A 115,343-nucleotide genomic window follows, 5' to 3' on the forward strand; every position below is an offset into this window, starting at 1 on the left:
CCGCCTGCTGGGGCCGCGCCGTTCAGCGGACCAGCAACGCGATGAGCAGCTGGGTCAGCCAGGTGCGGGCGGCCGGCATGTCGCCGTCCAGCAGGAGCTGGACGGTCACGCCGTCGTAGGCGGCGACCACCGCGTGGGCCGCCGCCGGCACGTCGGCGACGCCCGGCGGCAGCGCCAGCCGGCCCTGCACCCCGCGCAGCCGGCTCTCGATCGCGGTGCGGAGCTGGGTGCGGTGCTCGGCGAGGCGGGTGGCGACCTCGGGGTGGCGGGCCGCGTACAGCAGGAAGTCGGTCTTGACCAGCAGCCAGTCGCGGTCCAGCAGCAGGGTCGCGGCGGTCCGGGCGATCACCGCGTGGATCGACGGCTCGATCGGGGCGGACCCGTCCGCGGTCAGCGCGTCGGCCACCTGGGCCGCGATGATCGCCGCGCGCTCGTCGTACAGCGCGAAGAACAGCTCGTCGAGGGTGGCGAAATTCGAGTAGAACGCGCCGCGGGTGTAGCCGGCCTCGGCACAGACGTCGTCGATGCGCGCCTGCCCGTACCCCTTCGCCGCGAACACCCGGAACGCGGCCTCCAGCAGCCGGCCCCGCGTCTCGGCCCGCCTCTTCGTGACCCGCACTCGTCGAACCCTATCCAATACAAAGATGTATCCGATACATTCCTGAATCGTGAATGCGGACGTCATCGTAGTCGGCGCCGGCCTTGCCGGTCTGGCCGCCACCCATGAGCTCGTCACCGCCGGCAAGCGTGTCGCCCTGGTCGACCAGGAGAACGCGGCCAACCTGGGCGGCCAGGCGTTCTGGTCCTTCGGCGGCCTCTTCCTGGTCGACACCCCCGAGCAGCGCCGCCTCGGCGTGCACGACTCCGTCGAGCTGGCCTGGTCGGACTGGCAGGGCAGCGCCCAGTTCGACCGCCTCGACGACGAGGACGTCTGGGGCGCCAAGTGGGCGCGCGCCTACGTCGAGTTCGCCGCCGGCGAGAAGCGCTCCTGGCTCTCGTCGCTCGGCCTGAGCTGGCTGCCCACCGTGGGCTGGGCCGAACGCGGCAGCCTGCGCGCCGACGGCCACGGCAACAGCGTGCCGCGCTTCCACATCACCTGGGGCACCGGCACCGGCGTGGTCGCACCGTTCGTGGCCTCGGTGCTCAAAGCGGCCGAGGCGGGACTCGTCACGTTCCATCACCGCCACCGGGTGGACGAACTCATCGTGACCGCGGGCGCCGTCACCGGCGTACGCGGAAAGGTCCTTGCCCCGGACACCTCGGCCCGCGGCATCACCTCCAACCGCGACGAGACCGCGGACTTTGATTTGACCGCGCAAGCGGTCGTGCTGACCACCGGCGGCATCGGCGGCAACCACGAGATGGTCCGCGAGTACTGGCCGGAGAGGCTCGGCACCCCGCCGAAGAGCATGGTCACCGGCGTGCCCGCCTATGTGGACGGCCGGATGCTGGGTATCGCCGACGAGGCCGGCGCCCGCCTGGTCAACCGGGACCGGATGTGGCACTACACCGAGGGCATCCGCAACTGGGACCCGATCTGGCCCGGCCACGGCATCCGCATCCTGCCCGCCCCGTCGTCGATGTGGTTCGACGCGCTCGGTCGCCGGCTGCCCGACCCGTGCCTGCCCGGTTACGACACCATGAGCACGCTGCGTCACCTGCGCACGACCCCGGACATCGCGGTGCACGATCACTCCTGGTTCATCCTGACCCAGAAGATCATCCGCAAGGAGTTCGCGCTCTCCGGCTCCGAGCAGAACCCGGACATCACCGCCAAGGACCGCCGCGCGTTCGTCCGCGAGCGCATCCTCGGCAAGGGCGCGCCCGCCCCGGTCGAGGCGTTCAAGCGCAACGGCGCCGACTTCATCGTGTCCACGTCGCTGGACGACCTGGTAGCCGGCATGAACAAGCTGACCGACGAGCCGCTGCTCGACCCCGCCCTGATCCGCCGCCAGATCGAGGCGCGCGACCTGCAGGTCGACAACCCGTACAGCAAGGACTCGCAGATTCAGGGCATCCACAACTCCCGGCGTTACCGCGGCGACCGGATCGGCCGCACGGTGGCCCCGCACCGCTTCCTGGACCCGGCATCGGGCCCACTGATCGCGGTGAAACTGCACATCCTGACCCGCAAGACCCTCGGGGGCATCCAGACCGACCTGGAGTCGCGCGCCCTGTCCGCGGCCGGCACCCCGATCCCCGGCCTCTACGCGGCCGGCGAGGTGGCCGGTTTCGGCGGCGGCGGAGTGCACGGCTACAACGCCCTGGAGGGTACGTTCCTCGGCGGTTGCCTGTTCAGCGGCCGCACAGCGGGCCAATCCCTCGCGAAGTCGCTCTAGGACCGAGGGGCAGTTCGTCGCGCGGTCGCGCCTGCGGCTCGTTTGCTCGCGCGGTGGGTCTGGTGGCTGTCGTCCGTCCGCTGTCTCTTCGCGCGGTGGCGTCAGGCGGCCGGGCGGCGGGCTGCTTCCTCGGCCGGCTCCCTCGGGGGGCCCACGAGGCGGAACTCGGTGTCGTCGGGGTCGGCGAGCCGCACGCTGTCCCGGCCGGAGTCGATGAGCGTCGCGCCGAGCGAGACCAGCCGGTCGACCTCGGCCTGCCGATCGCTGCCGGCCGGGGTCAGTTCGAGCGTCACCCGATCCCGGCCGGCCCTCGGCTCCGGCGACAGGCCACCCCAGCTGATCTTCGAGCCGCCGAGCGGTGACTGGATCGCGGTCTCCTGGTTCTGGTCCCAGACCAGCGGCCACCCGAGCGCCGCACTCCAGAAATAGCCGGCCGCCTGCGAACCGTCGCAGGCCAGCGCCCCGATGAACCCGCAGTCGGCCAGAAACTTGTTCCCCGGCTCGATGACGCACAACTCGTTGCCCTCGGGATCGGCGAGCACGACGTGACCCTCCTCCGCGAGCTGACCCACGTCGATGTGCCGGCCGCCGAGCTCGAGGACGCGCGCCACCGTCCGTTCCTGCTGCTCAAGGGATTCGCTGGTCAGGTCGAAGTGCGCGCGATTCTGCCCGGCCTTCGGCTCGGCGGTCGGCACGAACCGGATCCGGAACCCGCCGTCGTCACCCGACCGGAGAGTGGCATCGCCGACCGGCTCCCAACCGAGCAGCTCAGCCCAGAATCGCGCGACCCGGTCCGGTTGGTTCGCGGCGAAGCAGACGGCGGAGAGTCGAGAGCCCATCCTCCGGTTCTACGACCACCCAGCGCCATCCGCACCTCATTTTCGTCCCACACCCGGCTTCACCGCTCAACCGCCGGCGGCGAGCCCGATCCGGTCGCTCAGTCGATGCCCCCGCATCCGGGCCGACCGCCGGCGTGCGGGGTTCAGCCCGGCCGGCGCATCCTCAGGGGAGGGACCAGCGTTCGTTGGCTCGGCCGTTGCAGGTGGTTACCGTGACGGCGGTGCCGGCCGTCGCGCCGGAGGCCGGGTCGGTCAGGCACTTGTCGTTCGCGGCGTTGATGATCAGCTGGCCGGAGGTGCGCCATCGGGCCGTGGTGCGCCCGTCGCAACCGACGATGTGGACGGTGTCGTCGCCCAGGATCAGCGCGCACATGCCCTGCACGCGCAGCGTGCCGTCGGTGGCCAGCGTCCAGCGTTGCGCCGCGGTGCCGTTGCAGTCGGTGACCTGGATGTGGTTGAACGCGATCGCCACCCCGCCGTTCAGGTCCAGGCAGAGCCCGTTCTGTCCGCGGATCGTGCCGGTCCGCTCGGTCACCTGCGGCTCGGGCGCGACGGCGTCACCCGGCGCGATCACCGTCTTACCGTCCTCGGCGGCCGTGCCGGTCACGCTCGGCTTGCCGGAGGCGGCTTTGCCGCTGGTCGCGGTCGCCGCGGCGGTCGCGCTCCGGTGCGACGATCTACTGGGTACGGGCGATGAGGTGACCGCCGAAGTTTCCGGTCTCGCCGTGGGGACCAGACCGGTGAGCGCGGGAACCGGCGGCTCGGCCAGGGTCGCCGAAGCCGTCGGGCGGCCGTCGGTGCGCAGCGCGGCAACGGCGGCCGCACCGGCGCCGAGCACGATCAGCGCGAGCGCGGCGGCAACGATCAGCAGACGGTGGTGCTGTCGGCGGGGCGGCTCGGGCAGATAAAGAATGGCGGTCGGGTCGTCGGCGCCCTCGAGAGCGATCTGCGATCGGACCTCGCGGGTGGTCGCCGACGGCCACGTCTGCGTGGACGGGTCGCCGCTGTCGGCGCCCGCGTCACCATGCAGATAGGGCCGGACGAGAAGCGGGTCACGCTCCTCGTCGTAGTCGTCGTCCGTCACGAATCACCCGCCGCCATCGAGCTTGTCAGAGACGATCGAGCGCCCAACCTACCCGCGGCGGCGGGGGACACGCCCGGGCCGAAACATCCGACTTTCCGTGCGATGGGCCCGTCGGGGCCGACAGGACGCATACTGACCTGCTGCGATGTCCGAACGGTCGGGAAGAGGACACTGAACGGCCGCAACGGACCTACACCTTTACCGCGAACCGAGAAGAACCGCCGCGAATCTACCTTTCTGACTATCCGGGACAACAGGGGGACCGGGTCACCAGGTAGGTCACACATGCGGTTCTCCACCCGTCTGCTCGCGGCCGGCGCCGCGGGTCTGGCGCTGGCCGGGGCGATCATCGCGCCCACGCCGGTCGTCGCGGCACCCGCGGCCTCCGGCGATCGGACCGGTGCCGCCGAGCGGCACCGCGTCGACGCGGTCGCCACTCCGAAGCTGCGCTGGTACTCCTGCTACGGCTGGGGTCAGTGCGCGACGGCGAAGGTGCCGCTCGACTACGACCGGCCGTACGGCAAGCAGGTGACCCTCGCGCTGCTGCGGGTGAAGGCCAAGGACCAGAAGCACCGGATCGGCAGCCTGTTCGTGAATCCGGGTGGCCCCGGCGGCTCCGCCGTCTCGATGGCGCTCGCCGCCCCGTACTTCCTGAGCGACGCCCTGCTGGACCGCTTCGATGTCGTCGGCATGGACCCGCGCGGCATCGGGTTCAGCGACCAGGTCAACTGCTTCGGTGACGCGGCCCGCCAGACGCCGGTGATGAACCGGCTCAACATCGGCTTCCCGTGGGGTGCCGCCCAGGAGAAGTCCTACATCACGGCCGCCGGCAAGATGGCCCGCGCCTGCTCGACCACCGGCCGTGAGCTGGCCGGTGCGATGTCGACGGCCGAGGTCGCCCGGGATATGGACGTGATGCGCCGCGCCGTCGGCGACAGCAAGCTGACCTACCTCGGCTTCAGCTACGGCACCGCGCTCGGCCAGTACTACGCCAACATGTTCCCCGACCGTTTCCGCGCCGTCGCCGTCGACGGTGTGATCAACCCGCGGGCCTGGGTGGGCACCGCGAAGACGGCCGGTCAGATCCAGGACGACCGCCTGCACTCCGCCGACGGCGCGTACAAGGCGCTCGCCGAGATCCTGCGCCGCTGTTCGGCGGCCGGAAGCACGAAGTGCGCGTTCAGCGCGAGCCCGATGGGCAACTTCCGGGTCATCGCCGAGCGCCTGAAGAAGAAGCCGCTGGTCGTCGACGACCTGACGCTCACCTACGCCGGGTTCATCAGCATGGTGCTGAGCGCCCTCTACCAGCCGGACGCGGGCACCGAGGTCACCGGCCTGGCCGCCGAGGTCTTCGCGTTGACCACCCCCGGTTACCGGCCCAGCCGGGCGAAACTGACCGCTGCCGCCGATCTGTTCCGCCGGATGCGCAAGCAGGCCGAGGGCCGCGCGTTCCCCTACGACAACTCGTTCGACGCCTACTCCGCGGTGATGTGCACCGACGGCCGTCACCCCGCGCACGGCACGACCTGGCCCAAGGCCTCGGCGAACGCCGACCGGCGGGCACCGTACTTCGGCCGCGCCTGGGCCTGGGCCAGCGTCCAGTGCGCCGGCGACCACTGGACGGTCCGCGACGAGGACGCCTACACCGGTCCGTTCACCATGCACACCAAGCACCCCGTCCTGATCGTCGGAAGCTTCTGGGACCCGGCCACCAACTACGCCGACGCCGTGGCGTCGTCGAAGCTGCTGCCCAACAGCCGCCTGCTGTCCAGCAACAATTGGGGCCACACCGCCTACGGCACGTCGGCGTGCGCCACCGGTGCCACCGACCGCTACCTGCTCTACCGTTCGCTGCCCGCCAAGGGCATCACCTGCATGGGCGACCAGCAGCCGTTCCGCGTCCCGCTCGACAACGACGACGACGCCAAGGCCGACTCGGTGCCGTTCGACCTGGCCGCGGCCACCCCGGCCCAGATCGCCGCCCAGGGCCTGCCGGCCCCGAACACCGCGAAGGTGCTCCCGCCGGTCCACTGACCGGGTCCAGGATGCCCCGCCCCTTTCCCGGGGGCGGGGCATCCGCCTTTTGCGCAGCCGCTCAGCGTCGTTCCGGCTCGGGTGTTCGGTGGCCGTCGGTGTGCAGCGGCTCAGCGCTTCCAGAACGTCTTCCGGGACGGTCGTTCGGTCTCCGGCTGGTGGCTGCCGCCGCCGAAGGCGGTCAGGACCTCCACGGCCCTGGCCCACTTCTCGTCCAGGGTGGCGTCGCCGTCGAGGAGCGTGACCAGGTCGTGCAGTGGGCTGAACTCCTTGTCGGACAGGGAGCCGAGCAGGACCGCCAGGCGGCTGGACAGGTCGTCCAGCAGGTCGCGGCGATCGTAGGCGGGCAGCGCCGTGGCGTCGTGCAGCCGCTTCGCCTCGGTGGCGGCGATCTCGCGCACCTGGTCGAGGGTGAGAGCGGCGCCGGCCGGGACCGCCATCTTGCCCGCCCGCAGCATCGACGGGACGGTGGCGAAGCCGATCGGAGCCCGGGAACGTGGAGGGCCCGCGGAGGCCGCCTCCGCGCGGGCGGGGGCGAACCGGGCCGGGCCGGCCGGCGCGCCCGCGGACGGCGGGGCGGGCGGCATCGGGCCCGCGGCGCTCATGCGGAGCATCGCGGGGGCCACATCGCCGCCGCTCTCCCAGCCGGACGGCAGCTCGACCGGCTGGGTGACGCGGCGGGTCTGGCCGCCCTCGTTGACCACCCGACTGTCGACCGCGACGAACGCGGTGAAGCGGCACAGCACCCGGTAGCGCAGCGAGGTCGCGACGATCCGCTGCTCGAGGCTGCGGTCGCCGGCCGCGTAGGCGTCTTCCAGATCGCGCAGGCGGCCCCGTGCCCACTGGGCGGCGATTGCCGGCTCGGTGCGCTCGTGCACCTCGACCGTGGTGCGGAACTCCTGGTCATCGCGGGTGCGGCCGGTCACCGTCAGGCTGCCGCCGGGCTTCCCGGCGAAGCGGCCGGAGATCACTAGCGGCACGCCGGGGTAGAGGCCGGGCAGCCGCGCGGGGGTGCGCTCGTCGTCGAGCAACCGCAGGCCGGTCGCCTCCACCCGCAGGCCGGTGACCACCGGCGCCCCGATCCGGCGATGGATGTGCTCCATCGCCTCGTCGAGCCGGTCCTCGCTCTCCACCAGCTCGGCGCGGCCGGCGCCGAGTGCGGCCAGGCGGCCCAGGAAGCCGGCGTTGACCGCGCGGTCGATGCCGATCGTGTGCACGCGGGTGGTGCCGATCAGCGCCGTGACGTCGTGGACGATCTGGTCCTCGTTGCCCACCTGGCCGTCGGTGACGAGCACCAGCACCCGGTCACGGCCCTCGCTCGCGCGCAGCAGGCCCAGCCCTTCGGTGAGCGGGGCGAGCAGCTCGGTGCCACCGCGGGCATCGGCCCGGGCCAGATGCTCCACGGCGCGGAAACGGTTGCGATCGCTCGCCTCGGCCAGCCCGTCGCCGAGGTCGGCGGGGCGGTCGATCTGGTGGTCGAAGGTGAGCACGGCGAAGCGGTCGGCCGTGGTCAGCGTGTCGATCACCCGGGCCGCGGCGCGGCGGGCGGCCACCATCTTCCAGCCGCCCATGCTGCCGGAGCGGTCGAGCAGCAGCACCACGTCCTTCGGGTGGGCCGCGGCGGTGCTCTCCGGGGGGAGGACGACCAGCTGGTAGACGCCGCCGGGCTCATCGGCCGTCTCGTCGGGCACGGCGATCGCCGTCTCGGTGCCGCCGGCGTAGCCGATGCGCAGCACGAAGTCGCGGTCGGCCCGCTCGCCCGGCTGGATGCTCAGCGTGCCGTCCTGCTCGGTGACGGTGTGCAGGCTGGAGCGCACCTCGCCGAGGGTGAGCCCGGCCGGGTCGATGGCGACGCCGACCGACAGGCGCAGCGGATTGGGGAAGCCCGGCAACAGCACGGGCGGGGAGATGCGCGAGGCGTCGGGCACCGCGTCGGTGTCGGGCAGCTGGCCGTCGCCGACGTAGGGGCCGGGCAGCGGGGTGCCGGGCACGTAGCGCGGCGCGACGACCAGCGGGAAGCGGAATGTGGCCGCGCCGTCCTCGAACGGGAGCGGGCCGACCAGGCGCAGCTCGATCACCACGCGCTCACCGGGCAGGATGTTGCCGACCCGCATGGTGAACACGTCGGGCCGCTCCTCCTCGGCGATCGACGCGCGCTGCCCGGCGGCGATCGCCTGGTCGTACGCCTCGCGGGCGGCGCCGCGCTCCTTCAAATCGGCCTCGACGGTGCGGTCGTCGGCGGTCATCGTCATGCCGGTGACCGCGGCCCGGTCGGGGAGCGGAAAGACGTAGGTCGCCTCGAGTGCGGTGTCGTGCACGTTGACGAACTCGGTGACCACCGTGGTGCGGGCGGTCAGCCCGCTCACCCGGGCGCGGACGTCGAGCCGGTCGAGCGGCAGGTTGCCCCGGTCGGTGACCAGGTTGCCGAAGCCGGCGTCGGGCAGGATCCGGATGCGGTCGAGCTCACCCGGGCTCATCGGAGTGACGGAAACGGTCATGAGAATCTCCCATCGATCAGGCCACGGGACTCGAGCAGGCGAAGCAGGGGAGCGGCGGCCGCGGCGATCTCGGAGCGGTCGCCGTCGGACGCGGGATGGGGCAGGAGCAGGATGGCGCCGCCGCCGAGCGTGACGCCGTGCACCGGGGCGGGGATGTCGGTCGCGGAGAGGCCGAGCGCGGCGCGGCGCACGGGTGGCTCCGCGGTCGAGGCCGGCGTGGAGGGCTCCGTCGGCGCGGTGGCGTCGGCGGCCGGCTGGTCGGCCCAGAATCGTGGCCGCGGCGAGTGCCGGGTGGCCGCGCCGTCGTCCACCCCGTCCTCGCTGGTGACGAGAAGGCCGGGCGGCACCCGTGAAGCCTCGGAGAGAGCCTCGGGGGTGAGCCAGACGAAGTCGGCCTGGATCTCGGCCAGGCTGCGGCCCTGGGCCTGCATGCGTTTGATCGCCACGAGCTGCTGCAGGTGGCGGGGACCGTAGAGCGCCGTGCGCCCGCGCATGCCGAGCGGGCGGTCGACCAGGCCGATCGTCGTATACCACCGGATGGCGCGGCGGTCGGGCACGTCACGGACACGACCGTTCGGCGCGCCGGGGTATTCGGCCTCCAGGGCCTGGCGCACTCGCTCGACCAACTCTTCCATCGTCCACACGCTGCGAGCTTGACACTGTCACCATGACAGTGTCAATGTTTCGGGGCAACGAGATCGAGGGAGCCGGGATGAAGCGGGAGTTACTGGTCAGCCTCTCGCACGTCAACGACCCGGCCACCACGACTGTCTACCCGGGAGACCCGCCGTTCGAACTCGAGACCGTGGCGACGATCGAGAAGGACGGCTACTGCACGCGATATGTCCGCCAGGGCGAGGACACCGGCACGCACAGGGGTCCGCCCGGCACCTCAACGCGGGGTCTTAGCCGCCCGGCTGGAGATTGCCGTTCGCGACCAGGCGGTAGGGGGCGTACTGCGTCACCTTCTCGGTGGGCTCGTCGTAGGCGATGATCGCTACGACCTTGGGGTAGGCCTTCAGTTCGGCCCACTTCTCGATCGGGACCTGGCGGGCCCGGTGGCCGTCGATGCCGACCAGCGTGGCGTGCCAGGCGTGCACCGGGGTCGGCACGATTGCCGTGGGGGAGCGCCAGCCCGCCAGTGAACTGCCGTCGCTCAGCGTCTTGTCGCCCAGGGTGATCTTTCCGATGCGCCAGCCACCCCGGTTCACGACGTCGTCGGTTGTGCAGCGCAGGCTGAGCAGGACCTTCTTGCCCGCGTAGGCGCTCAGGTCGTAGCTGACCGTCACCACCTTGCCGCTGAGGCCGGTCAGGGCGGGGCCGAGCGTGCCCTTGCGGTTCCGGTCGCCGGCTACGGGGGTGTAGGTCCGGCCGCCGTCGGTGGAGACGGAGACATAGGCGAAGTCGTAGGCATCCTCGAGGGCGTAGGAGGTCTCCAGCCTCAGGGTCGGTGACTTGGTGGGAACCCGGATCGGCAGGACGGCCTGGGAGTCCAGATTGGAGGTGTTGCCGGAGAACAGGGTGTTGTCGGCGATGGTCCAGCCGGTCGGCAGTGCGGGCAGCACCTTCCCGCCCTCGAAGGACAGCGACCGCAGCGGCGTCGGCAGCGGCACGTAGTCGGCACCGTTCGGCGCGGCGCCGGGGCGGTCGTACGCCGACGGGTTGTCCAGGTTGACGGTCGAGCGCAGGCTGTCGGCGGTCACCCGGCCGATGGGTGCGCCTTTCATGTCGCCGCCGGGCTCGCCGACGATCCCGTCGACCAGGGTCATGGTCTGGAAGTCGTGCAGCACGTCGTACAGGGCCGTGCCGGTGGGCAGGGCCGCCTGGACGCCGCCCAGGCCGCGCCGCAGTCCGTCGCGGTGCAGCAGCGAGATCGTCGGCAGGCCGAAGCGGTCACGCAGGTAGAGCAGGAACTGGTAGGCGATGCCGTAGTCGGCCAGCACCTCGCTCGGCGCGCCCTCGTCCCACAGGTTCATGGAGTTCTGCGGTCCGCCGCACTGCCGCGGGTCCGGGTTGTACTTCGTCTTCACCGGCCCGTAGCCCTGGTAGCAGAACAGGTGGTTGTCGTTGCCGGGGTCGTGCACGCCGGCGCGTCCGTCCACATAGCCGACCAGGGTCTGCGCGAAGTCGGACAGGCCCTCGTTGAGCCAGGTCTCCTCGGCCGGGTCGGCGTAGTACTCGAGCAGGTGCTGCCACTCGTGGGCGAACGTGCTCTCGTACATCCGGGGGTGCGCCGGGCGGCTGGTGCACAGGTCGCCGGTGGGCTCGTCGGCGGGTGCGGCGCCGAGACGGTGCTTCCAGTCGTACGCGTCGATCGTCATGACGTTGCGGTCGAAGATCTCATTGAGCTGCGGTGAGAAGAACCCGGCGACGAAGGTGACCGCCTTCGGGAAGTGGAAGTAGTTGTCGTCGCGGATGTTGTCGACCAGGGTGACCGTCTTGTCGCCGTCCCCGGTGTAGTCGCCGCTGCGGGCCGCCTTGGTGCCGTCCCGGTCGGGCGGGGTGCTGAAAGCAGTCGTCTCCTTCGGATAGATCGTGTCGTCGAACTCGTGGATCAGGTCGGCGATCTGCGCCTCGGTGACGTCGACCGCGTCCTTGCGGCAGTCGCCGGCCGGGAACGCGATGTCGTCGGCCACCCACACCTCGATGTGCCGGCCGACCGCCCGCAGGCGGTACGTCTTCGGATAGACCTTGCCGGTGGTCTCGTCGAGGCCGACCCATTCCCGCTGGGTGCCGATCGCGGGCGTGCCGGCCGCGGCCCGCCGCTTCTCCGGCCGACGGTTGTGGCGGTAGTGGTAGCGGGGATGCTCGGGCAGAGCGACGCCGCCGGCCGTGAAGCTGGTCCGGTCGAGCTCCCGGGCGTCCCAGGCGGCGCCCGCACCGGGGGTGGCCGCGGCGGGAGTGGCGTGAGCCGGCGCTGGCAGACCCGCCGCGCACACGAGCGAAACGAGAAGGGCCCCGAACCGGACGTACGTCATGAAAAGGGACGCTACCCCCTGGCTGACCAGGGGATCGGCAAGACGCGCTACTCGAACAGGGAGTGGTCGCCGTCGCCCTCGGCGCGATGCCGGGCCCGCCGCCGCAGCTGCACCACCACGATGTCGATCACCGCGACGACGGCCCACGCGGCGAGCAGCCAGCCGGGCAGCGTCCAGCCCTCGTGGAACAGCCAGATGGACAGGACCGTGCACACCACGAAGCCGAACGCGGCGAGGACGAGCCGCAGGTTGAGCGCGCTGTACGGTTCGTCGACGGTGCCGTGCCGGCCGGGCGGTTGCGCTCCGATGGGCATCGCCGGAGCCTACCCCCGGCCGGCGGCGGGCAAACTAGCTCACCTCCTTGCGGAACATCCGCCACGCACCGAGCAGCAGCGGCAGCGCCACCCAGACCAGGGCGGAGACGGCCAGCCGGCCGTACTGCCCGGCGGACATCGACGGGACCGAGAGCGGCTCGGTGGTGATGCCGATGTTGAGCCAGTTACCGACCTCGCGCAGCGCGCGGATCGACTCGGACAGCGCGCCCCACAGGGTCGGCAGGGCGAAGTAGGCGACGATGGCCAGCGGAGAGCTGAGCAGCAGTGCGCCGAATCCCATGCCCATCCCCACGAACAGCAGCTCGGTCAGCAGGCCCTGCCAGATCAGCGAGCCCTCGACGTGCCAGCCGCCGTCGCCGCCGATGGCGATGCCGATCAGGTTGGCGGCGGCGCTCAGCAGCAGGGTCGCGGCGGTGGCGGCCACCGAGACGACGACGCCGGCCGCCACCTTGGCGCCGATCACCCGCAGCCGGGCCGGGACGAGCGCGAACGTGGTCAGGGCGGTGCGCTGCGACCACTCGCCGGTCATCGACAGGATGCCGAGGATGGGCAGCAGCACGGTCGGTGGCAGCAGGCCGAAGGCGAAGAAGTCGGCGAACCGCAGCTCCTCGTCGGGGGCCCAGCCGAGCAGGATCGCCGCGGTGCCGACGCTGCCCAGGCCGATCAGCAGGAGCAACCACAGGCCGGCCCGGGTGTCGGCCAGCTTGCGCAGCTCGACCACGGTGAGCCTCATCGGGTCAGCTCCAGGAAGAGCTGCTCGAGCCCGCCCGGGCCGGCCGGGCGCAACTCCAGCAGGACCAGGCCGGCCTCGGCGGCGGCCCGGCCGATCGTCTCGGCCGGGGCCCGCACCACCACGCCACCGTCGGTCGCCGGGGCGGCGTCCAGGCCGGCCCGGTCGAGCAGGGCGAGCAGCGCGGGCGGATCGAGGGCCCGGACGAGGGTGCCGGCGGTGGCGAGCAACTCGTCGCGGGAGCCGCCGGCCACGATCCGCCCGTTGCCGATCACGACCAGGTGGTCGGCGACCGCCTCGACCTCGCGCAACAGATGGGAGGAGAGCAGCACGGTGCCGCCGCGGTCGGCGAACTCGCGCAGCAGGCCCCGCATCCAGAAGATGCCCTCGGGGTCGAGGCCGTTGGCCGGCTCGTCGAGCACCAGCACCGACGGGTCACCGATCAGCGCGTGGGCCAGGCCGAGCCGCTGCCGCATGCCGAGCGAATAGCGCCGCACCCGGCGGCGGGCGGCCGTGGTGTCCAGCCCCACCCGTTCGAGGGCGGGCGGGACTGCGGAACGGCGTACGCCCATGGTGAAAGCGGCCAGGGACAGCACCTCCCGGCCGGTGCGGCCGCCGTGCTGGGCGGAGGCGTCCAGCAGGACGCCGATCCGGCGGCCGGGGTTGCCGATGCGGCGATAGGGGACGCCGCCGATGGTGGCGGTGCCCGAGGTGGGTGTGGTGAGCCCGCAGATCATCCGCAGGGTGGTGGACTTGCCGGCCCCGTTGGGCCCGAGAAAGCCGGTCACCGTGCCGGGTGGGCAGGTGAACGACACGTCATCGACGGCGCTGTGTCTCCCGTACCTCTTGGTGAGGTTGTCGACCGTGATCATGCGTCTCAGCGTGCCCAGTGGGCCGGTCCGGCCGCGTCGGCCGGAGGTCGACGGCCGGCGTCATCGGTCTATGAATGCTTCGACCAAAGTCAGCGTGCCGGGGTCGGCGGCCACAGCGGTTCCTGGGCCAGCTGCTCGGCCGAGCGCAGCACGCGCAGGATGTTGCCGCCGGTGAGCTTGCCGAGGTCGGCCGGGGACCAGCCGCGGCCGGCCAGTTCGTCCAGCAGGCGCGGATATCCCGAGACATCCTCCAAACCGGACGGAAGGTCGGTGGTGCCGTCGTAGTCGCCGCCCAGCCCGACGTGGTCCAGCCCGGCCACCTCCCGGGCATGGTCGACGTGGTCGGCGACCTGCGCAACGGTCACCACCGGCCGGGGGTTCGCGGCCAGCCACGGCTGGAACTCCGGCGCGGCCTGCGGGTCGCCCGGCGGCCAGTTCCGCACCGACGCCGGGTCCTCGCCCGGCCGCGGCGCCGGCGGCCACCAGCCCACCTCAGGCAGCTCGAGCCGCCGCCATTCCGCGTCGGCGGCCACGAACCACGCCCGGTAATCGGCCGAGATGAACGGCGCCACGAAGGTCAGCTGGATGACGCCGCCGTTGTCCCGCAGCCGGGTCAGCACGTCGTCCGGCACGTTGCGCGGGTGATCGTGCAGGGCCCGCGCGCCGGAGTGGCTGAAGATCACCGGAGCGAACGCGGTGTCCAGCACGGCGTGCATGGTGACCGTGGCGACGTGCGAGAGGTCGACCAGCATGCCGATCCGCTGCATCTCGCGGACCACCGCACGGCCCTCGTCGTTCAGGCCGTTCACCGCCGGCTCGGCCGCCGCCGAGTCGGCCCACGAGGTGTTGTGGTTGTGGGTGAGGGTCATGTAGCGCACGCCGAGCCGGGCGAACGCCCGCAACACACCCAGCGAGGTGGCGATGCTGTGGCCACCCTCGATGCCGATCAGCGACGCGATCCGGCCCTCGCCGATCACCCGCTCGACGTCGTCGGCGCTGTACGCGATCGCGAGGTCCGAGGGGTAGGCGGCGGCCATCCGGTAGACGGCGTCGATCTGTTCCATCGTGGCGACCACCGCCTCCGGCTCGGAAAGGTCGGACGGCACGTACACCGACCAGAACTGGCCGCCCACCTGCCCGGCCCGCAGCCGGGGGAGCGAGGTCTGCACGCCCGGCCGGTCCTCGTCGAGTCCGTCGACCCGGTAACCGAAGCGGGCGCGCAGTTGCATGGGCAGGTCGTTGTGACCGTCGATGATCGGCATCATGTATCCCTGGCTACCCCGGCGGCCGGGACTGCGCAACCACTTCCGGCAGGTCTAGCGTTGCCGAACATGCGGATCGCCGTTCTGCTGGCCGCCACGATCACCACCGGGATGATGGCGGGGCTCTTCTACGCGTACTCCATCTCCGTCATGCCCGCCCTGCGCGAGGCCGACGCCGCGGTCTTCACCGAGGTGATGCAGCGCATCAACAAAGCCATCACCAACGGATGGTTCTTTCTGTGCTTCGCCGGTGCTGCGGTCTTCTCCGCGACCGCGACGGTCCTCTACGCGATCAGCGGCCCGGCCGAGGTGCTGGTGCCCACTGCGATCGCCCTGGTGCTGTACACGGGGCAGCTCGTGCTGACCGCGGCCCTGCACATTCCGCTGAACAACGCGCTGGACGCGGCCGGCCGCACCGATCCGGCGGCGACGCGGCGGGCGTTCGAGCCGCGCTGGGTGCCGTGGAACCACGTGCGCACGGTGCTCTGTCTCGGCGCGTTTGTCGCACTGTGCTGGACTTTGACGCGGGTTTGAGGGTCGATCTGCACGGAGTTCATTCAGGGATGACCACACGACCCCTGGGGTTTCCGTATCGTTGACCCGCAGCCTTGGCGCGGCAGGTGATTTTCGTTGCCACGCAAGGGAAAGCAGGGGCGCCGAAGGGAGACCGACGATGGCCAAGAAGTCGAAGAAGGACAAGAAGAAGGACAAGAAGAACAAGAAGAAGAAGTAACTCTTCTCGTTCGACCGGCGGGCGGTACCCGGTTTCCCGGGACCGCCCGCGTCGTTTTCCCGGACAACCCTCAGATGGCCGGCAACTCGCCCGATCGTGGTTCACGGACAGGTCGGCCGGGCGAAGGGGGGTTCCGATGACCACGGTCATCGGCGCTGCTACCGCTGTGGCGGCTCTGGCCGGCGCGATCGCCTGCCTGATCCGGGCTCGGCGGCGCACCGGCCGGGAGCGGCTCGCCTGGGCCGCCCTCGGACTGGGCGCCGCGGCCGCCGGACTCTTCGGCGGCACCGCGGCCGATCCGGCCGCCGGCTACCTCGTCCTGGTGGCACTGGGCTGGGCCGGTCTGTTCGTGCTGCCGATGCCGGCCCGCTCCGGCGCCGAGAAGGTGCGCGCCCTGCTCGACCTGCTGATCATCAGCACGTCGCTGACGGCCCTCAGCTATCACCTGATCATCGGGCCGGGTCACGCCACCGGGCCGGCCGTCCCGCCGTACCCGGTCGCCGACATCCTCCTCGGCACCGCCGGACTCACCGTGCTCACCCGGATCAACCGGACCCTGACCGGCCGCCGCGGTCTGATGCTCGCCGCCGCCTCGATGTTCCTGCTCGCCGTGGCGGGCAGCGCCGGCCATGCCGGCCTCGACACCCTGGGCTCGATCGGCTGGCTGGCCGGTTTCGCCGGCCTCACGGCCGCGGCCTGCGGCCGATGGCCCGAGAAGGACAGCGAGGAGGACGGGCGCCAGGCCGTCGCCATCTATTTGCCGTACGTCGTTCTGACGCTGAGCCTGGTCGTCGGCCTCGCCCGGCTCGTCCTCGGCGCGCAGCCCACCGCGGTCGGCACCTGGACCCGCTCGATCCTGGTCGTGCTGATCGTCGTCCGCCAGCTTCTCCTGGTGATCGACAACCGCCGGCTGGTGGGCCGGCTGGAGAGCCGGGTGGCCGAGCGGTCCGCCGCGCTGCACGCCAGTGAACTGCGCTTCCAGGCTCTGGTCGAGCAGAGCACCGACTCGCTGGCGATCCTCGAGGCCGACTCGACCGTGCGCTACCAGAGCGAGTCCGTCCTGCGGATCTTCGGCTACCCGGCGTGGATGCTGATCGGCAAGCGGTTCGTCGAGGTGGCCGGGCGCAAGGTCGGCAGCCGGGTGCAGGCCGCGATCGACGAGGTCAAGGACGTTCCCGGCGCCACCACCGTCTTCGAGATCACCCTGTTCCACGCGGACGGGCAGCCCCGCCTCGCCGAGATGACCATCACCAACCGGCTCGACGACCCGTACATCCGGGGTCTCGTCTTCAACACCCGGGACATCAGCGACGCCCAGGAGCTGCAGGACCAGCTGCGCCACGACGCCTACTACGACGTGCTCACCGGGCTGGCCAACCGGGCCGGCTTCCGGGAACGGCTCGCCGAGGCGGTCGGCCGCAACGAGCCCGGCCGGGTGGCGATCCTGCTGCTCGACCTGGACGGCTTCAAGGAGATCAACGACAGTCTCGGCCACGACGCCGGCGACCACCTGCTCGTGCACGTCGCCGAGCGGCTGCGCCGCCGCCTGCCCGCACCGAAGGTGGTGGCCCGGGTCGGCGGCGACGAGTTCGCCGTGATCATGGAGGCGGACGAGGCCCGCGACGAGGCCGAACTGATCGCCATGGAGCTGCTCGCCGCGCTGGCCGAGCCGATCGACGTCGACGACCGCGAGCTGCACATCGGCGCCGCGATAGGCATCGCCACCTCGGGCGACTGCCTCGACGCCGACCAGTTGCTGCGCGACGCCGACCTCGCCATGTACCGGGCGAAGGACGCCGGTGGCGGCGGTTACGCTACCTACCACCCCAGCATGCACGACGCCCTCGCGCACCGCCTCGAGCTGGCCGCCGACCTGCGGCTCGCGCTCGAGCGCGACGAGTTCGTCCTGTACTACCAGCCCAACGTCGACCTGCGCAGCGGCGAGATCACCGGCTTCGAGGCGCTGGTCCGCTGGAACCACCCGACCCGCGGGATGGTGCCGCCGCTCGACTTCATCGGCGTCGCCGAGGCGACCGGCCTGATCGTGCCGCTCGGCCGCTGGGTGCTCACCGAGGCCTGCCGGCAGGCCGTCGCCTGGGACCGGCCGCTGAAGATGGCGGTCAACGTCTCGGTGCGCCAGTTCGAGGACGACGACCTCGCCGGCATGGTGGCCGCGGTGCTGGTCGAGACCGGCATGCCGCCGCAGCAGCTCTGCCTCGAGATGACCGAGAGCGTGCTGCTCACCGACACCGACGAGAACCTGTCCCGGATCGTCGGCCTGAAGGCGCTCGGTGTCCTGCTGGCGATGGACGATTTCGGTACGGGGTACTCCTCGCTCGCCTACCTGCGCCGGTTCCCGATGGACGTACTCAAGATCGATCGCTCCTTCGTCGACCGGCTCGGCGGCGAGACCGAGGACGAGGCGCTGGTTCGCACGATCGTCCGGCTCGGCCAGCGCTTCGGCATGTCGACGGTCGCCGAGGGCATCGAGAACGAGACCCAGCTCGCCGTCCTCCAGGAGATGGGCTGCGACACCGCCCAGGGCTACCTGCTGTCCCGCCCGGTGCCGGCCGCGGAGGCGACGGCCCTGCTGGAGAGGAACGCCCCGTTCCCTCTCCCATCCGCATACCTAGCCTCCTAGGACGATCTGCGAGGTGTGTGGCCGGCCGCTGTCCAAGCGGCCGGCCACACACGTTTCAGGTCAGCTGTGTCAGGTCAGCTGTGTCAGGTCAGCTTTGTCGCGCAGACGACGGAGATCCACAGCATCGCGGTGATCGCACCGACGGCCAGGACCAGGGATCCGGCCGGGCCGCCGGTCATCGGCCAGAGGTTGCCGATCAGCAGGGCGGTACCGGCGACGGCCGACGCGACCGAGCGGGCCCGATCGCCGGATCGGGCGTAGTGGCGGGACAGGACGTAACAGGCGGCGATCAGGGCGATGAAGGCCACCGAGCCGCTCGCGAAGTGGGCGAAGCTGTGCCAGGTCAGGACGCCGGGGCCGGCCGGGGTGCCGACCGGGAAGCCGTCGGCCGGATCCATCGTGAAGACTCCGGCGCAGAGCATGCCGAGCCCGTTCAGGGCGATCAGACGCGGCGCCCAGGTGCTGCTCAGGGTTCTGCCAAGGCCGATCGCGCCGCCGATGGTAAGCAGCCCGGCCAGGACGAAGTTGGTGACCTGCAGCCAGCCCAGCGCGCCGTTGCTCAGCATGCTCAGCGGGTGCCGCGTGATGTCGTACCCGTCTCGGGTGAAGGCCTGCGTCAGTGCGACGGCGGCCCACAGCGGGCCGGCGGCGACGCCGAAGGCGAGCAGCGTACGGGTGGTGCGAATCGGTGCGGCGGTGAGCGGGACGACGGTCATGGCGAATCCTCCAAGGTTTGGGTCTCGCCAGGACGTCGTCGCCGCGATGCGACAGGGAATGCGTCCGTTCCCTGTCGCTATGCTGAGGCGACGTAGGGGTGACAAGTTCATCCCGAGGGGAGTCACCATGCGTTTCCTGATGATGCAGAAGCCCACCGACACCGCGCCCGACGAGAAGCTGTTCGCCGAGATGGCGGCATTCGTCGAGGAGCTCACCGCGGCCGGCGTGCTGCTGGCCACCGGCGGCCTCGAAGCCGGCGGCATCCGGCTGTCGTCGCGCGGCGACGAGATCACCGTGACCGACGGTCCGTTCGCCGAGGCGAAGGAGGCGGCCGCCGGGTTCGCGCTCATCGAGGTCGGATCGCGGGAAGAGGCGGTCGAGCTGGCCCGCCGCTTCCGCAAGATCGTCGGGGACGGCGAGAGCACCATGCAGCAGGTCTACGGCTGACCTGCGCCATGTCCGACGTCCACCGCACGATCGACGCGGTGTGGAAGCTGGAGTCGGCCCGCATCGTCGGCGGGCTGGCCCGGCTCGTCCACGACGTCGGCCTGGCCGAGGAACTCGCCCAGGACGCACTGGTCGCGGCGCTGGAGCAGTGGCCGCTCGCCGGCGTGCCCGACAATCCCGGCGCCTGGCTGACCACGGTCGCCCGGCGCCGGGCGGTCGACCACATCCGCCGCTCCCGCACCGCTCCGGTCGGGGAACCACCCGTCGAGCCGGAACAGCAGGAGCAGGACGACGTCCTCCGGCTGATCTTCGTGTGCTGTCACCCGGCGCTGCCCGCCGACGCCCGGATCGCACTGACCCTGCGGCTGGTCGCCGGCCTCACCAACGCCGAGATCGCCCGCGCGTTCCTGCTGGACGAGCCGCGGGTGACCCGGCGCATCGCCGCGGCCAAGCAGACCCTGGCCGACGAGGGCGCCGGCTTCACCCAGCCCGACGCCGCGTCGCTCGCCGGGCGGCTGGCGTCCGTGCTCGAGGTGCTCTACCTGGTCTTCAACGAGGGCTATGCGGCCACGGCCGGCGACGACCTGATCCGCGGCGACCTCTGCCGGGAGGCGCTGCGGCTGGGTCGGATGCTGGCCGAACTGGTCCCCGGCGAACCCGAGGTGCACGGCCTGGTCGCGCTGATGGAACTGCAGGCGTCCCGGTCGGCGGCCCGCATCGGCCCGGACGGCGAACTGGTGCTGCTGCACGAACAAAACCGCGGCCGCTGGGACCAGCTGCTGATCCGCCGCGGCTTCGCCGCGATGCTGCGGGCCCGCAAAACTGGCAAACCACCCGGACCGTACGTCGTACAGGCCGCGATCGCCGTCTGCCACGCCCAGGCCACGACCGCGGAGGACACCGACTGGCAGCGCATCGCCAAGCTCTACGACACCCTGGTACGGCTGATGCCGAGCCCGGTGGTGCGGCTGAACCGGGCGGTGGCGGTCGGGATGGCGTACGGCCCCGAGTTCGGCCTCGCCGAGGCCGACGCCCTCCTCACCGATCCCGCGCTGCGCGACTACTACCTGCTGCCCGGCGTCCGCGGCGACCTGCTCGCCCGGCTGGGCCGGCCCGCCGAGGCGCGGCGCGAGTTCGAGCGCGCCCTCACGCTGACCCGCAACCGCCCGGAACAGCAGTTCCTGCACCGCCGGGCCGCCGACATGGCCGCCCTCCTCGCCGCCGTCCCGCCACCCGCGCCGCCACCCGCGCCGCCGGCCGTCTCGTCGCCGGCCGTCTCGTCGCCGGCCGTCGCGTCGCCGGCCGTCGCGTCGCCGGCCGTCGCGTCGCCGGCCGTCTCGCCGCCGGCCGTCTCGCCGCCGGCCGTCTCGCCGTCGGCCGGGGCGGCGGCCACCGCCTCCGGTTTGCCGGATGCCGGAACGTCGTTCGCCGGTGTGGCGCGTTCCCGGAACGCGGGCGCGGACGTCGCGAGGGCCGGTGCGGCGGTTCGGGTGGGAGCGCCGGGGCCGGCGGACACGCTCGGGGCGGTCGCCATCGCTTTTCTCGGGCGGGACGACCTGGACGCGGCCACGGTGCGGTCCTATCGGCAGACCGTCACCCGGCTCCGGCGCGGGCTCGGTGACAGCCTTCCGCTCGGCCTGCTCACCGCGGAGACCGTGGCCACGGTGTTCACCACCACATGGGGGAGCGCCGCCCCGAAGACCTGGAACCGGCATAGAGCCACCCTTCGCTCCTTCGGCGCCTGGTGCGGCCGGGCTGACCTCGCAGCCGGGCTGGAACGCCGGGCCGAAACCGTCTCGCCGGTCGTGCCGCTTCCGGCCGAAGACCTGGCCGCGCTGTTCGGCGATAATCGGCGGGCGCTTCGGGAGCGCACCCTCTGGTGTCTGCTGCACGAGTCCTCGGCGCCGGTGACCGCCGTGCTGGCGCTCGACGTCGAGAATCTGGATCTGGACGACCGCCGGGCGAGGGTCGGTGGCCGGTGGGTGACCTGGCGTTCGGGAACCGCCCGGCTGCTGCCGGAGCTGATCGCCGGTCGCACGTCGGGGCCGCTCTTTCGCACCGACCGTCGCCTGGCTCCCGGTGCGCAGGGCGATCGGTGCCCGCACACCGGCCGGGGCCGCCTGTCCTACGAGCGGGCCGAATACCTCTTCAAGCAGGCCACCGGGCACACCTTGCGGCAGTTGCGGGCCGCTGACCGATAGGACACAGGGCGCAGGCTGCGACGGTTGGGGGCCGCTGACCGATAGGGTGCCGGGCGCAGGCTGCGACGGTTGGGGGCCGCTGACCGATGGGGTGCCGGGCGCGGGCTGCGACGGTTGGGGGCCGCTGACCGATAGGACACCGGACGCAGTTTGCGATGGTTGCGGGTCGCCGACCGATAGGGTGCCGGGCGTGAGTGAGTCGCCGTGGCGGATGGTCCGTGAGTTCCATGAGGTCTTCGGCCTCGCCCATCCGGACCGTCCCACGCCGATCCCGCCCGAGCTGGCCGCGGTTCGTCAGCGACTCCTCGAGGAGGAGGCGGGCGAGGTGGGAGAGGCCGCCGCGGCGGCGCTTCTCGATCCGTCCCCGGGGCGGCTGGCCCATCTGGCCTGCGAGCTGGCCGACGTCGTCTACGTCGCCTACGGCACCGCGATCAGTTATGGCATCGACTTGGACGCGGTGATCGCCGAGGTCCACCGGGCCAACATGAGCAAGCTGGGCAGCGACGGCCGGCCGATGCTGCGGGAGGACGGCAAGGTGCAGAAGGGCCCGAACTTCCGCCCGCCCGACGTCACCGCCCTCTTCGCCGGCTGACGGCACCGCGCGGTCTGCGTTCCCTGGGTCCTTTCGGGTGGGGGCGCGGCGGCGTCCGGCACGGCGGATGCGTCTTCGGCGTCCCGCATCGTGGCAGCTGGTTCCATAGTTTGGGTCGGATGTCCGCATCGCGGCTGCCGTCCTGCTTTGCGGGAAGTGCATTCCGCATCGTGGCCGCAGGAACATGATATGTCGTTTATATCCCCCACCCGCGATCGGACCTGCGGCGAACTTGTCGAGTTCGGGCGTTGAGCGGACGCTAAATCATCAAGATCTGCGCTAGTTGGCTGGGGAGCCTCCGCCACGCCGCGCCGACAGCCTTGCGATCCGACAATGCAAGACCCGCGCGGGGTTTACGGCTGTGACGGACCAGCTGGTGGTGGGACGGCCTCCGTGGCTGGTCCGGGCTTCGCCGGGGTGGCCGCCGACGGGGTGGCCGCTGCAGGCTCGGCGGGTGCGGGTGCGGGTGCGGGTGCGGGTGCCGGTGGAGGCGCGGCTGCGGGTGCGGGTGCGGGTGCCGGTGGAGGCGCGGCTGCGAGGGCTGGCGCTGGTGGGCGGGGGTGGAAGGCGCTGGTTGCGGCGGCGGTCAGTAGGCCGGCTATCAGGCCCCAGAAGGCGGAACCTACGCCCAGGAACTTGACGCCGGAGGCGGTGGCCAAGAAGGTCACCACGGCTGCCTCGCGCCAGCGGTTGTCGGTCAGGGCGGTGGTCAGTGATGAGCCGATCGTGCCCAGCAGGCCGATGCCGGCGATGGCCAGGACCAGGGCCGCGGGCAGGGCCGTGAGCAGGGAGCTCACCGTCGCGCCCAGGGCGCCCAGCGTCAGGTAGAAGATGCCGGCCCAGACGCCCGCTACGTAGCGGCGGCGTGGGTCGGGGTGGGCGGCCGGGCCGGTGCAGATGGCCGCGGTGATGGCGGCCAGGTTCAGGCCGAAGGCGCCGAAGGGGGCCAGCAGCAGGTTGGTGGCGCCGGTCCAGGTGATCAAGGGGGAGACCGGGACCGGGTAGCCGTCGTTGCGCAGGACCGCTACGCCGGGGAGGTTCTGGGAGGCCATTGTGACCACGAACAGGGGGAGCGCCACGCCGATGGCGGCCTGCCAGGAGAACGTGGGGGCGGTGAAGATCGGTTCGGCCCAGGCCAGGTGGATCTCGCGGGTGTGCAGGGCATGGGTGGCGGCGGCCACCGCTGTGCCGGTGGCCAGTGCGGCCAGCACCGCGTAGCGGGGGAGGAAGCGGCGGCACAGCAGGTAGGTCGCGAACATGGTGAGTACCAGGGCGAGGCTGTGCTGCATCGAGGCGAACAGGCCGATGCCGAACTGGACCAGGACGCCGGCCAGCAGGGCCGCGGTCAGCGGGACCGGGACCCGGCTCATGATGCGGGCGAACCAGCCGGTCACGCCGGACAGGGTGATCAGGGCAGCGGAGATCAGGAAGGCGCCGGTGGCCTCGCGGAGGGTGAAGCCGTCCAGGCCGGTGGCCAGCAGGGCGGCGCCGGGGGTGGACCACGCGGTGATGATCGGGGCCTGGTAGCGCAGGGACAGGCCGATGCAGGTCAGGCCCATGCCGACGCCCAGCGCGAGCATCCACGACGCCAGCTCGGCGTCGTCGGCGCCGGCCGCTCGGGCGGCGCTGAAGACGATGGCTGCCGAGCTGGTCACGCCGACGATCGTGGCCAGCAGGCCGGCGGTGACGGCGGAGAGCGGGGCGGCGCGGGTCAGGAGGTTCATGTAACGCGCGATGCTAACCGAGAATCCCGCCGCTGCCAGGGACGCGGGTCACGGTCCGGGGACGGCGGAAGCCCCGCGCCGTGCAGGCGCGGGGCTTCTTGTGCCGGTGGTTCAGCTCGTCGCCGTCTGGGTCAGGTCGTAGACGGTGGTGCCGCCTACGGTCGTGGCCGTGTAGTGGGCGGCCACCCAGGTGGCGATCTGGGCGGCGTCGGTGCTCGAGCCGCTCGCTCCGCCGCCGCCCATGCCGCCGCCCGCGATGTAGTAGTGGATCTGGCCGGCCGCCACGTACGCCTCGAACTGGGCCAGGGTGGGACTCGGGTCGCTGCCGTTCCAGCCGCCCAGGGCGATCACCGCGGTGCCGCTGTCCAACTCCAGTTGGGCGGCTGAGGTGGCGCCGCTGATCGCGGCCGACCACTTGGTGGTGCTGGCCTTCAACAGGGCGGTCAGTTCGCTGTTGCTGCTGCTCTCGCCGCCCATGCCACCGCCACCGGGGCCGCCCTGGGTCGTCGTCGACGAGTCGGACGAGGACGACGACGGGGCCTGGCTCCCCGCACTGGACGATGAGGAGTTACCCGCGCTTCCGTCCGGCCCGCCGGTGCGGTTGGCCGCCCCGCCACGCGTACCTCCCGTGCCTGAAGATTGGCCGGACGGCCCGGACGTCGGAATCGAACCCGTATGGGCCACCGAAGCGGTCGATGCGGCGTAGGCCGCGCCGGAGGCGCCGGCCGAGAGGATCGCCGCGACCAGCGCGATCACCGCGAAGCCGCGCAGGTTCGCGGCGGGCAGGAGAAGGACCAGGGTGAGTACGACGCCCAGCGCGAGCGACGCCCAGCGCAGAGCGGGCAGCCAGTCGGCGCGGCCCATGAGCACCGAGCCCCAGATCGCGGTGGCCAGGAGCATGGCGGCAAGCAGGGCGCGGGCCCACATCCTGGTGCGGTAGAGCCACAGCACCCGGCCGCCGATGGCGACCACCGCGGCGATCGCGGGGGCCAGCGCGACGGTGTAGTAGGGGTGGATGGTGCCGCTCATGTAGGAGAACGTGATGCCGGTGACCAGCAGCCAGCCGCCCCACATGATCATGGCGGCGCGGGCCCGGTCGGTGCGCGGTGCGGTCCAGGTCAGCGCGAGGACGGCGATGAGCGCGATCAGCGCGGCCGGCAGCAGCCAGGAGATCTCGGTGCCCATCGAGCTGCCGAACAGCCGGCCGATGCCGGTGGCGCCGCCGAAGCCGGTGTTCTGGCTGCCGCCGCCCCCGCCGCCGTTGCCGCTGCCGCCGAAGATGCGGCCCAGGCCGTTGTAGCCGATGGCCAGTTCCCACAGGCTGTTGTTGGTCGAGCCGGCGATGTAGGGCCGCGAGGAAGCGGGCCACAGCTCGACCAGGGCGACGTACCAGCCGGCCGAGACGACCAGGGCCAGGCCGGCGATGAGCAGGTCGCGGATCCGCTTGCCGAGGCCGGTCGGCGCGGCGATCAGGTAGACCAGGGCGAAGGCCGGCAGGACCAGGAAGGCCTGCATCATCTTGGTGAGGAAGCCGAAACCGAGGAGTACGCCGGTCAGCGCCAGCCACTTCCAGGAGGCTTTCTCGACGGCCCGGACGGTGGTGTACGCGCCGGCCGTCATCAGCAGCACCAGCAGGGCGTCGGGGTTGTCGTAGCGGAACATCAGCACCGCGACGGGAGTCAGTGCGAGCGCGACTCCGGCGAGGAGGCCGGCGTTCTGGCCGAACCAGCGCTTCACACTCGCGTAGAGCAGGTAGACGCTGGCCACGCCCATCAGCGCCTGCGGGGCGAGGATCGACCAGCTGTTCACGCCGAAGATCCGGGCGGACAAGCCCATGATCCACATGGCGGCGGGTGGTTTGTCGACGGTGATGGCGTTACCGGCGTCGAGCGAGCCGAACAGCCAGGCCTTCCAACTCTGCGCGCCGGCCTGGGCGGCCGCCGCGTAGAAGCTGTTGCCCCAGCCGGAGGCGCTCAGGTCCCACAGGTAGAGGACGGCGGTGGCGGCGAGCAGGACCAGGACGGGCCATCGTCGCGCGCGGCGAGGAGATGGCGGTGACTCGGGCCGGGGGTCGGCCGCCCGCGGGCGTTCCATCAAGGTCGTCATGGGTGACAACGTTCGCCGCGGCGGCTACGTCCGCTCTGTGGCGCTGCTGTGCGGTGTCTATGAGCCGGTCAGTGGTGAACTGATCGGTGGCTCGCTCCGTTTCATGCCAGGATGAGGACGAGAGTCCGGGTTCGAGCGAGAGACAAGGCCAATGAGCGAACACGTTTCCGACAGCGCCGAGTGGCAGGTCCTCCAGGGGCATGCCGAGAAGTTCTCGGCGGTGCACCTGCGCGACCTGTTCGGCAGCGAGCCGGGGCGCGGCGAGCGCCTCACCGCGACCGTCGCCGATCTGACCGTGGACTACAGCAAGAACCTGCTGACCGACGAGGTCCTGTCCTCGTTGATCGCCCTGGCCGAGCGCGCTGGTCTGCGGGAGCGGATCGCCGCGATGTTCGCCGGCGAGCACATCAACGTGACCGAGGACCGGGCGGTGCTGCACACCGCGCTGCGCCTGCCGCGCGACGCGACGCTCGTCGTGGACGGGCAGGACGTGGTCGCCGACGTGCACGAGGTGCTCGACCGGATGGGCACGTTCAGCGACAAGGTGCGCTCGGGTGAGTGGACCGGCCACACCGGGCAGCGCATCAAGACGGTGGTCAACATCGGCATCGGCGGGTCCGACCTCGGGCCGGTGATGGCGTACGAGGCGCTCAAGGCCTACAAGGCGCCCGAGATCGAGTGCCGGTTCATCTCGAACATCGACCCCACCGACCTGTACGAGAAGACCCACGACCTCGACCCGGCCACGACGCTGTTCGTCATCGTGTCGAAGACGTTCGGCACCCAGGAGACCCTGACCAACGCGACCGAGGCGCGCAACTGGCTCCTCGCCGCCGACGGGTTCGACGACTCGGCCGTCGCCAAGCACTTCGTCGCGGTCAGCACCAACGCGTCCCGCGTGGCCGACTTCGGCATCGACACCGCCAACATGTTCGGCTTCTGGGACTGGGTGGGCGGGCGCTACTCGCTGCCGTCCGCGGTCGGCCTGTCGGTCATGATCGCGATCGGCAAGGAGCAGTTCGCCGAGATGCTCGCCGGTTACCACACCGTCGACGAGCACTTCCGCACCCAGCCGCTCGAGTCGAACGTGCCGGCCCTGCTCGGCCTGATCAACGTCTGGTACGACACGTTCCTCGGCGCCCAGTCGCACGCGATCCTGCCGTACTCGCAGTACCTGCACCGCTTCGCCGCCTACCTCCAGCAGCTCACCATGGAGAGCAACGGCAAGTCGGTGCGGCTGGACGGTTCGCCGGTCGGCTTCCAGACCGGCGAGGTCTACTGGGGCGAGCCCGGCACCAACGGGCAGCACGCCTTCTACCAGCTGATCCACCAGGGCACCAAGCTGATCCCGGCCGACTTCATCGGGTTCTTCCAGCCCAACCACGACACCGACGGCATGCACGACCTGTTCATGTCGAACTTCTTCGCCCAGACCGGCGCGCTCGCTTTCGGCAAGACCCTCGAGCAGGTCAAGGCGGAGGGCAGCAGCGACACGGTCGCGCCGCACCGGGTCATGCAGGGCAACCACCCGACCACCACGATCGTCGCGCCGAAACTGACGCCGGCCGTGCTCGGGCAGCTCATCGCCCTCTACGAGCACATCACGTTCACCCAGGGCACGATCTGGGAGATCAACTCCTTCGACCAGTGGGGGGTCGAGCTGGGCAAGGTCATGGCCAACCAGCTCGCGCCCAAGCTGACCTCGGAGTCCGCGCCGGCCGACGATGACGACTCGTCGACCAACAACCTGATCAAGCTGTACCGGGCCGGCCGCGGCCGCTGATTTCTTGTCATACCCCCGGCCTAGGGTCGTCCCATGGATGTTCGGACGGCCCTGGGCCTGCGGTTGACCAGCCTGCTGCTGCGCGGTGGCGGCCCGTCCACGGTCGAGGGCATCGCGTCTTGGTTCGGCGCCATGCAGGCGCAGGACGTCAACAGCGTCCTCTGGTCCCTCGGTGCCCGGCTGCCGGGTTGGTCGCTGGCCGAGGTCAACGCGGCCCTCGAGGACCGTTCCGTGCTGCGCACCTGGCCGATGCGGGGCACGGTCCACCTCGTGCCGGCCCGCGACGCGCACTGGATGCTCGACGTCATGGGCTCGCGGTCACTCACCGGCGTGGCGAAACGCTGGGAATTGCTCGGGCTCGACCGGCCGACCGCCGAGAAAGCCACCGAGCTGCTCGGCTCCGCCCTGACGGGCGATCGCCGCCTGACGCGAGCTTCGTGCCTGGAAGCGCTGGCCGAAGGCGGCATCGACGTCAGTGGGCAGCGCGGTTACCACCTTCTTTGGTACGCATCACAGGTCGGCGTCACGGCCATCGCCCCACACGTGGGCAAGGACCAGACGTTCGTGCTTCTCGATTCCTGGGTGCCGTCGCCGTTTCGTCCCTCGCGCGAGGAGGCGCTGGGGCTGATCGCGATGCGGTTCTTCCAGAGCCACGGCCCGGCAACGCGTAAGGACTTCGCGGGCTGGACCGGCCTGCCGATGTCCGACGTCAAGATCGGCCTGGGCGAGGCCGGAAAGGCGCTGGTAGCGATCGACGTCGACGGCGTGGAGATGATCGTGGCGGCCGAGGCGCTGGACCAGCTGACCGTCTCGGCCACGGCGGGCTCGGGCGGCGGGGCGGGCTCGGGCGGCGCATACCCACGCCCCGCGTCCGATTTTTCGGATAAATCGTGGCTTGCTCTGCCGGGGTTTGACGAATACATGCTCGGCTACAAGGACCGGTCGATGATGGCGTCGCCGGCCGACCTCGCGGCGATCATCCCGGGTGGCAACGGGGTGTTCCAGTCGACGCTGGTGCGGGGCGGGCGAGTGGTCGCGACCTGGAAGCGGGTCATCGGGCGCAAGGGGGTGACCGTCACCGTCCAGCCACTGATCGACTTCACTGCCACCGATCATCGCCGGGCCGCGAAAGCGCTCGAACCGTTCGCCGCGTTCCTCGGACTTCCGCTGACTGTTAAGAACCCTTGATATTTACGAATGTGAACGCCACTATGTGAGTGTCGCGGGTCACGTTCGATATCGAGGGGGCAGCCATGGGCGTCCGTCGTCGGGTGTTAGCGCTGGTCGCAGGGGTTGCGGTGGCGGCCGGAGCGATGGCTGTCGTCGTCGCCGGAGAGGGCACGTCGTTCGCGGCGGTGGCCTGCTCGGGGACGGTGTGGACCGAGGGACCCACCTACACGGCGGGGCAGCAGGTCACCTACAACGCCCACCTCTACCAGGCGCTCGTCACGCACACGGCCTATGCGGGGGCGGGCTGGAACCCGGCCGCGACGCCGTCACTGTGGAAGGACCTCGGGGCCTGCACCGGTGGCACCACGACCCCGCCCACCACCGCGCCGACGACGACTCCGCCGACCACCCGGCCCACCACCACGCCGCCGACCACGGCACCCACGACGACCCCGCCCACGACCTCCCCGACCGTTTCGCCCACCGGCTCGACGTGCGCGGTCAAGTCGCGGCCCGCCGGGAAGGTGCTGCAGGGGTACTGGGAGAACTGGGACGGCGCGTCCAACGGCGTACACCCCGGGTTGGGTTGGATTCCGATCAACGACAGCCGGATCCTTTCCCATGGCTACAACGTGATCGCGGCGGCGTTCCCGGTGATCCGTTCGGACGGCACGGTGCTGTGGGAGAACGGCATGGACGCCGGGGTGAAGGTGTCCACACCCGCCGAGATGTGCGCGGCGAAGGCGGCCGGCAGCACCATCCTCATGTCGATCGGCGGCGCCGCGGCCGGCATCGACCTCAGCTCCAGCGCCGTCGCCGACCGCTTCGTGGCGACCATCGTTCCGATCCTGAAGCAGTACAACTTCGACGGCATCGACATCGACATCGAGACCGGCCTGACCGGCAGCGGCAGCATCACCACGCTGTCCGCCTCGCAGGCCAACCTGATCCGCATCATCGACGGGGTGCTGGCCGCGATGCCGGCCAACTTCGGCCTGACCATGGCGCCGGAGACCGCGTACGTGACCGGCGGCAGCGTCACCTACGGCTCGATCTGGGGCTCCTACCTGCCGATCATCAAGAAGTACGTGGACAACGGCCGGCTGTGGTGGCTGAACATGCAGTACTACAACGGCTCGATGTACGGCTGCTCCGGCGACTCGTACTCGGCCGGCACGGTGCAGGGCTTCACGGTCCAGACCCAGTGCCTGAACAACGGCCTCACCATCCAGGGCACCACCATCAAGGTCCCGTACGACAAGCAGGTCCCGGGCCTGCCCGCCCAGTCCGGTGCGGGCGGCGGCTACATGACGCCGTCGCTGGTCTCCCAGGCGTACAACAGCGTCAGCGCCATCAAGGGCGTGATGACCTGGTCGATCAACTGGGACGGCTCGAAGTCCTGGACCTTCGGCAACAACGTGAAGTCGCTGCAGGGCCGCTGACCGAGCGTCCGCCCCGGGATCGGCGGCCGATTCCGGCCCGGGGCGGCAGTGCCGCCGGTTCTCCCGAGTCCCCCCTCCGCGGGTGCACGGCGGCGCCGGCCCGGCCGGGTCCTCTTCCACCGACCCGGCCGGGCTCGGCGGCTATCCGGCCAGTAGCTCCAGGACCAGCGCCTTGACGTCGTCGGCGCAGCCCCAGGACGTGCTCACCCCGGCGCCGCTGTGACCGTAGTTGTGCACGACGTGCCGGCCGTCGCGTTCCTCGTGCTCGAGGCGGATCATCGGGCGGGACGGGCGGACGCCCACCCGGTGCTCGAGCACCTCGGCGGCCAGGACCGCCGGGAAGACGTCCCCGCATCGCTTCACGATCGCGGCGGCGATCTCCGGGTCGGGTAGCCGGTCGGCCATCCCCGGCTCGGCACTGCCGCCCAGCAGCAGCACCGCGCCCTGCGGAATCAGGTAGGTCATCTCGCCCAACTCGGCGGTGTGCTCGGCGAAGAACTCGGTCAGACCCGGATTGCGCACCGCGACCAGTTGCCCGCGGATCGGGTGCACCTCGGCGTCGCCGACGAGATCGTGCGCTCCGGCACCGCTGCAGTTGACCACGATCGGCGCGTCCACCTCGGCCAGGCTGCCCAGGCGCTCGCCGAAGGCGAAAGTGCCGCCGGCCTCGCGCACGAGCCGTTCCAGCCGGGCCAGGTAGTGCGGCATGTCGATGATCGGCGCCCGATAGCGCCAGCCGTGCACGAAACCGGCCGGCAGATCGGCCGGCTCGCACTCGCGATAGCCGGGCAGACCGAGCGCCCAGTCGGGAGTGGTCATCGGTTCGCGGGCCGCTTCCACGCCGTCGACCAGGCGCACCCCGTCCCCGGCCATCCTGGCGAACTCGTCGTAGCTGCGGGCCGCCCAGGCGCCGACCCGGGGATGGTTCGCGTAGATCGGGTCCCACAGCGCGCCGGCCGCGGCCGAGCTGGTCTGTCCGGGTGCGTCGGCCGCGACGATCCGGACCGCCAGGCCCTGCCGGGCCAGCTGAAGGGCGGTGGTCAGGCCGGACACCCCGGCACCGATGACGAGTACGTCGTGCCGGTCGGGCGCCATGCCGCGAGCGTACCGACCGGCGGTGGTCGTGCGGTTCCATCGTGTGACTGAATTTCGTGGCTGGACTGGCGGCCGCCGGTGCTATCCAATCAATCCAATTGCCGGGCCTCCGGCAGAGGGCGGGGTAGAGATGCTCATCGTCGGCGAAGTGCGGACGGGCCGGTCGCGAGTTACCGCGGCGGCGATGCGGCGGTGAGCGCCGACGGGTGGCCGAGGCCGCGCGACGGAGTCGGCGCCGTGCGAACGGCGGTGATCACCATCCTCGCCGGCGGTCTCACTTATCTGATTACCGACCTTCTGAACCAGGATCCCAGCCTCCGCCTGATGTTGTCCGTCCTGGTTGGTGGCGTCGTGCTCCTGGCGCAGTTCCTCGTCGCGTTCGAGCACCGGCTGACCGCCGTGGAGCGGGCCGGGACAGACGGGATGGCCCGCATCGAGCGGCTCGTCGGCCATGCCTTCGCCGAGTTCAGCGAGGCTACCGCGCTGTTCGGCCTGATCGAGGCGTCGGCCCTGCAGACCGATCTGGTCACCCAGTTCGTGCGCAACTCCACGCAGATCTCTCCGGAGTCGCCCCCGATCGTCTACCAGTTCGTCCAGGCGAAGATCAAAGAGACGTCGGAGTTCGTGAAGCAACTTTCCGAGGGCGGCACGGTCACGTACTACGGCGAGGACCGCGAGTGGCTGCTCGGCCTGACCAGCACCGCCACCACGAGCATCGACGCGATCAGCCTCGCCGCGGCCGACTACGACCTGTGGCAGAGCCAGCTCGGTCAGCGCTACCTGGACGCGCAGGGGCGGGCGGCCCGCGACGGGAAGCGGGTGCGGCGCATCTTCGTGATCGACGAGCCGTCGCGGGCCGACGACCCGATGCTGCGGCGGGTCTGCGTGGAACAGCTCGAGGCGGACATCGAGGTTCGGCTGCTCGTCCTGGACCGGGTGCCGCCCCGGTTGCAGGGCCGGATGCGCGACCTGGTCATCTTCGACGACGTCCTCGCGTACGAAACCACCGCGACCACCGGCGCCCTCGGGCGTGCTCAGGTCGCCGAGACCCGCATGGTCCTCACCAGCTCACGGGTCAAGGAGTGCATCCTGCTGTTCATGGAACTGTGGGACATGGCCCACGTGCCGCCGCACCGGACCGATTAGGAGACCCGGGATGCTCATCGTCGGCGAGGTGCAGACCGGCCTTCTGCGCGGCGGCGGTCCGGTGCCCGCCGATGTCGCGAGCACCCTGGTCGACCTGGTGGCCGGTGAGCCGGTGCGGGTGTCCACCCGGCCGCGGTCGCACGTACGCTCCCCCGACAAGCCGGTCGGTGTCGACTGCCCGCTCGGCCTGCCCGGTTCGGCCCGGCGGTTGCGCGGCATCGGCACGGCCTGGCAGCGGGCATCGATCGTGGACGGTCACGTGGTGCAGGGCTCGGCGTACGCGACGGTGGTCCGCGCTGACGGCAGCACCCGCCGGCCCTGGTCGCACTATCTGAGCCGGCCCGGCGTCATCGAGGCGGTCGGCCGCACCCGCTGGAACGAGCTGGCCGACGCGTTCGCCGCGACGCAGCGCGATCCGGAGGCTCTCGACCTGGGCGGCATCGCCCGCCGGGCCGCGGATCGGGTGCAGCGCAACTCCCACGCCGCCGGGCGGCCGACTCTGCGGGCGGCCCGCACCGGCCTGCGCTGGGTCGTGTCGATCGAACCGAGCGACCCCGATCCGGCCCGGGTCCGCTTCGCCGTGCACGACGACCTCCGGGTGCTCAGCTTCGCCGCCACCGAGGCCGATCCGGCCCGGCTGGCCGCCGTCGCCGAGGACGTGGCCCTGCACGACTGGCTGATCACGGTGCTGCTGGAGGTGACCCACAAGGCCGCGATCGGGGTTCTTCCTCGCGACGAGGTGCTCGCCCGCCTGCTCCCGGCCATCGACTACCTGCTGCACCTGTGGCTTCCGCGGGCCTTCGACGGCGAACTGGCCGGTGCCCTGTGGGCGGCCCTGGAAAGCGGGGTCGGCCTCAGCCGCCAATGGAACATCCTGGTCAACCGCGTCCGCGACCAGGTTGCGGTCGCGGCGGCGATGCAGCGGTGAGCGCCCCTCCATATATAGAGGCATCCGCCGCCGCGCGGTTTGATACGCGCGGCCTATAAGGGTGTTAAAGTGCGAGGTTTTCCGCGCGAAATGTCTTCGTGGAGCTGGCGATGATCAATTTCGTGAGGGGAACTTCACAGCCTAATGCACCGACTGTGGGAACGGACGACGCCGCAGAGGAAAGTTATCGAACGGCAGCTTTTGGTCGATGGCTTGACAGCGGGGCTGAAATGGGGTGGTGTTGCCGCCGGGCGGCGCCGTGCGCTTCTGCCCGGTCGTTGTCAAAATCGCCGACGAATGGAGGAAATGGTGATCGTCCGGGGGTCTTCAGCGGAGGGTCAAATAAACAATCGAAGTATGGGGACGGTGGAATTCACGCCGAGTCCGACGCAATCGGAATTGCGTGGAAAAGGGCCAGACCCGGCGCCGGTGCAATGGAATCCGGATCTGGCCCACAGTCACTCGATCCCGTGCAGCCATGAGGTTGCCCCCACGGCGGGAGGAGCGGGGGGTATGATAATCCCCCAGACCGAGTCATTGCCAGCCGAGCCATCTCGTGGTCGTCCATTCAGGCAGCTCAGCACGGGCGATCTGGCTTTGCTGATGTTGGCGGCGATCATGGTCGGTTTCGTGGCCGGCTGCCTCACTCGATCAAGCGATGCTCCCGTCGAGGCCGCTTGGCTGGCCGGCATATCCGCGACAATGCTGTCCGGCACATTTCTGCTATCCATTCGGGACCGCATGATCCGCTGACAAATTGAATAGGTTTGCACAGAGGCTCCGCGCTTATGCGCGGGGCCTATCTTTATGCGCGATTCCAGGCGGATGGAGAGGGTGGCAATTCGCCCGGCGGTCAGGTTCGCGGAGTGCGTTGTGCGGCCTTGAACCGCGCTCGGAGCAATTCGCTGGTCGGCCCAGCCGGAAACCGCAGCGTTCTGAGCGCTCCCCGGCGCGTGCTCTCAGGCCGCCATGAGCACGATGGAGTGAAGCGCCCGCCGGTACGGCAGGCCGGACGGCCGGTTGCCAAGCCGCTAGTTGGCAGTCAGCGAGTTTGCAACTACCTCGGCCGGTACCGATTACGTGCTGCCTGGCCGCGGTGATGGGCCCACTGCCCCTGCATCGGATCCGGTTAGTTGTGCTCCCGCTATGCCTCCGAGTCGAAGCGGTCTCATGGGTCGCGACTCTGCCCATCCGTCGACGAGGTGACGGCTTCGCTGAAGGTGAGTGGCAGTCAGCTGACTGCAATCTGCAGGTTGATAACTTTGGTGGTATATAGCCCAATCGTGTCTACATGAAAGCGTAGGAGACGCGGCCCACCAGCTCGGCCGGCAGTTCCACGCCCTCGGCCTGGGCGCGGCCTCGCACCTGCTGGTCGACCACCGGGTCGATCCACACCTGACTCAGGACGGTGCGTACCGCCAGCTCGATCGGCAGGAAGCGGCTGTCGAGCGGGTTGAACGTGCGATAAGCACGTAGCGGGGCGGCCGCCGGGTCCAGCTGGATGATCGGCGGCATCTCGTCCCAATCGGCGGGTAGCTCGCCCACCGTGACCGGTTCCGCCACCGGCCGGCCCAGGTGTCGTAGCAGGCCGAGGCGCTGCAACTGCCAGACCGTGGCCAGGAACGGGCACGACCACAGCCGGCCGTCCGGTGAGTCGCTCCACAGCTCGATGTCCACGAAGATCGAATGGTTCTGCACGGCGCTCTGCCGCGGCGGCCGCCACTCGCGGGGCCCGGACATCGCCGAGGTGGCCCGCGCGGGGGAGCGCTCGCCGTTGGTCAGCCAGCCCGACTCGGTGGTCGGCGGGCGGCCGCCGTTGGTGTCCTCGGCCGGCTCGTGCACCAGGTGTTCCTGAACCAGGGTGGCCAGGTCGACGTCGCCGGCCCGGGCGCAGCCGGACTCCCGCGCCACGTAGTCGATCCGCAAATCCGCCGCCTCAGCGGCGGTGACCAGCGCGGCGATCACCTCGGCCGGGGTGGAGAAGCGGGTGAAGTAGTCGTCGATGAGGAAGCAGGTGCTGACCCGCGGGGTGCGCTTGGAGCCGAGCGACGCGGCGGTCTGCTCGATGGCGGTCCGCGCCCACGGCGCCACCCGCTGGAAGTGTTCGCGCAGCCGGGCCTCGCCGGCCCGGAAGTCGTCCATGTAGAGGTGGCCGAGCTCGACCGACAGGTGCGACAGCGCCACCGACTGGACGACGGGGGACGCACTCGCCTCGGTGAAGAGGCCGTCCGAGGCCGTCACAGACCCGCCCAGGCGTCCGGGTCGACGATCTTCTTGGCCAGGTCCTCGAACGCGCTGACCGTGCTCTCGTTGGCGGTCCGGTGCAGCCAGACGTCGTCGTTGGTGAGCAGCTGCTCCTGCCATTGCAGCACCGGGTCGAGCGGGATGATGCCGAGCACGTCGATCCGGCCGACCCGGTGGGTGGCGGCCAGTTCCTGCAGCCGCCGGTTACAGACGTCCAGCCAGGCCAGTTGTTCGGGCCGCATTCCGGCCTGATCGGGCGAGGCCGGGTCAACCACGGCCGTCCGCACGAAACGGATGTTCTCGCGCAGCCGGTCGCGGTCATGGCCCTGCCTCGCGCCTGCCTCGAGGAGGCCCTTCGGGCCGTACACGAGGCCGCTGGCGGCGATGATGTGTTGCCGGGTCCAGCGGTGGAAGACCACCCAGCGGGCCTCGATATCCATCAACTCGGGGCGAGCGGTGGCCGCCAGGACGATCTCCGTGGCGTACGAGCGGCCCGCGCTCAGATCGACGTGTACCAGGTCGTACTCCTCGTCCAGGCGTGCCAGTAGCTCGACGCAACGCCGGACGATATCGGGGGACGAGGGGAACTCGCTGCCGCCTCGGTCACCGGGCAGGAACATCAGCCGACCCGCGCCGGTCGGCCGGTTCCGGAGCGTCTCTCGCTGCGTCTCCGCCCAGACATTGATCTTGCGCGGCGCCGAGATATCGCCGGCCAGGTAAGCGTGCAGGCCGTCGCCGTCGGTGCCGGCCTGCGCGGCACTCAGGTCGAAAATGGCCCCCGTGGTCGGCGAACCGAAGTCGAAGTCGAGGTAGCAGGCATCCCTGCCTTGCAAGGCCTGCCGGTAGGCGACGTTGGTGCTGGTGACCGAACGTCCGGTGCCGCCCTTGTCGGAGGTCGCAAAGATGATCATAGGAGGTAGCCGGAATCGGCTCGTCGGGCCGCAGAGAGCCGGTCCAGTTTTCGCAGTACCTCCTCGACGACGGCCACCGCCGCACCCGGCCGCTGTCCGTGCATGGCACGGGCGCGTCTCAGCTCGGTCCCGATTCGTTCCAGTTCAGCCCGCAGCGTCGCGCCGCGGGTCGTGGTGCCGTTCAGCAACTCTCGGTCGTACATGTGATCCGCCTCGGCGAGCAGATCGGCCGCGATCTGCAGCAGAAGCTCGCTGGACAGCGGCGGTTCGTTGATCACAGTGGCTGCGGTTACCAGGCAGTCGACCACCCGCTTGGTGTAGTACCAGGAAGCCTGATCGACTTCCTGCGGTAGGTACACATAGGCGCCGGCGGCGAAGTCCCACAGGCCGCGGTCGCGGCCGTGCCGGATCACCCGCATGCCCAGGTGCTCCCAGATCGCGTCGGACAGCTCGAGCATCCGGCTGCGGGTCGCCCCGTCCGTGGTCATGTTGGCGAGATTGAGCGTGCGCTTCAACAGCGTGGGCGAGATGTCGGCAACCGTCCAGTGCAGAGGAGGTCCGCCTGCGGCATCGCTTCCCTCGAGGGGGAAGTGGAGGCCGGGGGAGTGGACACCGACGGCAGGCTCCGGCTCGGTTGAGCGGTGCGTGATCCGGGCTCTGTTCGCCAGTTCCTCCAGCACGGCGGCGACTCGGCTCATCTCCGCGCCGGTTGTGCGCATGGTCGTCATGTTCTGCATGACCATCCCACTGACCAGCAGCGTGAAGTAGTCGAACTCGATGCCGTCGGTGGTCCGCCAGGGGAAGTCCTCCAGAGGCCAGCGGCCCGATCCGAACGTCGCGATCGTCGCCCAATAGGACCGGGTCAGTTCGAAACGTAGCTGGAGTGCCTGAGCGAGACGTGCCTGCTCCAGATCGAGCAGGCCGAGCAGGCGGATGCGCTCGGACGAGAGTTGCTGAATGGCGTCGAGCGCGACCGCGGTGAAATACAGGTACGGCGCGTTCTGCGCCACGCCGTCTCGCTGCTCACCCACATCAGCGGACGTCTCGTTGCGTACCACCCCCCAGGACCAGCCACATTCGAACAGGCGGTTCGGGTTGTCCAGCTCGCTTCCCTCGGCGGAGCCCGAGCCCATGATGACATCGTCACGTAGCCGGGCCTGGATCTCCCGCAAAGCCCGGCGCAGCTCCTCGACCACGATGTGGGAGGGACGTCGCTCCTGATTCACCGTGCGGATCAGCTCCCGGCCGAGCGAGCTGTCCGTCGTGAACACGTTGACCGCGAAACTGTCCAGCAACCCGGTCATGGCGGCGGTCAGCCGACGGTTGGCCATCTGCTCCACCTCGTCGATCTGCCGCACCAGTGCGGCGCGGGTGACCACTTGGCGGAACACCTTGGTGAAGCCGATGATCGCCAGCGTCAGCGTCACCGATATGGAGAACGAATCGACGACATCGAGGTCCAGTTGCTCCGGCTCGATTTTTTCGCGGGGACCCTCCGAGCTGAAGTAGGTACCGCCGGAGAAGATCGGCCGCCCGTCCGGCCCGGTGTACCGGTTGAGGTACTCACCGAGAGCGCGCAGCAGGCGTTGTGGGATCTGCAGGTTGTCGCCGAGCGGGCCCAGCGCTTCGAGGACGTCGTCGGTGACGGTATCGGGCTGGTCGAGGCGGAAGATCGGCATCTCGGTCGCCGGGGCCATGATGCACAGCAACTGTTCGGCGTCGCTGATCGAGTTGCTGCCGTCGCGGCCGCCTGGCATCCATCCGTCGCCGTAGGACACCCGCGCCGTGGCGCGCCAGATTTCGAGCAGCTGCTGGCGTGGCTTGATCTGCATCCGCTTCCTCAGCTCCGCAGTTGGAACACAATGTCGGCGACCTGCTCGGCGCAGCCCCACGAGAGGGTTACCCCGGAGCCGCCGTGGCCGTAGTTGTGAATGATGTGGCCGTCGCCGGCGGGCTCGACCTCGAGGCGGACCTCGGGCCGATGGGGACGGATGCCGGTGCGTCGTCGTCGCGCGTGGTCGTCGAAGGTCTCGCCGGGGAACGCCTCCCGGCACCGCCGCAGGATCGCGTCGGGGATCTCGTCGTCGGGCATCGCGGCGTCCTCGCCCTTCTCCATGCTGCCACCCAGGACCAGGGTCGCACCGTGCGGGAACACGTACGTCATGTCGTGTTGCTCGCCGGTGGTGTATTCGGCGAAGAAGGTCTTTCGCCCCTGCGGGTTGCCGACCACCACCAGCCGGCCGCGGGACGGGTGGACCTGGGTGTCCGGCACGAGGTCGCGGGCGCCGATGCCGGTGCAGTTGACCACGATGCCGGCCTCGGCGGTCACCTCGGCGAGGGATCCCAGCCGGCCCCGCGACAGCGTCCCGCCGCCGGCCTCGAAACGCTGCCGCAGCGCCTTGAGGTACGGCGGCATGTCGATCACCGGCACCCGGTAGCGCCAGCCGGTGACGAAACCCTGCGGCAACTCGGCGGGCGGGCAGGGGCGGAAGGTGGGCAGGCTCTCGATGTACGGCGGGGGTCTGAGCTGCTGGCGGCAGGCCTCGAGGCCGTCGACCAGAGTGACTCCCGGGAAATGCTCGCCGGCGAGCTGCCCGAACCGGCGGGCGGTGCGCCCGGCCCAGTCGCCCAGGCGATCGTGCTGGGCGTGACTCGGGTCGAAGATGGCCCCGGCGGCGGCGGAGTTGGTCTCCTCGGCCCACTGCTCGGCGACGATGTGGACCCGGGGCGCCGAGCCACCGGAGCTCTCGACCAACTGGACGCCGGTGGTCAGGCCGATGACGCCGGCGCCGATGATCAGGACGTCGTTGCGGTCGGCAGCCATGTCTTCGAGATTAGATACCGTCCGCACCATCATGGCTACCCCGCGTCGTTCTGCCAGGCGGCTGCCACCCGGTCGAGTTCGCGCAGGGCCTCGAAGAGGTAGCCGAGGGCGATGTCCGGCGCAGTGGTGTGGGTCTGGCGGGCGCGTTCCAGGCCGGCCCGGATCCGGCCCATGTCGTTGCCGGTGCGGGGTGACCCGCGCAGCAGTTCGCGGCTGTAGCGGTGGTTCGCCATCTGGAGCAGATCGGCGGCCAGCCGGTCGACCAGTTCACTCTCCGGCGGTTTCCCCTCGATCACCTGGACCGCGGTGACCAGGCAGTCCACCACCCGCTTGGTGTAGTACCAGGAGACCTCGTCGTGCCGCACCGGGACGTCGGGGAGCGCGCCGATCGGCTGGTCCCAGAGGCCGGTCCAGGCGGCGTCCCGTTCTCGGCGGTGGTCGAGGTGGTTCCAGATCTCGTCGGCGAGTTCGAGCAGCTTCGCGCGTTCGTCGCCGGTGTGGTCGAACAGGCCGATCAGGTTCAGGGTGCTCTTCAGCAGTTGCGGAGCCATGTCCGCGAAGATCCAGCTCAGCCGGGGCCCGCCCAGTTTCTCGCTGCCCACCAGCGGGAAGGCGATGCCGGGATGATGCACGACGGTGGCCGGGTCGTCCGGCGGAGCCCACAGTGAGATGCGGCTGCGCTCGGCCAGGTCGTCCAGCACCTCGGCGATGCGATGCAGGTCGGCGGTCGCCGGCCGGGGTGCGATGTGGTGCAGCAGCAGTGCCGTGACCAGCAGGGTGTAGTAGTCGGTGTGCAGTCCGTCGGTGGTCTGCCAGGGAGCGTTCTCCAGCGGCCACCGGCCCGGTCCGAAGGTCGCGACGGTCGCCCAGTAGGCGCCGGTCAGTTCGAGGCGGATCTCCAGGTGCCGGGCCAGGCGGTTCTGCTCCTCGGTGAGCAGCCCGCCCGGCTGGGTGCGCTTGGCGGTGAGCTCCTGGATCGCCTCCATCGCCACGGTGGTGAAGTACAGGTACGGCTTGTTCTCCGCGACACCGTCGCGCTGAACGCCCACCGCCACCGACGTCTCGACCTTCGGCGCCTGCTCGACCAGGCCCCACGACCAGCCGCACTCGAACAGGTAACCGTTGTCCTCGAGGTCGGCTATCGGCACCATGCCCGGCTTTCCCACGACGTCGTCCCGCAGCCGGGCGCGGATCCCGTCGACCGCGGTATGCAGGCTCTGCGCGGCGCGGTCGGTCGAGTGGCCGTCCCGGGTGAGGGTCTTGAGCAGTTGCGCGCCTTCTCGGTCGTCGATCCGGAACACGTTGACCGAGAAGCTGCGCAGGAGGCCGATCAGCGCGGCGGTGAGCCGCGTGCTCGCCTTCTCCGCCAGCTCGTCCACTTTCTTCTTGACCTCGGGCCGGCGCACCTTCCGGCGGAAGCCGCGGGCGAAGTCGATGATTGCCAGCGTCAGCACCACCGAGACGGCGAACGAGTCGACGACGTCCTGGGACTGTTGCTCGGGGGTGGCCGTGGTGCTGTCCGCCCCGAAGGCCGAGCCGCCGGCGAAGAGGGGTGTCCCGTCCGCGCCGGTGTATCGATCGAGGTAGTCGGTCAGCGCCTCCAGCAGGCGCTGGGGCACCTCGATCACGGTGCCCAGCGAACTCAGCGCGGCCTCGGCGTCGCCACCGACCTCGTCCGGATCGTCGACCCGGAAGTCCCGCAGCCGAGTGGCCGGGCCGAGGATGCAGAGGAGCTGCTCGGCGTCACTGATCGAGTTGCTGCGGGCCCGGCCGCCGGGCACCCACATATCGTCCCGGTAGGAGATGCGCGCGACCCGGCCCCAGATGCCGAGGATCTCCTGGCGTGGCTCGATCTGTAACAACCCGTGTCACCTCTTGAAGCCGGTAGCCACCATCATCCCGTGGTATCCCTCGCGCAGGCCCTCGCTGTTCACGTGGGTGATCCGCACGTCGCGGGCGACCGGTGTGAGTGCCTCGGCCACGTCGTTCTCGTCCACCCAGCACGCCGGGAACTTCTGCCCGGCCACGGTGTAGCCGGAGGACCCGCGCATGAACGCCGAGGCGAACGGCGCGCCCCGGACCAGGCTGTTGACGAACAGCCGCATGGCGCGGCAGAACTCCTCGTGCTCGGTGGTGATCGACTCGGCCACGAAGAACATCGTCGCGATCTCGTAGTGGTTGGGGGTCAGCGAGAAGACGTTGCCCCGTTCGACCAGGGCGCGGCGGCGCAGGCGATCGAGTGGGTGCTCGATCGCCTGGTAGTGCGGGTACCCCTCGGACATCTCCCGCCAGAAGTCCAGCCAGGACATCCGCGGCCGGGCCAGTTCCTGCCGCAGCCAGGCGCGGTTGGAGTGGGCCCTTTCGAAAAGCGTCACCCGCGAGGAGTACGGCAACATGGTCAGCGCCGGGTAGAGGTTGGCGCCGGTGCCCACGTCGATCGCGCGGGCCGACCCGATCGGCATCCGGGTGCCGGCGAAGAACTCCTTGACGATGTCGATGATCTCGGCGTCGTCCGAGCGCAGCGTGCCGTAGTTGGTGCTCCAGTACGTGTCCGGGTCGAACATCTCCCACTCGACCTCGGCGTTCAGAGCGGTTCGGGCGATCGGGTGCATCGCGCGCGAGTCGTCATCGGCCACGGGATCCTCCGGCGCTTGGGTCGGGCGTCGACGGGTGCGTGACGCGATCATCGGCTGTCGGTGGAGCGGGTCTCGCAACTCGGCACTGAGGCTGGTAGCCGCCGTCCTTGCAGATTAGAACGTCGTCGGACATCTGTGCAGGCAAGAGCCTCATTCGACTCTATGTCCCTTTTGTTGTTATGTCGGCGCGGGCGGCCTTCCACAGTTCCTCGAACCGGTCCTGGCGTCTCTTCACCAGCAGGGGGTTGACGACGAGCGCCACGCTGTCGATCTGCGGCGTGACGTTCTTGCGCACCGATCGTGCCGTGTGGAACTCGTAGCTGATCTTCTGATCGAAGACGATGAAGTCCGCCAGGTCGTTCTGGTAGAGGAAGTCGACGTCCTCGGGGAGCAGGGTCCGGGTCTCCACGCCGATCTTCTGATGCGGTTCCAGCAGCGACTTGATCTGGTCGGTGTCGGTTGCGTCCTCGTCGAGCAGGAAGAGCCGGCGGATCTGGACCTTCCGCTCGATGGCCCGGCGCTGCCGGTCCAGATAACGCAGACCGAGGTCGCTGGCCCAGAACTCGCCCTCGTCGACGAATCCGCGGTACCGGTCGAACGACGTCATGCTGGTCGCGTCGATCAGGCGGCTGAGGCTCTGCCGGTCGAGGTGGCCTTCGGCGGTGGCCAGGTGGGTGGCGGCCGCGCTGATCGCGCCCACCGACTCCTTGAGCCAGGCCGCCTGCTCCGCGTTCTCGGTCTGGGTGCGGCGGGCCTGCTCGGCGTTCTCGATCAGGAACTGGACCACCAGGACGATGCCGGCGACGAAGACCGACATGGTCAGCTGCCAGATCTTCGGCTGCTCGGTGATGTTGGTGAGCAGATAGGTCAGGCCACCGGCGATGGCGGTAACGATGATCTTGACAAGGATCTGCACGCGTCGTCCCCCCAAGGCCCACGTGTCTACATCAGATCGGACGAGGTCAACTTCCGCAATGAGTCCGCCGATGGTTGCGCTCGGTGACGGCGAGGGTGGTGTGTTACTTCTTCCGGCCGGTCGCGACCATCATCCCGCTGTAACCCTCCCGCAGGTCGTTGCTGTCCACCGTCTCGATCTCCAGCCGGCGCGCGACCGGGGTCAGCGCCTCCCGGACGTCGTCCTCGCTCACCGAGCACGCCGGGAATCCGATGTCGCCGACGAAGTAGCCGGAGGAGTTGCGCATGAACGCGGCGGCGAACGGCGCACCGGGCACCAGCGAGTCGACGAACAGGCGGGCGGCGCGGCGGAACTCGTCGTCCCGGGTGGTGATCGACTCCGCCACGAAGAACATCGTGCCGAGGTCGTACCGGTTCGGCTTCAGGTCGAAGACGTTGCCCTTGGTCACCTCGGCCCGGTCGGCCAGCAGTCGGAGCGGGCTGGGGATCCGGGCGTAGGGCCGCCGGCCGCCGGAGATCTCCCGCCAGAACTGGAGCCAGGACTCCTGCGGCCGGGCCAGCGACTGGTGCAGCCAAGTCCGGTTGGTGTAGGCCCGTTCGTAGAGCGTCACCCGGGAGGAGTAGGGCAGCATGGTCAGCGCGGGGTAGAGATTGGTGCCGGAGCCGACGTCGATCGCGTGGCCGATGAACTTCTCCGGCAGGCTCGTTGCAAAGAAGTCCGCAATGATCCTGATGATGGCGGCGTCGTCCCAGCGCAGGGTGCCGTAGTTGTTCGCGAAGTACGCCTGCGAGTCGAAGTCGTCCCACTCGACGTCGGCGTTACCGATCAAGCCGGCCACTGATACTGCGCGCGGGTCTTCGTCCGGCACAGATGCCCTCCGTCTCTCAGGAGTCTATGAGTCAGCGGCCGAGTGCGGGAGGCGCGCGCGAAGTCGGCTGGTCCACCGAGGGTAACCCTGGGTCCACGGATGGCGCCATCATGCGATCGAGGGCCTTGGTCCGGATCGGCCGTCAGATGTCGTGTTCGCGTCGCAGAAATGACAACCGTGATCCGATGTGTCCGATCATCCGATGAACCATCGGCCACTCGGATCATGCGCGAGATCATCAATGGTCGTTGGGTGCACACATGGCCTACCACCCGACGATGTCGCCGTCACCGTCCGTGAGATCGCATGCCGGCCCCCGGCGCCGCGGCTGGGTCATCGCCGCCATCGCCGTGCTGTTGGTGGGCGGCGGTGCGGCAGCCTGGTACGTCGTCGGCAGCGGCGACGGCGACGGCGACGGAGCGGCACCGGTCGCACTCGGGTCGGCCGGGCGCGACGGGGTGTTCGAATTCGTCGTGTCGGAGGCGAAGTGTGGCACCAAGACGGTCGGCACCGGGGCCGCGGCGGCCACCGCGCAGGGTGTCTACTGCCTGGTCGGCGTCAAGGTGACCAACCGGGCCGACGCGCCGCAGACCTTCGACGGCAGCGCCCAGAAGGTGTTCGACGGGACCGGCACGCAGTACACGAGCGACACCGGTGCCGAGCGGCAGGCTAACCCGTTCAGCTGGACCGAGGCGATCGTGCCCAGTGAGACGGTGGCCGGGCGGCTGGTGTTCGACGTGCCGATGGGCACCAAGCTCACCGAGATCGAGCTGCACGAGACGCTGCTCTCGCCCGGTGTGCGGATGGCGCTGCGCTGAGATCAGGGGTGGACGGCGACCGACCACAATTGCTCGAAGCGCTCCTGGCGCCTCTTCACCAGCCGCGGGTCGGCCACCAACGCCACGCTCGCGACCAGTGGGACCATGCCGTCGTCCACCACCTGGGCGGTCTGGAACTCGTAGCTGACCTTCTGGTCGAACACGGTGAAGTCGTCGAGGACGGACTGGCGGACACCGCGGAGCACGCGGATCTCGACGCCGATGGTGCGGTGCGGTTCGAGTAACGCGTCCAGCCGGTGTGGGTCGGGGGAGCGCTCGGTCAGCAGGAACAGGCGGCGGATGCGCACGTTGCGGGCGATCGCGTCGCGCTGGCGTTCCAGGTATTGCCGGCCCAGGCCGCTCGCGAAGAACTCGCCCTCGCTGAACGAGGCCATGGTGACCGCGTCGATGCCCCTCGTCGCGGTCTCGGTCAGGCCCAGCAGCCAGTCCGAGTCGCCGCGTTCGGCGCGAACGCCGTCGAGCAGTTGGCGGCCGGGGGCGTCGGGAATTCCGCCGGCGGCGACCAGCCTGGTCACGTCGCGGCGGGACACCGATGCCTGCCGGGCCAGCTCCAGGTGGCGGGACGCCTCGGCGGCCTCGATCAGCAGCTGGGCGACCAGGGTGAACGCGCCCACCGCGGCGGCGACGGCCAGGCGCCAGATCTCGCGCTGGCCGCCCAGGCCGGTCAGTAGATAGGTGAGGCCGCTGGCGGCGGCCGCGATGAGCAGCTTGAGTCCGATACGCACGGCGACCCCCCGGCGACGACGTTGCGGACCATCACAACGCAGTCACGCCGGGTGCGCAACGGCCGTGCACGATCAACGAAAAGGGGCGACCCACCACTACCGCGAAAGGGGCGTTACGGCCCGGAGTGGCACTCAGGCCGGCCCTGAGTGCCACTCGACTCTTCGATGCCCGTACCGCTAAGGGTTTTTCAGAAGGTCCTCGAAGGAGACCGTGAGCGCGAACGGATCGGTGACCGACACCGGGTCGCGTCGTTCGATCTCGCGGGCGAGTTCGGCGGCGGCGCGGTCGATGCGCGTGCGCAGCATGCCGTCGGCCGAGTCGGCGCCCCAGTCGTCGCTGGCCGCGAAGACCGACGTCGGGACCACCGCGGCCCGCAGGTAGGCGAAGAGCGGGCGCAGCGCGTGCTCCAGCGACAGGCTGTGCCGGGCGGTGCCGGCCGTCGCGGCGATGATCACCGGCTTGTCGGCCAGGGCGTCCTTGTCGAGCACGTCGAAGAAGGACTTGAACAGGCCGCTGTAGCTGGCCGTGAAGATCGGCGTCACCGCGATCAGGCCGTCGGCGCTCTCCACCGTGTCGAGCGCCTCCTTCAGCGTGGCCGGCGGGAAGCCGGTGAGCAGGTGATTGGCGATGTCGTGGGCCAGGTCGCGCAGTTCGATGACCTTGACCGTCAGCGGGAAGCCGGCGGCCGCCACCGTCGCCGTGGCCAGCTGGTCCGCGAGCAGCCGGGTCGAGGAAGGCTGGCTCAGTCCGGCCGAGACGACCGCCAGGGTGCGCTGGTTCATGCGTTGACCTCGTCCTTCTTTGCCGCCGCGGCCTTGGCAGCGGTGGCCAGCAGGGTTGCGTGGGTGGGAGCGTCCGGGACGTGGGCCGGCTTCAGCGCGGCGAACTCCTTGCGCAGGACCGGGACGACGTCGCTGCCGAGCAGGTCCAGCTGCTCGAGGACGGTCTTCAGGGGCAGGCCGGCGTGGTCCATCAGGAACAGCTGGCGCTGGTAGTCCCCGACGTAGGAACGGAAGCCGAGCGTGCGGTCGATGACCTGCTGCGGCGAGCCGACGGTCAGCGGGGTCTCCCGGGTGAAGTCCTCCATCGACGGGCCGTGGCCGTAGACCGGGGCGTTGTCGAAGTACGGGCGGAACTCGTTCACCGCGTCCTGCGAGTTCTTGCGCATGAACACCTGGCCGCCGAGGCCGACGATGGCCTGGTCGGGGTCGCCGTGGCCGTAGTGCGCGAAGCGCTCCCGGTACAGCGCGATCATCCGCTGGGTGTGCGAGGCCGGCCAGAAGATGTGGTTGGCGAAGAAACCGTCACCGTAGTAAGCGGCCTGCTCGGCGATCTCGGGAGAGCGGATCGAGCCGTGCCAGACGAACGGCGGGATCTCGTCGAGCGGCCGCGGCGTGGAGGTGAAGCCCTGCAGCGGCGTGCGGAACTTGCCCTGCCAGTCGACGGTGTGCTCGCGCCACAGCCGGTGCAGCAGCGAGTAATTCTCGATGGCGAGCGGGATCCCGGCCCGGATATCCTTGCCGAACCACGGGTAGACGGGCCCGGTGTTACCACGTCCCAGCATCAGGTCGACGCGGCCGTCCGCGAGGTGCTGGAGCATCGCGAAGTCCTCGGCGATCTTCACCGGGTCGTTCGTGGTGATCAGCGTGGTCGCGGTGCTGAGCTGCAGCGTGTTCGTCTGCGCGGCGATGTAGGCGAGCGTCGTGGTCGGCGAGGACGAGAAGAACGGCTCGTTGTGATGCTCGCCGAGCGCGAACACGTCCAGGCCCACCTCCTCCGCGTGCTTCGCGATGGTGACGATGTTCTTGATCCGCTCGGCCTCGGTCGGGGTCTGCCCGGTGGTCGGGTCGGTGGTGATGTCGCTGACGCTGAAGATCCCGAACTGCATGACCCGCTCCTCCGGTGGTGCTTTCGCTGATGCCCGCCACAACGTCGTTGCTTCGGCAACTATTTCAAATTCAAAGAACCTGCGCAGCGGCGCGCGTCACACCGTTGACCTAGATCGATAGGGTGCCCGCCATGGGAGCGATCAAGCCGTGGCACCTGATGCTGTGTTGTTCATTCGTGGTCATCATCATCGCGGTGATAGTCGGCATCATAATCACCGCAACCCGGAAGAAATAAGACAAAACCTTTTGGGTACGCATCACGGAGAATCCCGTGAAAGCGCGAAGCGGCCCGGGTGCAACACCGGGCCGCAGCGCCCCTCTCGCGTGAGGCGGCCGCCGGCGCCGCTCCGCGGTTGCGGTCGTTGCGCGGCCGCGGCTGTTCCGGGCTCGTGTGGTTGCCGTGGGCGCCGTGGGCGGCGGCTCCGATCTTGTTGAGCTGGTGTCGGCTCCGAACGAGAATTCCGCAAGGTCGCGTGGGGTTGGCCGGTCGGCGGGGGTATATAAGCGGCTTGTCGCATTCGTGCACCGCGGGCCAGCGGCTCCGGCGCGGTGGCTGCGCGGGCGCGGTGGCTGCGCGGGGGGCGAGGGCTGCGCGGGGGTGAGGGCTGCGCGGGGCGCCCGCCCGAACCGGAAGCGCCGGCTGTCCGGATAGCGCCGGGGGCGGCCGGGGTCGCTCAGCGGCGGCTCCGATCTTGTTGAGCTGGTGTCGGCTCCGAACGGGAACTCCGCAAGGTCGCGTGGTCGGCCGGTCGGCGGGGGTATATAAGCGGCATGTCGCGTTCGCGCGCCGTGGACCGGTGGCGCCGGCCCGGTCGCTGTGCGGTCGCTGCGCGGGGCGGCCGTGGTCGCTGCTCGACGCTTGATCTTGTTGAGCTGGTGTCGGCTCCGAACGAGAACTCCGCAAGGTCGCTTCGATCGGCCTGTGAGCGGGGGTATATAAGCGGCATGTCGCGTTTGCGCACTGGGAGCCCGCGTCGTCGGCGTGGTCGCTGGGCGGGGGGGCGTGGGTGGCGTGGGTGGCGTGGGGGCGAGGCGCGGACGTCAGGCGCGCGGTTGAGGGCTGCTCGGCGCGTGTGGTGCCGGGATGGGGCGTGGGTCGGGGAAATCTGCGGTTCATATCCCCGTAATACGGGCAAGCGCTTGCCTGCTCATAGACACCTTCCTATCCTCGCTGAGGAAAGCGCTTTCCTGCGCACGCGCGGCCGGGCGCGGCTTCCGAACTACGAGAGTGGGACAGAAATGAAGCGATCAGTCGCTGTACGCCTGCTGATAGCGGGCGGAACGGCTGCCGTCGCCGGAGCGGTCGCGCTGGCCGCGCCGATGCTGGAGGCTTCCGCGGCCGCCGTCGGCACTGCCACCGGGTATGCCAGCCAGAACGGTGGCACCACCGGCGGCAACGGCGGAACCACCGTCCGGGCCACCACCGGCACCGCGATCCACACCGCCCTGTGCAACCGCGCGAGCAGCAGCACCCCGATCACCATCGAGGTCGAGGGCACCATCAACCACGGCAACACCACCAAGGTCTCCGGCGACAGCTGCAACACCGCGGCCGACAAGATCGAGCTGAAGGAGATCAGCAACGTCACGATCATCGGGGTCGGCGGCGGGGCGATCTTCGACCAGCTGGGCATCCACATCCGGGACTCCAGCAACATCATCATCCAGAACGTGACCGTCCGGAACGTCAAGAAGTCCGGCTCGCCCACGTCCAACGGCGGTGACGCCATCGGCATGGAGAGCACCGTCCGCAACGTCTGGGTCGACCACGTCAACCTCGAGGCCTCCGGCGGCGAGGACGCGGGTTACGACGGCCTGTTCGACATGAAGGACAACACCCAGTACGTGACGCTGTCCTACGCCAAGCTGAGCAACTCCGGCCGCGGCGGCCTCATCGGTTCGAGCGAGACCGACACCAGCAACGGTTACGTGACGTTCCACCACAACCTTTACACCAACATCGACTCCCGTACGCCGTTGCTGCGCGGCGGCATCGCGCACATCTACAACAACTCGTACGTGAGCCTCAACGAGTCCGGCATCAACTCCCGGGCCGGCGCGCGGGCCAAGGTCGAGAACAACTACTTCAAGAACTCGATGAACGTGCTCGGCACCTTCTACACCGACGCGGCCGGTTACTGGCAGGCCAGCGGCAACATCCTGGACAACGTGACCTGGTCGCCCGCGGACAGCGAGACCAAGCCGGCCGGCCCGAGCATGGCGTCCAACACGACCGTGAGCATCCCCTACTCGTACAGCCTCGACAACGCCGCCTGCGTCCCGGCCCTGGTGGCCGCCACGGCCGGCGCGAACACCGGGATCAAGACGTCGAACGGCAGCTGCTCCTCGCAGAACCCGACCACCAGCCCGACGACGTCGACGCCCACCACCTCCCCGACGACGCCCCCGACCACCTCACCGACCACCGCGCCCAGCGGCACCAACCTCAGCATCGGGGCCGGCGCCGACGGCTCCAGCAAGGCCAGCGGCACCAGCTACGGCAACGTGATCGACGCCAGCACCTCGACCTACTGGTCGCCGAACGGCGCGACCGGTTACGTCTCGGTCAAGTGGAGCGCCGCCAAGTCGGTCTCCCGCGTGGTCATCCGCGAGGCGTCCGGTTCCAGCATCGGCTCCTGGCAGGTCAAGAACGGCGACACCGGCGCGGTCCTGAAGAGCGGTTCGGGCACCCCGGGCACCATCAGCCTCACCAGCACCTCGCTCAAGAAGATCACTTTCGAGATCGTCAGCTCGTCCGGCACCCCGCGAATCGCGGAGTTCGAGACGTACGCCTCCTGACGGCCGGCGGGGCCGCCGCGAACGGCGGCCCCGCCCACCCCCTCAGGCCGAACGCAGTTCCTGAGCGTGGGCGGCCCGCATCAGGGGCACCACGTTCAGCGGTGTGAGATAGGGCTGCAAACGGCGTACGTAATGGGCCTGGGTCAAAATCGCCGCACGCATCTCCAGCAGCGTGCGGGCGGTGCAGGGCACCATCGCCGGATGGCCCAGCGCGGCGCTCACCACCAGGGCCGGGAGATCGGCGGTCAGCCGGACCGCACCCACGTCCCGGGCGACGCTCGTCGTCACCGTGTGCCCGGCCGGGTCGAACGTGATCGTGTAGGCAACTTCCGGCCCCGTGTAGAAGACCTGGGTGGGGCCGGTGCTCGACGGGCCGGTCAGGGCATGTTCCGCCACCAGGAAGCGGAACGCTCGTGTTACCTCGGGCTCGAAGGACCTTGCTGTCGAAACCTTGATCACCACGGTGACCCCCTTGACGGAAGCCTCCCGGTGGGCGGCGGACCCACCGGATCAGATCGACAAAAGCAGATGCCTGGCCGGTGCGCAACGTCTGTGCGCCGCCCGTCGCTGAGCGGCTCGTCCGGCTCTGTGAGCGGCTCGTCATGCCGAGCCGGCGGCGGGGAAGCGCGCGACACGGTAGAAAGAACGCATGGCGGAGATTGTGCTGATTCGGCACGGGCAGACCGAGTGGAGCGCGGCGGGCAGGCACACGTCGTACACCGATCTGGAACTGACCGGCGAGGGTGAGCGGCAGGCGCGCGCGGCCGGTGAGCGCCTCCGTGGCCGTACGTTTGCGGCCGTGATCTCCAGCCCGCGGAAGCGGGCCTTGCGGACCGCCGAGCTGGCCGGGCTGACGGTCACCGAGACCACCGAGGACCTCGCCGAATGGAACTACGGCGAGTACGAGGGGATCACCACCGCGACCATCCGCGAGACCAACCCGACCTGGTCGCTGTGGACCGACGGCGCACCCGGCGGGGAAGCCCCCGAGCAGGTCGCCGCCCGCCTCGACCGGGTCCTCGCACACGCCCGCAAGATCCTCGACGAGGACCGGGGCGACGTGGTGCTGATCGCCCACGGCCACTCGCTGCGGGTGACCGGCGCGCGCTGGATCGGGCTGCCGGCCAGCGGCGGCGGCCTGCTGAAGCTCGGCACCGCGACCATTTCGACGCTCGGCTTCGAGCACGGCAACCCGGCCATCGACTCCTGGAATGCCTGACGCCCGGCCGGGCATGATCTACCCATGACGAGAAGTGCGCGCTGGCTGGCGCTGCTGGTGGCCGGTGCGTACTTCATGGAGTTCCTCGACGCCACGGTGATCGCGCCGGCCGCGCCGCACATCGCCGCCGACCTCGGCGTCGCGCCGGTCACGGTCAACGTCACGATCACGGCGTACGTGCTGACCATCGCCGTTCTCATCCCGATCAGCGGCTGGCTCACCGAGCGGTTCGGGGCGCGGCGGGTGTTCGCGGTCGCCATCGCCGTGTTCACCCTCGCGTCGGCCGGCTGCGCGGCCGCCGTCAACCTGCCCATGCTGGTCGGCACCCGGGTGCTGCAGGGCGTCGGCGGGGCGATGATGGTGCCGGTCGGGCGGCTGGTCGTGATCCGTACCACCGAGAAGACCGACCTGGTCCGGGCCGTCGCCTACCTCACCTGGCCGGCGCTGGTCGCGCCGCTGCTGGCGCCCGCCCTGGGCGGGTTCCTCAGCGAGTACGCCTCCTGGCGCTGGATCTTCCTGATCAACCTGCCGCTCGGGGTGATCGCCCTGCTCCTGTCCTTCCGGCTCGTGCCGGACGTGCGCGCCGACGATCCCGGCCCGCTCGACCTGCGCGGCTTCCTGCTCGGCGCGACCGGCATCGCCGCGCTCGTCGTAGGTCTGGAAGGGGTGGCCGAGTCGCACCCCGACTGGCCCCTGGCGATCGGCGCGCTGGCGCTGGCCGCGGTCGCCCTCGCCGCGACGGTCGGGCACCTGCTCCGCGCCCACCGGCCGCTGGTCGACCTGAGCATCCTGCAGGTGCGCACCTACCGGGTCACCGCGCTAGGCGGCTCGGTGTTCCGGGCCGTCATCACCGCCATCCCGTTCCTGCTGCCACTGTTCTTCCAGATCGGCTTCGGCTGGACCGCGGCACAGGCCGGCCTGGTGGTGATCGCCCTGTTCGCCGGCAACGTCGGCATCAAACCGGCCACCACCCCGCTCATGCGGCACCTGGGCATCCGCACCGTGATGCTGGGCGCGGTGCTGGCGTCGGCGGTCTGCCTGGTCGGTATCGCGTTCCTGCGGCAGTCGACGCCGATCGTCCCGCTGCTCGCCCTGCTGACGCTGAGCGGGATCTTCCGGTCGATCGGGTTCACCACCTACAACACGGTCGCCTTCGCCGACGTCCCCGGCGAGCGGATGACCAGCGCCAACACGCTCATGTCGACGGTGCAGGAGCTGGGTGGCGGGCTCGGCGTGGCGGTCGGCGCCCTGCTGGTGCGACTCGGCGCCGGCGTCTCGGTGGACGGTGCCTACCGTTTCGCGTTCCTGTTCCTGGCCGCACTGCTGCTGGTGCCCGCAGTGGACGCGTTCCGCCTGCCACGCGACGCGGGCAACCTCGTAGCCGGCCGCGCACAGTCCTAACCGGACGGTCCTACCAGCACAACGAATGATCAACAAGAACTCCCTTTCACCCGAGTGCCCGCACTCCCCGGCGCCGCTACCTTTCATGATCGTCAAGCGGTCCGATCGAGGGGGAGACGTGCGCCTGCTCCGCCGACTGCTCCGGCGCTACTTCCGCCGCCGCCCCACCCCGCCACCCGGCCCGGCCGCGGCGGGCGTGCTGGCCCAGACCCGTGCGTGGCAGCAGGACCAGCCGGTCCACGAAACCGACCGCCCCGGCACCACCGGCATCCACGCCGAACGCCGCGCCGCCGACGCCCTGGACCCACCCGAGCACTGCGACTGCCCAGACAACGACTGAGCCCGCCCGCGTTCCGTCCGTCCGCTGTCCGTCCGCTGTCCGTCCGGGTGCCGTCCGTCCGGGCGCCGCCGGACCCGTGCCCGGTGCATGGGTCTCGGGCGCGCCGGAAGGCCCGGTATCAACGATCGAGGGTTGTCGCGCGGCGGCCGGCTTTCCGCACGGCCGCAGGGCTCAGCGGGGATTTTGCTGCCGCGTGTCGCAGCGCGATCTGGTGCCGGACTTGGTGCCGATCACGGTGTTGCCGTACCCCGATCTGGAGAGTTTCTGTCCGCTCCGAGCACGAACTCCACATCTTCGAGGGTCGGACTGCCGCAGGTGGGCGAAATAACGGATATTGGCGGTTGCCTGAGCGCTTTTGTCCGGATGGTGGGCGCCGCGGCCTACTCATTGAGACGGGCGACCGCTGGGTGGGACGTGCCCGGCACGTGGGCGCGCCTCCGATGGGTGGGATGTGCTCGGCACTGGGAGCGCCTCCGATCGACGGCCCTCGAAGCGATGCCTTCCACCAGTCGCTGTGCGCCGGCCGGCAGACCACCCGGAACACGCTGCGGTGAAGATGCCAGCTTCCGTCGGCGGGCGCAGGGCGGCGGGCGGCGGGCGTAAGGCCGTGGGCCAGGGCAGCGGGCCCAGGGCGGCGGGCCGAGGGCGGCGGGCCCAGGGCGGCGGGCCCAGGGCGGCGGGCCGAGGGCGGCGGACCCAGGGCAGCGGGCGCAAGGCGGAAGCGGGGTCAGGAGACTACGGCGCGGATGTCGCCCAAGCCTCTGGCCACCAGGAACTCGCCGCCGTCGGCCAGGCGGGACCAGGAGTCCGTGGTGGTGTCCCACTTGCGCCACAGGAGCGGGTCGGTCTCGACCACCACGCGGGCCGACTCACCGGGGGCCACCGTCACCGCGGTCCAGCCGACCAGGCGGACCGGCTCGTCCGGCTCGGTGGGGCGCAGGTAGACCTGCACCACCTCGCGGCTGGGCCGGGTGCCTACGTTGGTCACCGTGGCGGTCACGGCGGGGGCGTCGCCGGTGACCAGGCGTACGTCGGTGTACTCCCACCTGCCGTAGCCGAGGCCGTGGCCCAGCCAGAACGCGGGCCTCGGTGCCTTGCCGGCGAAATGGCCGCGGTAGCCGATGAACGTGCCCTCGTCGTAGGTCAGCTTGCCGTCGACCGGGGTCACCGACCAGGCCGGCGATGCCTCGTCGGCGGCGGGGAACGTGGTGACCAGGCGGCCGGCCGGCTCGATGTCGCCGAGCAGGGCCGCCGCTATGGCGTGGCCGCCCTCCTGGCCCGGGAGGCCGGCCCAGAGGACCGCGTCGACCCGGGACAGCCACGGCATGATCACCGGAGTGGCCGCGTTGACCACGACGATGGTGCGGCGGGCGGCGCCGGCCACGGCCTCGACCAGGGCGTCCTGGGCGCCGGGCAGGTGCAGGGTGGTCTTGTCGACCGACTCGGTCTCCTGTTCCTCGGTGAGGCCGACGACCACGACGGCTACGTCGGCGCCGGCGGCCGCTCGGACGGCGTCGTCGATCACGTCGACCGTCTCGCGCGAGGCCGCCCGGCCGAGGAGACCGAAGAGGCCCATGTCCGAGGTGAGCGTCACCGATGCGGTGAAGACGGTGCCGGTGGGGACGGTGAAGCGGTCGGTGCGCAGCGGGGGAGTGAGCACCTCCTCGCCGAAGCCGCTGCCGCTGGTGCGCAGCGAATAGGAGAGAGCGGCAGCGCCGACGGAAACGGTCCAGTCCCCGACGCCCATCGCACCGAGCTCGACCTCGCCGCCGGAAGGACCGGCGACGGTCCCGGTAAGGACGGCGGACGCCACCGTTCCGGGGAAGTCGTCGTCCATCCCGATCATCGTCTTGGACTGCGGGCAGAAGCGCTGCTCCAGCTCGTTCCCGGCGGCGTCGTAGAGGACGACCCGGATGCCGGCCTCGCCGGTGACCGGGTCGGTGAGGAAGCCGTCGCGGGCCGGCACCGGCCGGGTGCGCACCTCGACCCCGTCGACCACGGTGAGCCGGGCCAGGTCGCCGAGGCCGGTGGCCACGCTGACCTGGTAGGGCGGGTTGACCTGGGCGGAGCCGCCGCCCATGTCGATCGTCTCGACGGCGTGCCGGCCGATCAGTGCGACGGACGCGGCCCGGTCCAGCGGTAGCACGTCACCGTCGTTCTTCAGCACGGTGATGCCGGTGGCGGCGAGGCGGGTGAGCTGCTCACGCCGTACGGCCGAATCGGGGAGCGGAAGCGAAGACGGCCAGGAGCGGGCGGCACCCAGCGCGCCCACCCGCCTGGCCAGCAGCAACAGGCGACCGAGGTGATCGTCGATCACCGCCTCGTCGACCTCGCCGGCCCGGACCGCCGCGACCAGCGCGTCGCCCCACGGGCCGGTGGGCCCGGGCATGACCAGGTCGAGGCCGCCGTTGGCGGCGGGGGCGGCGGTCTTGGTCGCGAACCAGTCGGACATCACCAGGCCGGTGTAGCCCCAGGAGTCCTTCACGATCTCGTTGATCACGTGGTGCTGCTCGGTGGCGGCGACCCCGTTGACGTCGTTGTAGGCGCCCATGATCGACCAGGCTTCGGTGGCCATCTCGAACGGCAGCAGGTAGAGCTCGCGCAGCGTCTTCTCGTCGAGAACGCTGTCGACCGTGTTGCGGTCGGTCTCGGACTCGTTGGCGACCAGGTGCTTGAGACACGCGGCAACCCCGGCGTCCTGCAGGCCGCGCACGTAGGCGGCGGCCAGGCGGCCGGTCAGGAGAGGATCTTCCGAGTACGCCTCGAAGAGCCGGCCGCCGAGCGGGCTGCGGTGCAGGTTGATGGTCGGCCCGAGCACGACGTGGATCTCCTGGGCCATCGCCTCCTCGGCCAGCAGGGAGCCCACCTCGTAGGCGGCGTCGACGTCCCACGCCGAGGCGAGCAGCGTGGCGTTGGGGAACAGCGACACGACCCGGCCGCCGGAGAACTTGAGCCCCCGCACGCCGGTGGGGCCGTCGGAGAAGTTCATCGCGGTGAGCCCGATGGACGGCTCGGAGGCGAGGGTGAACGCGGACGCGCCGGTGAGGAGCCGCACCTTGGCGGGCAGATCCAGCGACTTGACGAGCGGGGCGATGTCGTCGGTGGTCATGGACCCATGGTTACACGTGTAAGTAGGCTTGTCACCATGACCGAACAGACCCACCGCCGGGTCACCAGCGCCGACGTGGCGCGGCTGGCCGGTGTCTCCCGCGCCACGGTCAGTTACGTCATGAACGACACCCCGGCGCAGACCATCTCCCCGTCGACCCGCACCCGGGTGCTCGACGCGGCGGCCCGCCTCGGTTACTCGCCGAGCGCCGCCGCCCGCACCCTGCGCACCGGCCGCTCCGACGTGGTTCTCTGCCTGCTGCCGGACTGGCCGATCGGCCCCGAGGTGGGCTCGATGCTGGGCAATCTGTCCACCGCCCTGGCCCGGCACGGGCTCACCCTGGTCGTCCACCCGGGCAACCGGGAGGACCGGCCGATCGGCGAGATCTGGAAGGCGATCACCCCGGCCGCGGTGATCGCCTACACCGACTTCTCGCCGGGGGAGATAGTGGCGATGCGGTCCGCCGGTGTGGCGCTCGTGGTGGCGTCGCTCGGCCGGGGCGCGCAGCCGGACCGGCGTGAGCTGGCGGTGCCGCAGCAGCTCATCGGGCGGCAGCAGGCCGGTCATCTGATCGCCGCCGGGCACACCCGGCTCGGCTACGCCTATCCGGACGACGACCGGGTGCGGATCTTCGCCGAGCCGCGGCTGGCCGGCGTCCGCGCCGAATGCCGGGACCGGCAGGTGGGTGGTCCGGCGACCGAGACGGTCGCGCTCGATCCGGAGCAGGCCGCTTCCGCCGTACGCCGTTGGCACGCGGCCGGCATCACGGCGGTGTGTGCCTACAACGACGAGGTGGCGCTGGCGGTCCTGGCCGGCGTACGCCTCGAAGGCCGGTCGGTCCCCGCGGACCTCGCGGTGATCGGAGTGGATGACATCCCGCCGGCCCGGCTGGCCGCACCCGCGCTGACCACCGTGACCACCGACCAGGTCGCGGTCGCGGCCTACCTCTCGGCCACCGTGGTCGCGGCGATCAACGGCCGTCCCGGACCCGCCGTGCCCACCGACGACCTGGTCCACCTGGTCCGGCGCGAGAGTGCTTGATCAAAGTTGTACATGAAACGCACAGGCACGCCACATGGGTGACTCAGCTCTCCGGCGAATCGTGAAGGGACCGAACGATTCACCCGCCCACCAGGGGGTCCGAAATGCTTGTGCAGCTCAACCGCTCCACCGGGGCCGGCCGCGACTTCAGCGCCACCGCCATCGACCTCCCGCTCAACCCCGCGAGCCTGCCGGCCGGTGCCGGCCCCCGCCCGGTGGTCGCGATCCTCGGACCGGCCGGCCGGGTCGCCGGTCTCGCCCAGCACCTGCCGGCCGGCTGGTCGGTGCGCAGCGCCGGTGACCTCGACGACGTCGAGCCCGACGAGCTGGTGCTGTTCGCCGGCGCCGCGGTGCGCGACATCGCCCTGGCCCGGCGGCTCCTGCCCGGCCGCACCCAGGTCATCGCGCTGGTCGACGACGCGGCACCGGCCGAGGTGGTGGCGGGTGTGCTCACCGCCGGCGCCGACGCGTGCGTGCGCGGCGGCCAGCCCGCCATCCTGGCCAGCCACCTGGTCGCCTGCCGCCGCCGCCAACTGGCCGGCCGATGGGCCCAGCTGAACCACCAGGACCGGCGCTAGTGAGCAGGCCGGGCCGTTCGCGATCTGCCGGGGGGCCACGTCGCGAACGACCCGGGGTTGAGCCCGCGCCGCCGATACCGTTACGGGGGGTACGGCACCGACGGCGCGGAGATCGGACCGCCTAGGCGGTCGGGGTGGCGCTGGCCTGCGGCTGCAGCACCTTGCAGGTCTCGATCGCCTTCTTGACGGTCGCGTCCGCGGTGTTCAGGTTGCTGGTGTCGGTGACACCGTTCTCCTTGAGGCAGTTCTGGTAGGCGGCGTTCGCGCCGCCACCGTTGCGGCCGTTGCCGCCGTTCATGCCGCCGCCGAAGGACGGCCGCACCGAGGCGCACGCCTCCTGAGCCTTCTGCCAGGTCGCGTCGTCGACGTTGTCCGGCTTCTGGAACCCGCCGCCACCCGGGAAACCGCCCTGGCCGCGACCGCCACCGAAGCTGCCGGAAGGCCGGGGCATGCCGGACGGGATGCCCGACGGCCGGCCGCCCTCGGGGAAGCCCGACGCGCCCTCGCGCGGCTGCCGGGACGGCATCGTGATGGTCACGCCGTTCTTCGCCAGGCACTGCTGGTACGCGGCGAACGCGGTGTTCTGTCCGCCACCGTTGCCGTTCCCGCCGCTCGAGGAGTCGTCCGAGCTGCCACCGCCGCACGCGGCGACCAGCAGCACGGCTGCGGACGCGACGAACAGCGCCGCCGCTCGGCGGGGCGCTTTCGAACCGACTTTGCGCACTATGCCTCATTTCTCCGGCCAGGGATGTCGGCCCCACCCAAGCCGGGCAACCTGCACGCAACGTCGGGGGATCCTCATAGTTCGCTTGGAGACCCTGTGCCGGGGCTGTGTTCAAGATCGACGTCTCCGAGCCAACTCCGAGGCAGAACCGAGCATTCGGCGAGGACAACCCGGAACACTTCCCCGCCATGGGTGAAGCTCTGGCCGGTCGACGGCGCTGGATCTGGATCGCTGCGGCTGTCGTCGTGCTCGCGCTGATCGCGTACGGGGTGGTGCACGCGCTGACCGCGGACGCCTCGGCGAAACCGCAGGCGGCCGCCACCTCGGCGGTCGACCTCGGTGACGTGACCACCGAGGTGGCCACGACGGGCACGTTGCAGCCGGCGCAGACGCGCAGTCTGTCCTTCGCGGTGCAGGGCACGGTCGAGAGCGTGTCGGTGCGGGCCGGCAACACGGTGGCCGCCGGCCAGGTGCTCGCGAAGGTCGACGACACCGACGCGGCCACGGCGGTGGGCAACGCGCAGGACACCCTCGACGACGCCGAGGACGCGCTGACCGAGGCCAAGGCGAACGCCTCGAAGACGTCCACCACGACGTCCGCCGGGTGCAACGTGGCCGCCGCGTACACCTCGACCTCGCCGACCACCGCGCCCACCACCTCGCCGGCGCCGACCGCGACGGCCTCGCCGACGGCGACCGCCACCAGGTCACCGACCGCCACGGCCACGGCGACCAGGACGGCGACCGCCCGGCCGACCGCGACCGCCACCCGGGGCGGCACCGGCACGGGCGCCGGGAGCGGCAGCTGTTCCACCGGCGGCGGCAGCGGGAGTGGCAGCGGCAGCGGCAGCGGTCAGCAGGGTGGGCAGAGCAGCGGCGGCGACGCGATCCTCAGCGCCGAGCAGCGGGTCACCTCGGCCACCACCGCGCTCGAGGAGGCCGAGGAGGCGCTCGAGGGCGCCACCATCACCGCCCCGATCGCCGGCCGGATCATCAGCGTCGGCGGCAAGGTGGGCAGCAGCGTCAGCTCCGGCTCGACGTTCATCACCCTGGCCGACGTGTACGACATGCAGATCAGCGCGTCCTTCCCGGAGGCCGACGCGGACCGGCTCGCGGTCAAGCAGAAGGCCGTGGTCACCCTGGCCGACCGGGCGGGCAAGGAGTTCAAGGCGACCGTCGTGCAGGTCGACCCGACCGGCACCAGCGACGGCACCATGGTCACCTTCGGCACGCTGCTCTCCTTCGACGAGGCGCCGACTGACCTGCTGGTCGGCCAGAGCGCGTCGGTGAAGATCACCACCGGCTCGAAGACCGGCGTGCTCCGGGTGCCCAGCACCGCGGTGCACAACGTCAAGGGCGACACCGGGACGGTGCTGAAGAAGGGCACCCAGGTGACGGTGGGCGTGGGGCTGCGCGGCGACCAGTACACCGAGATCACCAAGGGTCTCACCGAAGGTGATCAGGTCACCCGATCTTGGTGACCGTGCGTGTACAGCTGGCTCCTGCACGATTCATAGGGAATTCCTAGGTAGCATTGATACTCATTCCGGGTGCTATCTGATTCCCGATCTTCTGTCGCGGTGAGCGAGCCCCCGGCGCGGGCCGCCCGGGTCCTCGTCGTCGACGACGAGCCCAACATCTCCGCCCTGCTCAGCGCCACGCTCCGGCTGGTCGAGTTCGAGGTGCGGGTGGTCGACACCGGCCACCGGGCCCTGGTCGCGATCGAGGAGTTCGAGCCCGACCTGGTGGTGCTCGACGTGATGCTGCCCGACGTGGACGGCTTCGACGTCGCCAAGCGCCTGCGGGCCAACGGCAGCCGGGTGCCGGTGCTGTTCCTGACCGCCCGCGACGCGGTCGAGGACCGGATCTCCGGTCTCTCGGCCGGCGCCGACGACTACGTCACCAAGCCGTTCAGCCTGGAGGAGGTCGTGCTGCGGATCCGGGCGATCCTGCGGCGCAGCCAGCCCGAGCTGGATGGTCCGGGTGCCGACGCCGGGGTGCTGCGCTACGCGGATCTGGAGCTCGACGAGGACGCGCACGAGGTGCGCCGGGCCGGCCGGCTGATCGACCTGTCGCCGACCGAGTTCAACCTGCTGCGCTACCTGATGATCAACGCGGGCCGGGTGGTCAGCAAGGCGCAGATCCTGGATCGGGTCTGGAAGTACGACTTCGGTGGCGACGGCCGCATCGTCGAGTCGTACGTGTACTACCTCCGTCGCAAGATCGACAAGACCGACCCGCCGCTGATCCACACCGTCCGCGGTGTCGGCTACGCCCTGCGGCTGCCCCGCGGCGGAGAAGAGTGAGATCCGGGCTCCGCTGGCGACCGCGGCGGTGGGGCCACTGGACTCTGCGCGCCCGCCTCGTCCTGGTGGTCGGCGCGCTCGCCGCGGTCGCCCTGATCGTCGCGAACGTCGCCGGGCTGGTGCTGATCCGCACCTACCTGCTGGGCCGCATCGACGACCAGCTCACCGGGATGGCCCGGCCGTTCGCCGAGGACCACCCGGCCGCGTTCAGCAACTACGTGCCGCGGGGCCGGTTCCAGCGACTCGGGCCCGAGCAGCTGATGTACGTCTACGACCCGGACGGCACGCTGAACGCCGACCGCAGCTACACCACCGACAAGACGGCCGCCGCGGTCGAGGACTTCACCGAGGTCAAGTCCCGGGCCGCCACCGCGAGGCCGTACACGATCAGCGGGACCGGCAACGACTGGCGGGTGATCGCCGTGCCCGACTCGTCGAGTGGCGGCTACGCGGTCATCGGGGTGTCCCTCTCCGAGGTCCAGCAGACCACCGACCAGCTGCTGCTCATCGACGCCGGCGTCTCGGTGCTGGTGCTGGCCCTGCTCATCGGGGGAGCGTGGTTCGTGGTCCGGCTCGGCCTGCGCCCCCTCACCGACATGGAGGACCTGGCCACCGAGATCTCGGCCGGCAACCTCTCCGGCCGGGTCGCCGACACCGATCGGCACACCGAGCCGGGCAAGCTCGGCCTCGCGCTCAACTCGATGCTCACCCGCATCGAGGCCGAGGTGGACGCCCGCACCGACAGCGAGCAGCGGCTGCGGCAGTTCGTCGCGGACGCCTCGCACGAACTGCGCACCCCGCTCACCTCGATCCGCGGCTTCGCCGAGCTGTACCGGCGGGGCGGCGCACCGCCCGGCGCGGCCCTGGACGAGACGATGAGCCGGATCGAGGGTGAGGCCGGCCGGATGGGCGTCCTCGTCGAGGACCTGCTCATGCTGGCCCGCCTCGACCAGCAGCGGCCACCGCCCGCGCTGCGCCCGGTCGACCTGCTGGAGATCGCCGCCGACACCATCCGGGACGCGCACGCCCGGGTGCCGGGCCGGCCGGTGAAGCTGTCCGGGCTCGAGGACGACACCGACACGTTCGAACCGGCTACCGTGCTCGGCGACGAGCACGGCCTGCGCCAGGTCGCCACCAACCTGGTCGCCAACGCGCTGCAGCACACCCCGGACCGCTCCCGGGTCACCGTGCGGGTGGGCCGGCTGCCGGCTCGGCCGCCGCGGGCGACCACCGTGCTGTCCGGCCCGGCCACCGTGCGGCCCGGCCTGCCCCTCGCGGTCTTCGAGGTGACCGACGACGGGCCTGGTGTGCCGCCGCTGCACGCCGCCCGCGTCTTCGAGCGGCTCTACCGTGCCGACTCCAGCCGCACCCGCGGCCGGGGCGGCGGATCCGGGCTCGGACTGTCCATCGTGGCGGCGATCGTTCACGGTCACGGAGGGTGGGTGGAACTCGATGCGCCACGCGGCGGAGGGGCCACATTCCGGGTCCTGCTGCCGACCTCCGGTGACACCCCGTGAGATTCCGAGCTGGCTCCGAGCTTCCGACGAAGATCCTCCCAGGCCGCCCCACCACAGTGTCCCGCATGCCAGCGCGCCTTAACCTGCGACGTCCCACAGTGGCGGTCAACGCCGCCCTCGGAGTCGCCCTCGTCGCCGGGGCCTTCTGGGCGTACGAGACCCTGTCAGGACCGGACACCACGACGGCCGCCAACGCCTCGGTTCGCTCGGTTCCGGTTCAGCAGGGCACGGTCACCAAGACCGTGTCCGCGGACGGGACCCTGGAGAGCGCGAGCACGGCGACCGCCAGCTTCGAGACCGGCGGAACGGTCACCGCGATCAACGTGAAGGTCGGATCGGTGGTGAAGAAGGGACAGGTGCTCGCGAAGGTCGATCCGGCCGACGCGCAGCGCACCCTGGACGCCGCCGAGACCGACCTGGACGCCGCGAACGACGCCCTGGACCGGGCCGAGGACGCCGGGTCGGACACCTCGACCGCCGAGAACGAGGTCGCCCAGGCCCAGGACGCGGTCGACGACGCACAGGCCGGGGTCGACGGCACCGTGCTGAAGGCCCCGATGGCCGGCACGGTCACGGCGGTGAACGGCACGCTCGGCAGCTCCTCCTCCGGCAGTTCCTCCTCCTCGTCGTCGTCCGGTGGCAGCAGCAGCGGCGGCGGTTCGAGCGCCGGCGGCGGCAGCAGCTCCACGACAAGCTCCTCGAGTTCCTCGTCGTCCGGCTTCGTGGAGATCGCCGACCTGACCAAGATGCAGGTCGGCGCCGACTTCGCCGAGGCCGACGCGACCAAGCTCAAGGAGAAGCAGGTCGCCCAGGTCACCTGGAACGCGCTGTCCGGCACCACCGCGACCGCCAAGGTCACCGCGATCGACCCGTCCGGCACCACCAGCAACAGCGTGGTGACCTACGGCGTCACGCTGACCCTGGACAAGGTGCCGACCGGCGCCAAGGTCGGCCAGACCGTGTCGGTTTCGGTCACCACCGGCAGCAAGGAGAACGTCGTCTACGTCAATTCGGCGGCGGTGACGACGGTCGGCACCCGGCACACGGTGACGGTGGTCGCCAACGGTGCCTCGGAGGCGCGTCAGGTCGAGATCGGGCTGGAGGGTGATGCTGCCACCGAGATCACCTCCGGTGTCACGGTCGGCGAGCAGGTCGAGCTCAAGACCACCTCCACCTCCTCGGGCAGCGGCACCACCGGCCAGTTCCCGGGCGGCGGCCAGTTCCCCGGCGGCGGCACCGGCAACTTCGGCGGCGGCAACCTCGGCGGCGGCGGGGGCCCGCGATGACGCGCCCGGTCATCGAGGTCCGCGACCTGCAGAAGATCTACGGCGAGGGCGAGGCCACCGTGCACGCGCTGGCCGGGGTGTCGCTGGTGGTCGAACGCGGCGACTACGTGGCGATCATGGGTTCGTCCGGCTCCGGCAAGTCGACCCTGATGAACATCCTCGGCGCGCTCGACGTGCCCACCCACGGCACCTACCACCTGGACGGGGTGGACGTCAGCAAGCTGGGCGACCGGCAGCTGGCCCTGGCTCGCAACCGGCTCATCGGGTTCATCTTCCAGTCGTTCAACCTCATCCCGCGGACCACCGCGGTGGCGAACGTCGAGCTTCCACTCGCGTACGCCGGGGTGAAGCCGCGCGAGCGGCGCCGGCGAGCCCTCGCCGCGCTGAGCGTGGTGGGTCTCGACGACCGGGCCAAGCACGAGCCGAACCAGCTCAGCGGTGGTCAGCAGCAGCGCGTCGCGGTGGCCCGGGCACTGGTCACCGAGCCGGCCCTGCTGCTCGCCGACGAGCCCACCGGCAACCTGGACAGCCGCTCGACCGAGGACGTGCTCAACGTCTTCGACGACCTCAGCGCGGCCGGCCGGACCATCGTGATCATCACGCACGAGGACGAGGTCGGCGCCCGGGCCAAGCGGCTGGTCCGCCTGGTCGACGGCCGGATCGTCCAGGACACCCGCCAGTCGCCGCTCAACCAGCGGCCGGTCGGCGCCTTCGCGGGACGGCACACGGCATGACCGCCTGCACCGAGCGGCACCCAGCCGCACATGCGAACGGCGCCGCAGGCGAGGGCCAGAAGGGCATGCCAGAGGTGAGCGCAGCATGAGCTTTCGGGAAGTAGTGCGGTTCGCCCTGCGGGGTCTGTCCGCCAACAAGCTGCGATCGGCGCTCACCATGCTGGGCATCCTGATCGGTGTCGCCTCGGTGATCCTGCTGGTCGCGGTCGGCAACGGATCGGCCAAGGCGGTCAGCGACCGGATCGAGGCGCTCGGCACCAACACCATCACGGTGATGAGTACCAACCGGGGCGGCTCGTCCAACACGTCGCTGACCACCGAGATCGCCGACGCGCTGACCGACCCGACGATGGCGCCCGACGTGGCGTCGGTGTCCCCGGTGGTCAGTTCGTCCGCGACGATCACCTACGAGGGCACCGACCACGACGTCAGCACGTTCGTCGGCACCACCACCGACTGGTTCAAGGCGTCGAACACGCCGGTCGGTGAGGGCGCGGGGTTCAGCGCGGACGACGTGGCGCAGGGCCGGCGGGTCGTGGTGATCGGCGAGACCGTGGCCGAGGAGCTGTTCCCCGGCGTCGACCCGATCGACAAGCAGGTCACCGTCAGCGGCGCGCTGTTCACCGTGGTCGGCGTGCTGGCGGAGAAGAGCTCCACCGGCAACCAGGACTCCAACGACACCGCGATCGCGCCGCTCAACGCGGTCCGCCAGGTGCTCAGCGGTTACGGCGCGCTCAGCTCGATCCTGGTCGAGGCGAAGGACCCGGACAAGGTCGACCTGGTCCAGTCCGAGGTGTCCACGATCCTGGACCAGCGGCTGACCACCACGGCGTCGTCGACCAGCTCGAACAGCACGCCGTACCGCATCCAGAACGCGTCCCAGCTGCTGGAGACGCAGACCGCGACCGCCGACACGTTCACCACGCTGCTCGGCGCGGTGGCCGCGATCAGCCTGCTGGTCGGCGGGATCGGCATCACGAACATCATGCTGGTGACGGTGACCGAGCGGACCCGGGAGATCGGCATCCGCAAGGCTCTCGGCGCACCACGGCGGGTGATCCTCAACCAGTTCCTGATCGAGGCCACCCTGTTGAGCGTGATAGGCGGCGCGCTCGGCGTCGCGGCCGCGCTGATCGGCAGCAACTTCGAGATCGTCGGCGTACGACCGGTGATCGTGCCCAGCTCGGTCGGGCTCGCCCTGGGCGTGTCCATCGCCATCGGACTGTTCTTCGGCGGCCTGCCCGCCAGCCGCGCCGCCCGGCTGCGTCCCATCGACGCGCTGCGCTACGAGTGAGGATCCGCTGTGACTCCCATGAATGACGACACCGCCGTGATCTCGACCGTTCCGGCCGAACCGGAGTTCGACGATCCCCGCGACGACGACCTGGCCAAGGAACTCGCCAAGGCCGCGCCGAAGAAGTGGTGGAACAAGGCCACCATCGTGCTCACCGCGGCCGCGCTGCTGGTCGGTGGCTTCGTCGGCGGCCTGCAGGCGCAGAAGCAGTGGGGCACCAGCAGCAGCAACACCGCCGGCGGTGCCCGCGCGGGCGGCTTCGGCGCCGGCGGCACCGGAGCCGGACGGTACGGCGGCGGCACGGGTACCGGCGCCGGCGCGTACGGCTTCCCGGGCGGCGGGACCGGTCAACAGGCCGCCCCGCAGGCGGGCGCCACCACCGCTGCGGCCGCCGGCACCACCGGCACGGTGAAGCTGGTCAACGGGACGACGATCTACGTGCAGACGCCGGACGGCGACGTGGTGACGGTCAAGACCGACGGCAAGACCTCGGTGTCGACCGCCAGCAAGGGCAAGCTCTCCGACGTGAAGGCCGGCCAGTCGGTCACCGTGCAGGGCGCGACCGGCACCGACGGCACGGTCACTGCCACCTCGGTGACCGCCACCGCTAAATAGATCGATGTGAAGCATGTGACAAGGTCAATTGTCTTGTCATATTCGAAAGCATTGATGGGCGACCCCTGGCTTCCTACGCTGTAGCCAGCTCGGACCTAGGGGGTGACTCGCGTGCAGGCCGACGCGACCACCCTGCGCGGTCGCGCCGCACTCCTGGCCGCCGTCGACAGTCGGCTGGCCGCCGGGGGCGGCGTGGCTCTGCACGGCCCGGCCGGCATCGGCAAGACCGCGGTGCTCGACGCGGTGGCCACCGGTGCGGTCGCGCGCGGCGAGCTGGTGCTGCGGTTGCGGCCGGTGCGCACCGAGCGCTCCCTGCCGTACGCCGGGATCGCCGACCTGGTGTCGCAGATGCCGGAGGACGCCGCCGCGGCCCTGCCACCCGCCCAGCGGGCCGTTCTGGCCGCCCTGCGGCAGGGCCTCCCGCCGCGCGGGGGGACCGCCACGCTGGTCCGCCGGCTGGTCCTGCCGTTGCTGCTCGCCCACTGCGCCCGCAGGCGCGCCGTGCTGCTCGTGCTCGACGACGCCCAGTGGCTCGACGCCGAGTCGGCCGAGATGATCGGCTTCGCGATGCGCCGCCGGCCCGGCCCGCGGGTGCGGGTCCTCGCCGCGCAGCGCCGCCCCGACCCGGCCGGCAAGCGCCGCGCGGCCCGGCTGTGCCCGGCACCGGTCCTCGAACTGGCCGTGCCCCCGCTGGCCGCCGACGACCTGACCGCCCTGCTCGAGGCCCGCGGCCTGCCCTGCCGGACGGCCAGCCGGATGCACGAGGCCAGCGCCGGCAACCCGTTCCTCGCCCTCGCCCTGGGCGGTGCGCTCGCCCCCGGACCGGCCTGGCGGCCCGCCGCGATCCCGGAGGCCGCCCGCGAGCTGCTGCGCGACCGGCTCCGCGCGCTGCCCGCCGAGGTGACGACCACGCTGCTGGTGGCGGCGCTGGCCACCGAGCCGACCACCACCGTGCTGCTGCGGGCCGGCCGCGACGACGCCGACCGCGACCTGCGGGTGGCCGCCGCCGGCGGGACGGTCGAGCTGGACGGCGAGGCGATCCGGTTCACCCCGCCGCTGCTGGCCCAGGTGCTCGCCGAGGAATCCACCGCGGCCCAGCGGTCCGCCGTGCACGCGTCGCTCGCGGCCGGCGCGATCGACACCATCGAGGCGCTGCGGCACCGCGCCCTGCGCACCACCCGGCCGGACGCGACCGTGGCCCGCTCGCTGGCCGCCGCGGCCGACCGCTGCGCCGACCGGGGAGCCGGGCGCACCGCCGCCGAGCTCTATCTGCTGGCCGCCGACCGCTGCCCGCACACCCTGGCCGCCCAGCGGCTCGACTGGCTGGTGGTGGCCGCCCGGACCGCGCTCACCGGCGGGGCGTCGGCCCTGGCCGGCCGGGCCGCCGAGGCGGTGATCGCGGCCGACGCGCCGGCCGGGCACCGGGTGCGGGCCCGGCTCGTCCTGCTCGACCTGGCCGGGCAGGCCATCGCCGAGATGGGGGAGACGTTCGCCGCCGCCCTCGCCGAGGCCGGCGACGACCCGGCCCTGCTCGCCCCGATCCGGTTGCGGCTGACCTGGGCCGCGTTCCTCACCGGCGACCCGGACCGGGCCGCCACCGAGGCGGGGCGCACCGTCGACGCCGCCCGGCAGGCCGGCGATCCCACCACCGAGGCGATGGCGCTCAGCCTCATCGCCCAGGTGCAGCGGCTGCGGGGCGAGCCCCGCTGGATCGAGACGCTGGGCCAGGCCCTGGAGCTGCCGGCCACCCCGGCGCCGGACTGGCTGCACTACGGGCCGCGTTACATGGCCGCCCGGTTCGCCATGATGGACGACCGGGTCGACGAGGCCCGGGAGGAGTTGCTCAAGCTGCTCGTGGTCGCCGAGCACGACCGGATCGGCGAGGCCCGGGTCGAGGTGCTGCGCAGCCTGTCCGAGGTGGCCACCCGGGCCGGGCGCTGCCGCGAGGCGCTGCAGTACGCCCACCGGGCGGTCGAGGCCGCCCAGCACGCCGGGCTCAGCCCCGGCCCGACCTGGTACACGGCGGCGGTCGCCGAGCAGGCCGGCGGGAGCCTCGCCGCCGCGGCCGGGTTCGCCCGCCGGGGGGTGCGCGCCTCCGAACAGGAGGGTGACAGCCTCTACCTGCGGCGCAACCTGCACGCGCTCGGCCAGGCCGAGTTGCGGGCGGGGGAGACCCGGGCGGGGGTGGCGGCGCTGCGCCGGCTGCGCGACCTGGAGGCCGAGTCCGGCGGCGCCGACCCGATGATCGTGCGCTGGCACGGCGATCTGGCCGGCGGGCTGGCCGCCCTCGGTGAACACGCCGAGGCCGCCGCCATCCTGGCCGAGGCCCGGGCCGCCGCACACCGGCTCGGCAATTCGCCCGGCACGGTCGGCTATCTCGACCGGGCCACCGCCGTGGTGCTCTCGGAGAGTGGTCACGCCGACTCGGCGGTGGTGCTGTCGGCCGCCGCGGCCCAGCACTTCGAACAGTTGCACCAGCCGATCGAGCAGGCCCACGCGCTCCTCGTGCAGGGTGGCGCCGAGCGGCGCCGGCGGCGGTACGCGGCGGCCCGGATGGCGATCAGCGCGGCCCTGACCATCTTCCTGGCCGCCGACGCGAAGCCGTGGGCCGAGCAGACCGAGCGGGCGCTGGCCCGCACCGAGGGCAACTCGACCCCGGCAGACTTCGGTCTCACCTCGACCGAGCTGAAGATCGCCGGCCTGGTCCGGGACGGCGCCAGCAACCGGGAGATCGCCACCCAGCTCTACCTCAGCGTCAAGACCGTGGAGGCGACGCTGACCCGGGTCTACCGCAAGCTCGGGGTGCGCTCGCGCACCCAGTTGCTGTCCCGTCTGCAGACCCCCGAGGTGTCCGAAGTCACCACCACCGCCTGAGCTGCACATTGTCGACGGAGAGTGACCCCGGCGACATGAAACGCGTGGTCGCCGTCACTTTTGGATCGGGAGTTTTACCTGCTTGATTTGGGGAAGAAGCGGCGGGGGAGGATCGTTGTGAACGAAGGCGACGAAGCCTATCGCCACTACGATCCGTATAGGAGACCAGCCACCATGCAGCTCTCCAGGAGACTCCGCGACGCTCGTACCACTCTGGCCAACCGCCGGACCATGCGCGTCGCCCACCGCCGGCTCGCCGACGAGCTCGCCTCTTTCCGCACCACCGCCGAGCGCGCCGAACTGGACGAGCTCCTCAGCCGCCACAGCAGCGAGGAGACCGAGCAGATCCGGGCCATCCTCTACCGCCAGGACCTCGAGCGCCAGCAGTCCGCCGTGCGGCAGACCGCCGGCCTCGGCGGTTACCTCGGCTGAGGTTTCTGCTCCTCTGCCACTGAACCGGCCCGGACGCTGCCCGCATGGGCCTTGGCGTCCGGGTCTTTCCGTACCTTGACCAGGCTCGCCACCGTGGTGACCACCAGAACTGTCACGATGACGCCGAGCGAGAGCCCGATGCCGACCTCGGGCACCGAGTCGCTGATGTCCTTGTGCGCCCAGTGCAGCACCAGCTTGACGCCGATGAACCCCAGGATGATCGACAAGCCGGTGGACAGGTAGACCAGGCGGTCGAGCAGGCCCTTCACCAGGAAGAACAGCGCGCGCAGGCCGAGCAGGGCGAACGCGTTGGCGACGAAGACGATGTACGCCTCGTCGGTCACGCCGAACACCGCCGGGATCGAGTCGAGCGCGAACAGCAGGTCGGAGCCGCCGATCGCGATCAGCACCAGGAACAGCGGGGTGAACATCCGGCGGCCGTCGACCCGGGTGACCATCTTGCCGTCGACGTAGTCGTCGGTCAGCGGCAGGAACCGGCGGCCGGTCCGGACCACCAGGTTGTCCTCGATGTCCGGGTCCTCGTCGCGGTGCCGGAACAACTGCACGCCGGTCCAGATCAGCAACAGGCCGAACAACAGGAACGTGAACGAGAACAGATTGAGCAGGGTCGCTCCGAGCGCGATGAAGATCACTCGCAGCACCAGCGCGATGATGATGCCGAAGGTCAGCACTTCCTGCTGATATTTCTCCGGCACCGCGAACGTCGCCATGATGATCACGAAGACGAACAGATTGTCGACCGAGAGGCTCTTCTCGACGATGTAGCCGGCGTAGTACTGAGCGCCGAAGTCCCAGCCGGCGACCATGCCGAAGACGACGCCGAAGCCGACCGCCACCGCGATGTAGAAGGCGGACCAGAGGGCCGCCTCACGGAACCCGACGGCGTGCGGTCGCAGCACACCGAGGGTCAGGTCGAGGGCGAGCAGGGCGACGATGACACCGATGGTCAGCGTCCAGCCGAGCGCGGTGACCTCAAGCATGAATCAGGAACCTCCGAGCTTGGTAAAGCGGGGTGATTCCTAAGAATTGTCCCCGCTTCCCCTGGGAAGTACCTGACAAACGGCCTAGGTAACCTGGAACGATCGCTTCGACAGGCCCATCCAGAAGCCCTCGATCGGCTGGTCCGGCGCCCGCTCCGGGTCGTCGGCGGCGCCCAGGGTGAGGAACATCGGGGCGAAGTGCTCGATCGTCGGGTGCGCGAACGGCATGCCGGGCGCCCGGTCGCGGAAGTCCGCGAGCTCGTCGACCGCGCCGCGGGCCAGGGTCTCGGCGGCCCAGGCGTCGAACTCGCGGGACCAGCCGGGTGCGGCCGCGTCGGGCCGCCAGTCGCGCAGGAACGGCAGGCCGTGGGTGGTGAAGCCGGAGCCGACGATCAGCACGCCCTCGTCGCGCAGCGGGGCGAGCCGCCGGCCCAGCTCCAGCAGCCGGTCGGGCTCGAGGGTGGGCAGCGACATCTGCAGGACGGGGATGTCGGCCTCGGGGTACATCACGGTCAGCGGAACGTAGGCCCCGTGGTCCAGGCCGCGGTTGGTGCGGGCGACGCGCTCGCTGTCGGGCATCAGCTTCTCGATGCGGGCGGCCAGTTCCGGTGCGCCGGGGGCGGTGTAGGTCGTCTCGTAGAAGCGGCGCTCGAAGCCGCCGAAGTCGTAGACCAGCGGGACCGTCTCGGTGGCACCGAGCATGAGCGGCGCCGACTCCCAGTGGGCCGAGGCCATCAGGATCGCCCGGGGCCGCGGCAGGCCGGCCGTGAGCTGCTGGAGCTGGGCGACCCAGCGCTCGTCGTCGACCAGGGGCGGAGCCCCGTGGCTCAGGAACAGGGCGGGCATGCGGCTCACGGGTGGACCTCCGTTGAAGCTTCAACTAAGTAACCACAAGAGTACGCCGATTTACTTGCACCGTCAATTACTTACTCTGTGTATATGTTGGCGATCATCAATACTGTCCGTTATCAGTCGATTGCTGCCGACTCAAGCCATAGTTGTCGATCAACATGATCCACGGGGGGTAACCCGTCCGTGGGTTAAATTCGTTTTACGTTCTCCGACATCGTCTTTAACGATCCCTGGTCAGAGGCTTTGCAAAGAATGCATTTTTTCTCCGGCCACACCGGACGGGAACTTGCTCCGCATAGGACGTTGCAACTTGCACCGGACGCTGGCATGCTACGCGATGTTGCGCAGGGGGGCGCTCAACGTAACCAATAGCGACGACCGACGGAAACTACCGTCGGTAATCGCTGCCTGAAGTCACCGCACCACATAAGGAGGGCCCGGAGTGGCGTCGTCGCCGCAACTCCCCCTCGCCGATGATCTGTTTCTGACCGCGCACGACACGGTCAAGGGCAAGTCCCTGCTGACGCCGGCCACCCTTGGTCTCGGGCTCGCAGCGGCGCTGATCGGCGAGCTCGTTTTCTGGCGGCGGCTGGATCTGATCGACGGGAAGCTCGCGCTTATCGACGATCGGCCGACCGGCGATCCGGCCACCACTGCCGTCCTCGACCAGCTGTTGCGCGAGGGTCACCACCGCGCCATCCGTGACTGGATCTCCTTCCTCGCCACCGGCATCGCGACCGACCTGGTGGAGCGCCGGCTGTCCCGCGCCGGGCTGCTGCTCCGGCAGGAGAAACGGGGCCTGCTGGGGACCAAGGTGTCGTTCGTCCCCGCCGACTCCATGGTCGCCGGCTGGCCCGCCACCCGCATCCGCACCTTCATCGGCCGTGGCGAGTTGCTCGACGTCCCCGACCTGGTGCTCGGCGGTCTGATCATGGCCACCGGCCTCGATCAGCACGTCTTCATCACCCTCGACGCTCGTGGCCGCGGGCAGCTGTTCGACCAGTTCCGTCGCCGCCTCCCGGCCATGCTGCAGGATCTCGTCGCGCACACCGAGGCCTCGGTCGGCGACGCCGTCATGGCCCGTCGCGCCTGATCCACCCCCTCAAAACCCCCTCACCCCCTCATGGAGACACGCGTGTCCACCACCGCATCACCGCCGCAGAGTCAGCTCTCATCAGCACTGGCTCGCGACCGCCTCGGCGTCGCCGCGGTGGTCTTCTTCGTCATGTCCGCGGCCGCGCCGCTGACCGTGGTCGCGGGCGTCGTGCCCACCGGCCTCGCGGTCACCGGCCTGACCGGCATCTCCATCGCCTTCATCGCCATGGCCGTCGTGCTCGCGCTCTTCGCGGTCGGCTACGTCGCCATGTCCCGCCACATCGCCAACGCGGGTGCCTTCTACGCGTACATCTCGCAGGGCATCGGCCGGCCGGTCGGCGTGGGCGCCGCGTGGCTGGCGCTGCTGGCCTACAACTGCTTCCAGATCGCGGCCTACGGCGGTTTCGGCGCGATCGCGCAGCCGCTGTTCAAGGACTGGTTCGGCGTCGACATCCAGTGGTGGATCCTGGCGCTGGTCTGCTGGGCGATCACCGCGATCCTCGGCGTGCGCGACGTCGCAGTCAACGGCAAGGTGCTCGCCACCCTGCTGGTCGCCGAGATCATCCTGGTCGTGGTGTTCAGCTTCGCCGACCTGTTCTCGCCGGCCTTCCACGCCTCGTCGGCCCCGCTCGACCTGGGCAGCCTGGTCGGCGCCGGGTCCGGTGCGCTGCTGGCCATGGCGATCACCGGCTTCGTCGGCTTCGAGCAGTCCGTGGTGTTCTCCGAGGAGTCGCGCGACCCGCGCCGCACCGTTTCCCGGGCCACCTACATCTCGATCGCTCTGATCGCCCTGCTGTACGGCTTCGCCGCCTGGGCGATGATCTCCGCGGCCGGTGACGACGTGGTCGGCCGGGCCGGCAACGAGGGCCCCGACCTGTTCTTCAACGTGGCGTCCGACCAGCTCGGCACCGCGGCCATCCACCTCGGCCACGCGCTGTTCCTGACCTCGCTGATCGCCGCGATGATCTCGTTCCACAACATCATCTCGCGGTACACCTTCTCGCTCGGCCGGGAGGGCGTGCTGCCGCGCGCCTTCGGCCGCACGGTGCCCGGCACCGGCGCCCCGAAGAACGGCTCGCTCGCCCAGTCGGCCCTCGGCCTGATCGTCCTGGTGCTCTACGCGGTCATGGGCTGGGACCCGCTGGTCCAGATGTTCTTCTGGGGCGGCTCGGCCGGCGGCATCGGCGTCCTGCTGCTGATCACGGTCACCTCGATCGCGGTCATCGGCTACTTCGCCAAGCACCCGACCGGCGAGGACTTCTGGCACCGCATCGGCGCCCCGGTCATCGGCACCATCCTGCTGCTGGTCATGAGCTACCTGGCGCTGTCCAACATCGCCACCCTGTTCGGTGTCGAGCCGGGCAGCACGCCGACCTGGGTCGTTCCGCTGGCCTACGGCGTGATCGCCATCGCCGGCATCATCTGGGCCCTCATCCTGCGCAGCAGCCGCCCCGACGTCTACTCGGGCATCGGCCTCGGCGCCCGCAGCGCCACCTCGGGCAGCAGTGGTGGCGGTGGCTTCGCGGCAGCGCTCGCCGGCGACTCGGGGACGGACCGTTGAGCGACTACCCGGAGATCCGGTCGGCCCGCGAGGACGAGCTCGGTGCGGTCGGACACCTGATCAGCCAGTCCTTCTTCCACCTCGGCGCCTGCGAGTACCTGGTGCCGCCGCTGGAGGACCGGCTGCAGGTGCACACCGACTACTTCACCCTGCTCACCGAGCACGCGAACAACTACGGCCGGGTCGACGTGATCGACGACCCGTCCGGCAACGGGCTGGCGGCCACCGCCGTCTGGTTCGACTACACGCGTGAGGCGCCCGACCCGCCGAACTACGAGGAGCGCCTGCGGGCCCTGGCCGGCGAGTACCTCGACCGGTTCGAGGCCCTCGACGAGCTCTTCGCGGCGCACCACCCGCACGACCCGCATTGGCACCTCGCCTTCCTGGCGGTCCACGCCGACCACCAGGAGCACGGGCTCGGTGGCAAGCTCATGAAGCGCACCCACGACGAGCTCGACGCGGCGGGTGTGCCGCAGTACCTGGAAGCGACGAACGCGAACAACGTGCGTCTCTACCGGCGGACGGGCTACTCCGACATGGAGCCGTTCGAGATGCCGCTGCCGGACGGCACGCCGTTCTTCCGGATGTGGCGCAAGGTCTGACGTAACGGCCTTTGCCGCGAGGGGGCGTGACCACCGTCCGGTCACGTCCCTTCGCGCTGTCCGGCTACCAGTCGAACTCGGGGCCGCGGGCGCTCCCGGCCGGCAGCAGCGGGCGCTCGGTGTACCGCCAGCTCTGGGCCACCACGTAGCGTCCGCCGTGCGGCGGGTTCAGGTCGACCGGCCCGCAGCTGTGCTTCAGGGCGAAATCGGTGAACATCAGACCCTTGCAGACGTACGGGCCGGCCACCACCTCGTCGCTCTTCGCGTCCCGTACGGTCATCGAGACGTCGGTCTGGATGCCGGGGGCCGCCTCGATCTGGCCCATCACCCGCACCGTCGGGCCCTCCGCGTGACACGGCCGGGCCAGCACCGGATGGCCCAGGGTCCAGCTGTACTCGTCGCCGCAGTGCCACGGTCCGAACTCGACCCTCGCGCCCGCCTGCACCGGCCCGGCCGAGACGCCGGCCGAGGCTTCGGCCTTTCCCTTCGCCCGCCCGCGCGGATCCGCCGGTGCCGCGCCGAGCGCGCCGGTGCCGCCGGTGAGCGCGGCCGGCTGCTCGACCGGGAGCCCGGACGGCACCGGGCCGGTCGGTTTCGCCGGTCCGGCGCTCGCGATCCCGGCGCCGCCACTCGCGGCCGGTGTGCTCGGCAGAGCCGGCTGGATCGCGAACGTGGCCGGGTTCTCCGGGGTGTTCATCAGCTTCCAGGCGTTGAAGCCGCCCAGGCCGGAGAGCACCACGGCCGCCGCGACCAGGGTGGCCATCAGGCCGTGGCGGCGGAACATCCAGGAGCGTGGGCCGTTGCGCGGTGGTCGTCGTCGCGCCGCGGGCCGGACCGACGGATGCGGCACACCCAACTGGGCGGTCACGCCGTACGCCTGATCGGAAGCGGCCGTGACCGACGCCAGAGCCGGCATCCCGGCCACCTGCCGGGCCAGATCCCGCAGCGCGGTCTCGAGCTCGCCGGCCGACGGCCGGCGGGCCGGGTCCTTGTCCATGCACCACTCGATCAGCGACCACACCGCCGGTGGCATGTCCGGGTGCGGTTCCGGTGTGTCCTCGAGGTGCTTGCGCAGCACGGCGTACGGCTCACCGGAGTACGGCGGGTGGCCGGTGACCAGCTCGTACAGCACGACACCGGCCGAGTAGACGTCGGACGCCGGCTCGGCCTCGCCGCGGACCGCCTCCGGCGACATGTAGTGCGGGGTGCCGACGATCGCCTGCGGCGTGGTCAGCCCGGCCGTGTCGAGCACCCGGGCGATGCCGAAATCGGTCAGCCGGACCTCGTCGCGGCCGTCCTCACCCTCCTGCAGCAGGATGTTGTCGGGTTTTACGTCCCGGTGCACCACGCCCAGCTCATGGGCCTGGGCGAGGGCCGCCGCGACCTGGGCGAGGAGATCGGCGGCCACCGCCGGCGGCAACGTCCCGGCGGTGTGCAGGCGGTTGCGCAGGCTGCCGCCGCGCACGTAGTCCATCACCAGGGCGAGCGAGCCGCCCACGCTGAACAGGTCGTGCACGCCGACGATGTTCTCGTGCCGCATCATCATCAGGATGGTGCGTTCCTGGACGAAGCGGATGACCAGTTTCGGTTGCCGCAACAGTCCCTCGTGGAGCAGTTTCACCGCCACGGACTCGCCGGTCGACCGGTCGATGCCGCGCCATACCGTGCCGGTCGCGCCGTGCCCGACCGGGCAGACGAGCACATAGGAGTTGCCGACGCAGCGGCCGCTCAGATCGGCGGTAGCGGCTGCGTCGCCGCTCGTGGAGAGGGATGACTGCACGTAGCGCCGTCCTTCCGAGATCGGGGGCGTGCCGATCGTGCTGATCGATCCCGGTCCGGAGCAACTTGCAGCGCCCGTTCTGTCAGGAACGGCGAGTAGCGGCCGAGCCCCGTATCCGAGGGTTCGGCTCGCTCGTTTCACCTTCGATTCGTGTCTCAGCCCGCCGACAGGTTGAGCTCGAAGCTGTAGCGGGCGGCCCGGTAGAGGTGGCTGCCGTACTCCAGGGCCCGGCCCCGATCGTCCCAGGCGGTGCGGGTCATGGTCAGCAGCGAGGCGCCGCGTTTCTCGCCGAGCATGCGGGCCTCGGCGAGGGTCGCGTTGCGCGCGCCGATCACCTGGGTGGCCATCCGCGGCACTCGTCCGGCCCGGCGCAACAGCTCGTAGAGGCCGCGTACCTCCAACTCCTCGCGCTTGAAGTCGCGGACGTCGAGCGGGATGGCGTTGTGCATCAGCGCGAGGGGCTCGTCGCCGGCGTAACGCAGGCGCTCGATCCAGGTGACCTCGGCCCCGGGCACCAGGTTGAGCGCGGCGGCCACCGTCGCGTCGGCCGGCACGACCGCGAGGCTGAGGACGGCGGTGCGCGGGCCCTGGTCGCCGGCGATCAGGTCGTCGTAGAGGCTGGACAGCTCGACCGGGCGGCGCACCTTGGGGTGCACGACCTGGGTGCCGACGCCACGTTTGCGCACGAGCATGCCGCGCTCGACGAGATATTGGATGGCTCGGCGCGTCGTCGGGCGGGAGACACCGAGCCGGTCGGCGAGGTCCACCTCGTTCTCGATGCGGTCGCCGACACCGATCTCACCGGACTCGATGAGCTCCTGCAAACGCGTCGCCACCTGGTAATACAGCGGCACCGGGCTGGTCCGGTCAACCTCGACCGGGCGCACCGGGGTTGGATCGGATGTCACGACATTCCCCCAATGAATTTCGATGTCTGCACAAGACTTTGTCAGGACAAAGTATTGACGTAAGAGACCTCACGTTATTACATCGAGGGCAGCAAACATAGCGTCGCCGGTCGGCTACCGACGGCTTCCACCGTTTCTTCATCGCGCCGTAACGAGCACGGCAGTCGGCATGCTTCCGCGTGCCCATTTCTGATTATTCGCGGGGATTCAGCGAAGGGATGCGCATGCCCTCCGACGAGGTACTGACGATGGGACGCATAGGCGTCGACCTGTACCCACAACAGATCGGGGTCTCGCTGCGTGAGGTGCGAACCTTCGCGAAGTTCCTCGGCGGCAGCGCGTCCAACGTGGCCGTCGCGGCCGCCCGGTACGGCCGGCGCACGGCACTGATCACCCGCACCGGCGACGACCCGTTCGGCGAGTTCCTGCACGACGCGCTGCGCGGCTTCGGGGTGGACGACCGCTACGTCACGCCGGTCGCGGCGCTGCCGACACCGGTGACGTTCTGCGAGATCTTCCCGCCGGACGACTTCCCGCTCTACTTCTACCGCTTCCCCAAGGCCCCCGACCTGGAGATCCACGAGTCCGAGTTGGACCTCGCCGCGATCCGCGCCGCCGGCATCTTCTGGATCACCGGCACCGGGCTGTCCCAGGAGCCGTCGCGGTCGGCGACGCTGGCCGCCCTGCGCGCCCGGGACCGGGCCGCCACCACCGTCTTCGACCTCGACTACCGGCCGATGTTCTGGGAGTCCCGGGAGGTGGCCCGCCGGTGGTACGCGGAGGCGCTGCCCTACGCGACCGTCGCGGTCGGCAACCTCGACGAGGCCGCCACCGCCGTCGGGGTCCGCACCCCGGCCGAGGCCGCCGACGCGCTGCACGCCGCCGGCGTCGAGCTGGCCGTTATCAAGCAGGGCCCGAAGGGTGTGCTCGCGTCGCGGAGGAACGGCGAGCGGGTGGAGGTGCCGCCGGTCCCGGTCGACGTGGTCAACGGCCTCGGCGCCGGCGACGCGTTCGGCGGTGCGCTCTGCCACGGCCTGCTGGCCGGCTGGGAACTCGGGGCGACGATGCGCTTCGCCAACGCTGCCGGGGCCATCGTCGCCTCGCGACTCTCCTGCGCCGACGCCATGCCCACCGAGACCGAGGTCCGCACCCTGCTCGGCGAGGAGGTCCGCAGTGCCTGAGTTCGCCGATCTTCTCGCGGTGCGCACGACGCGGCCGGATGCGATCGCCGAGGCGTCGGCGGCGCGGCGGCGGCCGACCAGCCTGTTCGGGTCGCACGGCAAGATGATGATCATCGCGGCCGATCATCCGGCCCGGGGTGCGCTGCGGGCCGGGGCCGACCCGCTGGCCATGGCCAACCGGGTCGACCTGCTCGATCGGCTGCGCACCGCGCTGGCCCGGCCGGGCGTCAACGGCGTGCTCGGCACCCCGGACATCCTCGAGGACCTGCTGCTGCTCGGCGCGCTCGAGGACAAGGTCGTGATCGGGTCGATGAACCGGGGCGGGCTGGCCGGGACGACGTTCGAGATGGACGACCGGTTCACCGCCTACGACGCCGGCAGCATCGCGGCGGCCGGGCTCGAGGGCGGCAAGATGCTGCTGCGCATCGACCCGGCCGACGCCGGCACGGTAGCCACCCTGGCGGCCTGCGGCACCGCGGTGACCGAGCTGGCCGCGCACCGGCGGATGGCGATGGTGGAGCCGTTCATCTCGCACCGGGTCGACGGGCGGGTGCGCAACGACCTGACCGCCGAGGCGATGATCCGGGCGATGACGGTGGCCGCCGGGCTGGGCACCACGTCCGCCTACACCTGGCTGAAGGTGCCGGTCGTGCCGGACATGGAACGGGTCATGGCGGCCACAACGCTGCCGGCGCTGATCCTCGGCGGCGAGGTCTCCGACGACGCCTCCGGCGCCTATGCCCAGTGGGCCAAGGCGCTTAGCCAGCCCACCGTGCAGGGCCTGGTCATCGGGCGCTCGCTGCTCTATCCCGCGAACGGCGGCGTCGCCGACGCGGTGGACCGGGCGGTGGGGCTGCTATGACACCGCGGGCGCGGGTCAATCCGCTGATGCGGCGGGGGAGCACGGCCGACAAACCGTTCGAGACGGTGGTGTCGCCGGAGAACGCCGGGTGGCGGTACAGCGGGCTGCGCATCCTCGATCTGCCGATCGGGGCGCGGGCGCGGTTCGTCACCGGCGACGACGAGATGCTGGTGCTGCCGCTGTCCGGGGGCTGCGACGTCACCTGCGACGACGAGCGGGTCACGCTGACCGGGCGGCGGTCGGTGTTCTCCCGGGTCACCGACTTCGCCTACGTTCCGCGGGATGCGACGGTGACCGTGCGGGCGCCCAACGGCGGGCGGTTCGCGCTGCCGTCCGCGCGGGCCGAGAACCGGCTGCCGTTCCGCTACGGGCCGGCCGAGGACGTGCCGGTCGAGCTGCGCGGAGCCGGGCAGGCCAGCCGGCAGGTCAACAACTTCTGCACGCCGGAGAGCTTCGAGGCCGACCGGCTGATCGCCTGCGAGGTGCTCACCCCGGGCGGCAACTGGTCGTCGTACCCGCCGCACAAGCACGACGAGCCGGGCGAGGGGGAGTCCGACCTCGAGGAGATCTACTACTTCGAGGTGGCGCCCTCGCCGGCGGGCGGTGCCGGCTGCGGCTTCCAGCGGGTGTACGGGCATCCGGACCGCCCGATCGACGTCTGCTCCGAGGTGCGCTCCGGCGATGTGGTGCTGATCCCGTACGGCTGGCACGGACCGTCGATGGCCGCCCCCGGTTACGACCTCTACTACCTCAACGTGATGGCCGGGCCGGGCGCGCGGGAGTGGCTGGTGCGCGACGACCCGGCGCACGGCTGGGTGCGGGCCTCCTGGACCGGGGTGCCGGTCGACCCCCGCCTCCCGCTCACCTCCTGCAAGGAAAGGACTCGCTCGTGAGACTCACCGTCGGCCAGGCCGTCGTCCGGTTCCTGGCCAACCAGTGGACCGAGCGCGACGGGGTGGAACAGCGCACGATCGCCGGCTGCTTCGGCATCTTCGGCCACGGCAACGTGGCCGGGATCGGGCAGGCACTGCTGCAGGCGCAGCGCACCGGCGAGGCCGACCTGCCCTATCACCTGGCCCGCAACGAGCAGGCCATGGTGCACGCGGCGGCCGGCTTCGCGCGGATGAGGAACCGGCTGTCCACGATGGCGTGCACCGCGTCGATCGGGCCGGGCTCGACCAACATGCTCACCGGCGCGGCGCTGGCCACCGTCAACCGGTTGCCCGTACTCCTGCTGCCGTCCGACGTCTTCGCCACCCGGGCCGCCTCGCCGGTGTTGCAGGAGCTGGAGGACCCGCGGTCCTACGACGTGAGCGTCAACGACGCGTTCCGGCCGCTGTCCCGCTTCTTCGACCGGATCTGGCGGCCCGAGCAGCTGCCGTCGGCGCTGCTGGCCGCGATGCGGGTCCTGACGGACCCGGTGGAGACCGGCGCGGTCACCCTCTGCCTTCCCCAGGACGTGCAGGCCGAGGCGTACGACTTCCCGGACGCGCTGTTCGCCAAGCGGGTCTGGCACGTGCCGCGGCAGATCGGTGAGCCGGCCGCGGTGGAACGGGCGGCCGAAGTGCTGCGCAATGCCCGGCGGCCGCTGCTGATCGCCGGTGGCGGGGTCATCTACTCCGAGGCGTCGGCCGAGCTGGACCAGTTCGCCCGGGAGACCGGCATCCCGGTCGCCGACACCCAGGCCGGCAAGGGCGCGCTCAGCTGGGACCACCCCAACTCGGTCGGTGGCGTCGGCTCGACCGGCACCCCGGTCGCGAACCGCCTGGCCCGGGACGCCGATGTGGTCATCGGGGTGGGCACCCGCTACAGCGACTTCACCACCGCCTCCCGAACGGCGTTCGCGAACCCGGACGTCCAGTTCATCAACATCAACGTGGCCGGGTTCGACGCGGCCAAGCAGTCCGCCCACCCCATCGTCGCGGACGCCCGGAACGGTCTGTCCGAGCTGCTCTCGGCGCTGGACGGCAAGCAGTTCCCGACCGGTTACCGGGTCGGCGTCGCCGAGTGGCAGGTGACGGTGGACGCCGCGTACCGGATCGGCCCGGATGCCTTTAGCCCGGTCAAGGGTGGTGGCGGGGCGGCGGACGGTAGCCCGCTGCCCGCTCAGGCCGAGGTGATCGGGGCGGTGAACGAAGTGTGCGGAGCACGCGACGTGGTGGTGCAGGCGGCCGGCAGCATGCCGGGCGATCTGCAGCTGCTGTGGCGGGCCCGCGATCCGAAGCAGTACCACGTGGAGTACGGCTACTCCTGCATGGGTTTCGAGATCGCCGGCGCGCTCGGCATCAAGATGGCCGACCCGAGCCGCGAGGTGTTTGCGCTGGTCGGCGACGGTTCCTACCTGATGATGGCGCAGGAGATCGTGACCGCGGTGGCCGAGGGCATCAAGCTGATCGTGGTCCTGGTGCAGAACCACGGCTTCGCCTCGATCGGCGCGCTGTCGGAATCCCTCGGGTCGCAGCGGTTCGGCACCAGTTACCGCTATCGCGGCGACACCCAGGACTACGACGGCGGCCCGCTGCCGGTGGATCTCGCGGCCAACGCGGAGAGCCTGGGTGCCGGCGTCATCCGCTGCCGCACGATCGCCGACCTTCGCGACGGGCTCAAGAAGGCGCGGGAGGCCGAGCGGCTGACCGTCGTGCACATCGAGACCGACCCGCTCTCGCCGGTGCCCTCCTCGGAGTCGTGGTGGGACGTACCGGTTCCGGAAACCTCGGAATTGTCAACGACGCAAGCGGCCCGCGGCGTGTATGAGGCCGCCAAGCGTGGCCAGCGGCAATACCTCTAGACGGGACTTCGAGATGGCAACGATCGAACACTGGATCGGCGGATCGTTCACCGCCGGATCCGGCCACCGGCGAGGCCCGGTGTTCAACCCGGCCACCGGTGAACAACAGCACGAGGTCGTGCTCGCCTCGACGGCCGACGTCGACGCGGCCGTGGGCGCCGCCCGGGCCGCCTTCGAGAGCTGGAGCCAGGCCTCGCTCAGCAAGCGCACGAAGATCCTGTTCAACTTCCGCGAGCTGGTCAACGCGCGGGTCGGCGAGCTCGCCGAACTCGTCTCGGACGAGCACGGCAAGGTGCTGTCCGACGCGGCCGGCGAGGTGCAGCGCGGCCTCGAGGTGATCGAGTTCGCCTGCGGCATCCCGGAGTTGCTCAAGGGTTCCTACACCGACCAGGCCTCCACCGGCGTGGACGTGTTCAGCTTCCGGGAGCCGCTCGGTGTGTGCGCCGGGATCACCCCGTTCAACTTCCCGGCCATGGTGCCGATGTGGATGCACCCGGTCGCCATCGCCTGCGGCAACACGTTCGTGCTCAAGCCCAGCGAGCGCGACCCCTCCGCGTCGAACTACGTGGCCGGGCTGTGGCGCGAGGCCGGGTTGCCGGACGGCGTCTTCAACGTCCTGCACGGCGACAAGGAGGCGGTCGACGGCCTGCTGCGGCACCCGGACGTCGCGGCCGTGTCGTTCGTCGGGTCCACCCCGATCGCCCGTTACATCCACCAGGAGGGCACCGCGAACGGTAAGCGGGTGCAGGCCCTCGGCGGAGCCAAGAACCACGCGATCATCCTGCCCGACGCCGACCTCGACTTCGCCGCCCAGCACCTGGTCGCGGCCGCGTTCGGGTCGGCCGGGGAGCGGTGCATGGCGATCTCGGCCGCGGTCGCGGTCGGCAGTGCCGGGGACGCGCTGATGGACCTGGTGTCGCGCAAGGCCGCCGAGGTGAAGGTGGGCCCGGGGCGCGATCCGAGCTCGGAGATGGGGCCGGTGGTCACCGCGGCCGCCAAGGAGCGCATCGAGTCGCTGATCGGCAGCGGCGAGAAGCAGGGCGCGAAGCTGCTGGTCGACGGGCGCGGGCTCCGGGTGGAAGGGCACGAGGGCGGGTTCTTCGTCGGCCCTACCGTCATCGACCAGGTGCAGCCGTCGATGGACGTCTACACCGAGGAGATCTTCGGGCCGGTGCTGTCCACCGTGCGCGCCGACGACGTGGACAGCGCCATCGACCTGATCAACAGCAACCCGTACGGCAACGGCACCGCGATCTTCACCAGCAGCGGCGAGGCCGCACGCCGGTTCCAGCGGGGCGTACGCGTCGGGATGATCGGCATCAACGTCCCCATCCCGGTGCCGATGGCCTACTACTCCTTCGGTGGATGGAAGGACTCGCTCTTCGGCGACAAGCACATCCACGGGCCCGAAGGGGTCTCGTTCTACACCCGCGGCAAGGTCGTGACCTCGCGGTGGCCGCACGTGGACCACGCGTCCGGCGCCTCCCTGCACTTCCCTACTGCTAGCTAAGGCCTCTTCATGGAGATTCGTCACCTGCAACTCGGTTCCTGCCCCGACTCGTGGGGTGTGTGGTTCGCCGACGACCCCCGGCAGACCCCCTGGCAGCGGTTCCTCGACGAGATGGTCGCCTCCGGTTACCACTGGCTGGAGCTCGGCCCGTACGGATATCTGCCGACCGATCCCGGCCGGCTGGCCGATGAGCTGGCCGCCCGTGGGTTGTCGGTGGCCGGCGGCACCGTCGCCGGGGCCGGCGGACCGCACAAGGACTTCGGCGCCGTGGTCGAGGCCACCCGCAAGGTCGCCGAGCTGACCGCGGCGGTCGGCGGGAAGAACGTCGTCTTCGTGCCGGTGCCGGGCTACCGCGACGACAACACCGGCGCCTACCGTGAGCCCGCCACCCTGGATGCCGATCAGTGGAAGACGCTGACCGACAGCAGCAACACCCTCGGCCGGATCCTGCTCGAGGAGTACGGCGTGCACATGCGCTTCCACCCGCACGCCGACTACCAGGTGGAGACCCAGGAGCAGACCGAGCGGTTCCTCGCCGAGACCGATCCCCGGTTCGTCTCGCTGTGCCTGGACACCGGGCATCTCGCGTACCGCAACGCCGATGTTCCCGGGCTGATCCGGAAGTACCCGGAACGCGTCGGCTACGTCCACATCAAGCAGATGGATCCGGCGATCGCCGCCCGCGCGGCCGCCGAGGACCTGGCGTTCGGTCAGGCCGTGGCGATGGGCGCGAGTGTCGAGCCACCCTCCGGCAGCCCGGACGTCCCGGCCGTGATGGACGCCCTGAGCGAGCTCGACGCCGAACTGTTCGTCGTGGTCGAGCAGGACATGTACCCGGTCGCCTTCGATGTGCCGCTGCCGATCGCGCAACGGACCCGCTCGTACCTCAATTCCGTCGGCCTGCACTCCCGGGCCGGCACCGTCCAGCATGAGGAGACACCCGATGATCCGGCTTAGCCGTACCCTCCGGTTCGCCGCCGCCCTGTCCGTCGCCGCCCTCGCTGCCACGGCCTGCAGCGGCGGCGGCCGCGAGAAGACCGACGACACCGGCACCGCGGGCGGCAACGCCGCCGGCAGCTCCGGTTACACGATCGCCTTCATCACCCACGAGACCCCCGGCGACACCTTCTGGGACAAGGTCAAGAACGGTGCCGAACAGGCGGCCAAGGACACCGGCGTCACGATGAAGTACTCCAACGACCCGGAGGCCCCCAAGCAGTCGGTGCTCATCCAGAACGCGGTCGACTCCAAGGTCAGCGGCATCGCCACCACGCTGGTCACGCCGGACGCCCTCGGCGGCGCGGTCAAGGCCGCCACCGACGCCGGCATCCCGGTGGTCGGGTTCAACTCCGGCATCGACGACTACCAGCGGCTCGGTGCGCTGATGTACTTCGGCTCGGACGAGACGGTCGCCGGAACCGCCGCCGGCAAGCGGATCGGCGAGGCCGGCGGCAAGCACCCGCTGTGCGTCATCCAGCAGACCGGGTCGGTGGCCCTCGAAGCCCGCTGCGCCGGCGTGAAGAGCTCGGTGCCGGGCACCGAGAACATCCAGGTCAACGGGGCCGACGACGCGGCCGTGACGTCGACCCTGCAGGCCAAGCTGGCGCAGGACAAGTCGATCGACTACATCGTGACGCTCGGCGCCCCGCAGGCGATCGACGCGCTCAAGGCGATCGACCAGGCCGGCAGCCAGGCCAAGGTGGTCACCTTCGACCTCAACCAGGAGGCGGCCCAGGACATCAAGGACGGCAAGATCGTCTTCTCGATCGACCAGCAGCCGTACGTCCAGGGCTACATGGCCGTCACGTCGCTGTACCTGTACCTGAAGAACGGCAACGACATCGGTGGCGGCAAGGCCGTGCTGACCGGGCCGTCCTTCGTGGACAAGGACAACATCGACAAGATCCTGCCCTTCACCAAGAACAACACGCGGTGACGTCATGACATCGACTGTTGAAGCGCCCGCACCGGCGGCCGGCCGAGTCAAGCTGGGCCTCTCCAACCGCCTTCTGGCCCGTCCCGAGATCGGCGCCCTGGTGGCCGCCGTCATCATCTTCATCTTCTTCCTGTCGCTCGCGCCGTCGTTCCGGTCGGCCGAGTCCTTCTTCACCGTGCTCTACCAGTCGTCGGTCATCGGCATCGTGGCCTGCGGCGTCGGCCTGCTGATGATCGGTGGCGAGTTCGATCTGTCGGCCGGCGTCATCGTCTACACGGCCGGCCTGTTCAACTCGATGTTCTGCTGGTATTTCGGCGTCAACCTGTGGGTCGGCGCGTTCCTGTCGCTCGCGTTCTGCCTGCTGATCGGTTTCCTGAACGGCTATCTGGTGATGCGCACCGGCATCCCCAGCTTCCTGATCACGCTGGGCACGTTCTTCGTGCTGCAGGGCGCCAACCTGGGCGTCACCAAGCTCGTCACCAAGACCGTCTCCAGCCTCGACGTCAGCAACATCGATGGGTACGACTCGCTGGGGAAGGTCTTCTCGTCCAGCTTCAAGGTCGGCTCGGTGACGATCTGGACCTCGGTGATCTGGTGGATCCTGTTCGTGGCCCTCGCCACCTGGGTCCTGCAACGCACCCGGGCCGGCAACTGGATCTTCGCGGTGGGCGGCAACCCGGACAGCGCCCGGGCCGTCGGTGTGCCCGTCCTCCGTACCAAAATCGGGCTTTTCATGACGGTGTCGTTCCTCGGCTGGTTCGTCGGCATGCACCAGCTCTACCGGTTCAACACGCTGCAGGCCGGCGGCGGTGTCGGCAACGAGTTCCTCTACATCATCGCCGCGGTCGTCGGCGGCACCCTGCTGACCGGTGGCTACGGCAACTCGATCGGCGTCGCGATCGGCGCGTTCATCTTCGGTATGACCAGCCTCGGCATCATCTACGCCGGCTGGGACCCGAACTGGTTCAAGGCGTTCCTCGGCGTCATGCTGCTGCTCGCCGTACTCGTGAATTTGTATGTGAAGCGGATGTCCACGATGCGGAAGGTGGGCTGAGCCATGACCGACACCCTTGCCTCGCACGCGGATCAGGGCCTGCACCGCGGGGAGCCGCTCATCGAGATGGACTCCGTCGGCAAGTCGTACGGCGCGATCCGGGCGTTGCGCGACATCAACCTGCGGGTCAACGCGGGCGAGGTCACCTGCGTGCTCGGCGACAACGGCGCCGGCAAGTCGACCCTCATCAAGATCATGTCGGGACTGCACCCGCACAACGAGGGCACCCTGCGGGTCGACGGCAAACCGGTGACCTTCAGCAGCCCGCGCGAATCCCTCGCGCACGGCATCGCCACCGTCTACCAGGACCTCGCCGTCGTCGGGCTGATGGAGGTCTGGCGCAACTTCTTCCTCGGCTCCGAGCTGACCGCCGGGAAGTTCCCCCTCGCCGGGCTCAAGGTCAAGCAGATGCGCGAGATCGCCGACACCGAGCTGCGCAAGATGGGCATCGTCGTCAAGGACATCAACCAACCCATCGGTACGCTCTCCGGCGGTCAGCGGCAGTGCGTCGCGATCGCCCGCGCCGTCTACTTCGGCGCCCGGGTGCTGATCCTCGACGAGCCGACCGCCGCGCTCGGCGTCAAGCAGTCCGGGGTCGTGCTCAAGTACGTCGCCGCGGCTCGCTCGGCCGGCCTCGGGGTCGTCTTCATCACCCACAACCCGCACCACGCCTACATGGTCGGGGACCACTTCGTGATCCTGAAGCTCGGCGAGACCACCCTCGACAAGACCCGCAAGGAGGTCAGCCTCGACGAGCTGACCACGCAGATGGCCGGCGGCGACGAGTTGGCCGAGCTGTCCCACGAACTCGGCCGGAAATAGGGGGTCTCCATGCTCAAGGTTGGTGTGATCGGCACCGGCATGATCGGTCAGGACCACATCCGGCGGATGACCACCGTGCTGTCCGGGGTGGCCGTGACCGCGGTCAGCGACGTCGACTCGGCGGTCGCCGCCGACGTCGGCGGCCGGATCGGGGCCACCGTGCACGCCACCGGCGAGGACGTCGTCGCCGACCCGCAGGTCGACGCGGTGCTGGTCTGCTCGTGGGGGCCCACCCACGAGCAGTACGTGCTGGCCGCGATCGCCGCCGGCAAGCCGGTGTTCTGCGAGAAGCCCCTGGCCACCACCCAGGAGGCCTGCCTGCGTATCGTCGAGGCCGAGGTGGCGTACGGCAGCCGGCTGGTGCAGGTCGGCTACATGCGGCGGTTCGACTTCGCCTACCGGCAGCTCAAGCTGACCCTCGAGTCGGGGGAGATCGGCTCGCCGCTGATGATGCACTGCGCCCACCGCAACGCCAGTGTGCCGTCGTTCTACCAGAAGGAGATGGCGATCACCGACACGGCGGTGCACGAGATCGACATGGCGCGCTGGATGTTCGGCGAAGAGATCGCGGCGGCCCGGGTCCTCGTCCCTCGCCGCAGTCGTAACGGCGGCGAGCTTCAGGACCCGCTCCTGCTGATCCTGGAGATGGCCAGCGGGGTGATCGTCGACGTCGAGCTCTCGGTCAACATCCGCTACGGGTACGACATCCGCGGCGAGATCGTGGGGGAGGACGGCACCGCGGCGCTGGGCTCGCTCTCCCCGCTGGAGATCCGGACCGCGAAACAGGTGATCACGCCGGTTCCGGCGGACTGGCGGGAACGCTTCCTGCAGGCGTACGACGTGGAGCTCCAGGAATGGGTGCACGCCCTCGCCCTCGGCGGCCGGCCACTCGGCCCCACCGCCTGGGACGGCTATGCCGCCGCGGTCGTCTCCGACGCGGGCGTGGCAGCGCTGCGCACCGGCGAACGGGTCGAGGTCACCCTGGTCGAGCAGCCGAAGCTCTACTCCTCGGCGGAGGTGGTGGCGTGAAGATCGCGCTCGACCCCTACATGCTGCGCAGAGTGCCGCTGCTCTCCCTGCCCGGTGTGGTGGCCGACCTCGGCTACCAGTACATCGAGATGTCGCCGCGGGACGACTTCCTGCCGTTCTTCCTGCACCCCCGGATAGACGACGCCGGGGTGGCCGCGTTCAAGCGGGCCCTGGCCGCGGCCGGCGTCGCCGTCTCCTCCGTGCTGCCCCTCTACCGCTGGTCGGGGCCGGACGAGGACGCCCGGCAGGCGGCCGTGCGGTACTGGAAACGGGCCATCGAGATCACCGTGGACCTCGGTGTCGACGTGATGAACTCCGAGTTCAACGGCCGCCCGTCGCAGCCCGGCGAGAGCGAGGCGCAGTTCTGGCGGTCTCTCGACGAGCTGTTGCCGATCTTCGAGCGGGAGGGCGTACGGCTGGTGCTCGAACCGCACCCGGACGACTTCGTCGAGGACGGCATCGCCGGTGTCAACCTGGTCCGCGGCATCAACTCGCCGAACGTGTCGTTCCTCTACTGCGCGCCGCACACCTTCCACCAGGGCGGTGATCTGGCCGCGGTGATGCGGCACGCCGGCCCGCTGCTGACCCAGCTGCACCTGGCCGACTCGTTCGACCATCGCGGGTCGTCCGGGCTCCGCTACATCGTCAACCCGCCCGGCTCGACCGCGCGGGTCCATCAGCACCTCGACATCGGGCAGGGCGAGGTCGACTGGGACCTCTTCTTCGCGACACTGGCCGAGATCGGGTTCGACGGCATCGCCACCGTCTGTGTCTTCGCATGGGAAGAGCGGGCCGAAGAATCGGCCCGCTCCAACCTGTCCCAGGTCAACCAATATGTGGAGAAGCACTTCAGGAAATCGTGAACGCCTTCGTCGTGGTGCTGACGTTGCCGAGCTTGTCGGTCGCCTTCAGCGTCCAGGTGACCGCGCCCTTGCTCATCGCCGACGTGTCGACGGCCAGTGTGTACGGGCTGGTCGTGCTGGTCGCCAGGCTCTGACCGGTGGCGTCGAGCAGTTCGAGCGACTCGACGCCGGCCGGGTCGGTGACCGCCACCTTGATCTGGGTGCCGGCCGAGGCGGCGAACTTGATGGTGGACACCGTCACCCTCGGGCCGGCGTAGTCCACGTTGACCGTCTTGCTGACGGTCAGCGTGTTGCCGGCCGTGTCGGTCGTCCGGACCGCCACCGCGTAGGCGCCGGCCAGGCCGGTGGTGTCCCAGTCGATCGACCACGGTGCCGAGGTGATCTGGGCGACCGGCTTGCCCTTGACCAGCAGGTCCATCGTCGCGATGTCGTCCGCCGGGTTGGTCAGCGCGATGGCGACGGTGCCCTTGACGTACGCCGTCGGCAGCGTCCAGACCGCCGACGGAGCCGTGTTGTCGACCCGGAACGTGCTGGTCGTCGTGGTGGCGTTGCCGGCGTAGTCGGTGGCGGTGACCGCCGCCGACACGTCACCGGTGATGCCGGTGCTGGTCCACCTGGCCGCGTACGGCGCGGTCGCGGCGCCGCTGACGGTGACGACCTTGCCGCTCGGCAGGGTCAGCGCCATCTTCACGGTCTTCAGGCCGGTCTCGTCGGTGACGTCCGGGGTGATGGTGATGGCACCGCGCACCGCGCTCGCGGTGACGTCGCCGACGACCGGGGCGGTGTTGTCGAACACCAGGGTCCGGTCGATCGTGGTGATCTGCCCGAGCTTGTCGGTGCCGCGCAGGGTCAGCGTGCTGCTGCCGTTGAACGCGCTGCCGTCGACCGGGATCACGTACGGCGTGGTGGTGTCCGTGCCGAGCACGTTGCCTTCCGCGTCGAGCACCTCGACCGAAGCGACCCCGGCCGTGTCCGTCGCGGCGGCCTTGATGTCGACGGTGCCGCGCAGCGCCGTCTTGGCCACGACGGTCGGGCTGCTCCAGGTCAGCTTCGGCCCGGCGTTGTCGACGCCGACGTTCTTCGTGGTGCCGGCGGTGTTGCCGGCCAGGTCGGTGACGACGACCTTGACCGCCATCGTGCCGGACAGCCCGGAGGTGTCCCAGTCGTACGTCCACGGCGCCGAGGTCACCGAGCCGACCTTGACGTTCTTGACGTACACGTCCATCTGGGCGAGGTCGTCCGCCGGGTTGTCCAGGGCGATCGCGGTGGTGCCGGTGACGAACGACGGGATGGTGGCGGCCGCCGACGGGGCGGTGTTGTCCACGTTGAGCACGGTCGTGGCGGTGGTGGTGTTGCCGGCCGTGTCGGTGGCGGTGATCGCGATGCCCACCGCGCCGGTGACCCCGGCACTGTTGTAGCTCATCGACCACGGTGCCTTGGCGGCGCTGAACGCGACCGTCCGGCCGTTCGGCGGGGTCACGACCATCCGCACCGACTTGACCGGGCCGGCCGCCGAGGCGACCGTCGGGGTCACCAGGATCTTGCCGCGGGCCGGGGAGGCCGGCGACACGGTGATGTCCGAGATGGCGAGGTCCGGGGTCGCGCTGATCCGCTGCACGGCGCCGGCGATGTCGAGGCGGCCCCGGGCGACCCAGGTGCCGACGCCGTCGGCGGAGTTCTCCAGCGCGTCGCGAACCTGGTCGGCGGTGGCGTCCGGCTCGGCCGACAGCACCAGGGCGGCGGCGCCCGCGACGAGCGGGGCGGACGAGCTGGTGCCCTCGAACATGGTGAAGTTGCCACCGCCGGCGGCCTGGGCGATGTTGCTGCCCGGCGCGGCCAGATCGACCCACGGGTCGGCCGGGCTGTTGTAGTTGGTCCAGGAGTACTTGGTGTCGGTCTGGGTCGAGCCGGCGACCGCGATCGCCGGGATGCTGGCGGCCGGGTAGGTGCGGGTGACCTTGCCGTCGTTGCCGGCCGAGGCCACCACGACGACGTTGTGCGCGTAGGCGTACTGGACGGCCGAGTCGAGCAGCTGGCTGCTCTCCGCGCCGCCGAGCGACAGGTTGATCACGTCGGCGCCGTTGTCGGCGGCGTACATGATGCCCTTCGCGATGTTGTCGTACGTGCCGGTGCCGTCCGCGCCCAGCACCTTGACCGGGAGGATCCGGCATTCCCAGCAGACGCCGACCATGCCGGAGCCGTTGTTGGCGGCGGCCGCGGCCACGGTGGCCACCGCCGTGCCGTGCCCGGCGTCGTCGCTCGGGCCGCTGTCGTCGTTGACGAAGTCGTAGCCGGGCAGCACCCGGCCGGCGATCTCACTGACCTCGTTGACCCCGGTGTCGACCACGGCCACCACGACGCTGTCGCCGGTGGTGACATCCCAGGCCGCCGGGGCCTTGGCGGTGGTCAGACCCCACTGCCGGCTGAAGAGGGTGTCGTCGGGCGTGACGGCGTCGGCCTTGGCGACCGCGTTCGTCTCCACGTACGCGACGTTCGGGTCGGCCTTGAGCGTGGCCACCGCGTCCGCCCGGTCCGCGGCGGGCACCGCGACGGTCACGGCGCTCAGCTCGGCCGATGCGTCGCTGGACAGCACCGTGACGTCCGGGTCGGCGTCGAGCTTGCGTACGGTGGTGGCCACCGTCGACGCGGAGCGCAGGCCGACGATCAGTTCGGTCGGGGTCTTCGTGGCTGCGAAGACCGGCGTGGCGGCGGCTGCGGATACACCGAGCGAAGCTGCGGCGATGACCGCTGCGGTTGCGGCCGGGAGTCGATACCTCAAGTCAGATCACCTCGCGGGGCAACATCGGTTGTTCCGCGGGCTATTCAAGATCTTTTCCCGGGGTCATAAGCTGGGGCGATGAGCGAGCGCGTAACGAACTGGGCCGGCAACATCGTCTTCGGTGCGAAGCGGTTGCACCGACCGGAAAGCGCCGAACAGATCCAGGATCTGGTCGCGGCGGGCGGACCACTGCGCGTTCTGGGCAGCGGGCACTCGTTCAACCGGATGGCCGACACCGACGGCGACCTGATTTCGCTGGCCGATCTGCCGCGGATCGTGGAGATCTCGCCGGACCGCCGGTCGGTCCGGGTCGACGGCGGCATCCGCTACGGCGATCTCGCCGTCCGGCTGTACGAGGAGGGCCTGGCCCTGCACAACATGGCGTCGCTGCCGCACATCTCGGTGGCCGGCGCGGTCGCCACCGCCACGCACGGCTCCGGGGCGCGCAACGCCAACCTGGCCACCGCCGTCTCCTCGGTCGAGCTGATCGACGGCACCGGCCGGCCGGTGACCCTGACCCGGGACGACCCCGACTTCCTCGGCGTGGTCGTCGGGCTGGGCGCGCCGGGCATCGTCACGGCACTGACCCTCGACGTGGTCGAGGCCTTCGAACTGCGCCAATACGTGTACGACACGGTTCCGCGCGCGTCGATCGAGAGCCACCTGGCCGAGATGCTCGCCGACGGTTACAGCGTCAGCCTGTTCACCGACTGGACCGGCCTGGACGCCAACATGGGCTGGCTCAAGCGGGCCTCTGAGCTCTCCGGGGACTGGTTCGGCGCGCGCCGGGCGGACGGGCCGCGGCACCCCGTCCCGGGCATGCCCCCGGCCAACAGCACCGACCAGTCCGGCGAGCCGGGCCCGTGGCACACCCGCCTGCCGCACTTCCGGATGGAGTTCACCCCGAGCGCCGGCGCCGAACTGCAGTCGGAGTGGCACGTCGCGGCCGGCGACGCCCTGGCCGCGATCGACGCGGTGGCCTCGATCCGCTCGCTCGTCGCCTCGGTGCTGCAGGTCTGTGAGATCCGCGCGATCGCGGCCGACGAGCTGTGGCTGAGCCCGAACTACCACCGGAACAGCGTGGCGCTGCACTTCACCTGGATCGCCGACACCGACGCGGTGCTGCCGGTGGTCGCGGCGGTCGAGGAGCGGCTGGCGCCGCTGCACCCGCGCCCGCACTGGGGCAAGGTCTTCACCACCCCGCCGTGGGTGCTGGCCGCGGATTACGAGCGGTTCGGCGATTTTCAAGATCTCGTACGCCGTTACGACCCGGCCGGGACATTCCGAAACCCCTGGCTGGACGCCATCCTGGGGGATGTCAAATAAACCGGTAACAACCTGCGCAGATAAAAACTTCGTTAAGTGTTGATCCGCTCGTGGGAGCGCTCCCGTATTGCCAGCCGAAGCGAATTGGTCAGGCTTACGGGAAGGCGCAGGATCCAATGTACAGGTCCCGGTCGTACAAGAAACCCACCAGTAACGCGCGCCGCTGGCAGATCGGTGCCGTGGCCGGGGTTGCGGTCGCCATCGTGGGCGTCGGTCTCGGCGTCGCCTCCGCCGCCGAGGCCGTCCCGACGGTCAACTGCCCCGCCGTCAAGATCGGCGTCGCGGTGCCGGCTCAGGCGCAGGCCGAGGTGCAGAGCAATCTCCAACTGCTCAACACCCAGATCAACGAGGCCAACACCCGGCTCAAGAATACGGTCGGCCAGGGCGGCCCCGCCTTCATCCAGAACGCGATCCTCGGCCCGCTGGCCGACAAGCGGTTCGCCACGATCAACCGGATGGAGACGGCGATCGGCCGCAACGCGGCCAAGCCCGATCTCAACGCCGAAGGCCTGAAGACCTGCACGCTGAACCAGAACGGCGGCACGTCCGCCGCGCAGCCCACCGCGGTGGCCACCTCGGCCGCTTCCGCGGGCGGCGGCTCCGCCGCGGCCGGCGGCGTCGGCAACATCAGCTGCCCGCAGGTCAACGTGAACGTCGCCGTGCCCGCGTCGGCCTCCGCCGAGGTGCAGCGCAACCTCGAACTGCTCAACACCCAGATCGCCGAAGCGCAGAAGCGGCTCGAGACCTCGGTCGGCCAGGGTGGCGCCGCGTTCGTGCAGAACGCCATCCTCGGCCCGCTGGCCGACAAGCGGTTCGCCACGATCAACCGGATCGAAACCGCGATCGGCCGCCAGTCCACCAAGCCGAACCTGAACGCCGAAGGCCTCAAGACCTGCACCGTCAGCAGCAGCGCCGGTGCGGCGCAGGGCACCGGGGTCCAGGTCCAGGACGCCGCGGCGGTCGCCGCCTCGGCCGGCAAGATCAGCTGCCCGGCCGTGAACGTCAACGTGGCGATCCCGGTCCAGGCCGCGGCCGAGGTGCAGCGCAACCTCGACCTGCTCAACACCCAGATCGCCGAGTCGCAGAAGCGCCTCGAGACCTCGGTCGGGCAGGGCGGCGCCGCCTTCGTGCAGAACGCCATCCTCGGCCCGCTGGCCGACAAGCGGAACTCGACGATCAACCGGATCGAGACCGCGATCGGCCGCAACGCCGCCAAGCCGGACCTGAACGCCGAGGGTCTGAAGACCTGCACCGTCGTGAAGTAGCGACAACCCTGGTCGGATCTCCGGGTGCCCCCAACGGTGGTGGGGCGCCCGGAGATCTTGCTTACGCTCACATCTTCCTGTCACACACCAGCGGTACCTTTTGCTCATGCCCGCCGATGCGCCGAAACAGCCCACCCGCCACCCGTGGCGGGTCGAGGGAGCGCCACCCTCCACCGACCCCGAGGGCCCGAAGAAGCCGCGGCCCGCGTGGATGCGTTTCGGCTGGATGCTGGTGGTGCTGCTGGCGATCAACTGGATCATCTCGTCGTTCCTGCTGTCGCCGCCCGAGCGCACCCCGGTGTCCTACACGTTCTTCCTGACCCAGGTGCAGTCGGCCAACGTCAAGGAGATCACCTCCACCGGCGACACCATCGAGGGCGAGTTCACCAAGAAGGCGTCCTACACGCCGTCCGGCGAGACCAAGGCCGAAGAGGTCGACCGCTTCACCACCCAGCGGCCCTCGTTCGCCGACGACGATCTGTTCGCCAAGCTGCAGGCCACCAACGTCCCGGTCAACGCCAACTCGCCCGACAAGTCCGCGCCCGTCTGGCAGCAGATCCTGGTCGGCTTCGGTCCCACCCTGCTGCTCGTCGGCCTGCTGGTCTGGTTCAGTCGCCGGGCCGCGGCCGGGCTCGGCGGGGGCGGTGGCCTCGGCGGCTTCGGCCGGTCCCGGGCCAAGCTCTACCAACCCGAGTCCGGGCCGCGCACCACCTTCGCCGACGTGGCCGGCATCGAGGAGGTCGAGCAGGAGGTCACCGAGATCGTCGACTTCCTGCGCGAGCCCGAGAAATACCGCAAGCTCGGCGCCCAGATCCCGCACGGCGTGCTGCTGTCCGGCCCGCCCGGCACCGGCAAGACGCTGCTGGCCCGCGCGGTCGCCGGCGAGGCCCAGGTGCCGTTCTTCTCGATCTCCGCCTCCGAGTTCATCGAGATGATCGTGGGCGTCGGCGCCTCCCGGGTCCGTGACCTGTTCGACCAGGCGAAAAAGGTCGCCCCGTCGATCATCTTCATCGACGAGCTCGACGCCATCGGCCGCGCCCGCGGCGGCTCCCAGTCGCTCGGCGGCAACGACGAGCGCGAGCAGACACTCAACCAGATCCTCACCGAGATGGACGGCTTCACCGGCAGCGAGGGCGTCGTCGTGCTCGCCGCCACCAACCGCGCCGAGATCCTCGACTCGGCGCTGCTGCGCCCCGGCCGCTTCGACCGCCGGGTCACCGTCAGCCCACCCGACCTGTCCGGCCGCCGGGCCATCCTCGCCGTGCACACCCGCGGCGTCCCCGTCGCCGAGGGCGTCGACCTCGACGCCCTCGCCTCCTCGACCCCCGGCATGGTCGGCGCCGACCTGAAAAACCTGGTCAACGAGGCCGCCCTGCTCGCCGCCCGGCGCGGCCACGACCAGGTGCTGACCCCCGACTTCACCGACGCCCTCGAAAAGATCATGCTGGGCACGGTCCGCGGCATCATGCTCAACCCCGACGAGAAGGAGCGCACCGCGTTCCACGAGTCGGGGCACGCACTGCTCGGCATGCTCACCCCGGGCGCCGACCCGGTCCGGAAGATCTCGATCATCCCGCGCGGCCAGGCCCTCGGCGTGACCTTCCAGAGCCCGTCCACCGACCGGTACGGATACTCGGCGAAGTACCTCCGCGGGCGGATCATCGGGGCGCTCGGCGGGCGGGCCGCCGAAGAGGTCGTCTACGGCGACATGACCACCGGTGCCGAGTCCGACCTCGACCAGGTCAGCAACATCGCGCGCCAGATGGTCGGGCGGTGGGGCATGTCCGACGCGATCGGGCCGGTCACGGTTCTGCCGCCGCCGGGGCAGGAGTCGCCGCTCGGGCTCGACGGGGTGGCGCCGGCGACCAAGGAGCTGATCGACGCCGAGGTCCGTAAGATCGTCGAGTCCTGTTATGCCGAGGCCCTGTCGTTGCTGCGGTCCCACCGGGCTCAGCTCGACGGGCTGGCGCAGCGGCTTCTCGCGGCCGAGACTCTCGACGAGTCCGATGCCTATGCAGCTGCTGGGATTGATCGGGCCTCGGCTCCGGGGGCGGTTGCTCGTGGCGAGATTCCTGGGGTTTCTGTTGCTCCTGGTCTTCCCTTGCCTGGTCTTTCCGATGCTGCCTCTGGGCGTTGAGCCTTCCGTTCTTCTTGCGCTGGGACGGTTGTGGGCCGGGAGTGACCATGCTGGGCGGTAAAGCATCTATGCCCTGCATGGCCACTCCCGGCCCACAACCTTGCCTGGTATTTCCGCGGCGGGCAGGATCTTGGTCGCCCGCTGGCTCCGGCTGAGCGATCGCCTCGCCCTCGGTGGGCACTGCTGCCGCGCTTCTGGTTTCGCCGGGCGGCTTGGTTGCGCCGGCCCGGCTTTGTGGTGGGCTAAGCGAACATTCCGCGCCTCTTGCGGCCGTAGACGTGAACCTGGGCTGGGCGCGGGCGATGCGCTTAGCTTGCCCCGTTGCCCCGTTGCCCCGTTGCCCCGTTGCCCCGTTGCCCCGTGCCTCCGAGCCGGGGCCTGCCGGCTCTGCTCAGCCCGTCGTGGTTGCGGCGGGTCGTTTGGTCCGCTTTGTTAGCTTGCACCCTTACCCCGAGCCGGGGCCGGGCGGCTCTGCTCAGGACCGTCGTGGTGCGGTGGGTCGTTTTGGTACGGCTTTGTTGGCTTGCCCCGTTGCGTCCGAGCCAAGATGCTCGCCTGTCGCGCGCTCAGGGGTGCTTCAGTGCGGACGAAATGCCATAAAAACTAATAACAGCCCGTCCGGGCGTGGTTGCGGTGAGCGGTTTGGAGCGCCTGTTGGCTTGCTCCGTTTTGTTCCGGCTGGCGCTCGCCTGGTGTGACTTCGCTCCGCTTGTGGTTTGTCGGCGGGCGGCGCCGCCTGACGCGCCGACACGGGTCGGGCCGCGTGCCGGTTCAGGTCGGCTGGTCGACCGCCTCGCGGATGTGGCCGTGCTGGTGGCTTCGCCTCGTTGCGGTTGCTTTTGTCCTCGGCGGGGCCTCGCCGCGTAGGGCCTTGATCTGGGTGAGCCGATCCCGCCAGCTTTGGGAACGCAAGCTCCATCAGCACCGTGAAGCCGACGACGGCAATGGGTTGGTTTGGGGTGGGGCTTTGTTGCTCTTCCTCTATCTTCGGTTTTGTAGGTTATGGGGTTTTGATTTGTTGGTTGGGGTGGGGCTGGTGGGGTGGGGGTTGACTTTTGGGGGATTTGAGGAGGTCTCTCGGTGATCATGTGGTTGCGCAGCGTATGACGTTTCGGCGGGGTTTTTGGGGGCGTGGCCGGAAGGGCCTAATGTGGGGGCTGTTCGCTCTCGCGGGGTCCGGCATTCACTCTGTAGGTGGCAGGATGTGCGGGATCACATTCGCGATTGCGCCGGATGTCGGCCGGTTTGTCTGCCTGGAGGGGTTTTGCTCAAGCGGTTTGTCGCGCTCGGTTTGGGCCTTGCCCTCTCGTGTGCCGTCGCGGCCTGCGGGCCCGATGAGGCAGGCGACGCCGCCGACCCCACCTTCGTGACGCCCAGTGGCGTCGCGTCGTCGGGGGCCAAGAGCCCGGCCAGCAGTGCGCCGCCCGCCAAGACGGTGAAGTGGGGCAAGCCGGTCATGGTGGAGGAGTTCGACGGGCCGCTGTCCAGCAACTGGGCCCGTTACCACACCCCGGACGCCAAGAAGTCGCCCCGCAGCCATAACAACATCTCGGTCTCCGACGGCCTGCTGCATCTCACCGGCGGTGTCGACAAGGCTTACGGCAAGGACGTCGGCGCCGGCGTCATGTATTTGAAGGACTACAAGTACGGGCACTTCGAGGTCCGGTTCCGGGTGGATGCCGGTGCCGGTTATGCCCTGGCGATTCTGATGTGGCCGAAGAACAACGACGACTGGCCCGAGGCCGGTGAGATCGACTTTCTCGAGATCAACAATCCGACCCGCCAGACGGCCAGCGGTTACGTGCACCACGGCAAGGACAACGAGACCGTGGGCATCGACAGTTATCAGGCCGACTTCACGAAGTTCCACACCATTTCCGGGGACTGGCTGCCCGATCGCATCACCTATTACCTGGACGGCAAGCAGGTGTTCAATGCCGTGCCGAGCGACCTGAAAGCCGGCCTGCCCGACGAGTCGGTGATGAACCTGGCGATCCAGCTCGATCAGGGCTGCCGCAAGTGGATCCCGTGCCGTAACGAGCAAACCCCGGAAAAGGTAGTTATGGACGTTGACTGGGTAAAGATCTACAAAATGCCCAAAAACTACAAGCCATAGGTCGGGTTTTCGCTATCGACCTCGGCCGGAGGGTCATAATCCCAGGCCGTTCCTCCGTCGCGCGCTCCGCCGTCCGCCCTGAAGGATGGCTTGACGTGCCTGGACGCCTACGGTCGCGCCACAGTTCGGCCGGCCGTCGTACGCATGGAGGGGTTTTGCTGAAAAGGGTCGTTGCGACCGGCGCGGGGCTTGTTCTCGCGTGTGCCGCCGTGGCGGCGTGTGGAACGAGATCGGCGGACGACGCCGCTCTGAACGATTCCGGCACGTCCGTCACCGTTCCCGGCAGCCTGCCGCCGTCACCCTCCGCCTCGACCGGCCCCGGCACCGGCGTCGGTACCGGTGCGGGCGCCGGCACGTCGGTGCAGAAGCTCGGCGCGGCCATGTACACCACCACCACCACCCCCGCAACGAAGCCCCCGGGCGCCACTACCGAGAGCGGCACGTCGTCGAACCCGGCCGGCTGGGGCAACCCGGTCGCGGTGGAGAACTTCGACGGCCCGCTCTCCGGCACCTGGGGCCGGTACGACGCGCCGAACAGCGATCCGCCCCGCAGTGAGGACCAGGTCACCGTCTCCGGCGGCATGATGCACCTCACCGGCAGCGTCAGCTCGAAGCTCGGCAAGGACGTCGGCGCCGGGGTGAGCTACAACAAGAACCTCAAGTACGGCCGGTGGGAGGTCCGCTTCCGGGTGGATGCCGGTGCCGGTTACGGCCCGGTGATCCTGTTGTGGCCGAAGAACAACGAGGACTGGCCGACGTACGGCGAGATCGACTTCATGGAGATGGGCGACCCGACCCGCCAGGAGTACGGCGCTTACATCCACCACGGCTCGGACAACAACCAGATCGGCAAAGAGAACATCAAGGGTGACTTCACCCAGTGGCACACCGTCGCCGTGGACTGGCTGCCCGACCGGGTCACCTATTACCTGGACGGCAAGAAGATCTGGAACGTGACGGCCGGCATGCTCAAGACGGGCCTGCCCACCGAGTCGGTCATGCACCTGGGGATCCAGCTCGACCAGGGCTGCGACGAGTACATGGGGTGCCGTAACTCGCAGACCCCGGCCAAGGTCGTCATGGACGTCGACTGGGTGAAGGTCTACCAGGCGCCCTGACGTTTATCATTTGTTGATCGATATACCGGAAACTATGTTTGTATCGGTGATGTTAACTGCGGCCGGTCACGCCTTTGGTGGACGCACGTTGACACATCGAGGTTGAGTAATTACTGTTCGGCAGCGATGCTGATCCATATTTGGGCACCCGCATTCCGGAAACTTCGTCGCACCATTGCCGCAGCTTCGGCCGTCCTGCTTCTGGCCGCCTGCACCGGTGGTGATGACTCCGAAGCCGCTGCTGACGACGGTTCCGGGGTGAGCGTCGGGGTGATTCTCGCGGATGTGACAAGTTCGCCCAGGTGGAAGAATCAGGACCCGACGTATTTTCGTGACGCATTTCGCGCGGCCGGAGTTTCCGCCGAGGTTCAGCATGTGGCGGTCGATGGATCGGAATTCGTCGACGTCGGCGAGGAGATGATTCGGCAAGGCGTCAAGGTGCTGATCGTCACAAGCCCGGACTCGGCCGGTGGAAAGGCCCTGATCGCCGGTGCGCGGCGGGAGAAGGTGACGGTCATCGACTACGACCGGCTCACCGTCGGCGGGGGTGCCGACTACCTGGTCGGCTTCGATCCGGAAGAGATCGGGCGGATGCAGGGCTACGCGATGATCAAGTGCCTGGCCCAGAAGGCTCCGGCCAATCCGCTGGTAGCCGAGCTCAACGGGGCGCCGGCCGACAACAACGCCGCGCAGTTGACGGCCGGCCACGAGCTCGTGCTGGAGGCCAAGTACGCCAACGCGGAGTACACCAAGGGGCCGTCGCAGTACGTTCCCGGCTGGGCTCCGGCGCAGGCCAAGGACATCTTCACGCAGATGATCGGGCAGCAGCCGCGGATCGACGGGGTGCTGGCCGCCGACGACGGCATCGCGGCCGCCGCCATCGGGGTGCTGCGCGGGCTCGGCCGCAACGGCAAGGTTCCGGTCACCGGGCAGAACGCGACCGTCGAGGGACTGCGCAACGTCCTCACCGGCGATCAGTGCATGACCGTGTACAAGCGCACCAAGCTGGAGGCCCAGACGGCCGCCAACATCGCCGTTCAACTGGTGCGCGGACAGAAGCCGCCGGTCGGCGCGAAGGTCCGGGACCCGGAGACCAACCTGGAGATCCCGTTCAACGGACTGGTGTCGCTGCCGATCACCGCGGGTGAGGTCAAGGACGTGGTGGCGGACGGTTTCGTCGAGGCGAGCCAGCTGTGCACCGGTCCCTACCAGGAACTCTGCCGGAAGTACGGAGTCATCCGGTAGCGCGATCGGGACCCGATCGTGTCCCGATCGCGGCGGGCGGGTGACCACTGTGGAACAGGGTGTGATCATGCGTCTGTTCCGTTTGATCATGGTCCTGGTGCCGTTCGTGGGGCTGCTCAGTGCGTGCAGCCCGGCGAACGAGCCGATCGCGGGGATGGCCATGCCCGACGGCAAGCCGGTCATTCTTTTCCTGCCCTGTTCCGAGTTCGCCACCGTCAGCGTCAACGACGCCGATCCGCCCGCGCCGGGCTGGGGTTTCACCACCTCGGACGCCGAGCCGGGCAAGGCGGTCGAGCTGCCGCTGTTCGGTCGGCCGGCCGCACCCTGGGACGTCGACGAGGAGCAGCTGACCAGCCTGGAGGCGGGCCGGCGGTACTCACTGGGCGGGCTCAGCTTCCGGCACGCGATCTTCGTCGACTTCACGGTCGACGACCTGGCGCGGCTCGAGCCGGGCGAGGTGCTGGTCAGCAGCCGTAAGGGCACGCTTGCCGCGGTGGGCCGGGACGCCTTCGAGCGCGCCGCGCGCAAGGGCTGCGGAAACCCGGCCGGTCGCGGTTCGCGCGCCCGGCCGTCGGTCACCCCCAGCGTGCCGTCGCTGTCGCCGCTTCCCGGCGAGCCGCGAATCCTCCGGCGTTCCAGCTAGGCCGGTTGGAGGTCGGTGAGGGCCCGGTGCAGGGCGTTCTCGGCGGGATAGGGAACGTGCGGCACCACACCCACGCCCTCCCAGTTGCCGCCGGTCTCGATGTCCCGCACCTCGGCCTCCGGCAGAAGAGCAAGGACCTGCTTCGCCAGCCGTACGGGGGTGACATGGTCGGCGGCGCCCCGGGTGGTCTCGCCGATCAGCGTGGCCCGGTCGCGGACGGCCAGGTGGTAGGCGAGCGCCTCGGCCGACGAGTAGGTGTGCCGGCTGATCAGCACGGTCACCTCCCCGGTGAAGGCGGTGCCGCAGGCCAGCTCGGGCGTCCACCACTGGCGGCGGTGGCCGGGGTAGAGCACCACCGACAGCTGCCGGGAGGTGTCGCCGAGCAGCCACCCGGCCACGGCGGCGGCGGTGGCCGGGTCGCCGCCGCGGTTGGCCCGCAGGTCCAGGATCACCCGGTCGGCGGCTCGGGCCAGGGTGGCCGCCGCGTCCAGGTAGGGGCGGGCCGAGCCGAGCGCTTCGAGCGAGTTCAGCGTGATCAGGCAGTCCCCGTGGTCGAGGTGCCGCACCGCGCCGATGCCGCCGGACCGGCGGGCGATCGCGACCGGGTCGGGTGGCGGCCAGCCGGGCATCTCGTCGTCCGGTGCGCCGCCCACCGCGACGCCGCACGGCTCCAGGTGCAGTTCGAGGTGCCGGGAGTGCCGCCGGGCGACGGCCTCGATCGCCCGGCACGCGGCGGCGTCGACCGGAGCCCGGTCGCCGGCGAACGTCGAGTCCAGCGCGTCGACGAGGCGTTCCCGCCGCGCCCCGGGCGGCATGATGCGGCGCAGCTGCCCGGTCAGCCGCCCGACGAGCTCGCCGGCCGTCCGCACGTCCTCGATCCCCATGCCCTCACGCTAGGCGCCGGCATCGCCGCCGAACCGCTCATCGCGTCTGCCGACCGCAGAAAAGGGACCAGGGGTCAGGACGTCTGCTCGGTGGGGCGGTGGGACCACGAGCTCAGCGCCCACCACCAGCGGACCGTCTCCAGCACCGGCAGGCCCTCGGCCGGAGTGCCGAAACCGGTCAGGTCCTGCAGCCGGCGCAGCCGGTAGCGGACGGTGTTGGGGTGCAGGTGCAGGGCGCCGGCCGTCAGGTCGAGGCGCTGGCCGTGGTCCAGGTAGGCCAGGGCGGTCGCGACCAGCTCGCGGTGGAAGTCCTCGGTGGGGGAGAGAGCACCGAGCAGGCCGTCGCTGAGGAACCCGGCGAGCATGGGCTGGGCGGCCAGGGCCGTCTCGCCGGCCAGTTCCACCACGTCGCAGATGCCGGTGGACTCCCGGAAGCGGGCCGCGTGCAGGGCGGTGCGGCCCAGCCTGTAGGCGGAACGGGCCTGGTCGAGGGTGACCGGCGGGGTGGTCACCACGAGGACGGCCGGGTCGAGGGCGCGGCCGCCGGGCAGCCTCGGGGTCAGCCCGCTGAGCCGGCCGCCGACCGGGGCCAGCACCCCGCCGCAGCGGGCGAAGGCCTGTTCGAGGGCGCGCACCCGGGTCGGGTCGGCCACGTCGGAGACCACGCAGTGGTAGGCGCCGCCGTGGTGCAGGCCGAACCGGGCCGGGTCCTCCTCGGGGGCGGCCGGGCCACCGTCGTCGTCCAGCAGCAGGCGGCGCAGCACCCGGATGCGGGCGGTGCGGTCGTCCCGGTTGAGGTCACGCTCGGCCGAGCGGTAGCCGTCCATCACGTGGCGTTCCAGCTCGGTGCCGTACCGGTCCAGTTTCAGCAGGGCCTGGAGCAGCTCGTCGTACGGAATGCCGGCCTCGCGCCCGCGGTTGATCGCGATCTCCAGCAGGCGGCTGCGGCCGCCGTGCACGCCGGCCAGCAGGCCGGCCACCGGCACGCCCAGCGCGGCTCGCTCGGCGCCGAACCGGCTGGCCTCGCTGAAGTCGAGGTCGGGACCGAAGTCGCCCTCGGCCATCGCCCGCGCGAACGCGGTGAAGCCCGCGGACAGCAGAGCGGCCACGTGCCGGCGGCTCTCGGTCCAGGGCAGCCGGGCCACCTCGGGGAAGTGTTCCCGGGCGTGCGCGACGACGTCGTCGACCAGGTCGGCGTCGGTCGCCAGCTCCTGCACGAGGGCCGCCACCGTGCCGTTGAGAGAGGATTCCAGGGGCATACGGGGGCCGCCCTCGATCGACGTGAGCCTGTCTCTTGTTCCGGTTACGTTACCGGAAGGTAACAGCGGTAGCAGCTGACAAAGACTACAAAAAACGGGCGGACCGCTCCACAGGGGAGCGGTCCGCCACGGGTGCGGATCAGACGCCGATCAGCTCCGGCTGCGGCTCGTCCGAGACGACCGGAGGCCGCCGGGGCCGCATGAAGCGTGGCGCCCACCAGTTCGCCGGGCCCAGCAGGGTCATCAGCGAGGGCAGCACCACGGCCCGGATGATCGTGGCGTCCAGCAGGATCGCCGCGGCCAGGCCGATGCCCAGCTGCTTCATGTCGATCGTGCTGAGCGTCGCGAAGATCGAGAAGACCGCGACCATCACGATGGCGGCGCTGCTGACCGTGCCGGCCGAGCCGGTGATGCCCTCGGCGACCGCCTCCCGGTTGGGCAGGCCCCGGCTCACCGCCTCGCGGATCCGGCTGACCACGAAGACGTGGTAGTCCATCGACAGGCCGAACAGGACCACGAACAGGAACAGCGGCAGCCAGCTGACGATCGCGCCCATCGAGGTGAAGCCGAGCAGACCCTCCGCCCAGTCACCCTGGAAGACCAGGACCAGCAGGCCGTACGCGGCGCCGGCGGAGAGCAGGTTCAGCGCGATCGAGGTGAGCGCCACCACGACCGAGCGGAACGTCCACGCCATCACCAGGAACGTCAGGATCAGCACGAAGCCGGCCACGATCGGCAGGGTCTTCCAGACGTGCGCGGCGTAGTCCTCGCTGTCCGCGACCCCGCCACCGACCGCGTACTTCGCGCCCGCGATACCGCCCAGAGCGGCCGGCACCAGGGTCTGCCGCAGCTCGTGCAGGCTGTCGGCGGCCTCGTCGCTGCGGGTGGAGAACGGCGTGGCGATGTCGAGCACCGACACCGTGCCGTCGGCCGAGACGTCGATCTGCGGGCCGTCCGCCTCCAGCTTCGCGAACAGCGGGTCGGTCTGGGTGCGCTGGGCGAGCCCGGTCAGCGCCGCCTTCACCTCGGCGGCCCGATCGGCGGGTGCCTGCACGACGACGAGGTGGGTGGTGCCGTTGCTGGGGTACGCGGCGGTCAGCCGGTCGTAGGCCTGCATCGCCGGTGTGGTGCGGGGCAGGTCCTCCGTACCCGGGAATTTGAGTTTCATCCCGAGCGCGGGCGCGGCGAGCGCGAGAAGGGCGAGCACACTGACCAGAAGGGTGGCCGCCGGGCGCTTCAGCGCCGGGCTGAGGATCTTGCGCCAGACCTTGCCGGACTCGCCGCCGCGCTTGGCGGTGAGCCGCCAGAGGAACGGCACCCGCGGGCGGTCCACCCAGCGGCCGAGCTTCGCGAGGAGGGCCGGCAGCACGGTGAGCGAGCCGATCACGGCCACCGCGACGACCAGGATCGAACCGGTGGCGAGCGAGGAGAAGGTGGAGTCGCCGGCCAGGAACAGGCCGGCCATCGCGATGATCACCGCGGTGCCGGAGACCACGACGGCGTGCCCGGAGGTCTCGGCGGCGATCTCCACGGCGTCCACGTGGTTGCGGCCGAGCGCCCGTTCCTCGCGTTCCCGGCGCACGTAGAACAGGGAGTAGTCGACGCCGACGGCCATGCCGATCAGCAGGATCACGCTGCTGGTGGCATCGCCCATCGGCACCAGGTGCGAGGCGAGGGTGGAGAGGCCCATCGCGGCGGCGACCGAGGAGAGCGCGAGCAGCAGCGGCACGCCGGCCGCGATGAGCGCGCCGAACGCGATGATCAGGATGAGCAGGGTGACCGGCAGGCTGAGGATCTCGGCCTTCTGGAAGTCGTCGCCGAGCGTGTCGTCGAGGGCCTTGCCGATGGACGGGCCGCCGACCTCCTCGATGCGCAGCCCGGGATGTGCCGCCTGCACCTCGGCGGTCGTGTCGAGCAGCGGCGACACCCGGTCGGAGGCGGTGTCCGGGTCGCCGGACATGGTGATCGGCACGAGCAGCGCGGTGCCGTCGGTGGCCGGGATCGGCTTGCCGACGGACGCGACGCCGGTCACGGAACCCAGGCGGGCGGTGGCGTCGGCGGCCGCGGCTTGCGCGGCCTTGGCGTCCAGCGAGCCGGAGCGCGCGGTGATCAGGATGTTGTCGACGGCCGGTTCGTCGGCGAACTTGCCGTCCTCGATCATGACGTAGGCCCGGCCGGCCTCGCCGATGGCGTCGTCGGACGCCGTTGCCTCGCGGGTGCCGGCCACGTTGCCGCCGACGAAGCACACCGCCACGAAAACCACCCAGAGTGCGATCGCTCGCCACGGGTGCTCGGCGCTCCAGCGCGCCATGCGTACCGTCATCGGCCGCTTTCCCATTTTCCCCGACCCCCTGTTTTCTGTGTCGAAGCTGAAGTTAGGGAGTGCGGGAGCTGGGAACATCGGGGACGGACCCCGGCTGCGCCCGGATCCGTGGACGGCGCGCAATGATCGGATTGACGACTCGGCGCCGTCCCAAGACCCACAAAAGGGACGCCGGACCCCGAGAATCGCTCAGGGGTTCCCCCGAATTTCGTGTGAGGACCACCACGGTCGGTTCCCGACCGGATTGGTCCATCCCGGTCTAGGCTGGCCGCATGCCGCGCCAGACGAAGCAGCAGATCGAGGACGAGATCCTGGAGACCGCCGCCGCGCTGTTCGCCCGGCACGGGTTCAAGGAGACGTCCATCCAGCGCGTGGCCGACGCGGTCGGCTATTCGAAAACCGGCCTCCTGCACCGCTTCCCGACCAAGGAGGCGCTGCAGGCCGCGGTGATCGAGCGGGCCCTCGTCGACCTGCGCCTGATCGCCGCCGAGGCCGAGGGCCTGCCGATCGGTGCCGACCGGGACCGCATCGTCATCACCGGCGTCGCCCGGCTCGCCATGGAGCGCCCCGGAGCGGTCGCGCTGCTGCTCAGCGGGCTGATGAGCGCCCCGGACGGCGAGGCGCTGCAGGAGACCGGTGCCGCGGTCTTCGCCGCCTTCGGTGTCGCCGACCCGGACTGTGTCGCCGAGCACGACCTGCCACGCCTGGTGCGGATCGTCGGTGCGCTGGGCGCGCTCGCCGTGACCACCGTGGCCATGCACGACAAGCTCACCCCCGCCGCCCTCGCGGACATCGTCGAGGTCAGCTACGACGCGCTCGGTCACGAGCGCCCGAAAAAATAGGGACTCCCCTCATGGCAACCCTGCTGCACCGCCTCGGACTGGGTGCCGTCCGGCACCGGCTCATCGTGACCATCGCCTGGCTGGTGGCGCTGGTCGCGGTCGGCGTCGGCGCGGCGACCCTGTCCGGGCCGACCGTCAACACGTTCTCGATCCCGGGCCAGGAGTCCACCACCGCGCTCGATCTGATGAAGCAACGCTTCGGCGACGCCTCGGCCGGGGCCACGGCGCAGGTCGTCTTCGCCGCGCCGGCCGGTGACAAGGTCACCAGCGAGCAGAACGCGGCCGGAATCGCGCAGACCGTCGCGGCGCTGGGCAAGTTGCCCGGCGTGGTCTCGGCCAGCAACCCGCTCGACCCGAAGCAGCCGGTGGTCTCGCAGGACCAGTCGGCGGCGTACAGCACGGTCACCTACGGCGTGCAGGGCTCGGAGATCACCGTCGAGGAGCGGGAGGCGCTGCTCGCCGCGGTCGACCAGGCCCGGGCCGGTCAGCTGACGGTCGAGGTGCGGGGCGAGGCGTCCAAGGAGTCCGGTGCCGACGTCGGCGGCCCGGCCGAGGGTCTCGGCGTGGTGGTCGCCCTGCTGGTGCTGGCTCTGACCTACGGCTCGCTGGTCGCGGCCGGGATGAACCTGCTGACCTCGATCGTCGGCGTGGGTATCGGTGCGGCCGGCATCTTCACCCTGACCGGCTTCGTCGAGCTCCAGTCGACCACCTCGATCCTGGCGATCATGCTCGGCCTCGCGGTCGGCATCGACTACGCACTGTTCATCATCACCCGGTTCCGCCAGGAGCTGCGGCGCGGCCTGCCGGTGTCCGAGGCGGCGGCGATGGCGGTCGGCACCGCCGGCTCGGCGGTCGTGACGGCCGGCCTGACCGTGGTGATCGCCCTGGCCGGCCTCTCGGTGGCCGGCATCCCGTTCCTCACCGAGATGGGTCTGGCCGCCGCGGCCACCATCGTCATCGCCGTGCTCGTCGCGATCACCCTGGTCCCGGCCATCCTGGGCTTCATCGGCCACCGGGCGCTGCCCAAGAAGCTGCGTAACGCCCCGCCGGTCGAGGTGCACGAGGACGAGAGCGGTCGCGGCTTCTTCAAGGGCTGGGCCGGCCTCGTCACCACCAGGCGCTGGGCCAGCCTGGTCATCGCGGTGGCCGCGCTCGCGGTGATCGCCATCCCGGTCACCCGGATGCAGACCTCGCTGATCCTCAAGGAGGTCCCGGGCAGCACCCAGGAGAAGGCCGACACGATCATCGCCGAGCGGTTCGGCCCCGGTTTCGCCGGCCCGCTGCTGGTGCTGGTCGACGGGTCCGGCTCGACCTCCTACGCCGCCACGGTGCAGCAGCAGGTCAGCGCCCTGCCCGGGGTGCTGGTCGCGACCGCGCCGCGGCCGGACGCGAACGGCTCGGCGGCGCTGATCACGATCATCCCGAAGACCGGGCCGGACGACACCGCGACCGTCGACCTGGTCCACGCCATTCGCGACAAGATCAACGACGGACCCGACGCCAAGGTGTACGTGACCGGGCAGACCGCCATCAGCATCGACGTGTCCCAGAAGCTCGACCAGGCCCTGCCGATCTACCTGGTGCTCGTGGTCGGCCTCGCGTTCCTGCTGCTCGTCCTGGTCTTCCGCTCGGTCCTGGTGCCGGTGGCCGGCGTGCTCGGCTTCCTGCTCACGGTCGGTGCCGCTTTCGGCGCCACGGTCGCGGTCTTCCAGTGGGGCTGGCTGGACGTGGTGGTCAACGCCAAGGTCAACGGGCCGCTGCTGAGCCTGTCGCCGATCATCATCGTCGGCATCCTGTTCGGCCTGGCGATGGACTACATGGTGTTCCTGGTGTCGCGGATGCACGAGGCGCACGCCCACGGCGCCGAACCGCGGCAGGCCGTGGTGACCGGCTTCCGGCAGGCCGCCCCGGTGGTGGTCGCGGCCGCCACGATCATGTTCTCGGTCTTCGCCGGCTTCGTCCCGCAGGGCAACGACACGATCAAGCCGATCGCGTTCGCCCTGGCCATCGGCATCCTGTTCGACGCGCTGGTGGTCCGGATGATCGCCATCCCGGCCGCGCTCGCGCTGATCGGCCGGGCCGCCTGGTGGCTGCCGAAGTGGCTGGCCGGGCTGCCCGAGCTGGACGTCGAGGGGGCGGCGCTGGAGCGTCGTGCACCGGCCCCCGCGGAGGGCGAGAAGGTCGCCGCCGGCTGATCGGTGTTTCGCCCGCTTCCTCCCGACTCGCCGGAAATCTGGCGAATATCCGATGGAAGCGGGCGAATCGCCAGCGTGACAGCCGTCCGACTTGCTGCAATTGGGGGATGCGGCCGGATGATGCAGCGGAACTGAGCGAGCAACCCGACGGCGAGGTCAGAGCTGCGCTCGAAACGTGGCGCTCGGGACTCGTCGACCTCACGGATGCCAACCGCCTGCTCAACTTCGGCCGAACGCCCTCGGACGCCGTGGAGATCACCGGGCCGTCCCCCAAGGGCATCCTCAAGGTGCTCCAGGAGGAGGGCGCGTTCGGCTTCCCCGGCGGCGACGAGGACCCGGGCCGCCCGGTGCTCAAGACCGAGCTGGCCGAGCACGACCTCGGTGCGCTGCTGCACCGCTTCTACCGGCGCTCCCGGCAGGAACTGCTCGACCGGGGCGTCTGCTCGCTCTACCTCGCGCTCGGCATGATGCACTGGACCGACGAGCGCAACACCCCGCACCAGAGCCCGATCCTGCTGATCCCGGTGGAGATCGACCCGGCCGGACCGCTGCTGCGGGCCCGCAACGAGGACCCGATCGTCAACCCGGCCCTCGCCCTGCGGATGGATCCGCAGGGCATCGAGCTGCCCGAGGTCAAGGCGCTCGGCGAGCTCGACGTCACCGTGCTGTGGGCGCACATCGACGTGGCCATCGGCGAGCGGCCGGGCTGGTACGCCGACGAGACGGTGATCCTCTCCACCTTCGGCGTGAACCGCGAGTCGATCCACGCCGACCTGCTGGAGAGCGAACCGCACATCGCCGAGCACCCGATCGTGCGTGCCCTGGCCACCCGGGACGCCGAGCGGCGGTTCGCCTTCGACCCGGTCGACCTCGAGCGGATCGACGAGGTCGCGCCGGCCGAGGACGTGCCGTTGCTGCTCGACGCGGACGCCTCCCAGCGGGCCTGCATCGCCGCCGCTACGGCCGGGCACAGCTTCGTGCTCGACGGGCCGCCCGGCAGCGGCAAGTCCCAGACGATCGCGAACATGGTCGGCTGCCTGCTGCACGCCGGCAAACGCGTTCTCGTCGTCTCGGAGAAGGCGGCCGCGCTGGACACCGTGCACCGGCGCCTCGACGAGGCCGGGCTCGGCAACTATCTGCTGCCGCTGCACAGCGACCTGACCGGGCGGCGGGAAGTGGCCGCGACCCTGGTCGAGGCGCTCGACACCGACCCGGTGCCGCTGGCCGCGATGGACCCGATCGACCGGCGCGCGGTGCGCGAACGGAGGGAACGGCTCACCGCGTACGCGGAAAGCCTCAATCGCGTGCGGCCGCCGCTCGGCCGGACCCTGCACGAGATCATCGGGGTGTGCGCCACCCTGCAGGACGTGGCCGCCGCGCCGGTGCCCACCGAGATCCCCGGGGAACTCACGCCGGACGCCCTGGAGCAGATCCGCGAAGCGGTCGGCCGGCTCGGCCGGCTGCGCAGCGAGAGCTACCTGTGGCGGGACGCGATCGAGCGGGAACCGCTGGAGATCACGCTGCGCACGGCCATGGGCGCCCTGCGCGCGCTGGCCGAGACGGTGATCGCCAACGCGGCCCTGGCCGACGCGTTCGACCTGCACGAACCGGCCGGCGCGAGCACCCTCGCCGCGCTCGCCGGGCACGCCGGCCGCCGGCCCGGCGTGATCATGGAGGAGTGGCTGATCGCCTCCAGCCTGCAGCCCGTCCAGCAGGCCGCCGAGGAGCTCACCAAGCACCTGGCCGCGCTGCGCTACGGCGGCATCCCGTGGGCCGAGCTGCCGTCGGCGGCCGAACTCACCGCCGTGCCCGGCCTGGCGCTGACGCCCGAGGCGATCGACCTGCACCCGCTGAACGCGGCCCAGGCCGAGCACCTGGCCAACAAGTTCGCCGAGGAGGCCGACCGGCTGGAGACCCGGCAGGAGAGCCTCGACCGGGTCACCGCCCGGCTCGGCCTGCCCAACGTGGTCACCTTCCCCGACTCGGCCCGGGTCATCAAGATCGCCGAGTTGATCAACCGGGAGAACAAGCCGGAGGCCGCCTGGTTCGCCGAGGGCGGCATGGCCGCCGCGCACGCCGCCGTACGCGCCCTGCGCCGGGCCGTCGAGGCGGTCAACGCGGCCGAGCAGACCGCCCGCCGGCACTTCGACGAGGGCGTGCTCAACGAGCCGATCGAGGAGATGGCCGACCGGCTGACCAACCGGCGCGGCCCCCGCAAGCTGCTGCGCACCTACCGGCGCGACAAGAAGGCGGCCATCGACGCGGCTCTGCCCGAGGTCAAGCCGGAGGACGCGGTCGCCAACGTCGAGGACGCCGCGGCCTGGAAGGCGGCCCTGGACGAACTGGACGAACTCACCGACGAGCACGCCGCGATCCTCGGCCGGCACTGGGAAGGTCTCGACACCGACTTCGCCGCGATCCAGGAGGCGCTGCACAACGCCGACGAGGTGATCCGGGAGACGCCGGCCGAGGCCCTCGCCGCGGTCGTCGTGCACGTCACCGCACCCCGGCCGAACGGCGCGCTGCTGCGCATCGTCAGCGAGGCCAGCGAGGAGTTCGCCCGGTTCCGCACCACGCTGCGTGAACCACCGGCCCGGGCCCCGCGGCCCGAACTGGGCGAGGGCGCCGTGCAGGACGCGGTCACCTGGCTGCGCGCGCACGTCGGCCCGCTGCGGGCCGCCGCCGAGATGCTGCGCGCCTACGGCGGGCCCACCGGGCGCGGCGACATCACCCTCGCCGAGGCCGTCGAGATCGCCGAGCAGCGGCAGGCCGCCGTCGACGCCGAGGCCGCCATCTGGAGCAACGCCGGCCCGCACGCCTCCGTGCTGGGCTCGATCTACCGGGGCACCAAGACCAACGACGAGCTGATGAACCAGATCGTCGCCTGGACCGCCGAGGCCCGCCGCATCCACACCGGGCACGACGCCGGGCTCACCGCCGAGCAGGCGCACGCGCTCGCCGAGGCGACCCCCAGCGAAGGGCTGTCCGCCGCGGTGGCCGGCTGGGACGCGGCCCGCGATCAGGTGCTGAGCGCGTTCGGACCGGACCGGCGGATCGAGCTGACCACCCACCTCGGCGACTACGACAGCGCCCGGGACCTGCTCCTCCAACTGCTGCACGACACCGAAGGGCAGCAGGAGTGGTTCGTCCACTCCGACGCCCGGGACGTGATCCTCGCGTTCGGCCTCGGCGAGGCCCTCGAATACTGCGCCGACCACCACATCCCGCCCGACGAGATCTGGCCGGTGCTGGAGAAGGCGCTCTACCGGGGCTGGGTCGACGCCATCCTGCGTGACGACGAGGGCCTGCAACCGGCCGGCGCCGAGGAACGGGTCCACCTCGTCGAGGCCTTCAGGCTGCTCGACCAGGAACTCAACGGGGGCGCGCTCGCCGACATCGTGTACGCCGTCGAAGCGCGCCGCCCGTCCGCGGCCAACGCCGGCGAACCCGCGCTGATCCGCCGCGAAGGCAGCAAACGCACCGGGCACCTCGCCGTCCGCGACCTGATCGCCCAGGCCCGGCACGCCGTGCAGGCGCTCAAGCCGTGCCTGCTGATGTCACCGCTCGCGGTGAGCCGGCTGCTGCCCCCGGAGATCGAGTTCGACGTCGTGATCATCGACGAGGCGTCCCAGGTGACCACCGCCGACGCGATCAACTGCGTGTACCGCGGGGATGCGCTGATCGTCGTGGGGGACGAGCGGCAACTGCCGCCGACCACCTTCTACGACAAGATCGAGGACGACGTGGTCGACTTCCCGTCGATCTTCGATCTGGCCAAGGAGACCTTCCCGGTCCTGTCGCTGGACTGGCACCACCGCAGCCGGCACGAGGCACTGTTCGCCTTCGCCAATCTCGCCTATTACTCGGGGCGGCTGGTCAGCCTGCCGCGCGCCTACGCCCGGGAGCCCGACCACGGTGTGCAGCTCTATCACGTCGACGGCATCTATCACCGCCTCACCACCTCGGACAATCCGATCGAGGCGGACGCGGTCGCGGCGCGGGTCCTGCACCACTTCACCCATCGGCCGGGGCGGTCGCTGGGGGTGGTGACGCTGTCGGTGGCGCAGGCCGACGCGGTCGACCTCGCCGTGCAGCGGATGATCTCCGAGCGCCCGGACCTCGAGCATCTGCTCGACGACTCCGACCGGCTCAACGGGTTCTTCGTGAAGAGCCTCGAAGCGGTGCAGGGCGACGTCCGGGACGTGATCATCCTGTCGGTCGGTTACGGATACGACGACACCGACAAGATCAGTACGAATTTCGGGGTGTTGAATCGGCCCAGGGGGTGGCGGCGCCTCAATGTGGCCATCACCCGGGCCCGGCAGCGGATCGAGGTCGTCTCCTCCATCCACGCCTCCGACGTGCCGGATATGGGGAACGAGAGCATTCGGCACCTCAAGGCGTTCCTGGAGTACGCCGAGCGGGACGCCGCCACGCTGGGCAAGGAGGTCACCGATCGGGAAGGCATGACCTCGTTCGAGGAGTCGGTGCTTTCCACGATCAAAGGCTGGGGCTTCGAGGTACGGCGTCAGATCGGTGCCGCCGGCCATTGGATCGACCTTGGAGTGTTGCACCCGGAGCACCCGGATGAGGTGTATGCCGTCGGGATCGAATTCGACGGGCCCGGATATCGGAAGGTTGCCGCCGCCCGTGATCGGGATCGGTTGCGGGAGCAGGAGTTGCGGGAGCTCGGGTGGCATATGCACCGGATCTGGTCTACCGCCTGGTATTCGAACCAGGCTGAGGAGGCCGGGCGGTTGCTGGGGGCTGTGCAGCAGGCCCTTGCTGATCCGGCGCCCGGGTTTGATCGGTTGCCGGGGCGGGCCTGGGGTGGCGTTACGCACCGGCCGATCGGGCACGTTCTGGTTGAGCCGTCCATGGAGGATATCGAGCGGCCATGAGCCTTTCGGGGCGCTGCCCCGGAGCCCGGCCTTGCGCCGATCTTGGAGAGTTTGCGTTCGGAGCGGGCGCGAACTCTCCACCTTTGGCCGCGGGTGGACGCGCTTGCCTGGCTGGGTGAGGTCGGCACGGTCCGGCACTCGGTCGTCAACGAGTTCGGGCGGGGAGTTCATGCGCGCGGTCGACACGTTGGCGCACGTGCAGCGGCACCTGCTGTGGATGGCCCGGCGTCGCGCCGTGCTGAGGTGGATCTGCCGGAGGACGTCGTGGTTGCCCTCCGGCAGGTCACGGCGGTGGCCTCGCCGGAAGCGCTGGCCGGGGCCCTTGCTGCCGCCTGGGCCCACGGCCGGCGCTATGGGGAGCTGCTGGCCGGAGGCTCGGTGCCGGGTTCGCTGTTCGAGGAGCTGGACTCCGCCCTTGCCGGCCGCTAGTCCTTGCGGACTATCGCCTCCAGGCGGGTGCGCTCGAACGGGTCGCCGTACTCCTCGATGGCTCGGCGGGCGAACGCCTGCTGGACCGTCGCCACTCGCTCCGAGCGGCCTCGGCCCAGGAAGCTGACCGCCCAGTGCATCACCGCGGTCACCCGGTTCTTGAAGCCGACCAGGTAGAGCAGGTGCACCGCCACCCAGATCAGCCACGCGGGGAAACCG

General features: G+C 70.4%; 91 protein-coding genes (1 of these 91 running past the window's edge). 54 read left to right on the forward strand and 37 right to left on the reverse strand.

All coding sequences use genetic code 11. The features are described 5' to 3' along the window. Window positions 1-22 precede the first annotated feature (22 nt). Window positions 23-619: a TetR/AcrR family transcriptional regulator gene (locus Ato02nite_RS01125; protein WP_213004420.1), complete on the reverse strand. Its 597-nt coding sequence runs from the start codon at window positions 617-619 to the stop codon at window positions 23-25. 49 nt (window positions 620-668) lie between these two features. On the opposite strand from Ato02nite_RS01125, the gene Ato02nite_RS01130 reads away from it, so the two are divergent. Continuing rightward, window positions 669-2,339: an FAD-binding dehydrogenase gene (locus Ato02nite_RS01130; RefSeq protein WP_213004421.1), complete on the forward strand. Its 1,671-nt coding sequence runs from the start codon at window positions 669-671 to the stop codon at window positions 2,337-2,339. A 101-nt stretch (window positions 2,340-2,440) separates the two neighbouring features. On the opposite strand, the gene Ato02nite_RS01135 is transcribed toward Ato02nite_RS01130, so the two are convergent. Then, entirely contained in the window at window positions 2,441-3,178 is a 738-nt protein-coding gene (locus Ato02nite_RS01135; protein WP_213004422.1) for a VOC family protein, read from the reverse strand. 163 nt (window positions 3,179-3,341) lie between these two features. After that, on the reverse strand, window positions 3,342-4,262 hold the full coding sequence (locus Ato02nite_RS01140) for a ricin-type beta-trefoil lectin domain protein (protein WP_213004423.1): 921 nt from the start codon (window positions 4,260-4,262) through the stop codon (window positions 3,342-3,344). A 285-nt stretch (window positions 4,263-4,547) separates the two neighbouring features. Between Ato02nite_RS01140 and Ato02nite_RS01145 the strand changes: the two genes are divergently transcribed. Then, window positions 4,548-6,296 carry an alpha/beta hydrolase gene (locus Ato02nite_RS01145; RefSeq protein WP_213004424.1) on the forward strand — a complete coding sequence of 583 codons (1,749 nt, stop codon included), beginning with the start codon at window positions 4,548-4,550 and terminating at the stop codon, window positions 6,294-6,296. 110 nt (window positions 6,297-6,406) lie between these two features. On the opposite strand, the gene Ato02nite_RS01150 is transcribed toward Ato02nite_RS01145, so the two are convergent. The 7 genes from Ato02nite_RS01150 to Ato02nite_RS01180 form a co-directional block, all read right to left on the reverse strand. After that, window positions 6,407-8,794, reverse strand: coding sequence for a VIT domain-containing protein (locus Ato02nite_RS01150; RefSeq protein WP_213004425.1), 2,388 nt, complete (start codon window positions 8,792-8,794; stop codon window positions 6,407-6,409). Further along, window positions 8,791-9,429 (reverse strand): MerR family transcriptional regulator, encoded by a 639-nt coding sequence (locus Ato02nite_RS01155; protein WP_246605950.1) that lies wholly within the window; start codon window positions 9,427-9,429, stop codon window positions 8,791-8,793. The genes Ato02nite_RS01150 and Ato02nite_RS01155 overlap by 4 nt, the downstream gene beginning before the upstream one ends. Window positions 9,430-9,699: 270 nt before the next feature. Beyond that, window positions 9,700-11,772 (reverse strand): M6 family metallopeptidase, encoded by a 2,073-nt coding sequence (locus tag Ato02nite_RS01160; protein WP_213004426.1) that lies wholly within the window; start codon window positions 11,770-11,772, stop codon window positions 9,700-9,702. Window positions 11,773-11,819: 47 nt separating this feature from the next. Then, a complete protein-coding gene (locus tag Ato02nite_RS01165) occupies window positions 11,820-12,086 on the reverse strand; it encodes a hypothetical protein (RefSeq protein ID WP_213004427.1) in 267 nt (88 codons plus the stop codon). Between the two features lie 34 nt (window positions 12,087-12,120). Further along, window positions 12,121-12,840, reverse strand: a complete 720-nt coding sequence (locus Ato02nite_RS01170; protein WP_213004428.1) for an ABC transporter permease — start codon at window positions 12,838-12,840, stop codon at window positions 12,121-12,123. Then, window positions 12,837-13,709: an ABC transporter ATP-binding protein gene (locus Ato02nite_RS01175; RefSeq protein ID WP_213004429.1), complete on the reverse strand. Its 873-nt coding sequence runs from the start codon at window positions 13,707-13,709 to the stop codon at window positions 12,837-12,839. The genes Ato02nite_RS01170 and Ato02nite_RS01175 overlap by 4 nt, the downstream gene beginning before the upstream one ends. A gap of 89 nt (window positions 13,710-13,798) precedes the next feature. Beyond that, window positions 13,799-14,971 carry a dipeptidase gene (locus Ato02nite_RS01180; RefSeq protein ID WP_246605951.1) on the reverse strand — a complete coding sequence of 391 codons (1,173 nt, stop codon included), beginning with the start codon at window positions 14,969-14,971 and terminating at the stop codon, window positions 13,799-13,801. Window positions 14,972-15,040: 69 nt separating this feature from the next. Between Ato02nite_RS01180 and Ato02nite_RS01185 the strand changes: the two genes are divergently transcribed. Further along, entirely contained in the window at window positions 15,041-15,505 is a 465-nt protein-coding gene (locus Ato02nite_RS01185) for an anthrone oxygenase family protein (RefSeq protein WP_246605952.1), read from the forward strand. A 335-nt stretch (window positions 15,506-15,840) separates the two neighbouring features. Beyond that, window positions 15,841-18,345 (forward strand): putative bifunctional diguanylate cyclase/phosphodiesterase, encoded by a 2,505-nt coding sequence (locus Ato02nite_RS01190; protein ID WP_213004432.1) that lies wholly within the window; start codon window positions 15,841-15,843, stop codon window positions 18,343-18,345. Between the two features lie 83 nt (window positions 18,346-18,428). Here Ato02nite_RS01190 and Ato02nite_RS01195 read toward each other — a convergent pair whose 3' ends face one another. Further along, complete coding sequence (locus tag Ato02nite_RS01195) at window positions 18,429-19,061, reverse strand: DUF998 domain-containing protein (protein WP_213004433.1); 633 nt, start codon at window positions 19,059-19,061, stop codon at window positions 18,429-18,431. 127 nt (window positions 19,062-19,188) lie between these two features. On the opposite strand from Ato02nite_RS01195, the gene Ato02nite_RS01200 reads away from it, so the two are divergent. The 3 genes from Ato02nite_RS01200 to Ato02nite_RS01210 all read left to right on the forward strand — a co-directional run bounded on the left by Ato02nite_RS01200 (window position 19,189) and on the right by Ato02nite_RS01210 (window position 22,302). Continuing rightward, window positions 19,189-19,509 carry a YciI family protein gene (locus tag Ato02nite_RS01200; RefSeq protein ID WP_213004434.1) on the forward strand — a complete coding sequence of 107 codons (321 nt, stop codon included), beginning with the start codon at window positions 19,189-19,191 and terminating at the stop codon, window positions 19,507-19,509. Window positions 19,510-19,517: 8 nt separating this feature from the next. Further along, entirely contained in the window at window positions 19,518-21,710 is a 2,193-nt protein-coding gene (locus Ato02nite_RS52795; protein ID WP_307853574.1) for an RNA polymerase sigma factor, read from the forward strand. Window positions 21,711-21,900: 190 nt separating this feature from the next. Then, a complete protein-coding gene (locus Ato02nite_RS01210; protein ID WP_281419680.1) occupies window positions 21,901-22,302 on the forward strand; it encodes a pyrophosphohydrolase domain-containing protein in 402 nt (133 codons plus the stop codon). Window positions 22,303-22,655: 353 nt separating this feature from the next. Here Ato02nite_RS01210 and Ato02nite_RS01215 read toward each other — a convergent pair whose 3' ends face one another. Further along, window positions 22,656-24,026, reverse strand: coding sequence for a benzoate/H(+) symporter BenE family transporter (locus Ato02nite_RS01215; protein WP_246605953.1), 1,371 nt, complete (start codon window positions 24,024-24,026; stop codon window positions 22,656-22,658). 111 nt (window positions 24,027-24,137) lie between these two features. Then, complete coding sequence (locus Ato02nite_RS01220) at window positions 24,138-26,132, reverse strand: ArnT family glycosyltransferase (RefSeq protein WP_246605955.1); 1,995 nt, start codon at window positions 26,130-26,132, stop codon at window positions 24,138-24,140. A gap of 151 nt (window positions 26,133-26,283) precedes the next feature. Between Ato02nite_RS01220 and pgi the strand changes: the two genes are divergently transcribed. The 3 genes from pgi (at window position 26,284) to Ato02nite_RS01235 (ending at window position 30,527) form a co-directional block, all read left to right on the forward strand. After that, window positions 26,284-27,915: a glucose-6-phosphate isomerase gene (gene pgi, locus Ato02nite_RS01225; RefSeq protein ID WP_213004435.1), complete on the forward strand. Its 1,632-nt coding sequence runs from the start codon at window positions 26,284-26,286 to the stop codon at window positions 27,913-27,915. Between the two features lie 33 nt (window positions 27,916-27,948). Then, window positions 27,949-29,103 (forward strand): winged helix DNA-binding domain-containing protein, encoded by a 1,155-nt coding sequence (locus Ato02nite_RS01230; RefSeq protein WP_213004436.1) that lies wholly within the window; start codon window positions 27,949-27,951, stop codon window positions 29,101-29,103. Between the two features lie 125 nt (window positions 29,104-29,228). After that, the gene (locus Ato02nite_RS01235; RefSeq protein WP_438873003.1) at window positions 29,229-30,527 is read left to right on the forward strand and encodes a carbohydrate-binding protein; all 1,299 of its coding nucleotides are present in this window, start codon (window positions 29,229-29,231) and stop codon (window positions 30,525-30,527) included. A gap of 141 nt (window positions 30,528-30,668) precedes the next feature. On the opposite strand, the gene Ato02nite_RS01240 is transcribed toward Ato02nite_RS01235, so the two are convergent. After that, window positions 30,669-31,622, reverse strand: a complete 954-nt coding sequence (locus Ato02nite_RS01240) for an FAD-dependent oxidoreductase (RefSeq protein WP_213004438.1) — start codon at window positions 31,620-31,622, stop codon at window positions 30,669-30,671. Window positions 31,623-31,859: 237 nt separating this feature from the next. Here Ato02nite_RS01240 and Ato02nite_RS01245 point away from each other — a divergent pair, with 237 nt between their 5' ends. The 3 genes from Ato02nite_RS01245 (at window position 31,860) to Ato02nite_RS01255 (ending at window position 34,449) form a co-directional block, all read left to right on the forward strand. Continuing rightward, a complete protein-coding gene (locus Ato02nite_RS01245) occupies window positions 31,860-32,768 on the forward strand; it encodes a hypothetical protein (RefSeq protein ID WP_246605957.1) in 909 nt (302 codons plus the stop codon). Window positions 32,769-32,778: 10 nt separating this feature from the next. Further along, complete coding sequence (locus Ato02nite_RS01250) at window positions 32,779-33,696, forward strand: SCO2521 family protein (protein ID WP_213004440.1); 918 nt, start codon at window positions 32,779-32,781, stop codon at window positions 33,694-33,696. 513 nt (window positions 33,697-34,209) lie between these two features. Next, complete coding sequence (locus Ato02nite_RS01255) at window positions 34,210-34,449, forward strand: hypothetical protein (RefSeq protein WP_213004441.1); 240 nt, start codon at window positions 34,210-34,212, stop codon at window positions 34,447-34,449. A 534-nt stretch (window positions 34,450-34,983) separates the two neighbouring features. On the opposite strand, the gene Ato02nite_RS01260 is transcribed toward Ato02nite_RS01255, so the two are convergent. From Ato02nite_RS01260 to Ato02nite_RS01295, 8 genes are all read right to left on the reverse strand, one after another. After that, window positions 34,984-35,937, reverse strand: a complete 954-nt coding sequence (locus Ato02nite_RS01260; RefSeq protein ID WP_213004442.1) for an SCO2522 family protein — start codon at window positions 35,935-35,937, stop codon at window positions 34,984-34,986. Continuing rightward, complete coding sequence (locus Ato02nite_RS01265; RefSeq protein ID WP_213004443.1) at window positions 35,934-36,851, reverse strand: SCO2523 family variant P-loop protein; 918 nt, start codon at window positions 36,849-36,851, stop codon at window positions 35,934-35,936. The genes Ato02nite_RS01260 and Ato02nite_RS01265 overlap by 4 nt, the downstream gene beginning before the upstream one ends. Further along, entirely contained in the window at window positions 36,848-38,683 is a 1,836-nt protein-coding gene (locus tag Ato02nite_RS01270) for an SCO2524 family protein (protein WP_213004444.1), read from the reverse strand. The genes Ato02nite_RS01265 and Ato02nite_RS01270 overlap by 4 nt, the downstream gene beginning before the upstream one ends. An 8-nt stretch (window positions 38,684-38,691) precedes the next feature. Beyond that, the gene (locus Ato02nite_RS01275; protein ID WP_213004445.1) at window positions 38,692-39,675 is read right to left on the reverse strand and encodes an FAD-dependent oxidoreductase; all 984 of its coding nucleotides are present in this window, start codon (window positions 39,673-39,675) and stop codon (window positions 38,692-38,694) included. A 35-nt stretch (window positions 39,676-39,710) separates the two neighbouring features. Then, window positions 39,711-41,537, reverse strand: coding sequence for an SCO2524 family protein (locus tag Ato02nite_RS01280; protein WP_213004446.1), 1,827 nt, complete (start codon window positions 41,535-41,537; stop codon window positions 39,711-39,713). Window positions 41,538-41,543: 6 nt separating this feature from the next. Continuing rightward, window positions 41,544-42,311 (reverse strand): SCO2525 family SAM-dependent methyltransferase, encoded by a 768-nt coding sequence (locus tag Ato02nite_RS01285; protein ID WP_213004447.1) that lies wholly within the window; start codon window positions 42,309-42,311, stop codon window positions 41,544-41,546. Between the two features lie 160 nt (window positions 42,312-42,471). Further along, entirely contained in the window at window positions 42,472-43,227 is a 756-nt protein-coding gene (locus Ato02nite_RS01290; protein WP_213004448.1) for a hypothetical protein, read from the reverse strand. A 103-nt stretch (window positions 43,228-43,330) separates the two neighbouring features. Further along, window positions 43,331-44,065 carry an SCO2525 family SAM-dependent methyltransferase gene (locus tag Ato02nite_RS01295; protein ID WP_213004449.1) on the reverse strand — a complete coding sequence of 245 codons (735 nt, stop codon included), beginning with the start codon at window positions 44,063-44,065 and terminating at the stop codon, window positions 43,331-43,333. 326 nt (window positions 44,066-44,391) lie between these two features. Here Ato02nite_RS01295 and Ato02nite_RS01300 point away from each other — a divergent pair, with 326 nt between their 5' ends. Next, a complete protein-coding gene (locus Ato02nite_RS01300; protein WP_213004450.1) occupies window positions 44,392-44,913 on the forward strand; it encodes a DUF4352 domain-containing protein in 522 nt (173 codons plus the stop codon). A gap of 2 nt (window positions 44,914-44,915) precedes the next feature. On the opposite strand, the gene Ato02nite_RS01305 is transcribed toward Ato02nite_RS01300, so the two are convergent. The 3 genes from Ato02nite_RS01305 to Ato02nite_RS01315 form a co-directional block, all read right to left on the reverse strand. Then, window positions 44,916-45,659 (reverse strand): DUF6879 family protein, encoded by a 744-nt coding sequence (locus Ato02nite_RS01305; protein ID WP_213004451.1) that lies wholly within the window; start codon window positions 45,657-45,659, stop codon window positions 44,916-44,918. Between the two features lie 177 nt (window positions 45,660-45,836). Further along, on the reverse strand, window positions 45,837-46,442 hold the full coding sequence (locus Ato02nite_RS01310; RefSeq protein ID WP_213004452.1) for an FMN reductase: 606 nt from the start codon (window positions 46,440-46,442) through the stop codon (window positions 45,837-45,839). Beyond that, on the reverse strand, window positions 46,439-47,548 hold the full coding sequence (locus Ato02nite_RS01315; protein WP_213004453.1) for an LLM class flavin-dependent oxidoreductase: 1,110 nt from the start codon (window positions 47,546-47,548) through the stop codon (window positions 46,439-46,441). Before Ato02nite_RS01315 ends, Ato02nite_RS01310 begins: the two co-directional genes overlap by 4 nt. A gap of 1,240 nt (window positions 47,549-48,788) precedes the next feature. On the opposite strand from Ato02nite_RS01315, the gene Ato02nite_RS01320 reads away from it, so the two are divergent. Further along, window positions 48,789-50,348 (forward strand): pectate lyase family protein, encoded by a 1,560-nt coding sequence (locus tag Ato02nite_RS01320; RefSeq protein WP_213004454.1) that lies wholly within the window; start codon window positions 48,789-48,791, stop codon window positions 50,346-50,348. Window positions 50,349-50,390: 42 nt separating this feature from the next. On the opposite strand, the gene Ato02nite_RS01325 is transcribed toward Ato02nite_RS01320, so the two are convergent. After that, window positions 50,391-50,810: a hypothetical protein gene (locus Ato02nite_RS01325; protein ID WP_213004455.1), complete on the reverse strand. Its 420-nt coding sequence runs from the start codon at window positions 50,808-50,810 to the stop codon at window positions 50,391-50,393. A gap of 187 nt (window positions 50,811-50,997) precedes the next feature. On the opposite strand from Ato02nite_RS01325, the gene Ato02nite_RS01330 reads away from it, so the two are divergent. The 3 genes from Ato02nite_RS01330 to Ato02nite_RS01340 all read left to right on the forward strand — a co-directional run bounded on the left by Ato02nite_RS01330 (window position 50,998) and on the right by Ato02nite_RS01340 (window position 53,308). Further along, complete coding sequence (locus Ato02nite_RS01330) at window positions 50,998-51,567, forward strand: histidine phosphatase family protein (RefSeq protein ID WP_213004456.1); 570 nt, start codon at window positions 50,998-51,000, stop codon at window positions 51,565-51,567. A 24-nt stretch (window positions 51,568-51,591) separates the two neighbouring features. Further along, window positions 51,592-52,968, forward strand: coding sequence for an MFS transporter (locus tag Ato02nite_RS01335; protein ID WP_213004457.1), 1,377 nt, complete (start codon window positions 51,592-51,594; stop codon window positions 52,966-52,968). Window positions 52,969-53,086: 118 nt separating this feature from the next. After that, entirely contained in the window at window positions 53,087-53,308 is a 222-nt protein-coding gene (locus Ato02nite_RS01340; RefSeq protein WP_213004458.1) for a hypothetical protein, read from the forward strand. Between the two features lie 727 nt (window positions 53,309-54,035). Here the strand turns inward: Ato02nite_RS01340 and Ato02nite_RS01345 are convergent. After that, the gene (locus Ato02nite_RS01345; protein ID WP_213004459.1) at window positions 54,036-56,417 is read right to left on the reverse strand and encodes a beta-glucosidase family protein; all 2,382 of its coding nucleotides are present in this window, start codon (window positions 56,415-56,417) and stop codon (window positions 54,036-54,038) included. 36 nt (window positions 56,418-56,453) lie between these two features. Here Ato02nite_RS01345 and Ato02nite_RS01350 point away from each other — a divergent pair, with 36 nt between their 5' ends. Together Ato02nite_RS01350 and Ato02nite_RS01355 are read left to right on the forward strand one after the other, a co-directional pair. Further along, complete coding sequence (locus Ato02nite_RS01350) at window positions 56,454-57,458, forward strand: LacI family DNA-binding transcriptional regulator (protein ID WP_213004460.1); 1,005 nt, start codon at window positions 56,454-56,456, stop codon at window positions 57,456-57,458. 104 nt (window positions 57,459-57,562) lie between these two features. Further along, on the forward strand, window positions 57,563-58,036 hold the full coding sequence (locus tag Ato02nite_RS01355; protein WP_213004461.1) for a hypothetical protein: 474 nt from the start codon (window positions 57,563-57,565) through the stop codon (window positions 58,034-58,036). A 121-nt stretch (window positions 58,037-58,157) separates the two neighbouring features. Here the strand turns inward: Ato02nite_RS01355 and Ato02nite_RS01360 are convergent, their stop codons facing one another. Beyond that, window positions 58,158-58,760 (reverse strand): hypothetical protein, encoded by a 603-nt coding sequence (locus Ato02nite_RS01360; RefSeq protein WP_213004462.1) that lies wholly within the window; start codon window positions 58,758-58,760, stop codon window positions 58,158-58,160. Between the two features lie 188 nt (window positions 58,761-58,948). On the opposite strand from Ato02nite_RS01360, the gene Ato02nite_RS01365 reads away from it, so the two are divergent. From Ato02nite_RS01365 to Ato02nite_RS01405, 9 genes are all read left to right on the forward strand, one after another. Then, entirely contained in the window at window positions 58,949-60,241 is a 1,293-nt protein-coding gene (locus Ato02nite_RS01365) for an efflux RND transporter periplasmic adaptor subunit (RefSeq protein ID WP_213004463.1), read from the forward strand. A gap of 99 nt (window positions 60,242-60,340) precedes the next feature. Then, on the forward strand, window positions 60,341-61,066 hold the full coding sequence (locus Ato02nite_RS01370) for a response regulator transcription factor (protein WP_213004464.1): 726 nt from the start codon (window positions 60,341-60,343) through the stop codon (window positions 61,064-61,066). Next, window positions 61,063-62,583, forward strand: a complete 1,521-nt coding sequence (locus Ato02nite_RS01375; RefSeq protein WP_213004465.1) for a sensor histidine kinase — start codon at window positions 61,063-61,065, stop codon at window positions 62,581-62,583. The genes Ato02nite_RS01370 and Ato02nite_RS01375 overlap by 4 nt, the downstream gene beginning before the upstream one ends. A gap of 65 nt (window positions 62,584-62,648) precedes the next feature. After that, a complete protein-coding gene (locus Ato02nite_RS01380) occupies window positions 62,649-63,869 on the forward strand; it encodes an efflux RND transporter periplasmic adaptor subunit (protein ID WP_213004466.1) in 1,221 nt (406 codons plus the stop codon). Further along, window positions 63,866-64,603 carry an ABC transporter ATP-binding protein gene (locus Ato02nite_RS01385; protein WP_213004467.1) on the forward strand — a complete coding sequence of 246 codons (738 nt, stop codon included), beginning with the start codon at window positions 63,866-63,868 and terminating at the stop codon, window positions 64,601-64,603. The genes Ato02nite_RS01380 and Ato02nite_RS01385 overlap by 4 nt, the downstream gene beginning before the upstream one ends. A gap of 85 nt (window positions 64,604-64,688) precedes the next feature. Further along, window positions 64,689-65,897 carry an ABC transporter permease gene (locus tag Ato02nite_RS01390; RefSeq protein ID WP_213004468.1) on the forward strand — a complete coding sequence of 403 codons (1,209 nt, stop codon included), beginning with the start codon at window positions 64,689-64,691 and terminating at the stop codon, window positions 65,895-65,897. Window positions 65,898-65,915: 18 nt separating this feature from the next. Then, window positions 65,916-66,512, forward strand: a complete 597-nt coding sequence (locus Ato02nite_RS01395) for a hypothetical protein (RefSeq protein ID WP_213004532.1) — start codon at window positions 65,916-65,918, stop codon at window positions 66,510-66,512. 111 nt (window positions 66,513-66,623) lie between these two features. Continuing rightward, window positions 66,624-69,386 (forward strand): helix-turn-helix transcriptional regulator, encoded by a 2,763-nt coding sequence (locus tag Ato02nite_RS01400; protein ID WP_213004469.1) that lies wholly within the window; start codon window positions 66,624-66,626, stop codon window positions 69,384-69,386. Between the two features lie 174 nt (window positions 69,387-69,560). Continuing rightward, window positions 69,561-69,818, forward strand: coding sequence for a hypothetical protein (locus Ato02nite_RS01405; RefSeq protein ID WP_213004470.1), 258 nt, complete (start codon window positions 69,561-69,563; stop codon window positions 69,816-69,818). Here the strand turns inward: Ato02nite_RS01405 and Ato02nite_RS01410 are convergent. Then, the gene (locus Ato02nite_RS01410) at window positions 69,806-70,819 is read right to left on the reverse strand and encodes a TerC/Alx family metal homeostasis membrane protein (RefSeq protein WP_213004471.1); all 1,014 of its coding nucleotides are present in this window, start codon (window positions 70,817-70,819) and stop codon (window positions 69,806-69,808) included. The two genes, Ato02nite_RS01405 and Ato02nite_RS01410, sit on opposite strands and share 13 nt — an antisense overlap. Window positions 70,820-70,903: 84 nt before the next feature. Next, window positions 70,904-71,665 carry a dioxygenase family protein gene (locus tag Ato02nite_RS01415; RefSeq protein WP_213004533.1) on the reverse strand — a complete coding sequence of 254 codons (762 nt, stop codon included), beginning with the start codon at window positions 71,663-71,665 and terminating at the stop codon, window positions 70,904-70,906. A 448-nt stretch (window positions 71,666-72,113) separates the two neighbouring features. Here Ato02nite_RS01415 and Ato02nite_RS01420 point away from each other — a divergent pair, with 448 nt between their 5' ends. From Ato02nite_RS01420 to Ato02nite_RS01430, 3 genes are read left to right on the forward strand one after another with little or no spacing between them, the layout of a single operon-like run. Then, window positions 72,114-72,764 (forward strand): GOLPH3/VPS74 family protein, encoded by a 651-nt coding sequence (locus tag Ato02nite_RS01420; RefSeq protein ID WP_213004472.1) that lies wholly within the window; start codon window positions 72,114-72,116, stop codon window positions 72,762-72,764. Between the two features lie 42 nt (window positions 72,765-72,806). Continuing rightward, window positions 72,807-74,327: an APC family permease gene (locus Ato02nite_RS01425; protein ID WP_246605958.1), complete on the forward strand. Its 1,521-nt coding sequence runs from the start codon at window positions 72,807-72,809 to the stop codon at window positions 74,325-74,327. Next, window positions 74,324-74,929 (forward strand): GNAT family N-acetyltransferase, encoded by a 606-nt coding sequence (locus Ato02nite_RS01430; RefSeq protein WP_213004474.1) that lies wholly within the window; start codon window positions 74,324-74,326, stop codon window positions 74,927-74,929. The genes Ato02nite_RS01425 and Ato02nite_RS01430 overlap by 4 nt, the downstream gene beginning before the upstream one ends. A gap of 64 nt (window positions 74,930-74,993) precedes the next feature. Here Ato02nite_RS01430 and Ato02nite_RS01435 read toward each other — a convergent pair whose 3' ends face one another. Together Ato02nite_RS01435 and Ato02nite_RS01440 are read right to left on the reverse strand one after the other, a co-directional pair. Next, the gene (locus Ato02nite_RS01435; RefSeq protein WP_246605960.1) at window positions 74,994-76,709 is read right to left on the reverse strand and encodes a serine/threonine-protein kinase; all 1,716 of its coding nucleotides are present in this window, start codon (window positions 76,707-76,709) and stop codon (window positions 74,994-74,996) included. 155 nt (window positions 76,710-76,864) lie between these two features. Beyond that, on the reverse strand, window positions 76,865-77,617 hold the full coding sequence (locus Ato02nite_RS01440; RefSeq protein ID WP_213004475.1) for a GntR family transcriptional regulator: 753 nt from the start codon (window positions 77,615-77,617) through the stop codon (window positions 76,865-76,867). 224 nt (window positions 77,618-77,841) lie between these two features. Between Ato02nite_RS01440 and iolC the strand changes: the two genes are divergently transcribed. Genes iolC through Ato02nite_RS01495 form a run of 11 tightly spaced genes read left to right on the forward strand, consistent with a single transcriptional unit; the run spans window position 77,842 to window position 89,662 of the window. Continuing rightward, window positions 77,842-78,798 (forward strand): 5-dehydro-2-deoxygluconokinase, encoded by a 957-nt coding sequence (iolC, locus tag Ato02nite_RS01445; protein WP_213004476.1) that lies wholly within the window; start codon window positions 77,842-77,844, stop codon window positions 78,796-78,798. Next, a complete protein-coding gene (locus tag Ato02nite_RS01450; protein WP_213004477.1) occupies window positions 78,791-79,660 on the forward strand; it encodes a Cgl0159 family (beta/alpha)8-fold protein in 870 nt (289 codons plus the stop codon). Before iolC ends, Ato02nite_RS01450 begins: the two co-directional genes overlap by 8 nt. After that, complete coding sequence (gene iolB, locus Ato02nite_RS01455) at window positions 79,657-80,553, forward strand: 5-deoxy-glucuronate isomerase (RefSeq protein WP_213004478.1); 897 nt, start codon at window positions 79,657-79,659, stop codon at window positions 80,551-80,553. Before Ato02nite_RS01450 ends, iolB begins: the two co-directional genes overlap by 4 nt. Further along, window positions 80,550-82,448 (forward strand): 3D-(3,5/4)-trihydroxycyclohexane-1,2-dione acylhydrolase (decyclizing), encoded by a 1,899-nt coding sequence (gene iolD, locus Ato02nite_RS01460; RefSeq protein ID WP_213004479.1) that lies wholly within the window; start codon window positions 80,550-80,552, stop codon window positions 82,446-82,448. The genes iolB and iolD overlap by 4 nt, the downstream gene beginning before the upstream one ends. A 13-nt stretch (window positions 82,449-82,461) precedes the next feature. Continuing rightward, complete coding sequence (locus Ato02nite_RS01465) at window positions 82,462-83,958, forward strand: CoA-acylating methylmalonate-semialdehyde dehydrogenase (protein ID WP_213004480.1); 1,497 nt, start codon at window positions 82,462-82,464, stop codon at window positions 83,956-83,958. Window positions 83,959-83,967: 9 nt separating this feature from the next. Continuing rightward, on the forward strand, window positions 83,968-84,915 hold the full coding sequence (locus Ato02nite_RS01470; RefSeq protein ID WP_213004481.1) for a TIM barrel protein: 948 nt from the start codon (window positions 83,968-83,970) through the stop codon (window positions 84,913-84,915). Continuing rightward, entirely contained in the window at window positions 84,902-85,894 is a 993-nt protein-coding gene (locus Ato02nite_RS01475; protein ID WP_213004482.1) for a sugar ABC transporter substrate-binding protein, read from the forward strand. The genes Ato02nite_RS01470 and Ato02nite_RS01475 overlap by 14 nt, the downstream gene beginning before the upstream one ends. Window positions 85,895-85,898: 4 nt before the next feature. Beyond that, on the forward strand, window positions 85,899-86,948 hold the full coding sequence (locus Ato02nite_RS01480; RefSeq protein ID WP_213004483.1) for an ABC transporter permease: 1,050 nt from the start codon (window positions 85,899-85,901) through the stop codon (window positions 86,946-86,948). 3 nt (window positions 86,949-86,951) lie between these two features. Beyond that, on the forward strand, window positions 86,952-87,770 hold the full coding sequence (locus tag Ato02nite_RS01485; RefSeq protein ID WP_213004484.1) for an ATP-binding cassette domain-containing protein: 819 nt from the start codon (window positions 86,952-86,954) through the stop codon (window positions 87,768-87,770). 9 nt (window positions 87,771-87,779) lie between these two features. Then, on the forward strand, window positions 87,780-88,799 hold the full coding sequence (locus Ato02nite_RS01490; RefSeq protein WP_213004485.1) for a Gfo/Idh/MocA family protein: 1,020 nt from the start codon (window positions 87,780-87,782) through the stop codon (window positions 88,797-88,799). Beyond that, entirely contained in the window at window positions 88,796-89,662 is an 867-nt protein-coding gene (locus tag Ato02nite_RS01495) for a sugar phosphate isomerase/epimerase family protein (RefSeq protein WP_213004486.1), read from the forward strand. The genes Ato02nite_RS01490 and Ato02nite_RS01495 overlap by 4 nt, the downstream gene beginning before the upstream one ends. On the opposite strand, the gene Ato02nite_RS01500 is transcribed toward Ato02nite_RS01495, so the two are convergent. Further along, window positions 89,649-92,441, reverse strand: a complete 2,793-nt coding sequence (locus tag Ato02nite_RS01500) for a S8 family serine peptidase (protein ID WP_213004487.1) — start codon at window positions 92,439-92,441, stop codon at window positions 89,649-89,651. The two genes, Ato02nite_RS01495 and Ato02nite_RS01500, sit on opposite strands and share 14 nt — an antisense overlap. A gap of 78 nt (window positions 92,442-92,519) precedes the next feature. Here Ato02nite_RS01500 and Ato02nite_RS01505 point away from each other — a divergent pair, with 78 nt between their 5' ends. The 7 genes from Ato02nite_RS01505 (at window position 92,520) to Ato02nite_RS01535 (ending at window position 102,291) form a co-directional block, all read left to right on the forward strand. After that, the gene (locus tag Ato02nite_RS01505; RefSeq protein WP_213004488.1) at window positions 92,520-93,767 is read left to right on the forward strand and encodes an FAD-binding protein; all 1,248 of its coding nucleotides are present in this window, start codon (window positions 92,520-92,522) and stop codon (window positions 93,765-93,767) included. Window positions 93,768-93,883: 116 nt separating this feature from the next. Beyond that, window positions 93,884-95,032 carry a hypothetical protein gene (locus tag Ato02nite_RS01510; RefSeq protein ID WP_213004489.1) on the forward strand — a complete coding sequence of 383 codons (1,149 nt, stop codon included), beginning with the start codon at window positions 93,884-93,886 and terminating at the stop codon, window positions 95,030-95,032. A 106-nt stretch (window positions 95,033-95,138) separates the two neighbouring features. Next, the gene (ftsH, locus tag Ato02nite_RS01515) at window positions 95,139-97,169 is read left to right on the forward strand and encodes an ATP-dependent zinc metalloprotease FtsH (protein ID WP_246605961.1); all 2,031 of its coding nucleotides are present in this window, start codon (window positions 95,139-95,141) and stop codon (window positions 97,167-97,169) included. A 1,204-nt stretch (window positions 97,170-98,373) separates the two neighbouring features. Further along, window positions 98,374-99,285, forward strand: coding sequence for a glycoside hydrolase family 16 protein (locus Ato02nite_RS01520; protein ID WP_213004490.1), 912 nt, complete (start codon window positions 98,374-98,376; stop codon window positions 99,283-99,285). A 155-nt stretch (window positions 99,286-99,440) separates the two neighbouring features. Then, the gene (locus tag Ato02nite_RS01525) at window positions 99,441-100,403 is read left to right on the forward strand and encodes a glycoside hydrolase family 16 protein (protein ID WP_213004491.1); all 963 of its coding nucleotides are present in this window, start codon (window positions 99,441-99,443) and stop codon (window positions 100,401-100,403) included. Between the two features lie 126 nt (window positions 100,404-100,529). Next, window positions 100,530-101,648, forward strand: a complete 1,119-nt coding sequence (locus Ato02nite_RS01530) for a sugar ABC transporter substrate-binding protein (RefSeq protein WP_213004492.1) — start codon at window positions 100,530-100,532, stop codon at window positions 101,646-101,648. Between the two features lie 67 nt (window positions 101,649-101,715). After that, entirely contained in the window at window positions 101,716-102,291 is a 576-nt protein-coding gene (locus Ato02nite_RS01535) for a hypothetical protein (RefSeq protein WP_213004493.1), read from the forward strand. On the opposite strand, the gene Ato02nite_RS01540 is transcribed toward Ato02nite_RS01535, so the two are convergent. From Ato02nite_RS01540 to Ato02nite_RS01550, 3 genes are all read right to left on the reverse strand, one after another. Beyond that, the gene (locus Ato02nite_RS01540) at window positions 102,288-103,175 is read right to left on the reverse strand and encodes a S41 family peptidase (protein WP_213004494.1); all 888 of its coding nucleotides are present in this window, start codon (window positions 103,173-103,175) and stop codon (window positions 102,288-102,290) included. The two genes, Ato02nite_RS01535 and Ato02nite_RS01540, sit on opposite strands and share 4 nt — an antisense overlap. Window positions 103,176-103,249: 74 nt before the next feature. Further along, window positions 103,250-104,434 carry a PucR family transcriptional regulator gene (locus Ato02nite_RS01545; protein ID WP_213004495.1) on the reverse strand — a complete coding sequence of 395 codons (1,185 nt, stop codon included), beginning with the start codon at window positions 104,432-104,434 and terminating at the stop codon, window positions 103,250-103,252. 139 nt (window positions 104,435-104,573) lie between these two features. Then, window positions 104,574-106,772 (reverse strand): MMPL family transporter, encoded by a 2,199-nt coding sequence (locus Ato02nite_RS01550; protein WP_213004496.1) that lies wholly within the window; start codon window positions 106,770-106,772, stop codon window positions 104,574-104,576. 257 nt (window positions 106,773-107,029) lie between these two features. Here Ato02nite_RS01550 and Ato02nite_RS01555 point away from each other — a divergent pair, with 257 nt between their 5' ends. From Ato02nite_RS01555 to Ato02nite_RS01570, 4 genes are all read left to right on the forward strand, one after another. Continuing rightward, window positions 107,030-107,599 carry a TetR/AcrR family transcriptional regulator gene (locus Ato02nite_RS01555; RefSeq protein ID WP_213004497.1) on the forward strand — a complete coding sequence of 190 codons (570 nt, stop codon included), beginning with the start codon at window positions 107,030-107,032 and terminating at the stop codon, window positions 107,597-107,599. Between the two features lie 11 nt (window positions 107,600-107,610). After that, the gene (locus Ato02nite_RS01560; protein ID WP_213004498.1) at window positions 107,611-109,794 is read left to right on the forward strand and encodes an MMPL family transporter; all 2,184 of its coding nucleotides are present in this window, start codon (window positions 107,611-107,613) and stop codon (window positions 109,792-109,794) included. 107 nt (window positions 109,795-109,901) lie between these two features. After that, window positions 109,902-114,695: a PDDEXK-like endonuclease domain-containing protein gene (locus Ato02nite_RS01565; protein ID WP_213004499.1), complete on the forward strand. Its 4,794-nt coding sequence runs from the start codon at window positions 109,902-109,904 to the stop codon at window positions 114,693-114,695. A 264-nt stretch (window positions 114,696-114,959) separates the two neighbouring features. Then, complete coding sequence (locus Ato02nite_RS01570) at window positions 114,960-115,124, forward strand: hypothetical protein (protein ID WP_213004500.1); 165 nt, start codon at window positions 114,960-114,962, stop codon at window positions 115,122-115,124. On the opposite strand, the gene Ato02nite_RS01575 is transcribed toward Ato02nite_RS01570, so the two are convergent. After that, window positions 115,121-115,343: the 3' portion of an NAD(P)/FAD-dependent oxidoreductase gene (locus Ato02nite_RS01575; RefSeq protein ID WP_213004501.1), read on the reverse strand. The gene runs 1,130 nt beyond the window's last position; only the last 223 of its 1,353 coding nucleotides appear in the window; its start codon lies beyond the right edge, outside the window; the stop codon is at window positions 115,121-115,123. The genes Ato02nite_RS01570 and Ato02nite_RS01575 overlap by 4 nt on opposite strands.

The sequence above is a fragment of the Paractinoplanes toevensis genome, from assembly GCF_018332695.1.
In the GTDB taxonomy this organism is placed as follows: domain Bacteria; phylum Actinomycetota; class Actinomycetes; order Mycobacteriales; family Micromonosporaceae; genus Actinoplanes; species Actinoplanes toevensis.

Excerpts from the sequence above, each read along its gene's own strand:
- Ato02nite_RS01135 (WP_213004422.1), bottom strand. The coding sequence starts at position 3,178 with ATGGGCTCTCGACTCTCCGCCGTCTGCTTCGCCGCGAACCAACCGGAC.
- Ato02nite_RS01145 (WP_213004424.1), top strand. The coding sequence starts at position 4,548 with ATGCGGTTCTCCACCCGTCTGCTCGCGGCCGGCGCCGCGGGTCTGGCG.
- Ato02nite_RS01150 (WP_213004425.1), bottom strand. The coding sequence starts at position 8,794 with ATGACCGTTTCCGTCACTCCGATGAGCCCGGGTGAGCTCGACCGCATC.
- Ato02nite_RS01155 (WP_246605950.1), bottom strand. The coding sequence starts at position 9,429 with ATGGAAGAGTTGGTCGAGCGAGTGCGCCAGGCCCTGGAGGCCGAATAC.
- Ato02nite_RS01160 (WP_213004426.1), bottom strand. The coding sequence starts at position 11,772 with ATGACGTACGTCCGGTTCGGGGCCCTTCTCGTTTCGCTCGTGTGCGCG.
- Ato02nite_RS01165 (WP_213004427.1), bottom strand. The coding sequence starts at position 12,086 with ATGCCCATCGGAGCGCAACCGCCCGGCCGGCACGGCACCGTCGACGAA.
- Ato02nite_RS01170 (WP_213004428.1), bottom strand. The coding sequence starts at position 12,840 with ATGAGGCTCACCGTGGTCGAGCTGCGCAAGCTGGCCGACACCCGGGCC.
- Ato02nite_RS01175 (WP_213004429.1), bottom strand. The coding sequence starts at position 13,709 with ATGATCACGGTCGACAACCTCACCAAGAGGTACGGGAGACACAGCGCC.
- Ato02nite_RS01180 (WP_246605951.1), bottom strand. The coding sequence starts at position 14,971 with ATGCCGATCATCGACGGTCACAACGACCTGCCCATGCAACTGCGCGCC.
- Ato02nite_RS01185 (WP_246605952.1), top strand. The coding sequence starts at position 15,041 with ATGCGGATCGCCGTTCTGCTGGCCGCCACGATCACCACCGGGATGATG.
- Ato02nite_RS01190 (WP_213004432.1), top strand. The coding sequence starts at position 15,841 with ATGACCACGGTCATCGGCGCTGCTACCGCTGTGGCGGCTCTGGCCGGC.
- Ato02nite_RS01195 (WP_213004433.1), bottom strand. The coding sequence starts at position 19,061 with ATGACCGTCGTCCCGCTCACCGCCGCACCGATTCGCACCACCCGTACG.
- Ato02nite_RS01200 (WP_213004434.1), top strand. The coding sequence starts at position 19,189 with ATGCGTTTCCTGATGATGCAGAAGCCCACCGACACCGCGCCCGACGAG.
- Ato02nite_RS52795 (WP_307853574.1), top strand. The coding sequence starts at position 19,518 with ATGTCCGACGTCCACCGCACGATCGACGCGGTGTGGAAGCTGGAGTCG.
- Ato02nite_RS01215 (WP_246605953.1), bottom strand. The coding sequence starts at position 24,026 with ATGAACCTCCTGACCCGCGCCGCCCCGCTCTCCGCCGTCACCGCCGGC.
- Ato02nite_RS01220 (WP_246605955.1), bottom strand. The coding sequence starts at position 26,132 with ATGACGACCTTGATGGAACGCCCGCGGGCGGCCGACCCCCGGCCCGAG.
- pgi (WP_213004435.1), top strand. The coding sequence starts at position 26,284 with ATGAGCGAACACGTTTCCGACAGCGCCGAGTGGCAGGTCCTCCAGGGG.
- Ato02nite_RS01230 (WP_213004436.1), top strand. The coding sequence starts at position 27,949 with ATGGATGTTCGGACGGCCCTGGGCCTGCGGTTGACCAGCCTGCTGCTG.
- Ato02nite_RS01235 (WP_438873003.1), top strand. The coding sequence starts at position 29,229 with ATGGCTGTCGTCGTCGCCGGAGAGGGCACGTCGTTCGCGGCGGTGGCC.
- Ato02nite_RS01240 (WP_213004438.1), bottom strand. The coding sequence starts at position 31,622 with ATGGCGCCCGACCGGCACGACGTACTCGTCATCGGTGCCGGGGTGTCC.
- Ato02nite_RS01250 (WP_213004440.1), top strand. The coding sequence starts at position 32,779 with ATGCTCATCGTCGGCGAGGTGCAGACCGGCCTTCTGCGCGGCGGCGGT.
- Ato02nite_RS01255 (WP_213004441.1), top strand. The coding sequence starts at position 34,210 with ATGATAATCCCCCAGACCGAGTCATTGCCAGCCGAGCCATCTCGTGGT.
- Ato02nite_RS01265 (WP_213004443.1), bottom strand. The coding sequence starts at position 36,851 with ATGATCATCTTTGCGACCTCCGACAAGGGCGGCACCGGACGTTCGGTC.
- Ato02nite_RS01270 (WP_213004444.1), bottom strand. The coding sequence starts at position 38,683 with ATGCAGATCAAGCCACGCCAGCAGCTGCTCGAAATCTGGCGCGCCACG.
- Ato02nite_RS01275 (WP_213004445.1), bottom strand. The coding sequence starts at position 39,675 with ATGGCTGCCGACCGCAACGACGTCCTGATCATCGGCGCCGGCGTCATC.
- Ato02nite_RS01310 (WP_213004452.1), bottom strand. The coding sequence starts at position 46,442 with ATGAACCAGCGCACCCTGGCGGTCGTCTCGGCCGGACTGAGCCAGCCT.
- Ato02nite_RS01315 (WP_213004453.1), bottom strand. The coding sequence starts at position 47,548 with ATGCAGTTCGGGATCTTCAGCGTCAGCGACATCACCACCGACCCGACC.
- Ato02nite_RS01320 (WP_213004454.1), top strand. The coding sequence starts at position 48,789 with ATGAAGCGATCAGTCGCTGTACGCCTGCTGATAGCGGGCGGAACGGCT.
- Ato02nite_RS01330 (WP_213004456.1), top strand. The coding sequence starts at position 50,998 with ATGGCGGAGATTGTGCTGATTCGGCACGGGCAGACCGAGTGGAGCGCG.
- Ato02nite_RS01335 (WP_213004457.1), top strand. The coding sequence starts at position 51,592 with ATGACGAGAAGTGCGCGCTGGCTGGCGCTGCTGGTGGCCGGTGCGTAC.
- Ato02nite_RS01345 (WP_213004459.1), bottom strand. The coding sequence starts at position 56,417 with ATGACCACCGACGACATCGCCCCGCTCGTCAAGTCGCTGGATCTGCCC.
- Ato02nite_RS01350 (WP_213004460.1), top strand. The coding sequence starts at position 56,454 with ATGACCGAACAGACCCACCGCCGGGTCACCAGCGCCGACGTGGCGCGG.
- Ato02nite_RS01355 (WP_213004461.1), top strand. The coding sequence starts at position 57,563 with ATGCTTGTGCAGCTCAACCGCTCCACCGGGGCCGGCCGCGACTTCAGC.
- Ato02nite_RS01365 (WP_213004463.1), top strand. The coding sequence starts at position 58,949 with ATGGGTGAAGCTCTGGCCGGTCGACGGCGCTGGATCTGGATCGCTGCG.
- Ato02nite_RS01380 (WP_213004466.1), top strand. The coding sequence starts at position 62,649 with ATGCCAGCGCGCCTTAACCTGCGACGTCCCACAGTGGCGGTCAACGCC.
- Ato02nite_RS01385 (WP_213004467.1), top strand. The coding sequence starts at position 63,866 with ATGACGCGCCCGGTCATCGAGGTCCGCGACCTGCAGAAGATCTACGGC.
- Ato02nite_RS01390 (WP_213004468.1), top strand. The coding sequence starts at position 64,689 with ATGAGCTTTCGGGAAGTAGTGCGGTTCGCCCTGCGGGGTCTGTCCGCC.
- Ato02nite_RS01395 (WP_213004532.1), top strand. The coding sequence starts at position 65,916 with ATGAATGACGACACCGCCGTGATCTCGACCGTTCCGGCCGAACCGGAG.
- Ato02nite_RS01405 (WP_213004470.1), top strand. The coding sequence starts at position 69,561 with ATGCAGCTCTCCAGGAGACTCCGCGACGCTCGTACCACTCTGGCCAAC.
- Ato02nite_RS01410 (WP_213004471.1), bottom strand. The coding sequence starts at position 70,819 with ATGCTTGAGGTCACCGCGCTCGGCTGGACGCTGACCATCGGTGTCATC.
- Ato02nite_RS01415 (WP_213004533.1), bottom strand. The coding sequence starts at position 71,665 with ATGCCCGCCCTGTTCCTGAGCCACGGGGCTCCGCCCCTGGTCGACGAC.
- iolC (WP_213004476.1), top strand. The coding sequence starts at position 77,842 with ATGCCCTCCGACGAGGTACTGACGATGGGACGCATAGGCGTCGACCTG.
- iolB (WP_213004478.1), top strand. The coding sequence starts at position 79,657 with ATGACACCGCGGGCGCGGGTCAATCCGCTGATGCGGCGGGGGAGCACG.
- Ato02nite_RS01465 (WP_213004480.1), top strand. The coding sequence starts at position 82,462 with ATGGCAACGATCGAACACTGGATCGGCGGATCGTTCACCGCCGGATCC.
- Ato02nite_RS01470 (WP_213004481.1), top strand. The coding sequence starts at position 83,968 with ATGGAGATTCGTCACCTGCAACTCGGTTCCTGCCCCGACTCGTGGGGT.
- Ato02nite_RS01475 (WP_213004482.1), top strand. The coding sequence starts at position 84,902 with ATGATCCGGCTTAGCCGTACCCTCCGGTTCGCCGCCGCCCTGTCCGTC.
- Ato02nite_RS01480 (WP_213004483.1), top strand. The coding sequence starts at position 85,899 with ATGACATCGACTGTTGAAGCGCCCGCACCGGCGGCCGGCCGAGTCAAG.
- Ato02nite_RS01485 (WP_213004484.1), top strand. The coding sequence starts at position 86,952 with ATGACCGACACCCTTGCCTCGCACGCGGATCAGGGCCTGCACCGCGGG.
- Ato02nite_RS01490 (WP_213004485.1), top strand. The coding sequence starts at position 87,780 with ATGCTCAAGGTTGGTGTGATCGGCACCGGCATGATCGGTCAGGACCAC.
- Ato02nite_RS01505 (WP_213004488.1), top strand. The coding sequence starts at position 92,520 with ATGAGCGAGCGCGTAACGAACTGGGCCGGCAACATCGTCTTCGGTGCG.
- Ato02nite_RS01510 (WP_213004489.1), top strand. The coding sequence starts at position 93,884 with ATGTACAGGTCCCGGTCGTACAAGAAACCCACCAGTAACGCGCGCCGC.
- ftsH (WP_246605961.1), top strand. The coding sequence starts at position 95,139 with ATGCCCGCCGATGCGCCGAAACAGCCCACCCGCCACCCGTGGCGGGTC.
- Ato02nite_RS01530 (WP_213004492.1), top strand. The coding sequence starts at position 100,530 with ATGCTGATCCATATTTGGGCACCCGCATTCCGGAAACTTCGTCGCACC.
- Ato02nite_RS01535 (WP_213004493.1), top strand. The coding sequence starts at position 101,716 with ATGCGTCTGTTCCGTTTGATCATGGTCCTGGTGCCGTTCGTGGGGCTG.
- Ato02nite_RS01540 (WP_213004494.1), bottom strand. The coding sequence starts at position 103,175 with ATGGGGATCGAGGACGTGCGGACGGCCGGCGAGCTCGTCGGGCGGCTG.
- Ato02nite_RS01545 (WP_213004495.1), bottom strand. The coding sequence starts at position 104,434 with ATGCCCCTGGAATCCTCTCTCAACGGCACGGTGGCGGCCCTCGTGCAG.
- Ato02nite_RS01550 (WP_213004496.1), bottom strand. The coding sequence starts at position 106,772 with ATGGGAAAGCGGCCGATGACGGTACGCATGGCGCGCTGGAGCGCCGAG.
- Ato02nite_RS01555 (WP_213004497.1), top strand. The coding sequence starts at position 107,030 with ATGCCGCGCCAGACGAAGCAGCAGATCGAGGACGAGATCCTGGAGACC.
- Ato02nite_RS01560 (WP_213004498.1), top strand. The coding sequence starts at position 107,611 with ATGGCAACCCTGCTGCACCGCCTCGGACTGGGTGCCGTCCGGCACCGG.
- Ato02nite_RS01565 (WP_213004499.1), top strand. The coding sequence starts at position 109,902 with ATGCGGCCGGATGATGCAGCGGAACTGAGCGAGCAACCCGACGGCGAG.